94 protein-coding genes and 1 pseudogene (3 of these 95 running past the window's edge) are annotated in these 115,343 nt (G+C 71.5%); 37 read left to right on the top strand and 58 right to left on the bottom strand.

Annotated elements, in window-relative coordinates; genetic code table 11:
- Positions 1 to 418: the final stretch of an acyltransferase gene (locus AB0877_RS03980; protein WP_366606429.1), read on the top strand. Its footprint begins 1,058 nt before the window's first position; the window shows 418 of its 1,476 coding nt (coding positions 1,059–1,476); its start codon lies off the left edge, out of view; its stop codon occupies positions 416 to 418.
- 65 nt (positions 419 to 483) lie between these two features.
- On the opposite strand, the gene AB0877_RS03975 is transcribed toward AB0877_RS03980, so the two are convergent.
- The 5 genes from AB0877_RS03975 to AB0877_RS03955 form a co-directional block, all read right to left on the bottom strand.
- A complete protein-coding gene (locus AB0877_RS03975) occupies positions 484 to 1,686 on the bottom strand; it encodes a putative sulfate exporter family transporter (protein WP_366606427.1) in 1,203 nt (400 codons plus the stop codon).
- Positions 1,686 to 1,832 (bottom strand): hypothetical protein, encoded by a 147-nt coding sequence (locus AB0877_RS03970; RefSeq protein ID WP_366606426.1) that lies wholly within the window; start codon positions 1,830 to 1,832, stop codon positions 1,686 to 1,688. Before AB0877_RS03970 ends, AB0877_RS03975 begins: the two co-directional genes overlap by 1 nt.
- 174 nt (positions 1,833 to 2,006) lie before the next feature.
- Complete coding sequence (locus AB0877_RS03965; RefSeq protein WP_355006783.1) at positions 2,007 to 2,087, bottom strand: putative leader peptide; 81 nt, start codon at positions 2,085 to 2,087, stop codon at positions 2,007 to 2,009.
- A 181-nt stretch (positions 2,088 to 2,268) separates the two neighbouring features.
- On the bottom strand, positions 2,269 to 4,062 hold the full coding sequence (locus AB0877_RS03960; protein WP_366607086.1) for an adenylyl cyclase: 1,794 nt from the start codon (positions 4,060 to 4,062) through the stop codon (positions 2,269 to 2,271).
- 541 nt (positions 4,063 to 4,603) lie between these two features.
- Positions 4,604 to 4,876: a GlsB/YeaQ/YmgE family stress response membrane protein gene (locus AB0877_RS03955; protein ID WP_366606424.1), complete on the bottom strand. Its 273-nt coding sequence runs from the start codon at positions 4,874 to 4,876 to the stop codon at positions 4,604 to 4,606.
- A gap of 534 nt (positions 4,877 to 5,410) precedes the next feature.
- Between AB0877_RS03955 and AB0877_RS03950 the strand changes: the two genes are divergently transcribed.
- On the top strand, positions 5,411 to 8,488 hold the full coding sequence (locus AB0877_RS03950; RefSeq protein WP_366606422.1) for a BTAD domain-containing putative transcriptional regulator: 3,078 nt from the start codon (positions 5,411 to 5,413) through the stop codon (positions 8,486 to 8,488).
- Positions 8,489 to 8,492: 4 nt separating this feature from the next.
- On the opposite strand, the gene AB0877_RS03945 is transcribed toward AB0877_RS03950, so the two are convergent.
- The 6 genes from AB0877_RS03945 to AB0877_RS03920 all read right to left on the bottom strand — a co-directional run bounded on the left by AB0877_RS03945 (position 8,493) and on the right by AB0877_RS03920 (position 16,765).
- A complete protein-coding gene (locus AB0877_RS03945; protein ID WP_366606420.1) occupies positions 8,493 to 9,047 on the bottom strand; it encodes a dihydrofolate reductase family protein in 555 nt (184 codons plus the stop codon).
- A gap of 73 nt (positions 9,048 to 9,120) precedes the next feature.
- The gene (locus tag AB0877_RS03940) at positions 9,121 to 9,675 is read right to left on the bottom strand and encodes a hypothetical protein (RefSeq protein ID WP_366606419.1); all 555 of its coding nucleotides are present in this window, start codon (positions 9,673 to 9,675) and stop codon (positions 9,121 to 9,123) included.
- A 17-nt stretch (positions 9,676 to 9,692) separates the two neighbouring features.
- Positions 9,693 to 11,540: a prolyl oligopeptidase family serine peptidase gene (locus tag AB0877_RS03935; RefSeq protein WP_366606417.1), complete on the bottom strand. Its 1,848-nt coding sequence runs from the start codon at positions 11,538 to 11,540 to the stop codon at positions 9,693 to 9,695.
- The gene (locus tag AB0877_RS03930; RefSeq protein WP_366606416.1) at positions 11,541 to 13,319 is read right to left on the bottom strand and encodes an N-acetylglutaminylglutamine amidotransferase; all 1,779 of its coding nucleotides are present in this window, start codon (positions 13,317 to 13,319) and stop codon (positions 11,541 to 11,543) included.
- A 97-nt stretch (positions 13,320 to 13,416) separates the two neighbouring features.
- The gene (locus AB0877_RS03925; RefSeq protein ID WP_366606414.1) at positions 13,417 to 16,086 is read right to left on the bottom strand and encodes a carboxylate--amine ligase/circularly permuted type 2 ATP-grasp protein; all 2,670 of its coding nucleotides are present in this window, start codon (positions 16,084 to 16,086) and stop codon (positions 13,417 to 13,419) included.
- 112 nt (positions 16,087 to 16,198) lie between these two features.
- Positions 16,199 to 16,765, bottom strand: coding sequence for a DJ-1/PfpI family protein (locus AB0877_RS03920; protein ID WP_366606412.1), 567 nt, complete (start codon positions 16,763 to 16,765; stop codon positions 16,199 to 16,201).
- Between the two features lie 53 nt (positions 16,766 to 16,818).
- On the opposite strand from AB0877_RS03920, the gene AB0877_RS03915 reads away from it, so the two are divergent.
- Positions 16,819 to 17,763 (top strand): DJ-1/PfpI family protein, encoded by a 945-nt coding sequence (locus AB0877_RS03915; protein WP_366606411.1) that lies wholly within the window; start codon positions 16,819 to 16,821, stop codon positions 17,761 to 17,763.
- Between the two features lie 124 nt (positions 17,764 to 17,887).
- On the opposite strand, the gene AB0877_RS03910 is transcribed toward AB0877_RS03915, so the two are convergent.
- From AB0877_RS03910 to AB0877_RS03890, 5 genes are all read right to left on the bottom strand, one after another.
- Complete coding sequence (locus AB0877_RS03910; RefSeq protein WP_366606410.1) at positions 17,888 to 19,243, bottom strand: cellulase family glycosylhydrolase; 1,356 nt, start codon at positions 19,241 to 19,243, stop codon at positions 17,888 to 17,890.
- Positions 19,244 to 19,397: 154 nt separating this feature from the next.
- Positions 19,398 to 19,658, bottom strand: coding sequence for a dihydrofolate reductase family protein (locus AB0877_RS03905; protein ID WP_366607085.1), 261 nt, complete (start codon positions 19,656 to 19,658; stop codon positions 19,398 to 19,400).
- Positions 19,659 to 19,735: 77 nt separating this feature from the next.
- Positions 19,736 to 20,302 (bottom strand): helix-turn-helix domain-containing protein, encoded by a 567-nt coding sequence (locus AB0877_RS03900; protein ID WP_366606408.1) that lies wholly within the window; start codon positions 20,300 to 20,302, stop codon positions 19,736 to 19,738.
- A 4-nt stretch (positions 20,303 to 20,306) separates the two neighbouring features.
- The gene (locus tag AB0877_RS03895) at positions 20,307 to 20,867 is read right to left on the bottom strand and encodes a hypothetical protein (protein WP_366606407.1); all 561 of its coding nucleotides are present in this window, start codon (positions 20,865 to 20,867) and stop codon (positions 20,307 to 20,309) included.
- A 31-nt stretch (positions 20,868 to 20,898) separates the two neighbouring features.
- Positions 20,899 to 21,258, bottom strand: a complete 360-nt coding sequence (locus AB0877_RS03890) for a hypothetical protein (RefSeq protein WP_366606406.1) — start codon at positions 21,256 to 21,258, stop codon at positions 20,899 to 20,901.
- 172 nt (positions 21,259 to 21,430) lie between these two features.
- On the opposite strand from AB0877_RS03890, the gene AB0877_RS03885 reads away from it, so the two are divergent.
- On the top strand, positions 21,431 to 22,408 hold the full coding sequence (locus AB0877_RS03885) for an aldo/keto reductase (protein ID WP_366606404.1): 978 nt from the start codon (positions 21,431 to 21,433) through the stop codon (positions 22,406 to 22,408).
- A gap of 100 nt (positions 22,409 to 22,508) precedes the next feature.
- Here the strand turns inward: AB0877_RS03885 and AB0877_RS03880 are convergent, their stop codons facing one another.
- Positions 22,509 to 23,666: a winged helix DNA-binding domain-containing protein gene (locus AB0877_RS03880; protein ID WP_366606402.1), complete on the bottom strand. Its 1,158-nt coding sequence runs from the start codon at positions 23,664 to 23,666 to the stop codon at positions 22,509 to 22,511.
- Entirely contained in the window at positions 23,663 to 24,796 is a 1,134-nt protein-coding gene (locus AB0877_RS03875; protein WP_366606401.1) for an epoxide hydrolase, read from the bottom strand. Before AB0877_RS03875 ends, AB0877_RS03880 begins: the two co-directional genes overlap by 4 nt.
- A 62-nt stretch (positions 24,797 to 24,858) precedes the next feature.
- On the opposite strand from AB0877_RS03875, the pseudogene AB0877_RS03870 reads away from it, so the two are divergent.
- The 4 genes and pseudogenes from AB0877_RS03870 (at position 24,859) to AB0877_RS03855 (ending at position 28,421) form a co-directional block, all read left to right on the top strand.
- Positions 24,859 to 25,823, top strand: a pseudogene (locus AB0877_RS03870) (YafY family protein).
- A gap of 94 nt (positions 25,824 to 25,917) precedes the next feature.
- Positions 25,918 to 26,841 carry a sigma-70 family RNA polymerase sigma factor gene (locus AB0877_RS03865; RefSeq protein WP_366606399.1) on the top strand — a complete coding sequence of 308 codons (924 nt, stop codon included), beginning with the start codon at positions 25,918 to 25,920 and terminating at the stop codon, positions 26,839 to 26,841.
- 112 nt (positions 26,842 to 26,953) lie between these two features.
- A complete protein-coding gene (locus AB0877_RS03860; RefSeq protein ID WP_366606397.1) occupies positions 26,954 to 27,838 on the top strand; it encodes an alpha/beta hydrolase in 885 nt (294 codons plus the stop codon).
- Between the two features lie 121 nt (positions 27,839 to 27,959).
- Positions 27,960 to 28,421 (top strand): DUF5709 domain-containing protein, encoded by a 462-nt coding sequence (locus AB0877_RS03855; protein ID WP_355423851.1) that lies wholly within the window; start codon positions 27,960 to 27,962, stop codon positions 28,419 to 28,421.
- 54 nt (positions 28,422 to 28,475) lie between these two features.
- Here AB0877_RS03855 and AB0877_RS03850 read toward each other — a convergent pair whose 3' ends face one another.
- Together AB0877_RS03850 and AB0877_RS03845 are read right to left on the bottom strand one after the other, a co-directional pair.
- Positions 28,476 to 30,056, bottom strand: a complete 1,581-nt coding sequence (locus AB0877_RS03850; RefSeq protein ID WP_366606395.1) for a DHA2 family efflux MFS transporter permease subunit — start codon at positions 30,054 to 30,056, stop codon at positions 28,476 to 28,478.
- A 334-nt stretch (positions 30,057 to 30,390) separates the two neighbouring features.
- Complete coding sequence (locus AB0877_RS03845) at positions 30,391 to 30,966, bottom strand: DinB family protein (protein WP_366606393.1); 576 nt, start codon at positions 30,964 to 30,966, stop codon at positions 30,391 to 30,393.
- A gap of 228 nt (positions 30,967 to 31,194) precedes the next feature.
- Between AB0877_RS03845 and AB0877_RS03840 the strand changes: the two genes are divergently transcribed.
- Together AB0877_RS03840 and AB0877_RS03835 are read left to right on the top strand one after the other, a co-directional pair.
- On the top strand, positions 31,195 to 32,619 hold the full coding sequence (locus AB0877_RS03840; RefSeq protein ID WP_366606392.1) for an aldehyde dehydrogenase family protein: 1,425 nt from the start codon (positions 31,195 to 31,197) through the stop codon (positions 32,617 to 32,619).
- 295 nt (positions 32,620 to 32,914) lie between these two features.
- Positions 32,915 to 33,748, top strand: coding sequence for a helix-turn-helix transcriptional regulator (locus AB0877_RS03835; protein ID WP_366606390.1), 834 nt, complete (start codon positions 32,915 to 32,917; stop codon positions 33,746 to 33,748).
- Positions 33,749 to 33,754: 6 nt separating this feature from the next.
- Here the strand turns inward: AB0877_RS03835 and AB0877_RS03830 are convergent, their stop codons facing one another.
- Entirely contained in the window at positions 33,755 to 34,558 is an 804-nt protein-coding gene (locus AB0877_RS03830) for an AraC family transcriptional regulator (RefSeq protein ID WP_366606389.1), read from the bottom strand.
- Between the two features lie 50 nt (positions 34,559 to 34,608).
- Here AB0877_RS03830 and AB0877_RS03825 point away from each other — a divergent pair, with 50 nt between their 5' ends.
- Both AB0877_RS03825 and AB0877_RS03820 read left to right on the top strand, forming a co-directional pair.
- Positions 34,609 to 35,031 carry a DUF2000 domain-containing protein gene (locus AB0877_RS03825; protein WP_357207495.1) on the top strand — a complete coding sequence of 141 codons (423 nt, stop codon included), beginning with the start codon at positions 34,609 to 34,611 and terminating at the stop codon, positions 35,029 to 35,031.
- 97 nt (positions 35,032 to 35,128) lie between these two features.
- Positions 35,129 to 36,742, top strand: a complete 1,614-nt coding sequence (locus AB0877_RS03820; RefSeq protein WP_366606387.1) for a ricin-type beta-trefoil lectin domain protein — start codon at positions 35,129 to 35,131, stop codon at positions 36,740 to 36,742.
- Positions 36,743 to 36,790: 48 nt separating this feature from the next.
- On the opposite strand, the gene AB0877_RS03815 is transcribed toward AB0877_RS03820, so the two are convergent.
- On the bottom strand, positions 36,791 to 39,310 hold the full coding sequence (locus AB0877_RS03815; RefSeq protein ID WP_366606385.1) for an ABC transporter permease: 2,520 nt from the start codon (positions 39,308 to 39,310) through the stop codon (positions 36,791 to 36,793).
- Positions 39,311 to 39,318: 8 nt separating this feature from the next.
- Positions 39,319 to 40,077 (bottom strand): ABC transporter ATP-binding protein, encoded by a 759-nt coding sequence (locus AB0877_RS03810; protein ID WP_366606384.1) that lies wholly within the window; start codon positions 40,075 to 40,077, stop codon positions 39,319 to 39,321.
- 146 nt (positions 40,078 to 40,223) lie between these two features.
- On the opposite strand from AB0877_RS03810, the gene AB0877_RS03805 reads away from it, so the two are divergent.
- The 4 genes from AB0877_RS03805 to sthA all read left to right on the top strand — a co-directional run bounded on the left by AB0877_RS03805 (position 40,224) and on the right by sthA (position 44,627).
- Positions 40,224 to 41,420: a histidine kinase gene (locus AB0877_RS03805; RefSeq protein WP_366606382.1), complete on the top strand. Its 1,197-nt coding sequence runs from the start codon at positions 40,224 to 40,226 to the stop codon at positions 41,418 to 41,420.
- Positions 41,417 to 42,055: a response regulator transcription factor gene (locus AB0877_RS03800; protein ID WP_366606380.1), complete on the top strand. Its 639-nt coding sequence runs from the start codon at positions 41,417 to 41,419 to the stop codon at positions 42,053 to 42,055. Before AB0877_RS03805 ends, AB0877_RS03800 begins: the two co-directional genes overlap by 4 nt.
- An 89-nt stretch (positions 42,056 to 42,144) precedes the next feature.
- Positions 42,145 to 43,170: a fibronectin type III domain-containing protein gene (locus AB0877_RS03795; protein ID WP_366606379.1), complete on the top strand. Its 1,026-nt coding sequence runs from the start codon at positions 42,145 to 42,147 to the stop codon at positions 43,168 to 43,170.
- A 53-nt stretch (positions 43,171 to 43,223) separates the two neighbouring features.
- Positions 43,224 to 44,627 carry a Si-specific NAD(P)(+) transhydrogenase gene (gene sthA / locus AB0877_RS03790; RefSeq protein WP_366606377.1) on the top strand — a complete coding sequence of 468 codons (1,404 nt, stop codon included), beginning with the start codon at positions 43,224 to 43,226 and terminating at the stop codon, positions 44,625 to 44,627.
- Positions 44,628 to 44,815: 188 nt separating this feature from the next.
- Here sthA and AB0877_RS03785 read toward each other — a convergent pair whose 3' ends face one another.
- From AB0877_RS03785 to AB0877_RS03745, 9 genes are all read right to left on the bottom strand, one after another.
- Positions 44,816 to 46,198 (bottom strand): endo-1,4-beta-xylanase, encoded by a 1,383-nt coding sequence (locus AB0877_RS03785; protein ID WP_366606375.1) that lies wholly within the window; start codon positions 46,196 to 46,198, stop codon positions 44,816 to 44,818.
- A 39-nt stretch (positions 46,199 to 46,237) separates the two neighbouring features.
- Positions 46,238 to 47,578: a PHB depolymerase family esterase gene (locus AB0877_RS03780; protein WP_366606373.1), complete on the bottom strand. Its 1,341-nt coding sequence runs from the start codon at positions 47,576 to 47,578 to the stop codon at positions 46,238 to 46,240.
- 312 nt (positions 47,579 to 47,890) lie between these two features.
- On the bottom strand, positions 47,891 to 50,029 hold the full coding sequence (locus tag AB0877_RS03775; protein ID WP_366606372.1) for an alpha-glucuronidase: 2,139 nt from the start codon (positions 50,027 to 50,029) through the stop codon (positions 47,891 to 47,893).
- Complete coding sequence (locus AB0877_RS03770) at positions 50,026 to 52,059, bottom strand: beta-galactosidase (protein WP_366606370.1); 2,034 nt, start codon at positions 52,057 to 52,059, stop codon at positions 50,026 to 50,028. The genes AB0877_RS03775 and AB0877_RS03770 overlap by 4 nt, the downstream gene beginning before the upstream one ends.
- Positions 52,056 to 52,745 carry a DUF624 domain-containing protein gene (locus AB0877_RS03765; RefSeq protein ID WP_366606368.1) on the bottom strand — a complete coding sequence of 230 codons (690 nt, stop codon included), beginning with the start codon at positions 52,743 to 52,745 and terminating at the stop codon, positions 52,056 to 52,058. The genes AB0877_RS03770 and AB0877_RS03765 overlap by 4 nt, the downstream gene beginning before the upstream one ends.
- Before the next feature lie 90 nt (positions 52,746 to 52,835).
- Positions 52,836 to 54,473: an extracellular solute-binding protein gene (locus AB0877_RS03760; protein WP_366606367.1), complete on the bottom strand. Its 1,638-nt coding sequence runs from the start codon at positions 54,471 to 54,473 to the stop codon at positions 52,836 to 52,838.
- Between the two features lie 53 nt (positions 54,474 to 54,526).
- Complete coding sequence (locus AB0877_RS03755) at positions 54,527 to 55,435, bottom strand: carbohydrate ABC transporter permease (RefSeq protein WP_366606365.1); 909 nt, start codon at positions 55,433 to 55,435, stop codon at positions 54,527 to 54,529.
- Positions 55,432 to 56,421, bottom strand: coding sequence for an ABC transporter permease subunit (locus AB0877_RS03750; protein ID WP_366606364.1), 990 nt, complete (start codon positions 56,419 to 56,421; stop codon positions 55,432 to 55,434). The genes AB0877_RS03755 and AB0877_RS03750 overlap by 4 nt, the downstream gene beginning before the upstream one ends.
- Before the next feature lie 10 nt (positions 56,422 to 56,431).
- Positions 56,432 to 58,795, bottom strand: coding sequence for a glycoside hydrolase family 3 N-terminal domain-containing protein (locus AB0877_RS03745; RefSeq protein ID WP_366606362.1), 2,364 nt, complete (start codon positions 58,793 to 58,795; stop codon positions 56,432 to 56,434).
- A gap of 320 nt (positions 58,796 to 59,115) precedes the next feature.
- On the opposite strand from AB0877_RS03745, the gene AB0877_RS03740 reads away from it, so the two are divergent.
- From AB0877_RS03740 to AB0877_RS03730, 3 genes are all read left to right on the top strand, one after another.
- A complete protein-coding gene (locus AB0877_RS03740) occupies positions 59,116 to 60,153 on the top strand; it encodes a substrate-binding domain-containing protein (protein WP_366606361.1) in 1,038 nt (345 codons plus the stop codon).
- 21 nt (positions 60,154 to 60,174) lie between these two features.
- The gene (locus AB0877_RS03735) at positions 60,175 to 61,173 is read left to right on the top strand and encodes an acetylxylan esterase (RefSeq protein ID WP_366606359.1); all 999 of its coding nucleotides are present in this window, start codon (positions 60,175 to 60,177) and stop codon (positions 61,171 to 61,173) included.
- A 280-nt stretch (positions 61,174 to 61,453) separates the two neighbouring features.
- The gene (locus tag AB0877_RS03730) at positions 61,454 to 62,593 is read left to right on the top strand and encodes a cellulose binding domain-containing protein (protein ID WP_366606357.1); all 1,140 of its coding nucleotides are present in this window, start codon (positions 61,454 to 61,456) and stop codon (positions 62,591 to 62,593) included.
- 63 nt (positions 62,594 to 62,656) lie between these two features.
- Here AB0877_RS03730 and AB0877_RS03725 read toward each other — a convergent pair whose 3' ends face one another.
- From AB0877_RS03725 to AB0877_RS03675, 11 genes are all read right to left on the bottom strand, one after another.
- Positions 62,657 to 63,121, bottom strand: coding sequence for a MaoC family dehydratase (locus AB0877_RS03725; protein WP_366606356.1), 465 nt, complete (start codon positions 63,119 to 63,121; stop codon positions 62,657 to 62,659).
- Positions 63,122 to 63,141: 20 nt separating this feature from the next.
- Positions 63,142 to 64,290, bottom strand: coding sequence for an acyl-CoA dehydrogenase family protein (locus tag AB0877_RS03720; protein ID WP_366606354.1), 1,149 nt, complete (start codon positions 64,288 to 64,290; stop codon positions 63,142 to 63,144).
- A 46-nt stretch (positions 64,291 to 64,336) separates the two neighbouring features.
- Positions 64,337 to 67,162 carry an AAA family ATPase gene (locus AB0877_RS03715; protein WP_366606352.1) on the bottom strand — a complete coding sequence of 942 codons (2,826 nt, stop codon included), beginning with the start codon at positions 67,160 to 67,162 and terminating at the stop codon, positions 64,337 to 64,339.
- A gap of 64 nt (positions 67,163 to 67,226) precedes the next feature.
- Positions 67,227 to 67,838 (bottom strand): TetR/AcrR family transcriptional regulator, encoded by a 612-nt coding sequence (locus AB0877_RS03710; protein ID WP_366606351.1) that lies wholly within the window; start codon positions 67,836 to 67,838, stop codon positions 67,227 to 67,229.
- Positions 67,839 to 67,932: 94 nt separating this feature from the next.
- Positions 67,933 to 68,700: an SDR family oxidoreductase gene (locus AB0877_RS03705; RefSeq protein ID WP_366606349.1), complete on the bottom strand. Its 768-nt coding sequence runs from the start codon at positions 68,698 to 68,700 to the stop codon at positions 67,933 to 67,935.
- 145 nt (positions 68,701 to 68,845) lie between these two features.
- Entirely contained in the window at positions 68,846 to 70,132 is a 1,287-nt protein-coding gene (locus AB0877_RS03700; protein WP_366606347.1) for an ABC transporter substrate-binding protein, read from the bottom strand.
- A gap of 86 nt (positions 70,133 to 70,218) precedes the next feature.
- Positions 70,219 to 71,331 (bottom strand): branched-chain amino acid ABC transporter permease, encoded by a 1,113-nt coding sequence (locus AB0877_RS03695; protein WP_366606345.1) that lies wholly within the window; start codon positions 71,329 to 71,331, stop codon positions 70,219 to 70,221.
- Entirely contained in the window at positions 71,328 to 72,206 is an 879-nt protein-coding gene (locus tag AB0877_RS03690; protein ID WP_091399163.1) for a branched-chain amino acid ABC transporter permease, read from the bottom strand. Before AB0877_RS03690 ends, AB0877_RS03695 begins: the two co-directional genes overlap by 4 nt.
- Before the next feature lie 30 nt (positions 72,207 to 72,236).
- A complete protein-coding gene (locus tag AB0877_RS03685; protein WP_366606343.1) occupies positions 72,237 to 72,959 on the bottom strand; it encodes an ABC transporter ATP-binding protein in 723 nt (240 codons plus the stop codon).
- A complete protein-coding gene (locus tag AB0877_RS03680) occupies positions 72,956 to 73,744 on the bottom strand; it encodes an ATP-binding cassette domain-containing protein (RefSeq protein WP_366606341.1) in 789 nt (262 codons plus the stop codon). The genes AB0877_RS03685 and AB0877_RS03680 overlap by 4 nt, the downstream gene beginning before the upstream one ends.
- Before the next feature lie 136 nt (positions 73,745 to 73,880).
- Positions 73,881 to 74,780 (bottom strand): alpha/beta hydrolase, encoded by a 900-nt coding sequence (locus AB0877_RS03675; RefSeq protein ID WP_366606340.1) that lies wholly within the window; start codon positions 74,778 to 74,780, stop codon positions 73,881 to 73,883.
- Positions 74,781 to 74,964: 184 nt separating this feature from the next.
- On the opposite strand from AB0877_RS03675, the gene AB0877_RS03670 reads away from it, so the two are divergent.
- Entirely contained in the window at positions 74,965 to 77,226 is a 2,262-nt protein-coding gene (locus tag AB0877_RS03670) for a catalase (protein ID WP_366606338.1), read from the top strand.
- Between the two features lie 109 nt (positions 77,227 to 77,335).
- Here AB0877_RS03670 and AB0877_RS03665 read toward each other — a convergent pair whose 3' ends face one another.
- Positions 77,336 to 78,208: an LLM class F420-dependent oxidoreductase gene (locus tag AB0877_RS03665; RefSeq protein WP_366606336.1), complete on the bottom strand. Its 873-nt coding sequence runs from the start codon at positions 78,206 to 78,208 to the stop codon at positions 77,336 to 77,338.
- 147 nt (positions 78,209 to 78,355) lie between these two features.
- Between AB0877_RS03665 and AB0877_RS03660 the strand changes: the two genes are divergently transcribed.
- From AB0877_RS03660 to AB0877_RS03650, 3 genes are read left to right on the top strand one after another with little or no spacing between them, the layout of a single operon-like run.
- Complete coding sequence (locus AB0877_RS03660) at positions 78,356 to 79,498, top strand: acyltransferase (protein ID WP_366606334.1); 1,143 nt, start codon at positions 78,356 to 78,358, stop codon at positions 79,496 to 79,498.
- Positions 79,495 to 80,637, top strand: coding sequence for an alanine racemase (gene alr / locus AB0877_RS03655; protein WP_366606333.1), 1,143 nt, complete (start codon positions 79,495 to 79,497; stop codon positions 80,635 to 80,637). Before AB0877_RS03660 ends, alr begins: the two co-directional genes overlap by 4 nt.
- On the top strand, positions 80,634 to 81,659 hold the full coding sequence (locus AB0877_RS03650; protein ID WP_366606332.1) for a D-alanine--D-alanine ligase family protein: 1,026 nt from the start codon (positions 80,634 to 80,636) through the stop codon (positions 81,657 to 81,659). The genes alr and AB0877_RS03650 overlap by 4 nt, the downstream gene beginning before the upstream one ends.
- 12 nt (positions 81,660 to 81,671) lie before the next feature.
- Here the strand turns inward: AB0877_RS03650 and AB0877_RS03645 are convergent, their stop codons facing one another.
- The 4 genes from AB0877_RS03645 to AB0877_RS03630 are packed head-to-tail and all read right to left on the bottom strand — an operon-like array spanning position 81,672 to position 85,315.
- Entirely contained in the window at positions 81,672 to 82,175 is a 504-nt protein-coding gene (locus AB0877_RS03645; protein WP_366606331.1) for a hypothetical protein, read from the bottom strand.
- Complete coding sequence (locus AB0877_RS03640) at positions 82,172 to 83,632, bottom strand: HAMP domain-containing sensor histidine kinase (RefSeq protein ID WP_366606329.1); 1,461 nt, start codon at positions 83,630 to 83,632, stop codon at positions 82,172 to 82,174. Before AB0877_RS03640 ends, AB0877_RS03645 begins: the two co-directional genes overlap by 4 nt.
- On the bottom strand, positions 83,629 to 84,321 hold the full coding sequence (locus tag AB0877_RS03635) for a response regulator transcription factor (protein ID WP_366606327.1): 693 nt from the start codon (positions 84,319 to 84,321) through the stop codon (positions 83,629 to 83,631). The genes AB0877_RS03640 and AB0877_RS03635 overlap by 4 nt, the downstream gene beginning before the upstream one ends.
- 16 nt (positions 84,322 to 84,337) lie before the next feature.
- Entirely contained in the window at positions 84,338 to 85,315 is a 978-nt protein-coding gene (locus AB0877_RS03630; RefSeq protein WP_366606325.1) for a phosphatase PAP2 family protein, read from the bottom strand.
- 269 nt (positions 85,316 to 85,584) lie between these two features.
- Between AB0877_RS03630 and AB0877_RS03625 the strand changes: the two genes are divergently transcribed.
- Positions 85,585 to 86,085: a winged helix-turn-helix domain-containing protein gene (locus AB0877_RS03625; RefSeq protein WP_366606323.1), complete on the top strand. Its 501-nt coding sequence runs from the start codon at positions 85,585 to 85,587 to the stop codon at positions 86,083 to 86,085.
- 73 nt (positions 86,086 to 86,158) lie between these two features.
- Here AB0877_RS03625 and AB0877_RS03620 read toward each other — a convergent pair whose 3' ends face one another.
- On the bottom strand, positions 86,159 to 90,583 hold the full coding sequence (locus AB0877_RS03620; RefSeq protein ID WP_366606321.1) for a S8 family serine peptidase: 4,425 nt from the start codon (positions 90,581 to 90,583) through the stop codon (positions 86,159 to 86,161).
- Positions 90,584 to 90,778: 195 nt separating this feature from the next.
- Here AB0877_RS03620 and AB0877_RS03615 point away from each other — a divergent pair, with 195 nt between their 5' ends.
- From AB0877_RS03615 to AB0877_RS03595, 5 genes are all read left to right on the top strand, one after another.
- Complete coding sequence (locus AB0877_RS03615; RefSeq protein ID WP_366606319.1) at positions 90,779 to 91,351, top strand: winged helix-turn-helix domain-containing protein; 573 nt, start codon at positions 90,779 to 90,781, stop codon at positions 91,349 to 91,351.
- Between the two features lie 92 nt (positions 91,352 to 91,443).
- Entirely contained in the window at positions 91,444 to 91,950 is a 507-nt protein-coding gene (locus AB0877_RS03610; RefSeq protein ID WP_366606317.1) for a VOC family protein, read from the top strand.
- Positions 91,951 to 92,025: 75 nt separating this feature from the next.
- The gene (locus AB0877_RS03605; protein ID WP_366606315.1) at positions 92,026 to 93,519 is read left to right on the top strand and encodes an NAD(P)/FAD-dependent oxidoreductase; all 1,494 of its coding nucleotides are present in this window, start codon (positions 92,026 to 92,028) and stop codon (positions 93,517 to 93,519) included.
- Positions 93,509 to 94,378, top strand: a complete 870-nt coding sequence (locus tag AB0877_RS03600) for an SDR family oxidoreductase (protein WP_366606313.1) — start codon at positions 93,509 to 93,511, stop codon at positions 94,376 to 94,378. Before AB0877_RS03605 ends, AB0877_RS03600 begins: the two co-directional genes overlap by 11 nt.
- Positions 94,379 to 94,650: 272 nt before the next feature.
- Complete coding sequence (locus AB0877_RS03595; RefSeq protein ID WP_366607083.1) at positions 94,651 to 96,210, top strand: OFA family MFS transporter; 1,560 nt, start codon at positions 94,651 to 94,653, stop codon at positions 96,208 to 96,210.
- Positions 96,211 to 96,293: 83 nt separating this feature from the next.
- On the opposite strand, the gene nrfD is transcribed toward AB0877_RS03595, so the two are convergent.
- From nrfD to AB0877_RS03555, 8 genes are all read right to left on the bottom strand, one after another.
- Complete coding sequence (nrfD, locus tag AB0877_RS03590; RefSeq protein ID WP_366606311.1) at positions 96,294 to 97,259, bottom strand: NrfD/PsrC family molybdoenzyme membrane anchor subunit; 966 nt, start codon at positions 97,257 to 97,259, stop codon at positions 96,294 to 96,296.
- Positions 97,256 to 98,299 (bottom strand): 4Fe-4S dicluster domain-containing protein, encoded by a 1,044-nt coding sequence (locus AB0877_RS03585; RefSeq protein ID WP_366606310.1) that lies wholly within the window; start codon positions 98,297 to 98,299, stop codon positions 97,256 to 97,258. The genes nrfD and AB0877_RS03585 overlap by 4 nt, the downstream gene beginning before the upstream one ends.
- Positions 98,300 to 98,302: 3 nt before the next feature.
- Positions 98,303 to 101,578 (bottom strand): formate dehydrogenase, encoded by a 3,276-nt coding sequence (gene fdh / locus AB0877_RS03580; RefSeq protein WP_366606309.1) that lies wholly within the window; start codon positions 101,576 to 101,578, stop codon positions 98,303 to 98,305.
- 145 nt (positions 101,579 to 101,723) lie between these two features.
- Positions 101,724 to 102,521, bottom strand: a complete 798-nt coding sequence (locus AB0877_RS03575) for a PrsW family intramembrane metalloprotease (protein WP_366606308.1) — start codon at positions 102,519 to 102,521, stop codon at positions 101,724 to 101,726.
- A gap of 169 nt (positions 102,522 to 102,690) precedes the next feature.
- Positions 102,691 to 104,553 carry a hypothetical protein gene (locus AB0877_RS03570; RefSeq protein ID WP_366606306.1) on the bottom strand — a complete coding sequence of 621 codons (1,863 nt, stop codon included), beginning with the start codon at positions 104,551 to 104,553 and terminating at the stop codon, positions 102,691 to 102,693.
- Positions 104,550 to 105,314 (bottom strand): ABC transporter ATP-binding protein, encoded by a 765-nt coding sequence (locus tag AB0877_RS03565; RefSeq protein WP_366606305.1) that lies wholly within the window; start codon positions 105,312 to 105,314, stop codon positions 104,550 to 104,552. The genes AB0877_RS03570 and AB0877_RS03565 overlap by 4 nt, the downstream gene beginning before the upstream one ends.
- A gap of 70 nt (positions 105,315 to 105,384) precedes the next feature.
- The gene (locus AB0877_RS03560; RefSeq protein WP_366606303.1) at positions 105,385 to 105,804 is read right to left on the bottom strand and encodes an ASCH domain-containing protein; all 420 of its coding nucleotides are present in this window, start codon (positions 105,802 to 105,804) and stop codon (positions 105,385 to 105,387) included.
- Between the two features lie 16 nt (positions 105,805 to 105,820).
- Complete coding sequence (locus AB0877_RS03555) at positions 105,821 to 106,891, bottom strand: XdhC family protein (protein WP_366606302.1); 1,071 nt, start codon at positions 106,889 to 106,891, stop codon at positions 105,821 to 105,823.
- Between the two features lie 118 nt (positions 106,892 to 107,009).
- On the opposite strand from AB0877_RS03555, the gene AB0877_RS03550 reads away from it, so the two are divergent.
- The 8 genes in view from AB0877_RS03550 to AB0877_RS03515 are tightly spaced (at most 10 nt apart) and all read left to right on the top strand, a layout consistent with a single transcriptional unit that may run on beyond the window.
- The gene (locus tag AB0877_RS03550; RefSeq protein WP_366606300.1) at positions 107,010 to 107,882 is read left to right on the top strand and encodes a xanthine dehydrogenase family protein subunit M; all 873 of its coding nucleotides are present in this window, start codon (positions 107,010 to 107,012) and stop codon (positions 107,880 to 107,882) included.
- A gap of 2 nt (positions 107,883 to 107,884) precedes the next feature.
- Positions 107,885 to 108,433, top strand: coding sequence for a (2Fe-2S)-binding protein (locus AB0877_RS03545; protein ID WP_357195947.1), 549 nt, complete (start codon positions 107,885 to 107,887; stop codon positions 108,431 to 108,433).
- Positions 108,430 to 110,820 carry an aerobic carbon-monoxide dehydrogenase large subunit gene (locus AB0877_RS03540; protein WP_366606298.1) on the top strand — a complete coding sequence of 797 codons (2,391 nt, stop codon included), beginning with the start codon at positions 108,430 to 108,432 and terminating at the stop codon, positions 110,818 to 110,820. Before AB0877_RS03545 ends, AB0877_RS03540 begins: the two co-directional genes overlap by 4 nt.
- A 10-nt stretch (positions 110,821 to 110,830) precedes the next feature.
- Positions 110,831 to 111,697, top strand: a complete 867-nt coding sequence (locus AB0877_RS03535; RefSeq protein ID WP_366606296.1) for an XdhC family protein — start codon at positions 110,831 to 110,833, stop codon at positions 111,695 to 111,697.
- 3 nt (positions 111,698 to 111,700) lie between these two features.
- Positions 111,701 to 112,276 (top strand): nucleotidyltransferase family protein, encoded by a 576-nt coding sequence (locus tag AB0877_RS03530; protein WP_366606295.1) that lies wholly within the window; start codon positions 111,701 to 111,703, stop codon positions 112,274 to 112,276.
- Positions 112,273 to 113,142, top strand: coding sequence for a MoxR family ATPase (locus tag AB0877_RS03525; RefSeq protein ID WP_366606293.1), 870 nt, complete (start codon positions 112,273 to 112,275; stop codon positions 113,140 to 113,142). The genes AB0877_RS03530 and AB0877_RS03525 overlap by 4 nt, the downstream gene beginning before the upstream one ends.
- Positions 113,139 to 114,113 carry an SRPBCC domain-containing protein gene (locus AB0877_RS03520; protein WP_366606291.1) on the top strand — a complete coding sequence of 325 codons (975 nt, stop codon included), beginning with the start codon at positions 113,139 to 113,141 and terminating at the stop codon, positions 114,111 to 114,113. The genes AB0877_RS03525 and AB0877_RS03520 overlap by 4 nt, the downstream gene beginning before the upstream one ends.
- Positions 114,114 to 114,121: 8 nt before the next feature.
- Positions 114,122 to 115,343: the 5' portion of a VWA domain-containing protein gene (locus AB0877_RS03515; protein ID WP_366606289.1), read on the top strand. It continues 5 nt past the right edge of the window; 1,222 of the gene's 1,227 nt are visible here — the first part of the coding sequence; it begins with the start codon at positions 114,122 to 114,124; its stop codon lies off the right edge, out of view.
- Positions 115,273 to 115,343, bottom strand: partial view of a LysR family transcriptional regulator gene (locus AB0877_RS03510; protein ID WP_366606287.1) — the final stretch only. 886 nt of this gene lie beyond the right edge of the window; only the last 71 of its 957 coding nucleotides appear in the window; its start codon lies off the right edge, out of view; its stop codon occupies positions 115,273 to 115,275. The two genes, AB0877_RS03515 and AB0877_RS03510, sit on opposite strands and share 76 nt — an antisense overlap.

Below are 115,343 nucleotides of genomic sequence, written 5' to 3'. Positions count from 1 at the left end.
GCTGAGCCTGCTCGGCGCCCTCCTGTTCGCCGTCCTCTCCTGGCACCTGGTGGAACGGCCCGCCCTCGGGTTCAAGACCGGCAGCGGGCGTGCACGACACCGGCGCGCGGGCCGCACCGCCAGCCCTCGGGCCGTGCTGATCCCCAGCCCGGTGACCGTCAAGGGCGCCGAGACCCGCACCGCCGCCGGCCGGCACAAGGCGGGTGCCCGGCACAGCCGGTCGTCGAAGAACGCCCCCGCCACGGCGGCCACCCCGCGCCGCGCCAAGCGGCTCACCGCAACGGCGCCGTCGTTCCTGGCGGTACCCGTACGGACCAGGAAGGACCTTCCGTTCGACCCGGTCAAGACGCCCACCTCGCACACCCGGTCGGGTCGGTCACACCGCGCGCCGACCACCCCGACGACACCGCCCCGCTGATCACGACGGGGCCGGAGCCAAGCTGGCTCCGGCCCCGTCACCGTGCGCCAGGGCAGCCGGCTGACTCAGCCCGAGAAGTCGCGGAACAGCACGGACGCCAGGGCGAGCGCCAACGCCAGGTTGAACACCGTGGCACTGGCGAAGACCGCCACCGGTCGCCAACCCGCCTCCCGCAGCGACGCGACCCGGACCTCCAGGCCGATGCTGACGAAGGCCAGGATCAGGAACCACACGCGCAGGTCGTTGACGATGGCGATGGTGGCCTTGCCGTCCGCGCCAGCCGCGTCGAGGTACCAGGTGGCGATGACCGAGGCCGCGATGAAGCCGAGGACGAACTTCGGGAACCGCGTCCACAGCTCGGCGAGGCCCGGTCGGGCCGCGCCGGGCCGTCGTTCCACCCGCAGTGTGAAGTACGCGGTGAGTGCGACCGCCACCACACCCATCAGGGCATTCTGGGTGACCTTGACGATGCTGGCGATCTGGAGCGCCTCCTCACCGGCGAGCGCTCCCGCCGCGGTGACCGCCGCCGTGGTGTCGATGTTGCCACCGATCCAGGCGCCGGCCACCGCGTCGGAGAGCCCGAACACGTCGGCCAACCAGGGCAGGATGAAGATGGACGGCAACGCGAAGACGATGACGAGACTCGCCGTGTAGGCCAACTGCTCGCGGCGTGCCCGCACGGCCCCGGCGGCGGCGATCGCCGCGCTGACCCCGCAGATCGACACCGCCGACGCGAGCAGCGCCCGCAGCTTGTCGTCGAGGCCGAACCTGCCGGCCAACCACCAGGTGAACAGGAAAACCCCGCTGATCAGCAGAATCGCCTGGGCGATCGCCGGGCCGGCGGCGCTGGCGATGACGGCCAGGTTGATCGACGCCCCGAGCAACACCAGACCGGTCTTGATGAAGAACTCGGTCCGGAACGCGGCGGCGATCCGGTCCCGCCACCCGAGCAGCGTGACGGCGACGTTGCCGAGCAGGCCGAGCAGGATCGCGTACACCGGGTACTCGATCGCCGCTCCGATGTCCTCGACGGCGGTGCCCTCGGCCCAGGCCGGGACGTTCTGCTCCAGGTAGCGGGTGAGCGCGGCGAGACCGACCACGATCAGCAGGCCGATCGCCGTCCACGCCCAGAACGCCCCGTCACGCGCCACACTGGTCGGCTCGGCTGGGCCGGCGGTGGTCGCCGACGTGTCGCGCTCGCTTGCGGTGGACGGTTCGTCGGCGGAGATGCCGGGCTCGTTGCCGGTGCGGGTCGCGTCGGCGGTCATCAGGGCACCAGCCCGGCGGGGATGACACCGAACAGGACCAGGGCGAGCAGGGCCAGGCCGAGAATGGTCGCCGCCCAGTCCTCGTTGAAAGCGAGCCGGGAATCCGCGGCGGTCTCCGGACTGGGCGGTGACGGATCGGTGGTCATGACGGACCTCCAGACATGGCCCGATCCGGCCGTGGCCGGATCGGTTCAGGGGTGAGCAGGCAGGACGGGGCCTCGGTGACCGCGCGGAGGCCGCCGGGCCGTTGGGCCACGGGGCGGCGTGGGATTCGGCAGCGGTGCCGAGGAACGGTGCGGGTGGTGCCAGCCGGTCGGTGGTCAGCGACCCGGACAGAGCTCGGAGGCGACCCGCATCAGGTCGACGGCCCGACGCGAGGTGAGGAACGGACCATCCGGCATTGGCCCATTTTCCTATCGACTCGATAGGAATTCAAGACCGTGAGCGGAGATTTCCCACCAGCCGGCGGGCGGCGGGCGGCGGGCGGCGGGCGGCGGGCGGCGGGCGGCGGGCCCGGACACACCAGCACAGCGGGGCCGGAGCCATCGCCGGCTCCGGCCCCGTCGGTACGCCCGATCCCCGCTACGGAGTCGGATACCGGGTCAGATAGACCGGAGCGCCGACCTTCGTCATGTCGGCGGCGTCCCCGACGCCGTTGACCACATGGTCGATCGTCCCGGCGCTGAGGTTGACGGTCATGATGTGGTGCAGCCGCACCCCGGGCCGGTTCGGGACCTCGAAGCCGTTCTCGGTGTGGATCGACGGGTTGTTCTGGTTGAACACGTACACCCCGCCCCCGTACAGGGTGTGGTGACGCACCCGGTCACCGACCTTGTACCCGGCCCAGCCCTCGACCGCGCCGTTCATCCAGTCGGCCTGCGTCGGCGGGTCGTACGGCAGCTCGTTCTGGTAGAGGATCGTGGTGCCGTGCTCGCCGTTCCAGATCGTGTTGTAGCGCTGGAAGTGCTCGACGAACAGGCCCGTCGCCGTCACGTGGTCGCCGTTGATGACGGCGCCGTAACGGCCGGTGTTGGTACGCCAGCGGTCGGTGTCACCGTTGACGCCCTCGGTGAAGCCCTCGACACCGTGATCACCACGCCACACCCAGGTGTGGTCGATGAGCACGTTGTCGCTGTTGACCTCCAGCGCGGTGTCCGTCCGTCCGATGTGCGGGCCGCCGACCCGGAAGTACACGTCGGAGAGCGTGGTCGGGTTGTGCGGGCTGCTCGCGTTGCGGCCGTGCTCGGCGCCGACCCGCAGCAGGACCGGCGACTCGACGAGGCCGGCATCGATCGTGACACCGGCGACGATCACCCCGGGAACACCCGCCACGTCCAGCGGGATCGCGCCGTTCACCGCGGTCAGCGTGGCATGCCCGATCCCCAGCACCACGGTGTTCGGACGCCGAACCTCGATGCTGCGCGCGATGTCGTACGTGCCGGGCGTGAGCAGTAGGTGCTTGCCGCGCGCCAACTGGCTGTTGATGACGCGTACCGAGTCCGACGGCTTGGCGATGAAGAAGTCGCCGATCCCGATGGTGCGCCCCGGCGTGATGCCGTCAGCCCAGGAGACACCCCGGCTGTCGCGCTGCGCGGCGGGCACCCGCACCTGGTAGCGACCCTTGCCGTCGACGAAGAGGTACGGCTTCTCCCGGCTGAGCGGGGTGGTCTCCAGGGTGGTGTACGGCGGGTCGGGGAACGTGGCGTCGTCCGGCGCGCCCTCGACCCCCGCGAACACCTGGTTCCACACCGCGTTGGACCAACTGCCGACCTCGCTGTTGCGGGTCAACCACTGCTGCTGTGAACCGTTCGTCGTGGCCGGCAGCCGCGAGTCGGCGATGAACCCGCCGCTGGCGTACTGCGGGCCGGCGGTGCAGTAGTCCATCAGCGACAGACCGCCGCCGCCGATGTTCAGACGGCGCATCGACACCGCCTGGGAGACCGCCCAGAAGTTCGCCGACGACCGGCAGTCGTTCTGGCCGGCCGCGTTGATGGTGAGCGAGAGGTTGGACAGGGTGCGCCAGAAGTTGACCAACGCGAGGCAGTTGCCGGTGCCGCCGTCGGCGAGGCAGCGGTTGTAGACCTCCAGCTTGCCGTTGACGGTGACGTCGGTGGGCGAGGCGCCCAGGCCGGACACCTCGGTGTAGTAGCCGACCTTGGCCTGCAACGGCTGCGCGGCCGTGCCGTACGTGCCGGGCTTGAAGAGGTAGGCGTGCCGCTCGGCGCCCATCTCGTTGTCGACCTGCCGGGCATGCGCCGCGTCCAGGGTCTGCTGGATCTCGCCGACCGGCATCGACGGGTCGAAGATCGTGACGTTCGGGCCGAAGTCCGGTGCGCCGTGCGTCGGGCGGCCGGCGCTGGCCACCGTGCTGGTCATCGTGGTGGCGGTGGTCAACACCAGGGCGAGCAGGAGGGTACGACCGGATCTCCGGCGCACGCGTCGGGACAGGGTTGTCACGTGGTTCGTCCTCTCCGCTGGCCGGCGTACTTCCGGCGCAGCTGGGGGCGGTGAGAGCGCTCTCTGAGCCCTACGGCCGAGAGTGAGGTCGCACCGAAGGGTTGACATGTTTCTACCCCCTGAACCGGCCGCGCGCCATGACCACGGACGGGCGAAACGTCGACATGCGGTGATACGAGACGGCTCACTGTCAGTCAGCCGACACTGATGCGAGCACGCCCGGGAGGGCCGGGTGATGGCGGCCGGCGCTGAGCGGCTCAGCCCCGTTCCTGCTGAGACGTGGATCAGGCCGGGGCGTGTTCACCAGCGCGCGGCAGACCCGTCGCCGGTCGGTCGGCCCGTTCGAACCCCTGACGCAGCGCCGGCCCACCCTCCTGCGGAGGGTGGGCCGGCACGATGGCGCGAGAGGCACGATGGCGCGAGAGGCACGATGGCGCGAGAGGCGCAATGCTGTGGGAGGTCAGCGCACCCGGCGGCGGCCGCGGGCACCGGCGACGATCGCCACGCCGACGGCGGCGAAGGCGACCTGCAGTAACAGCTCGATCCAGTCGATTCCGCTGGTCTCGTCGACGCCGAGGGCACCGGCGACGAGTGTGCCGAGGAGCGCTGCGACCACACCGATGAGCAGTGTCAGCCAGATGGGGATGTTCTGCTTGCCCGGTACGACCAGGCGGCCCAGCGCGCCGATGACCAGGCCGATGATGATGGCGGCAAAGAAGCCGGAAATCTCCACGGAAGCCGTCCTTCGAAAGAGAGGTGTAGTCAACGACTTAATTGCCCCAAGCAACCAACCCTCAAACCCACCTTACGCGATCTTGCACTTTGTGCTGCCGTAATGCGGCGTTCGCGAGCTATGCCACCGCAGAGAGTGCAAGATCGCGGAGAGCTGGGTCCCGGCCCACCCCCCGCTCTGTCGATCATGGAGTTGTGGTGGTGTGCAGAACGGTTGTTCGCGGCTGAAACGGCCACCATAAGTCCATGATCGACGGAGCGGGGGGTGCGGGGTGGGGCGGCGGCTGGCGGGGCGGGGCGGGGCGGTGGGGTGGGCGGGGCTGGCGGGCCGACGGAGTGGGGGCGGGGCCGGCGGGGCGGGGTGGCGTTGGCCCGCGAGAGGAAGTCGTGGCCCTCGCCAGCGAGCACCAGGTGTCCGTGCAGCACTGGGCTAGCGGGTGGGGTGGGGCTGGTGGGTCTGTCTGGGGTGCGGGGCCGACGGACTGGTTGGTGGGGGCGTTGCGGTGGGCTTTGGGTCGCCTCGACCGGGGCTAGGATGACCGCCGTGCAGTTCGGGGTGCTCGGGCCGCTCGCCGTGAGCACGGACGCCGGCGAGCCGGTGGTGGTGCCCGGCACGAAGGTCCGGGCGTTACTGGCCGACCTGCTGGTCAACCGCAACCAGGTCGTCTCGGCAGACCGCCTCATCGACGACCTGTGGGGTGACGACGCCCCCGCCAATCCGACCGGGGCACTCCAGGTGCGGGTGTCGCAGCTGCGCAAGGCGCTCAACGACGCCGAGCCCGGCGCCCGCGAGCTGGTCGAGTCCCGGCCACCCGGCTATTTGCTGCGGGTCGACGCGGTCGACGTCGACCGCTTCGACGAGCTGGCCCGCTGCGCCGATGTCGACCGGCTGACCGAGGCCCTCGCGTTGTGGCGCGGTGAGGCGTACGCCGACGTGGCCGACGCCGAGTTCGTGCGGGCCGAGGCGGCCCGCCTCGCTGAGCAGCGCCTCGTCGTTCAGGAGCGGTTGGCGCAGGCCCGGCTGGCCCGGGGCGAGCATGACCTGGTAGCCGCTGACCTGGCTGAGCTGGTTGCGCGGCATCCGCTGCGCGAGGGCCTGCGGGCGGTGCAACTACGCGCGTTGTATGCGGCCGGCCGCCAGTCCGAGGCGTTGGAGAGCTACGCGGAGCTGCGGGCCCGCCTCGCCGAGGAGTTGGGCCTCGACCCCGGCCCGGAGCTGGTCGCCCTGCACCGCAGGATCCTCGACCAGGACGCCGGCCTGAACGCCCCGACAAAGGCCGCGATCGGGCACGCCGCCAGCAACGCCGACGACACCAACGCCGTCCGGGGCAACCTGCCGGCCCCGCTCGACGAGTTGATTGGGCGGGACGAGGCGCTGGCCGAACTGCGAGCGCTGCTGCCCCGGCAGCGGCTGGTCACGCTGGTCGGCCCGGGCGGCGTCGGCAAGACCCGGCTGGCCACCGAAACGGCCCGCGGGTCGTCCTACCCGGACGGCGTCCGACTGGTCGAGCTGGCCCCACTCCCGGCCGGTGACGCCCGCATCGCCGACCAGGTGCTCGGCGCTCTGGGCGCACACGAGGCCGCTGGAGCGACCCAGTCGCCCGCCGATCGGGTGGTCACGGCCCTGCGGCACCGGCAGTTGTTGCTCGTGCTGGACAACTGCGAACACGTCATCGAATCGGTCGCCGAGCTGGTCGCCCGGCTGCTGCGCGACGTGCCCGGGGTGAGTGTGCTGGCCACCAGCCGGGAGCCTCTCGGGCTGACCGGTGAGCGGCTCTGGGAGGTACCCCCACTCCCGGTGCCCGACGACGGTGACCTGGAGGCGGTCCGGCGCTCGGCGGCGGCCCGGTTGTTCGTCGCCCGGGCCGCCGCGCAGCAGCGCGGTTTCCGCCTCGACGGGCCGACCGCGACGGCGGTGGCCCAGCTGTGCCGCCGCCTCGACGGGCTGCCGCTGGCGTTGGAGCTGGCCGCGACCCGGGTCCGCGCGCTGGGCGTACGCGGGGTGGTGGATCGACTCGACGACCGGTTCCGGCTGCTCACCTCCGCGCAGCGGGACGTGCCACCCCGGCAGCGGACGCTCACCGCGGTGATCGGTTGGAGTTGGGACCTCCTGGACGAGTCCGACCGGGTGGTGCTCGCCCAACTGGCGGTGTTCCCGGACGGCTGCACCCCGGAGGCCGCCGAACAGGTCTGCCGAACCGACCTGGACGCCCTCGCCCGGCTGGTGGACCGGTCGCTGGTGGTGCTCGACGACTCCGGCGCGGCCCCCCGCTACCGGCTGCTCGAATCGGTGGCCGCGTTCTGCCTGGAACGCCTCGGCGACGCCGACGAGGTACGCGGGCGGCACGCCTCCTATTACATCGAGCTGGCCGAACGCGCCGACCCCGGGCTGCGTGGGGCCGACCAGCGGCAATGGCTGGCGCTGCTCGACACCGAGCTGGCGAACCTGCGATCGGCGCTGGCGCACGGTGGTGGGCTGCGCCTGGCGGTCGCACTGAGCTGGTACTGGTTCCTGCGCGGCCGGCTCACCGAGGCACGGCGGGCGCTGGCCGTGCCCGGCGACGCGGAGCAGGAGGCCCGCGCGGCACCCTGGCGGGTCGGGTTCGCCCTGTCGCAGGGCGAGATGATCGCACCGGACGACGTACGCGCGGCCGTGGCCGCCGACCCGGACAGCCACGCCGCGTGGTTCGCGGCCAACGCGGTGATCGAACAGGGCGATCTGGCCCTGGTCTCGGAGCTGCTACCCACCGCCACCACCGACCCGTGGACCGAGGCGGCGGTGCTGACCTCCCTGGCCCACATCGCCCACGCCAACGGTGACCAGGCCACCCTGGAGCGCACCGCGACCCGCGCCGCCGCTCTCTTCGCCGACCTCGGCGACCGGTGGGGTCGGCTCCGGGCGACCGAGTGGGTGGGTGGGCTGGCGGACATGCGCGGCGAGCACGAGCGCGCCGCCGCGCTGCACCGGGAGGGGCTGCGCTGGGCCGAGGAGTTGGCGCTGTGGCCGCAGGTCTGCGCCGAGCTGTCCTGGCTGGCCTGGCTCGCGGTGCAGACCCGCGACTACGCCCAGGGTCGGGAGCTGGCCGAACGCGCCTACGACCTGGCGGTGGAGCAGGGTTCGCCCGGCGCGCTGATCTTCGCGGAGATGAGCCTCGGGCTGGCCGCCCGCCGTGACGGCAAGCTCGACCTGGCCGTCACCCACCTCGGCCACCTCGCCGACCTGGGCCGGGCAGAGAGCCAACCCGCGCTCTACCTGCCGATGGTGCTGGTGGAGCTGGGCTACGCGGTCGAGCAGGGCGGCGACCCGGACGCCGCCCTGGCCCTGCACATCGAGGCGTTCGAGGTCGCCGAGGCGATGGCGACCATGCGCGACGCGATCGGCCCGCTGGAGGGGATGGCGGCGGCGGTGCGCTCCCCCGGGGTCGCCGTCCGGCTGCTGGGCGCGGCGGCCGCCGCCCGGATCGCGACGCGGTCCCCCGCCGCGCCTGCCGAACGCGACGACACCGACCGGGTGACCGCACGCCTGCGGGCCGAACTCGGGCCGGAACGCTTCGACGCGCTGCTGGCCGAGGGCGCGGGGCTGAGCCCGGGCGAGGCCCGGGCCCAGCTCTGACCGGTCAGGAGGTCACCTTCGGCTGGTACGAGGCGACGATCACGCCGCTCTTGTGCACCCGGGTGTCGATCAGGTCGAACGACGCCTTGACGTCGGCCAGCGGCGTGGTGAGGCTGGGGCCGCCCTCCAGCACCGGGTGGATCCAGAACCGGACCTCGTCCACCAGGCCCGCCCGGATCAACTGGGCGGTGACCGAGCCGAAGCCGTACTGGATGATGTTCTTGCCCGGCTGGGCCTTGAGCGCGGTGACCGCCTCGACCAGGTCACCCTGGAGCACCTCGGTGTTGTTCCAGGTGGGGTTGGTCAGGGTGGTCGAGGCGACGTACTTCTTGACGTTGTTGAAGTACGCGGCGCCCGTGCTCGGGTCGCTCTCGTCCCGGGTCGGCCAGGCGGCGGACATGCCGTCGTAGGTGGCCCGGCCCATCAGCATCGCGTCGGCCTCCTCGGTCTGCGCCCCGGCGAGGCTGGCCGCCTCCTCGTCGAAGTACGGCATGGTCCACATCGGGTTCTCGATGACGCCGTCGAGGGTGATGTAGGTCGAGTTGACGAGCTTGCGCATCGGGATCTCCTGGGTGTCTGTCGTGCTCTCCGGTGACACCCAGAACTCTGCCGGAGCCCGCTTACGATCCGCTTCAGGTCCCCTTACCGGCGCCGTCGGCCGGGCCGGCAAGCGGGATCGGCAGCGCCTGCGGGGTCACCGTGCCGCCGCCGCTCGAGTGGGCCGGGGCGGGGCGGTCACCGCCGCGGCTGTACAGCCGTCCGCGCCCGGCCGGACCCGCCCGCCGGGTCACCTCGACGGTCACCATCCGCACCGGCGGTGGCGGCGCGGTGAAACGCCCGACGCCCCACCGCACCCAGATCGGGATCCGGCCGGCGTCCGCCTCCGCGCGCAGCTTCTGCACCGTACGGGCCCGGTCGGTGTGGTCGACCTCCACCACGACGGGCGGAGCGTCCGGACGGGCACACGCCACGTCGAGCACCGAGTGCCGCTGCTCCAGCGGCGGTGGCAACGGCAGCACGCTGGGCGCGCGCCGGTAGACCCGCCAGCCCTGGGCCTCGGCCCACCGCACCACCGAATCGATCACCAGCGCGGTGACCTCGTCGGTGTCCAGGTCGACGAAGGTGACCTCGGCCAGCCAGCGACCCAGGTCCGCGGCCAACCGCTCGTCCTGCGCCGCCACCTCCACCGGCGCAGGATAACGCCTCAGCCGACGACGGTCGCGGTCGCGGCGAGGTGCCGGGTCAGCCAGCCGGTGGTGGCCGTGCGGGCCGCCTCGGCGCTGGCCCGCGACAGGAAGTCGTGCCCCTCGCCGGCGAGCACCAGGTGTCCGTGCGGCACACCCCGGTCGGCGAGGGCCTGGGCGACCTGGGCCGACTCGCCCGCCGGCACGTTGGTGTCGTTGGCGCCGTGGATCAGCAGCACCGGCACGTCCAGCCGGTCGATGTGGGTCAGCGGGGAGAGCTCGCGCAGCAGGTCGGCGTCGCGGTGCGGGTCGCCGTACTTGCTGACGGCGGCGGCGGCGATCCACGGCTCGGTGCCGGCGAAGAAGGTCCGGAAGTCGGAGATGCCGCACTCGGCGACCCCGGCGGCGAACAGACCGGGGAAGTTCACCAGTACCGCGAGGACCAGGTAACCGCCGTAGGAGCGGCCCAGGACGCCGAGCTGGCCGGGCCGGGCGACGCCGGCATCGACGAGGAAGTCGGCGCAGGCCGCCACGTCGGCGATCGCGCCGTAGCGGCCGGCGAGGTTGTCGGCGGCGACGAACGAACGGCCGAACCCGGACGACCCACGGACGTTGGGCGCGAAGACCGCGATGCCCTGCGCCACCAGGGCCTGGAACAGCGGGTTCCAGCCGGGACGCTCCTGCGCCTCCGGGCCACCGTGCAGGCTGATCGCGGTCGGCCAGGGGCCCGGCCCGGCCGGACGGTAGAGCCAGCCGGAGAGCGGCAACCCGTCGCGGGCGCGCAGGTCGAGAAGGTGCGGTGCGACGCCGGCGTTGTCCGTACGCGGGACGCCGGTGTCCGGCCGCAGTGGGCGCGGCGCCCCGGTCGACGGGTCGACCAGCCACACCTCCCGCGGTTGCACCGGCCCCTGCGCGGTGAGGCAGAGCAGGCCACCGTCGGCGGCGAAGACGGTGTCGCCGAGCACCTCGCCGGGGGCGGCGACGGCCCGCTGGACACCGCTGGCGAAGTCGAGCAGGCTGAGCTCGCTGCGCCCGCCGTAGGTGTTCCACAGCAACGCGCCACGCTGCCCGTCCGCGCTGGGCGTGACGTGTTCCAGCTCGGCGTCCGGTCGTCCGGCGAGCCGGGTCGGCGGCTGCTCCGGTCGGGTCAGGTCGACCCGTACCAGCGTGGCGAGTTCGGAGTACGCGTCGGTGCGGGCCAGCACGCTCGTACCGTCCGGGCCGAACCAACCCTGGTCCGTGCTGCCCCGCCCGGTGTCCGGCAGGAGCCGCCGCCGGACGCCGGTGGTCACGTCGATCACCTCCAGCCAGCGGGCGTTCCGGGGGCCGCGGCGCAACAGCGCGGTGCCCGCGTCCGGGGTCACGTCCAGGAGGGTGAGCAGGTCGCCCTGGGCGAGCACCCGCCGGTGCCCGGTGGCCGCGTCGACGAGCAGGGCCTGCCCGTGATCGTCGGTCTCGGTGACCGCCAGCACCGTGCCGTGCGGCAGCCAGCCGGCCAGCGCGGCGCTGCGGCGGCCGAAACCGGCAACCTGGTGACGTGACGTGCCGTCCGGGCGCAGCACCCACAGCTCGGTGCGGGGCGCGCCGCCGGGGGCGACGACACAGGCCAGCCACTGACCGTCCGGGGACCAGCTCAGCGCGAGAACCGGTTCGTCGCCGACGGGCAGCGCGACGGGCGCCCCCGCGTCGACCTGGCAGACCCAGACGCCGGGCGTCCCGGCCCGGTCGGAGAGGAACGCCACCCGGCGGCCGTCGGGGGACGGTGCGGGGGCGAAGTCCTCGCTGATCGGCACCGGGGGCGACACCGTCCGGTGGCTCGCGGGTCGGGCCCGCCGGCTGGTGCGCGGCGGCTCAATCCGTACGCTCATCTAAACCCCGATCCGCTGCAACCAGAGCTCCAGCAGCCCCAGCTGCCAGAGCGCGTTGGAGCCCAGCGTGGTCCGCCGGGCGTTCGGTGCGTCCAGCAACTCCTCCAGGTAGTCCTTGCGGAACAGACCCCGCTCGCGCGCCGGCCGGGCGGTCAGCGCGTCCCGCACGTCGTCGAGCAGTGGACCGGAGAGGTGCCGGATGGCGGGCACCGGGAAGTAGCCCTTCGGCCGGTCGATCACCTCGTCCGGGACGATGCCCCGGCTCGCGGCCTTCAGCACCCCCTTGCCGCCCTGCGCCAGCTTCATGGTCGGTGGGCAGGCGGCGGCCAGCTCGACCACCTCGTGGTCGAGGAACGGCACGCGGGCCTCCAGCCCCCAGGCCATCGTCATGTTGTCGACCCGCTTGACCGGGTCGTCGACGAGCATCACCAGGCTGTCCAGGCGCAGCGCCGCGTCCAGCGCGGTGTCCGCGCCGGGCGCGCCGAAGTGCGTGGCGACGAACTCCAGGCTGGCGTCCTGGTCGAGCATCCACTCAGGCGCCAGGTGCCCGCCGAGCGCGTCGTGGCGACGATCGAAGAACACCCGGGCGTACGCCTCGACGGCGTCTTCGCGGGCCACGTTGGCCATCGGCGGGTACCAGTCGTAGCCGGCGAGGATCTCGTCGGCGCCCTGCCCGGACTGCACGACGGTGATGCGCTGGGAGACCTCCTCGGAGAGCAGGTGGAACGCGACGCAGTCGTGACTGACCATCGGTTCGCTCATCGCCCCGATGGCCTGGTGCACGGCGGGCACGAACCGCTTCGCGTCGATGCGGATCTGCTGGTGGTCGGTGTCGAAGTGGCGGGCCATCAGGTCGGAGTAGTGGAACTCGTCGCCGCTCTCCCCCGCCGCCGCCTCGAAGCCGATGCTGAAGGTGGCCAGGCCGCTCTGGCCCTGCTCGGCCAGCAGGGCGACGATCAGACTGGAGTCGAGACCGCCGGAGAGCAGCACGCCGACCGGCACGTCGGCGACCATCCGCCGTCGTACGGCGGTGCGTAACGCCGCCATGAGCCGTTCCTGCCACTCGTCGGCGGACATGGCGGGGGCGGCGGCCCGGTTGAACTGCGGCCGCCAGTAGGTGGTGTCGGTGCTCCGGCCGTCCGCGGTGATCACCCGAACGGTGGCCGGCGGCAGCTTGCGGACCCCGGCGAGGATCGTGCGCGGTGCCGGCACCACCGAGTGGAAGCTCATGTAGTGGTGCAGCGCCACCGGGTCGAGGTCGGTGTCCACGTCACCGGCGGCCAGCAGCGCCGGCAGGGTCGAGGCGAAGCGCAGCCGGCCCGGCCCCTCGGCCAGGTAGAGCGGTTTGATGCCGAGCCGGTCCCGGGCCAGCACCAGGGTGTGCGTGGCCAGCTCGACCAGGGCGAACGCGAACATCCCGTAGAACCGTTCGACACACCCCGTCCCCCACCGGTGGTACGCCTTGATGATCACCTCGGTGTCCGAGGTGGACCGGAAGGAGTAGCCGGCGGCGGTCAGCTCGTCGCGCAGCTCCCGGTAGTTGTAGACGCAGCCGTTGAAGACCACCGCCAGACCCAGCTCGTGGTCGACCATCGGCTGGGCGCCCGCGTCGGACAGGTCGATGATGCGCAGTCGGCGGTGGACCAGGGCCACCGGACCCTGCTGCCACCGACCCTCGCCGTCCGGGCCCCGGGAGGCCAGGGCGGGGAGCATCCGCTCGACGGCGGCCAGGTCCGGCGACGCCCCGTCGAGGCGGAACTCGCCTCCGATACCGCACATGGCTCACACCTCTCATCGGCTCGATCCGCTGGGGCGCTGACCGGTCCAGGCTTGGCGGACCGGGTTGCGTCCCGATGACGGGTGGGTCAAGCGCCGGTTACGCCGACGGTTCGTCGGCTCCACCGAGCAGCCAGGTGTCCTTCGAACCGCCGCCGCGCGACGAGTTGACGATCATGCTGCCGGCCGGCGCCACCCGGGTCAGCGCCACCGGCGCGACCTCGGCGGTGTCACCGAGGAACACGAACGCCCGCAGGTCGACGTGGCGGGGAGCCAGCGCGGTGCCGTCGAAGACCGGATGGGTGGTCAGCGCGATCATCTCCTGGGCGATCCACCGGTGCGGGGCCGCGAGGATCTGCTCGCGTACGGCGTCCAACTCCTCCGCCTCGGCGCGGGGGCCGATCACCACCCGGTCACCGCCGTACCCGTCGACCGGCTTGAGGACCAGCTCGTCGAGCCGGCCCAGCACCTCGGCCCGCTGCTCGGGCAGCCCGCACAGGTACGTCGGCACGTCCCCGAGCAGCGGCTTCTCGCCCAGGTAGTACTCGATCAGCCGGGGCACGTACGCGTACAGGGCCTTGTCGTCACCGACGCCGTTGCCCAGCGCATTGGCCAGGGTGAGCCGCCCGGCGTGCACGGCGGCGAGCAGCGGCCAGCCCAGCGGCACCCCGTCCGCGCCGGGCGCGTGCAGCAGCGCCTCCTCGTCCATCCGCAGGTAGATCACGTCGACCTCGCGGCGGCAGCCCTCGCGGACCAGCCGGACCCGCCCCTCCTCCACCAGCAGGTCGCTGGTCTCGGTCAGCGGCACGCCCATCTCGTCGGCCAGCAGCCGGTGCTCGAACCACGCCGGATCACCGGGGCCGCTGCTGAGCACCACCACGGCGGGGTCGTCGGCCGCGGCGGGGGCGGCGGCGACCAACGCCCGGTACAGCATCGCCGGCGTCTCGTCGGCGGGCAGCAGATCCGCCGGCACCGGCAGCTCCGGCAGCACCGCCCGGGTCAGCCGACGGTTCTGCACCGCGTAGCCGATCCCGGAGGGCACCCGCAGGTTGTCCTCCAGCACGTACCAGCCGCCGTCCGGGTCCCGGACGAGGTCGGTGCCGGACACCTGGGCGCGGGTGCCCCGCCGGCCCATCAGCGCCCCGGTCGGGCGCAGGCCGGGTGAGGACTCCACCACCCACGCCGGCACCACGCCGTCGGCCACCACCGCCCGGTCGGCGTAGACGTCGCGCAGGAAGGCGTCGAGGGCGCGGGCGCGTTGCACCAGGCCGGTACGCAGGGTCCCCCAGTCGGCGGCGGGCACCACCCGGGGCACCAGGTCGACCGGGAAGAGCCGGGTGCTCGCCTCGCCGGCCACGCTGAACGTCACGCCCCGGGCCCGCTGCTCCTCGTCCCGGTCGTGTTCGCGTCGACGCAGCGCCCCGGCGCCGAGTTGGCGCAGGGTCGCGAGTATCGGGGCGTACGCCGGTTGCGGTCCGGCCGGGCCGAAGACCTCGTCGCCGGCGTCGGCGTACGTGGGCAGCGCCGGCGGTGTCGGCGCACCCGGCAGCGGACCGCGGACCCGACCCCGGGTCTCGTCGAGCAGCAGGTCGACCACGTCAGCCAACCGGCCCCGTCGCTCGTACGCCCGCCGCTGCCGGGCGGCGGAGCTGCCGCGTTCCAGCGCGTACCGGGTCAGCTCGCTGACCTGCTCCCAGTCCCCGGTCGCCTCCAACTGTGGGCGCAGGTCGCTGACCAGGCGGCGGACCGCCTGGGCGGCCGGCACCGGTCGGGCCGACCGGGGCAGGTCGAGCAGGTCCCCTTCCAATCCGGAGCGGGCCGCCCGCCACAGGGCGGCGCGCAGCACCGGGGGTCGGACGGCCGTGCGCTCCACCCCGGCGCGCAGGGCGGCGACCTCCCGTCGGACGAGCGCCCGGAACAGACCGGTGAGCAGGACGATGATCTCCACGTCGGCGTTGGCGTCGGTGATCCGCAGTTCCACAGTGGGCACGTGCGCCGACGGCCGGACGTCGAAATAGATCATGGCGGGGTCGGTGATGGTCTCGGAGGAGATCAGCTCGGCGACCAGCGCCTCGTGATCCGCGGCGCTGGTCACCTCGCCCGGGTCACCGGCGGTGGGCCACCGCTGCCAGACCAGGGACCGCACGCTGGCGTAGCCGCTGTCCTGACCCATCCAGTACGGCGAGCTGGTGGAGAGGGCCAGCAGCACCGGCAGCCACGGCTGGACCCGGCGGGTGACCGCCACCGCCAGGTCCCGGTCGGAGACGCCGACGTGCACCTGCGCTCCGCAGATCAACTGCTCCCGGGCGAGCATCTGGTACTCGTCGAGCATCCGGCGGTAGCGGGAGGTGGGGGTGACGCTGGGGTCGCCGTCGGCGCGCAGCGGCACCGTACCGGCCGCCACGATGCCCAGACCGGCCCGGTCGGCGACCTGGACGGCCGCCTGACGCAGCCGGGTCAGCTCGGCGCGGATCTCGTCCAGGGTGCGGCAGACCGCGGTGTTGGTCTCCACCACGCTGCGGTGCAACTCGGCGGTGAACGAGACCGCCGGCAACCGGTCGAGCAACTCCCCGGCGCGGGGCACCAACTCCCGGGTGTGCAGGTCGACGACGTGGAACTCCTCCTCCACCCCGATCGTGGCCAGGTCCGCCGGGTCACCGTCGTCCAGCGACAGGACCGGATTCGTACGGGGGGCGGGCGGCGTCCGGCCGTTGCCGGACCGGCTGACCGGCTCGTCGTACGTCGGCGCGTTCGTGGTGTTGTCGGCCATGGTCACCCCGGTTCGCGTGTCGGTGGTCTGGCTGTCCGACGAGCGTTCCCAGGGTTGGTACCGGGGGTGTTTCGGGCGCGTTAAGGTGACGCGCCCGTTCCGCCCGCGCTGCTCAGCGCGGCGCGGCCCGGTACTCGATGGTCGCGGCGACCCGGTTGGCGGTGGCGGCGCCCAGTTCCCGTTCGGTGAGCCACAGCCCCAGATCGAGCCCGGCCGACAGCGCGCCGGCGGTGACCCGGTCACCGTCGTCGACCACCCGCTCATCGACGACGGTGACGTCGTGGGCGCGCAACTCGTCGTACGCGTTGCGGTTGGTGGTCGCCCGCCGGCCGGTCAGCAGGCCGGCAGCGGCGAGTAACAGCGCACCGGTGCACACCGACGCCATCCACTGCGCCGATGCCGCCACTGCGGCCAGCTTCGCCGGCAGCACATCGCGCTGCGCCTGCGCCCAGGCACCCTCGGGTGCCCGGTTCAGCCATCCGCCACCCGGGACGATCACGCCGTCTGCCTGACCCAGCACCTCGGGCACCTGGAGTTGGACACCACGCATGCTCGTGACCAGCCCCGATCGTTCGACCGCGACCAGCGCCACGTCGAAGCCAGCCATCGACAACACCTCGAACGGTCCGAAGACGTCCAGTTCGTCGAAGCCGTCGAACACCACGATCTCGATCCGCATACGGCCCAGGATCTCCTGCCGACCGGGCGGCGACGAGTGGCATCCTTGCCACCATGCGTAAGCATCCCGCCAAGCATCGGGTCGTCGTTCTCGCTCTACCCCGGGTTGTCGCCTTCGATCTGACCATCGCGACGCAGGTGTTCGGCCATGAGGGCAACGGCCGGTACGCGATGACTGTGTGCGCGGTGGACGGTGGTTCGGTGTCCACCACCACCGCGGGCCTGGAGCTGACCGTCGCCGCGACGCTCGACGCGCTCGACGACGCCGACACGGTGATCGTGCCCGGATTCCGTCGTGGCCCGGCACCGCCGCGTGCCCTCGACGCGTTGCGGCACGCACACCGCCGTGGCGTCCGCATCGCGTCGATCTGCACTGGTGCCTTCGCGCTGGCCCAGGCCGGTCTGCTCGACGGCCGCCGCGCGACGACCCACTGGGCGCACGCCGACGCGCTCGCCCACGAGCATCCAGGAATCGTCGTGGACGCGGGTGCGCTGTACGTCGACGAGGGTGAGGTGATCACCAGCGCCGGACTCGCCGCCGGCCTGGACATGTGCCTCTATCTCGTCGGCCGCGACCACGGGCAGGCTGCCGCCATCCAACGGGCCCGCCACATGGTCACGCCGCTGCACCGAGCCGGTGGTCAGGCCCAGTTCATCCCGGTCGGCGTCCCGGGTGAGAACCACGAGTTGGCCGAGGTCATCGCGTGGGCGAGCAGCAACCTGCACCGCCCGATCACCGTCGCGGACCTTGCCCGCCAGGGTGTGATGTCCAGCCGTACGCTGCACCGCAGTTTCCGGAGCCGGTTCCGGATGAGTCCACGAGCGTGGCTGATCCAGCAGCGGCTGCGGGCCGCCTGCGCCCTGCTGGAGAATGGCGGTATCACCATCGACGAGGTCGCACGGCGTACCGGGCTGGGCACGGCGACAAACCTCCGCGCGCATTTCCAGCGGGCTTTCGCCACCACCCCTACCGCGTACCGGCGGGCCTTCACACAGTGACCCTCCGACGGTGGCCGTGGCGCGGTGGTGGTGACAGCCGGTGATGTCGGGGTGTCCCACCGGCCTGGACACCCCGACATCAGCAGTCTCGATTCGATCAATCCCGGTCAAGGAGCCGCCGGGGTCACCTCATGTTGGCCACCACGAACGGCGCGTGGCCGTGCAGGTAGTTGGTCCACCCACCGGTGACCGGTGCTCCCGGGCTGAGCAGGTTGGTGGTGTCGGTGCCGACGTCGAGCTTCCAGGCCGTCCAGGAGATGCCGTTCGCCTTCATCCAGTCGATCCAGGACTGCGCCTCCGGCAGGCAGGCCCGGCCGTCGAGACCGCCGTCGGCGTTGCTGGCTCCCCACTCCGTGACGAACAGCGCCAGACCCGCGCGGATCGCCGCGTCGCCCTTGGCCCGCAGCGACGCCCCGTGCGTGCAGGAGTAGAAGTGCAGGGTGTACATCAGGTTGGTGCCGGTGACCGGGCTGGCCGCCGCGACGTCCACGTCCTGTGACCAGGTCGGGGTGCCGAGCACGACGATGTTGTCCGGGTCGGCGGCGCGGATCGCGGACACCACGGCCTGGTGGTACGGCTTGATGACGTTGGTCCAGCTGACCTGGAGTGGCTCGTTGTAGGGCTCCCAGATGACGTTGGGCAGGTGGCCGTACCGGCGGGCCAGGTCGCCGAAGAACGCCACCGCCTGCGACTGGTTGTTCTGCGCCTCGTGCGCGTGCCAGTCGACGATCACGTAGACCCCGGCGGTGACCGCGTTGTTGATGATGGTCTCCACCTGCGCGCGGGCCTTGGTCGGATCGCTCAGGTACGCCCCCGCCGGCTCCACCCCCATGGCCGCGCGGATCACCTGGAGGTTCCAGTTGTCCCGCATCCAGCGCAGCGCGGAGAGGTTCTCGGCGTACGGCGCTGTTTCCCAGTTGAGCCACATGCTGCTGATGCCCCGTAGCTGCACCCGCGCGCCGGACCTGTCGCAAATGGTGGTGCCGCAGACCCGCAGTTGCCCGTGCCGCTCGACCGGCGTGCCGGTGCTCGGCGGCGGCGTGGTGGGTGGCGGTGTGGTGGGTGGCGGCGGGGTGGTCGGGGGCGGACCACCGGCGCAGGACGCGCCGTTCACCGTGCAGTTGAGCGGGGTGCCGGTGCCGTTGACGAGGAAGCCGAACGAGGTGGAGGCGCCGGCGGCGAGGGTGCCGTTCCAGGACATGTTGGCGAAGGTGTAGTGGCTGCCCGAGGTCGTCTGCTGCGCGTTCCACGCCTGGCTGACGGTCGAGGAGGACGGCAGGTCGAACTCGACCCGCCAACTGGCGATCTGGGCGGAGGTGTTGTTGGTGACGGTGACCTGCCCCTGGTAGCCGTTGCCCCAGTTGTTGGTCACGGAGAACACGGCGCTCGCCGCGCTGGCCGGTGTGGCGGCGGCCAGCGCCACCCCACCGGCGAGCAGGCCGGCGACGGCCAGAGTCGTGACAAGTCTCGGTGTGCGCATGCGGAACCCGCTTCGGATCGACGGTGGTGGTCTGAGGCGGGGCGGCGCCTGGGCGCAGAATATCGATCATTGCCTATGGGGGCAAGGCGGAGGCTCTGGCCGGAGGGCTCAGCACCGGCGCCCGGCCCCGATCAGGCCGGTCCCCCGCGGGCGCTCAGGAGGCTCGGCGTACCCGGTAGGCCAGGTGGGTGACGCCGTCGCCCTCGACCGCGCTGAACGGGCCATCCAGCTGAAGTGGGGCGATCTTCAGGTCGGCGAAGAGCGGGATGCCGGCACCGAGCAGGACCGGAACGAGGTCGACGTGCACCTCGTCGAGCAGGCCGGCCTCGACGACCTGGGCCGCGATGGTGCCGCCGTTGACACCGACCTCCTTGTCGCCGGCGATCGCCTTCGCCCGGTCGACGGCGCTCTCGATGCCGTCGGTGACGAAGACGAAGCTGGCGCGACAGTCCCGACACGCTCAACGACCGCTCCCAGTGTCAGCTGTCGTCGTCAGGGGCGCAGCGCGTTGAGCACGAGCTCGGCGTACCGGCGCCACACCGCCGGGTCGCGCTCGTCGAGCACGATGAGCTGCCGGACCGCTCCGCAGAGGATGACCCGGATGTCCAGCTCCCCGGCGTCCGGGCGGATCCCGCCGGACGCTCGGGCTGCCGCCACCAGCTGCCCGATCAGGGCCAGGATGCGCGCGGCGGGCACCAGCTTGCCCTCGAAGAACGCGTCGGCGAGGACCCGGTCGCGGGCCAGGCGTCCGAACAGGTCGGGCACGAAGGAACACCACTCCCGGTACGCGTCAGCGCCGTCGAGCGCCGTCCGGATGCGCTGCTCCAACTCCTGGAACTGCCGCTGGACGACCGCGACGATCAGGTCGTCCTTGCTGGGGTAGCTGCGGTACACGGTCGCGCGTCCCACTCCGGCCCGCTCAGCCACCTGCGGCACCGTCACCTGGAGGCCCTGCTCGCTGAAGAGTTCCCGGGCGGCGGTGATGACCCGCTCCTGGTTGCGACGGGCGTCCAGACGCCGATGGGGAGCATCCGGGGCGCTCGGCGTCGACGGGGTCATGGCTTCAGTCTGCCCGCTCGGTCTCGTCGGTCAGCAGCGGCTCGTCGCCGTACACGGTGGTGAGTTCGACGTTGAGCACCGTGGCAACCCGGCCGAACGACCAGTAGTAGCCGATCACCTGGAGCACCTCGACGATCTCGCGCTCGCTGAGGATGTGCCGCACCTGGTCGAAGAGGTCGTCGGGGACCCGGGGTGACCGCACCACCTCGGCGGCGAACCGGATGAGCGTCCGGTCGTGGGCAGGAAGGTCCGGGTTGTCGATGTCCCGGCTGCTGATGATCTCGCGAGTGCGCTGGTCGACGCCGGCCGCCGCGGACATCGGGCGGTGCTGGGCCGCCACGAACTCGCACCCGGCGTACTCGGCCACCGTCAGGATGACCAACTCCCGCGAGCGGGCGGGCAGCTCCAACGAGGTGAACTGCGCCCTCGCGAGCTGGATGAAGAGGTTCACCGTGCCGACCGAGTGGGTCAGCATCCTGACCATCGGGTCGGGCGGCAGGGCGGACAGGACGTCGCGGACGTCGGCCGGAATCGCGTTCGGGTCGGGGTCGGCAAGGCGGGGCATGGCTCTCTCCTGCGTTGGTCGTCGAGGCGGTTCAGGCGGGCAGGTCGAAACCCGTCTCGCTGAGGTGACGGAAGCGGCCGTCCTCGGCGTACGTTCCGAAGATGGCGATCTCCCGCCGGGCGGTCGACCCGTCGGCCAGGGTGATCTCGTAGACGTGTCGTTCGGCGTAGCGGACACCGTCGCGCAGCTCGTCGAGGACCCGCACGGTGCCGCTGACGATCTGACCCCGCACCCGGGTCACCATCTCGGCGAATCCGGCCCGGTCGAGGGTCTCGCCGTCACTGCGATGCGTGTAGTCGGGGGCGTAGAACTCGTCGAGCGCCTCGGTCAGGTCGCGCGTCGGCTCGAAGACCACCGCGCGCAGGGCGTCGCTGATCCGTACCAGTTTCATGGGGCTCCTCGTGGATCACCGTGAGACACATCCGGACCCGCGGGTCCGCTTAACGACCACCGTACCGGACTCCCGAGTCCGCTTCCGGTGAGTGTCGTCACGTACTCCCGAGGGAACGGCTGCGCCGGCCACGGCGGGTGCGGGTCCGCCGCTCCGGTCGTAGCGTGGGCGCATGCGAACCACCACGCTGGGCAGCACCGGACCCGAGGTCGGCGTCATCGGCCTCGGCTGCATGGGCATGAGCCACGGCTACGACATCACCGGCCCCCGCGACGACGACACGTCGATCTCCGTCATCCGGCAGGCTCTGGACCTGGGCGCGACGCTGATCGACACGTCCGACGTGTACGGGCCGTACACCAATGAGGAGCTGGTCGGTCGGGCGCTGGCCGGCGGGCACCGGGAGCGGGCCGTGCTGGCCACGAAGGTCGGCCTGGTGGCCGCGTCCCCCAGCGGCGGCCCCGGCAACTCACCGAAGATCGGCAACAACGGCCGCCCTGAGCACATCCGGGCGGCGATCGACGAGAGCCTGCGCCGGCTCGGCACCGATCACGTCGACCTCTACCAACTGCACCGGGTCGACCCGGAGGTGCCCATCGAGGAGTCCTGGGGCGCGATGGCCGAGATCGTGGCGGCGGGCAAGGCTCGGCAGCTCGGGTTGTCCGAGGTGAGCGTCGCGCAGATCGCGCGGGCCCAGGCGGTGCACCCGGTGGCGTCGGTGCAGTCCGAGCTGTCGCTGTGGACCCGCGACCCGTTGACCGAGGTGTTGCCGTACTGCCGCAAGCAGGGCATCGCCTTCCTGCCGTTCTCCCCGCTCGGTCGGGGTTTCCTCGCCGGGCGGTTCACCTCGTTCGACGACCTGCCCGCCGACGACTTCCGGCGTGGCCTGCCGCGCTTCCAGCAGGACGCGCTGCGCGCCAACCTCGCCATCGTCGCCCGGGTCCGGGAGATCGCCGACCGGGCCGGCGTCAGCCCCGCGCAGGTCGCCCTCGCGTGGGTGGTCGCCCAGGGTGACCCGGTTGTTCCGATTCCCGGCACCAAGACCCCGAAGTACCTGGTGGACAACTGCGCCGCCGCCGACGTGCGGCTCAGCGCCGAGGACCTGGCCGACCTGGACGCGCTGCCCGCGCCCGAGGGTGGCCGCTACTAGGTGTCCTGCCGCTCCGGCGGTGGGTGCGACGGTCGCCGTTGCGATCCAACCGCATCGACGACCAGAGGTGCCGTGGCCCAGGCGGTGGGCCGGCGTGGCCTCAGGCGTGCGGACCGACGCTGACGGTGCCGATGGTCAGCGACGCCTCGCCCTCCAGGACGTCGCCGATCCGCTCGACCTCCTCCCCCAACGCCCGTCGCCGGGCGGCACCGAGCGTCCGCAGCGGCTCGACCGTGACCCGGATCGAGCGGCCGGAGCGGCGTTGGTGCCACACGCCGGCGACCACCCCGTCGATCAGCAGCACCGGATAATTGCCGGCCTGGCCGCCGGCGAGCGCCCGTTCGGCGGCAGCACCGGGGAAGAGCCGTTCGCGGGGGTGACAGCCGACCGCGTACGCGTCGAAGTACGGCAGGAGCCGCAACCCGGACGGCCGGTCGTCGGGGAATTCGGTGTCGCCGGCGGCCACCCAGGCCCGGGTGCCCTCGACTGTCACCTCGGTCAGATCGAGCGAGTCGAACAGCAACGTCGCCCACCCCGGGGGCACCGCCATCCACCGGGCGAACTGTGCCGGGGTGGCCGGCCCGTACGCGTGCAGGTAGCCGCGGACGAGGGCGGCCAGGGCGGCGGGGCCGGGCATCGGCGCGAAGTCGGGCAGCCACCGGGTCGGGCTGGTGTACGTGCTGGCCCGACCGCGATTCGGGCCGAAGCAGACCACCCCGCCCCGGGTGGCGGCGGTCATCGCCGCGACCCACCGGGGCCATTTGTCCTGGAACGCCTCCATGACCAGGTCACCCGCCCACGGGCCGGTACGGGCGACGACCTCCTCGGTCAGCTCGGCGGTGGTCAGGTCGGCCTCGGCGACCGCCTCGGCGATGGCCGCGAGGACCTGCTCGGTCTGCGAGGGCGTCAGCAGGGCCACACTCTGCTCCCAGGACGGCGCCGGCAACGCGGTCAGTGCGCCGACCCACATCGGCAGGTCCGCCGCGGCGAGCAGGTGTACGGTCCCGCGTGGCCCACGGGTCTTGACCAGGGTGCGGTCGGTCCACAGTGCCCGGCGTACCAGGGCGCGGGTCGAGCCCGGCACCCGCAGGCCGACGGACAGCTCGGCGGCCGACGCGATCTGGGCGTGCGCGCCGCACATCGCCGACACCACCTCGGCGACGCGTCCGGCGTCCGGTGCCGCGTCCGCCGCCGGCGCGCCGAGCCGGTGGCGCGCAAGCCGTCGGGCGGACACCTGCGCCCAGCTCAGCTCGGTCATCGCAGGCCCTCGAAGAACGCGCGGATGTCCGCAGCGTGCGCCAGCGGCTCGTCCATCGCCACGAAGTGGCTGCCCGGGTTGCCGTGCGGCCAGTGGACGATCGTGTTGTCTCGCTCGGCGAGGCGGCGCATCAGCGCGGAGCCGCCGCCGTACACACCGGACGGCACCCGCCGCTGGCCCGTCGGCCAGGCGAAACCGCCGTCGTCGGCGACGGTGAGTCGCTCGTACATCGGCCATGACGACGTTCCCGACGTGCCGGTGAACCAGTAGAGGCTCACATTGGTGAGCAGGTGGTCCCGGTCGATGGCCTGCTCCGGCGTCGGCACCGTCATGGTGAACTCCTTGAACTTCTGCATCATCCAGGCCAGCAGCCCGACCGGGGAGTCGTTCCAGGCGTACGAGAGGGTCTGCGGCGCCGCCCGCAGCAGCGCGTGATGGTCGACGCCGCCGCTCATCCACTGCTGCATCTGCTCCCACTCGGCACGTTCCGCCGCGCTCATGTCCGGCACGTCGGCGGCGGTCGGGAAGCCGAATCCGCCGTCGATGTGCACGCCGACGACCTGGTCCGGGGCCACCGCGGCCACCCGTGGCGCGACGTAGGCACCGAGGTCGCCGCCCTGGGTGCCGTAACGGTGGTAGCCGAGGCGGGCCATCAGCTCGACCCACATCCGGGCGAGTCGGTCGATGTCGAACCCGGCCGGCGGCGCCTGCGAGAAACCGTAGCCGGGCACCGACGGCACGACCACGTGAAACGCCTGCGCGGGATCCCCGCCGTGAGCGCGTGGGTCGGCCAGCGGACCAATCAGCTCGGTGAACTCGACCACGGAATTGGGCCAGCCGTGTGTCAGCAACAACGGCAGCGCGTCCGGCTCCGGCGAGCGGACGTGCAGCGCATGCACCTCCAAGCCGTCGATCTCGGTGACGAGCTGGGGGAAGTCGTTCAGGCGCGCCTCGTGGGCCCGCCAGTCGTAACCATGGGCCCAGTACTCGGTCAGCTCACGCAGGTACGTCACCGGCACCCCCCGGCTCCAGCCGGTGCCGGGCAACGCGCGGGGCCACCGGGTTCGGGAGAGCCGGTCACGCAGATCGTCGAGGTCCGCCTGCGGGATGTCGATGCGAAATGGCGTCATGCCGGGAACGCTACGGCCCATATAGGACAGCTTCTGGCACACATCGGTGGCACCCTCAGATCATGTCCGACACCCCCGCCCGGCTGCTGGGCCTGTTGTCGCTGTTGCAGACCCCCCGCGAGTGGCCCGGCAGCGAGTTGGCCAGCCGGCTCGGCGTCAGCCTGCGCACCATCCGCCGCGACGTGCAGCGATTGCGCGACCTCGGCTACCCGGTGCAGGCGACGATGGCGCGATCGGCGGATACCGCCTGGTCGCCGGCAAGGCGATGCCGCCGCTGCTGCTCGACGACGAGGCCGTGGCGATCGCCGTCGGTCTGCGCACCGCCGCCGGTCACGCGGTGGTCGGCATCGAGGAGGCCTCGGTACGGGCGCTGGCGAAGCTCGAACAGGTGCTGCCGTCCCGGCTGCGGCACCGTGTCAGCGCGCTCGGGGCGGCCACCGAACCGCTGCTCACCTGGGACCGACCGACTGTCGACCCGGAGCACCTGAGCGCGCTGGCCGCCGCCGTCACCAGTCGTGAACAGCTGCGGTTCACCTACCGCCGTCGCGACGGCGTGGACACCGAACGGCTCGTCGAGCCGTACAAGCTGGTGTCGGCGGGCCGGCGCTGGTATCTGGTGGGTTACGACAACGACCGCGACGACTGGCGGATCTTCCGGCTCGACCGGATCACCGGCGTGCGGCCCACCCGGACCCGGGTCACCGCCCGGCCACTGCCGGCGTCCGACGCCGCCTCGTTCATGACGGAGAAGCTGCGTGAGCTGACGCCCGTCTACCGGGCGGTGGTCACGCTGTACGCGCCGATCGAGCGGATGGCGGGCCCGTTGGGCGGTGCCGGCGTCGAGCTGGAGCCGATCGACGCGACCTCGTGCCGGTTACGCAGCGCCGCCGACACGCTGGAGTGGCTGGCATGGCGTCTGCTGACTCTCGGTTGCGACATGGAGGTGCACGAGCCTCCCGAGCTGATCGCGCACCTGCGGCAGATCGGCTCACGGGCGACCCGCGCCGCCAGCTCGTCCGCAGCGTAGGTCGGCTGACCGGCCCGGGCATCGACGCGCCGGCCCGCCGTACGCTTGATGGAGCACAAGCGTTCAGAACAGGTGTTTCGGGGAGGAACTGGACGTGACGCAGAGCGACAGGGAGCTGGTCGTACTCGCGCAGGCCGGCGACGCGGCCGCGCTGGGGGCGCTGCTGGCCCGGCACGAGGCCGGGATGCGGGCCGTCGCCCTGAGCATCCTCGGCTACGGGCCGGACGCCGAGGACGCGGTCCAGGACGCCATGGTCGTCGCCCTGCGCCGCATCGGCGAGGTCCGCGACCCGAACGCCGCCGGCCCCTGGCTACGGGCGATCGTGCGCAACAACAGCCGGATGGCGTTGCGCGGGCCCAGAGCCGTCCCGGTCGCCGAACCCGAGTGGTTCACCCGCCCCGCCGACACACCCACCCCGGAGGAGGCGCTGGACCGGGCCGCGATGCGCGACTGGTTGTGGCACTCCGTCGGGCAGTTGTCCGAACCCGACCGGCTCGTCACCCTGCTGCGGTACTTCAGCGACGCGTCCTCGTACGAACAGATCGCGACCGTGTGCGGCGTGCCGGTCGGCACCGTCCGCAGTCGCCTCAGCCACGCCCGCCGGGCCCTCGCCGGCGGCCTGCGGACGGCGGCGGACGCCGCACACACGGACGTCGCCGCCTCGAACGACGCACGCTGGCGGGAGGGCCGCGACATGATCGCCACCGCGATGGGCGGCGACTTCGACCGGGTGGTCCGCGAGAGCTGGTGGCCCGACGCCGAGATGATCGTGCCGGGTGGTCCGCGCGGTGGCCCCGATCTGGCGGTCACCGGCATGAGCCGCGACCTGACCGCCGGGGTACGTCAGCGACTGCGCAACGTGGTGGCCAGCGGCGACGTGCTGATCTGGGAGACCGACCTGATCAGCCCACCCGACGACCCGGAGCACTGCCCACCCGCGGCGCTGTGGTTGCAGATGCTGCGCCAGGGCCGGGTACGCCAACTCACCCTTTTCCACCCCGCCCCCGCGCTGGTCTGAAAAACCTTTCCCGACCGAGCGAACTTTCCGCTCGACCCGCGCATCTGGTCAGCGTCAAGCACCAGTTGCCGTGCCGGCGGACGCCGCGCGGGTCTCGATCGGGAGATAGTTCATGGGTTCCACAAGCCACGACGTCAGCGCCCTCGCACCCGGTGCCCACACGTTCACCGTGGATGGCGTCGCGCAGGTTTACCACGTCGCCGGCAGCGGCCCGGTGTGCCTGGCGCACTCGGGTGGCCCGGGGATCGAGTGGTCCTACCTGCGGACGCCGAGCCTGGAGGAGCACTTCACGATGGTGTACGTCGAGCCGGTGGGCACCGGCGCCTCGGGACGGCTCGACAACCCCGGCGATTACCGTCTCGACACGTACGTCCGGTTCCTGCACGCGATTGTCCAGCGTGTCGGTGAGCCCCGCGTCTACCTCCTCGGGCACTCGTACGGCGGTTTCGTCGCCCAGCGGTACGCCCTCGACCACCCGGACCGGGTCGCCGGGCTGGCCCTGTACGACACCTCACCCGTCACCGGGGCCGAGTTCTGGGCCGAGGCGATGGCCGGCGTCGCCGCGTACCCACAGCGACACCCGGACCGACCCGAGGCGGCGGCGATTCCGGCGGCCTTCGAGCAGCTCCACGCGGCGAGGGACGACGAGTCGTTGGGCGCTGCCCTGCGCGCCGTCCTGCCGGTCTACTTCGCGGACTTCTGGGGCCGACAGAACGAGTTCGCCCCGCTTCAGGCTGGCGTCCGGATCTGGGCGGAGCCGGCCAACGCCCAGGATCCAGCCCCATTCGACGTGCGGGAGAACCTCGGTGAGATCACCGTGCCCGTCGTGGTGATCGTCGGGACGTACGACTTCATCTGTGGCCCCCGCTGGGCCGAGCAGTTGCACGCGGGACTTCCGGACTCGCGACTGGTGACGCTGGAGCGAAGCGGACACTTCGCGCACATCGAGCAACCCGCGGAGTTCACCGACGCCGTGGCGGAGCTGCTGAAGCGTTGACCCACCGCGGTGCCGCGCGCCCCCAGGTCCGTTCGTCACATCGGGCAGACCTCGGGGCGCGGGCGCGTTGCACGGTCATAAGCTGATCGTTTTGCTGCACCGTGACGAAGAGGAGACCGCCGTGAGCCAGACCGAACGGATGGATTCCGTCGACGAGTGGAACGTGGCCGAGGACGACGGGGTCCTGGACGCCTCCGACACCCTCGACGACGACCGGGTCGGCGACCCCCTCGACACCGGCATCATCGCCGAGGACCACTGGACCGCGGCAAACCGGTTCGGCACCACGCCGGCCGAGGAGCGGGCGGGCGAGTCCCTGGAGCAACACCTCGCCCAGGAGGTGCCGGATGTGGACCCGTACGCCGAGGGTGGCGACGACGAGGACGAGTTGACCCGCCGGGGGTACGAGGCGGAGGCGCGCGCCGGCCGTCTCGTCGCGTACGACGAGGGCGTCCGCGAGGACGACGAAGCCGAGTCGGTGGCGTGGGACGCCGGCATCGACGCGGGTGCCGCCAGCGCGGAGGAGGCGGCGATCCACCTGGTCGAGGACCCGGACGGGCCCGGCGACGGTCCGTTGCGCTGACGCCGTACCCGCCGCGCTCGGCACCCGGTGAGGTGCCGAGCGCGGCGGGGTCGGTCAGTGGATGACGACGGGCGTTCTGACCTGCTCGCCCTGCGGGTCGTCGAGCTGCGCCGGCTGACGTCGGCGCGGCAGGAACGCCGCCGGGATGATGGTGAGCACGACCAGCGCGAACGCGACCCAGAACGTGCTCGCGAACGACTTGGCGGCGAAGTCCAACCCGCGCTCGATGATCGACGGGTCCACCGGCATCTGCTGGAGCAGCTCCGGCCGCTGCTGGGAGGCGATGGCCAGCCCGGCTTCGGTGATCGGCTTGCCGCTCTCGTCCACCAGGCCGGGGATCGGCCGGGAGCCGTTCAGCTCGTTGGTGAGGATCACCGACATCACGGCGGCGCCGACGGAACCGCCGATCTGCTGGAGGATGTTGACCAGCGTCGAGCCGCGGGCCACCTCCTGCGCCTGCAACGTCCGCAGCGCCGACGTCATGATCGGCATCATCGTGCCGCCCATGCCCAGACCCATCACGAACAGCGAACCGCCGAGCAGCCAGTACGAGGTCTGCGGGTCGACCTGGGTGAACCCGAAGAACCCGACGACGATGAGCCCCAACGCGAACGGGACGGTACGCCCGATCGGCACCCGGTCGGCCAACGTGCCGGCGATCGGCATGGTGATCATCGCGCCGATGCCCTGCGGGGCCATCAGCAGGCCGGCGGCCAGCGTCGACTCACCGCGCACCTGTAGGAAGTAGCTCGGGAACAGCAGGCCGGCACCCATGAACGCGATGATGAACACGAACATCGTCACCGACGCGATGGTCAGGCTGCGGTTGCGGAACAGCCGCAGGTCGAGCAGCGGGTGCCGGGGCTTGAACGAGTAGAGCACGAACGCCACCACCAGCGCGCCGCCGACCAGCATCGGGGCCCAGACCTTGGCCTCGGCGAAGGTGCCCGCCTCCGGCAGGGACGAGACGCCGTAGAGGAACAACGCGAGACCCGGCGAGAGCATGAGCATGCCGACGAAGTCGAACGACTCGGACGGCTCGGGCGCGTCCTTCGGCAGCGCGACCTGCGCGTAGACCAGGGCGATCAGGCCGATCGGCAGGTTGATCAAGAAGATCCAGTGCCAGCTCGCGGTGTCGATCAACCAACCACCGAGGATCGGGCCGCCGATCGGCCCCAGAAGCATCGGGATGCCGAGGACGGCCATCAACCGACCGATCCGGTGCGGACCGGCCGCCCGGGTCATGATGGTCATGCCCAGCGGCATGAGCATGCCGCCACCGAGGCCCTGCAGGACCCGGTAACCGATCAGCTCACCGATCGTGTCGGCCATGGCGCAGAGCCCCGACCCGATCGTGAACAGGGTCAGCGCCACCATGTAGAGCCGCTTGGTGCCGAACCGGTCCGCCGCCCACCCGCTGAGCGGGATCACGGTGGCGAGCGCGAGAGTGTAGGCGGTCATGGTCCAGGCGACACGGGCGTAGGACGCGTCGAACTCACTCTGGAACTTGGGCAGCGCCACGCTGACCACCGTCACGTCGAGGATCGACATGATCGCGCCAAGGACGACGACGCCCGCCACCTTGAGCACCGCGCCGTCGAGTTTGTCCGATGTCGCGAGGGATTGCTGTGTCACTAACTCTCCTGAAGTCGATTGAGCCGGCCGACGGTGGGCGGTGGCGGCGATGCCGCGCCGACCGGGCGCGGCGCGCGACGTGCCAGGACGACGACGCGCGGAGGAAGACTAACTGCCATCTGTGACGATTCGCCGCCGGATTTCGTGACGGCCCGGCCACGTATCCGATCGGCTTTGCGACTGTGGCCGGACGTCGGGGTGGCAATCAGCCGGCACAGCCGCGAGCTGGTGCCCTGCGTCGCCGGCGACGCCGCCCTCTTCGCGTCGGTGACCGCGCGGAATGGGGGCGGCGGGTGGCCCAGATGCGCAGGCGTCACCGATGGCCGGCAGAGAACTAGCCGCTGCGCCTGCTGGCGTCGAGCGCGGCCTGCTCCACTCGCCGGCGGTGGTCCCGCCACCATGACTCGTCCACGGCGGGCAGATTGTCGTGCCTTGGCAGCAGCCCGGCCGTGCCATCGATGAGTTCGCGGACGATGTCGGCGTGGCCGGCGTGCCGTTGGGTTTCCGCGATGACGTGGACCAGGACGTGGTGCAACGTGACCGCCGCATCGCCCCACCACGGCACGTGACCCACTTCGTGCAGTGCGAGGGCTTCGATCGTGGTGTCGGCGTGGGCGATCGCGCGCCGGTACAGCGCCACGATCTCCTCACGGGTCTCGTCCGCACTCGCCCACATGTCGGCATTGGTCTCCGCACCGTCACCGACATACGGCAACTCCTGCTCGAACGGTCGACCGAACACGACACCGAAGTAGAGGATCTCCATGGCCGCCGAGTGCTTCACCAGACCGAGCAGATTGGTGGCGGTCGGGGTCAACGGACGCCGAATATCGTATTCGCCGAGCCCGTCGAGCTTCCACAGCAGCGACTCACGGCCGCCCTTCAAGTAACTGTGCAGGTCCGCCTTCATCGCGGCACTATGGCATCCGGTCGGCGTCGGCGTTGCCCCGGCGACCCCCGAAGCTCATGGTCGGCAGGACACGCCACCCCGCCCCGCCGGTGCTGGGGGCCCGGCCTGCCGGTACCTGGGCCCGGCAACCAGACGTGCCCAACGATGTGCCAGTCGCCAGCCAGGGATCGCCGAACCGTGGATAAACCGCACCTGGTTGGGGTTCGGCAGCGGTGCGACGGTCGGTCCATGACACCTTCCACCTACACCGTCACCGGCCACTGGATCGGCGGCGAGACCGTCACCGGCTCCGCCGGCACCCTTCCCGTCGTGAACCCGGCCACCGGCGAGGTCGTCGCCGAGACCCCGGCCGGCACCGCCGCCGACGTCGACCGCGCCGTCGCTGTCGCCCGTGCCGCCTTCCCGGCCTGGTCGGCGACCACTGCGCGGCACCGGGCGGACGTGCTGCGCCGCCTCGGCGCCGGCCTCGCCGCCCGCACGGAGGAGATCGCCCAGGCGATCACCGCCGAGATGGGCTCTCCGATCGGCATGTCCCGGACCGCCCAGGTCGCGTTCCCGGCCGCTGTGGTCGACTCCATCGCCGGCCTCGCCGACGACTTCGCCTGGACCGAGGAGGTCGGCAACTCGCTGATCGTCCGCGAGCCGATCGGCGTGGTCGGCGCGATCACGCCGTGGAACTTTCCGCTTCAGCAGATCGTCTCCAAGCTGGCTCCGGCTCTGCTCGCCGGCAACACGATGGTCTTCAAACCGTCCGAGAACGCCCCGCTGACCGCGCGCATCCTCGCCGAGGTCGCCGCCGAGGCCGGCGTACCGGCGGGTGTCTTCAACGTGGTCTACGGCACCGGCGCGACCGTCGGCGAGGCGATCTCCGCCCACCCGGACGTCGACATGATCTCCTTCACCGGCTCCACCCGGGCGGGACAGCGGATCTCCGCGGTGGCCGCGGCGACCGTCAAGCGGGTCGCGCTGGAGCTGGGCGGCAAGGGCGCGAACATCATCCTCGACGACGCCGACCTGCCCACCGCTGTCGAGCGGGGCGTGATGATGGCGTTCAGCAACGGCGGTCAGGTCTGCGGCGCGTGGCCACGGATGCTGGTGCCCGCCTCCCGTCAGGACGAGGTCGTGGCGTTGGCCGTCGAGGCCGCGAAGCAGTACACCGTCGGCGACCCGGGCGACGAGGCCACCCGGATCGGCCCGATGGCGTCCGAGGCCCACCGGCAGAAGGTCGTCGGCTACATCGAGCGGGGCATCTCCGACGGCGCGCGGCTCGTGTTCGGCGGCCCGCAGCGGCCCGCGGGGCTGACCGTCGGGGCCTACGTCCAGCCGACGATCTTCGCTGACGTCGACCCGGCCTCCGCGATCGCCCAGGAGGAGATCTTCGGCCCGGTGCTGACGATCATCCCGTACACCGACGAGGAGGAGGCCGTAGCCATCGCCAACGGCACGCTGTACGGCCTGACCAGCGGCGTCTTCGGTGAGCCGGAGCACGCGCTGGCGATCGCCCGGCGGCTGCGCGTGGGCCAGGTCGACGTGAACGCCGGCCACTGGAATCCGCTCGCCCCGTTCGGCGGCTACAAGCACTCCGGCAACGGTCGCGAGTTCGGCCGGTTTGGGCTGGAGGAGTTCCTGGAGACCAAGTCCATCCAACGCTGACCCCTCCCCCTCCCGCCCACGCCCACACCCGCGCCCGCGCCCGCGCCCGCGCCCGCGCCGATCTTGCACTTTCGGTCGCCGATATGGGGTGCTACGCCCCCTATGTACCGACAGAAAGTGCAAGATCGCGCAACCCGGGGCGGGGCGGGGCGCGGACGGGGCGGGGCGGGGGCGCGCAACGCGGGGCGGGGCGGGGGGCGGGGTGGAACGGGTGGGGTGGAACAGCGGGGCGGGGCTGGTCTGTTGCAGTTGATGTGCCGGGCGACTGGCTGGCACCCACCGATCGGAGAGACACGTGGACCGCGCCCAACTCGCGAGCTTCCTGCGTACCCGCCGGGAGGCTCTGCAGCCCGAGGACGTGGGGTTGCCCCGGGGGCCCCGGCGGCGCACCGGAGGGCTGCGGCGTGAGGAAGTGGCCACGTTGAGCGGGATGTCCACCGACTACTACAGCCGGTTGGAGCAGCAGCGCGGGCCGCACCCCTCGGAACAGATGCTCGCCGCGCTGGCCCGGGGCCTGCGGCTCTCCCTCGTCGAACGGGACCACCTGTTCCAGCTCGCCGGTCACGCCGTTCCGCGCCGCGCGGTGCGGGCCGACCACGTGAACCCGGGGATGATGCGCATCCTTGACCGGATGCACGACACCCCGGCCCAGGTGGTGAACCACCTCGGCGAGACCCTGGCGCAGACCGCGCCGGCCGTCGCCCTGCTCGGTGACGAGACCCGGTACACCGGGTTGGCGCGCAGCGCGCACCACCGCTGGTTCACCGACCCGAGCGCACGGCAGTTGCACCCGGCGCAGCATCACCAGACGCAGAGTCGTCTGCTCGTGGCGCACCTGCACGCGGCGTACACCCGCGATGGGCGCGGCTCACGGGCCGCCGCGCTCGTCGACGACCTGCTGGCCAGGAGCCCGGAGTTCGCGCAGCTCTGGCGGGAGCACCCGGTGCCCGCCGGCTACTGCCCGCCCAAGCACTTCGTGCACCCGGAGGTCGGGGCGTTGGAGCTGCACTGCCAGACGCTCGTGGATCCCGATCAGTCACAGACACTGTTGGTCTTCACCGCCGTGCCCGGGTCGCCGAGCGACGAGAAGCTGCGCCTGCTGGCCGTCATCGGCGGCCAGCTCGTCTGACCGCCATCAGCTCGGGCGGGGGTAACGGGCGGGGCTGACCCCCAGGTAGCGCCGGAAGTGGCGGGTCAGGTGCGCCTGGTCGAAGAACCCCACCGCGACGGCGGTCTCGACGGGCCGCTGCCCGGCGAGGAGCAGGCGACGGGCCAGCTGGACCCGGCGACCGGTCAGATAGGTGTGGGGTGGCACGCCGTGCGCCTGGGTGAACGCCCGGACCAGGTGGGTCGGGTGGGCGTGCAGCAGCTCCGCGGCCTCCCGCAGGGTGACGCCCTCGACGGTCCGGGCGTCCAGCAGCTCCCGTAGGCGCACCGCGAGGCCGTGTCCGGCCGGCTGGACACCGACCGGGCAGCGCTGGCGGAGTTGGCGGCGGAGCCGGTCCAGGATGAACGCGAGCCGGCTCTCCGCCTCGAACTCGTCGCCGGGCGCGGCGAGCACCTGGTGCAGGCGGTGGACCCGGTCGCGCAGCCGCGGATCGGCCAGGTCCGGCTCGTCGACGGCCCGCCCGGCCAACTCGGCGTCGAGCGCCGAGGTGTCGAGGTACAGGACCCGTTTGCGGAAGCCGTCGGGTGTGGCGGATCTGCCGTCGTGCGGCACGTACGGCGGCAGGAGGGTGACCGACGTGCGCAGCGCGCCGTGCCGGTGCCGGTCCAGGTCGAAGCGGACCGCGCCGTCGTCGACGATCAGCAGCGTCCAGACGTCGTGGATGTGCCGAGGGTAGGCGTGGTCGACGAAATGGGCGTGAAAGACCTCGGCGACCCCGGCTACCGCGGGTCGCCACGCGCTGACATGCGAGCCCGCGGGGCGGGTGACCACGCTAAGAACGTACAAGACCGGTAGGTGTCGGGGCGGGCAGGCTCGACGCCATGACCGAACCGATCCGCTTTCCCACCAAGATCGCCGTGCTGCTCCGCAACGACCTGGCGGGCTGGCAACGGCTGAACGTCACCGCGTTCCTGGTCAGCGGCATCGCGAGCACGCTGCCGGAGCTGGTCGGCGAGGAGTACCGCGACGCGGACGGCACCGGCTACCTGCCGATGTTCGGCCAGCCGGTGCTGGTCTTCGCCGGGGACCGGGCGACGTTGGTCGGCGCGCACTCGCGCGGCCTCGCTCGTGGCCTGCGGCTGGCGATCTTCACCTCCGAACTGTTCGCCACCGGCAACGACCGGGACAACCGCGCCGCCGTCCAGGCGGTCGGACGGGAGAAGCTCGACCTGGTGGGCCTGGCGTTGCACGCGCCGCGCAATGTGGTGGACAAGGTGCTCAAGGGTGCGTCCATGCACCCGTAACGGCATCCGTGGCGACGAAGGCATTGATATCGGCCTGTATGACTGTAATGATTAACACACTTTACAGTTGTTTCGCCGCCCCGGAAGGACCCCCCACATGGCGCGACGATCGGCCGGGCTCGCGCCCCGCCACCCCCGCATCAGACTGATCTCCGCGCTCGCTGCGGCCCTGCTCGCCGTACCGACCGGACTGGTCGTCGGCGCATCGCCCGCCGTGGCGGCCGCGACCGGCACCATCACCGGGTACGGCGGCAAGTGCGTCGACGTGGCCGCAGCGAACCCGGCCAACAACACCACGGTGCAGCTCTTCACCTGCAACGGCTCCACCGCGCAACAGTGGACGGTCGGCGACGACGGCACGATCCGGGCGCTGGGCAAGTGCCTGGACATCGCCGCCGCCAGCACCGCCAACGGCGCCCGGGTGCAGATCTACGACTGCAACGGCACCGGGGCGCAGCAGTGGTCGACCAACGCCGGGCAACTGGTCAACCCGACCTCGGGCAAATGCCTCGACGCGACCGGCCAGAGCTCGGCCGACGGGACGCCGTTGCAGATCTGGAGCTGCACCGGCACCGCCAACCAGAGCTGGGCACTACCCACCGGGGGCGGCACCACACCACCGCCGTCGAGTGGTTTCACCCACCCCGGTGTGCTGGTCAGCCGAGGCCAGCTCGACTTCGTCCGCGGCCGGGTGCAGGCCGGCGCGCAGCCGTGGGCGTCGGCCTACAACCAGATGATGGGCAGCCGGTACGCCTCCCTGTCGCGCACCCCGGCACCCCGTTCGGTGGTCGAGTGTGGGTCCTACTCCAACCCGAACAACGGCTGCACCGACGAGCGGGAGGACGCGATCGCGGCGTACACCGACGCGCTCGCCTGGTACGTCACCGGGGACGCCCGCTACGCGCAGAAGTCGATCCAGATCATGGACGCGTGGTCGGCGACGATCACCGCGCACACCGGCAGCAACGGCCCGTTGCAGACCGGCTGGGCCGCCTCGGTCTGGCCCCGGGCAGCCGAGATCATCAAGTACACCTACACGAGTTGGCCCAACGCCAACCGCTTCGCCACCATGCTGCGCAACGTCTACCTGCCGGTGGTGCGCAACGGCTCGAACAGCAACGGCAACTGGGAACTGACCATGATGGAGGCCGCCGTCGGCATCGCGGTCTTCCTGGACGACCGGAGCGCCTACGACGCGGCGGTCACCCGATTCCTCAACCGCACCCGGGCCTTCATCTACCTGCCCAGCGACGGCGCGTTGCCGTACACGATGCCCGGCAGCGGCCTGGACACCAGCTCGGAGATCATCGGCTACTGGCAGGGCCAGTCCACGTTCGTCGCCGGCCTCGCCCAGGAGACCTGCCGCGACTTCGTCCACACCGGGTACGGGATCTCCGCCATCTCGCACGTCGCGGAGACCTCCCGGATCCAGGGGCGGGACCTGTACCCGCAGGTCGGCGAGCGGCTGCGCCAGGCGCTGGGCTTCCACTCGCGCTACCAGCTCGGCGAGGCGCCACCCTCCTGGCTCTGCGGTGGCAGCCTCACCCGGGGCCTCGGGCCGATCACCGAGGTCGGCTTCAACGCGATGAGCACCCGGTTGGGCAACGTCATGACCAACACCCAGACCCTCACGCTGCAACAACGTCCGGCCGGGACGAACAACCTCTTCGTCGCCTGGGAGACGCTGACCCACGCCAACAACCCCAACTGACCGGGCCGTCGTGGGGTGGCGCGGTGCGACGCCACCCCACGACGGTGCTCAGTTGTCGGCCCCCAGCGCCTGCACCGGGCTGACCCGCGACGCCCGACGGGCCGGCAGCACCCCGGCCAGCCCGGTCAGCCCGACCAGCACCACGAAGAGCCCGGCCAGCGGCAGCAGCGGCGCGGTCAGCGGCGCCTCGATCCCGAGGGTCTGGACGGCCAACCAGGCGTACGGAATGCCGAGCACCAGGCCGATGGTCGCGCCGATCACCCCGTACAGGCCCGACTCGACGGTCAGCATCGTGCGCAGGCCGGTTCGGGACAGCCCGATTGCCCTGAGCAGCCCGGACTCGCGTACCCGCTCCACCACCGACAGCGCGGTCGTGGAGCCCACGCCGACGACCGCGATCAGCACGGTCAGGCTGACCAGACCCACCGCGATCCAGACCAGGGTGCGGAGCACCGCGTCATTGCGGTCCCGGTCGTCGGCGAGCACCGCGAGGCCCACCCCGTCGCTGCCACCGATCGCCTGCCGCAGCGCCCGCACCCCGGCGGTGCGGCCGTCCTCGCCAGCGCCGGCGGCGTCGGCCAGCAGACCGGTGTACGCGGCCGGCACGCCGAGCCGGTCCAGGTCCGCCGGATCGGCGAGGATGCCCGTGTGCAGCGGGCCGTCACCGGGCAGGACGGCGGCCACCCGCACGTCGACCCGGCCGGCGGGAACGGCGAGGGTGACGGTGTCGCCGACCCGCAGGCCGGCGTCCCACGCGACCCACTTGTTGACCACGATCCGTCCCGGGCCACGATCGGCCAGGGTGCCCTGGGCCACGTCCAGATCGCCGGTGCTCGGCAACGCCGCCAGGTCGAGGTCGCTCGTCAGGTAACCGGACTCGGTGGTGCCGAGCTTGTCGACGCCGCGCAGCAGTGTCGCGTCGTCGACCCTGCGGTACGGCACCACCCGGGCCAGCGCACCGCGCGCCGCCTCGGCCCGGGTCACCACGGCCGGCGGCAGGGGCTCACCGTTGGTCGTGACCTCGAAGTCGGTCGGAGCCGACAGTGCCATCTCGCGGTCGGCGAGGATCCGCAACGACGCGCCGCCGATGACCACCCCGGAGATCAGGGTCACCCCCAGCGCGACCACGACGGAGACCGCTGCCGCCCGGCGTGGAGCCCCGCCGATCCCGCCGACCGACATCCGCCCGAGCGGCCCGAGCTGGCGCAGCGGCCAACCCACCACGGCCAGCACCGGGCGGACCAGCAGCGGACCGAGGGCCACCAGCGCGAAGAACGCCATCCCGCCCGACGCGACAAGCAGGAGCAGGGGCAGCGTCGGGTTGTAGTCCGACTGGTCGGGCTTCGGCAAGCGACTGATCGTGGCGACCGCCGCGAGGACCGCACCGCCGGTCAGGAGCAACCCCGACACCAGGCGCGCCGCCCCGATGCCGCGCCGACCGGCGGTGGTGCTCGCCGACCGCAGCGCCTCCAACGGGGAGACCCGGGCGGCCGAGAGCGCCGGTGCCAGCACGGCCGACACGGTGACCACGACAGCGCCGATCACCACCGTGACCGCTTCCGCCAGCGGCAGGCCCGGCGAGGAGACCTGGTGGCCGGCGGCGCGCAGGACCGGCGGCAGCGCGTACCCGAGGGTGAGCGCGGCGGCGACCCCGACGAGCCCGGCGACCAGCCCGGTCAGGGCGCCCTCGGCGGTCAGCGCGCCGACCAGGGTGCCCCGACTCGCGCCGACGGCCCGCAGCAGCGCGAGCTGCCGCATCCGCTGGGCGAAGACGATGCGGAAGGTCGAGGTGACCACCAGCGCCGCCGCGGCGACCGCGATGGAGACGAAGACGCCGACCAGAATGAAGAGTTTCCCGACCTGCTCGGCCGCCGCCCTGGCCTCGGCGTCGCGTACCTCGGCACCGGAGCGGATCGGCTGGGCGGCGACCACGGCGCTGACCCGTTGCCGGACCGCGTCGGGTGCGGTGCCGGGCGTCACCCGCACGTCCACGCGTTCCACGGCCGTCAGTCGCGCCCAGCCGATCACCGCGCTCTCCGGGGCGTACGCGTCGTAGCCGGCGTCGACGGCGGTCTCCACCATGGCGGTCACGGTGAGCGGAGCGGGCGCGCCGAGTTCGCCGCCGGTACCTCTGGTGGTGGTGCCGACCGACAGCCCGAGCCGCTCGGCGGTGCGCGGGGTGATCGCGATCTGGCCGGGGGCGTCGGGGTACCTGCCCGCGACGACCCGGACCGTGCTCAGCGGGCCGCTGCCCGGATCGGACCGCAGGTTGAGGTATCCCTCGCCGATCGAGACGCCGGTGGCGACCCGGGCGACCGCCTCGGCCACCCCGGGCACGGCCCGGATCTGCTGCACGTCCCGCACCGTGGGTGGCGGCACGTCGACGCTGCCGATCACCAGGTCGGTGACGGCCGGGGTGCCGCTGAGGTTGTCCCGCACGGTCCGCTCGGTGATCTGTTGCACCAGCACGGTGCCGACGACGACGAACGACGCGACCAGGATCGCCAGACCGGTCAGGATCAGCCGGCCGGGCCGCCGGGCGGCGGCGGTCGTCTGGGTACGCAGCACTGTCGCCCTCATCGGCGGGCCGCCAGGTCACGCAGGGCGTCGGTGACCGACATCTGGTTCGGCTTGTCGATCTCGCCGGCCAGCCGCCCGTCGGCCAGCAGCACCACCCGGTCGGCGTACGCGGCGGCGATCGGGTCGTGGGTGACCATGACGACGGTCTGGCCGAGATCGCGTACGGAGTCGCGCAGGATGGTGAGCACCTCCGCGCCGGAGCGCGAGTCGAGGTTGCCGGTCGGCTCGTCGGCGAAGACCACCTCGGGGCGTGCCACCAGTGCCCGGGCGAGGGCGACCCGCTGCTGCTGGCCGCCGGACAGCTCGCTGGGCCGGTGGTTCAGACGGTCGCCGAGGCCCAGCATCCGTACCAGGCGCGCGAGGAGTTCGGCGTCGGGCTGCCGACCGGCGAGATCCAGCGGCAGGGTGATGTTCTGCGCGGCGGTGAGCTGTGGCAGCAGGTTGAAGGACTGGAAGACGAACCCGATCCGTTCCCGGCGTACCCGGGTCAGGGTCCGGTCCGACTGGCCGGTCAGCTCCGTGCCGCCGAGCAGGACGCGACCGGAGGTGGCCGTGTCGAGGCCGGCGAGGCAGTGCATCAGGGTCGACTTGCCGGATCCGGACGAGCCCATGATGGCGGTGAACTCGGCCCGGCCGAAGCCGACCGAGACCCCGTCCAGGGCACGGACGGCGGTGTCGCCGCTGCCGTACACCTTCACCAGGTCGACCGCCGCTACCGCGGCGTGGCTGGTCTCTGGCGGGGCGTGGGTTGTCATCGTTCCTCCAAAGGCTGCGTGGTGACCGGGAAAGCCTCGCCGCGACCGGTGGGCGGGCGCATCGGCCCGGGGCCGGGTATGACCGGCGCCGGGTCTTCCTTTCGGCCGATCCGGCACCTCCGTCCGGCTGGCTACGCTGGGTCACCATGAGCACGCCGGATCTTCGACGATGGTGGGTACGCCTGGCCCAGGCCGCCGGGCTGGTGGCCATGGGGCTGCTCGCCCTCTTCGACCTGCGGTACAGCTCGCCCACGGGTCTGGCCGCCCTGCTGCTCCTGCTGGTACGGGTGGGGCTGGCGGTGGCGACGGTTCCGCTCTGGCTGCCGGTGCACCGACCGGGATCCCGCCGGCTGCCGTTGGCCGCGCTGGTACTCGCCTCTGCGTCACTGGTCGTGACCGCGGCGATCGTGATCATTCCCGACGGCCGCTACGGGCTCGGTGGCGGCAGTTGGGGGCTCGCCGAGTCGGCCGGGCTGATCGGGGTGGTCTTCGTGGTGACTCGCTGGGGCGCGCCCCGACTCGCCCCGGCGGCGGCGGTGGTCGCCGGGCTGGCCGTCGCCGCGCTGCCGCTGCGTTCCGGCGCCGAGAGCCTCCTGGTGATCTTCGGTCTACTTCAGGTGATCGCCGCCGCCGGCGCCGCCGGGGTGGGGCTCTACCTGCGCGTCGTGGCCGCCGGCCGGGAGCGGGCCATCGCCCTGGTGCGGGCCGAGCAGCGTGCGGAGTTCGCCCGGGACCTGCACGACTTCATCGCCCACCACGTCACCGGCATCGTGGTGCAGGCACAGGGCGCCCGGTTCGTCGCCGAGCAGGACCCGCAGCGGGTGATCGTCGCCCTGGAGCAGATCGAGCGGGCCGGCGCGGAGACGATGGCCTCGATGCGGCGGATGGTCGGCATCCTGCGCAACCCGGACGCGCCGCCGGACGCACCGCTGGCGCCACTGGCCGGGGTGAACGAGTTGGAACCGCTGCTGACCGGGTTCAACGGCGCGGCGAACGCGCCGGCACGACTGCACGTCGACGGCGACCTGGACGGACTACCGGTGGAGGTCTCGACGTCGGCGTACCGGGTGGTGATGGAGGGGCTGACCAACACCCGCCAGCACGCGCCGGACGCGCGGTCCGTGGCCGTGGCCGTGCGGCGTACCCCGGGCTGGTTGCTGGTTCGGGTCGCCGACGACGGCGCGTCGCCACGAACCGCGCCGGCCCGGGGGCACGGCTTCGGCCTGATCGGCCTCACCGAGCGGGTCCGCGCCCTCGGCGGCACGATCACCGCCGGGCCCGGCGTCGCCGGTGGCTGGGTGCTCGACGCGGCGTTTCCGCTGCAGGTGGCGGCAGCCCGGTGATCCGGGTGCTGATCGCCGATGACCAGGCCATGGTCCGGACCGGCTTCGGCATGATCATTGGCGCCCAGTCGGACCTGGAGGTGGTCGGCGAGGCAGCAGACGGCGTCCAGGCCGTCGAGCTGGCCCGACGACTGCGCCCGGACGTGGTGCTGCTGGACATCCGGATGCCCCGCCTCGACGGTCTGGAGGCACTGCGGCTGCTCGCGGGGCCGGGCGTCGCCGACCCGATCCGGGTGGTCGTCGTGACGACCTTCGACCTCGACGAGTACGTGCACACGGCGCTCTCCAACGGCGCGTGCGGCTTCCTGCTCAAGGACTCCGGCCCGGCCCTGCTGGTGGAGGCCGTCCGCGCGGCCGTGTCCGGAGACGCGCTGATCAGCCCCTCGATCACGGTCCGGCTGTTGGAGCACCTCAGCTCGCCGGCCCGGGCGCGCGACGACGGCGGTCTGTCGCCACGGGAACTCGACGTCGTGAAGCTCGTCGCCCGGGGGCTGACCAACGCCGAGATCGCCGCCCGGCTCTTCATCGCCGTGGGCACGGTCAAGACCCACCTGGCGAGCGTGCAGATGAAACTCACGGCCCGCAACCGGGTCGAGATCGCCGCCTGGGCCTGGGAGCGCCGTCTCGTCGGCTGACGGGACAACGCCCTGACCACCGCTCACCTATCATCGTCACCAGTCGATGACTGGTCCGCTGCGCTCACTCGAAGGCGAGGCGATCAACCATGCGCGATCATCCGAGGCGCGGCGCCCGGTCCCGGGCCGCCGCACTGGCCGCCTGCACGCTCACGGCAGTCCTGGTGGCGTCGGGCGCGACCCCGGCGTACGCGGCCGCCGACGACACCGAGCCCCCCACCGCCCCGGGCCCGATCACCGTCACCGCCATCGACACCACCTGGGTCGAGCTGACCTGGGCTGCCTCGACCGACAACGTGGGGGTGGTCCGTTACCCGGTCTCGGCGCGGTTCGAGGACAACGGCCTCACCTGGTCGACCGACACCAACAGCATTCGGATCACCGGCCTGCGGCCGTCGCGCACCTACACCTTCTTCGTGTCGGCGGTGGACGCGGCCGGCAACGGCTCACCGTCGAACCCGAGCCTGCGGTTGACCATGCCGCCGGGCGACGACCAACCGCCGGGCGCGCCGGGTCAACCGGTGGCGTTCGACGTCACCGCCACGGCGGTCCGGCTGCGCTGGGCGCACTCGGTGGAGAATGCGGCGCTCGAACGGTACGAGGTGTTCCGGGTGGACGCCGGCGGCGCTCTCACCCTGGTCCGCGACGTTTCCCAGTACCCGCCCGTCAACAGCGCCACGATCAACGGGTTGGCGCCGAACACCACCTACACCTTCGTGGTGCGAGCCCGCGACGAGGTCGGACTGCTGTCCGCGCTGTCCGCACCGGTCACCGTCACCACCCTGCCGCCGCCGCCGAGCTGCGCGGTCCGGTCCGTCGTGCGGCAGTGGCCGAACGGCTTCGTGGCGCACCTCGTCGTCGAGAACACCGGCTCGACGGTGGTCGACGGGTGGGCGATGACGTGGCGGTTCTGGGCCAGTCAGCAGGTGCAGGGCATCTGGGGCGCGAAGGTCGTCGACCGCCTCAACAACAGTTACCTCCGGGTGGGCAACACCGGTCGCAACGCGGTGATCCCGCCCGGCGGCACCGTGTCGCTGGGGCTGGTCGCCACCGGCACGCAACTGCCGGAGGAAATCACGCTCAACGGCGGCCTGTGCACGGTGGCAGACGAATAACGCTCGACCCCGGGGTCTGGCGTGCGCCGCGACATCTTGCGACGCTAACGCCTGTGTATGACTACGACCTGTTGGTGCTGGGCTCCGGGCCCAGCGGTCAGAAGGCCGCGATCGCCGCCGCCAAACTCGGCAGGCGGGTGGCCATCGTGGACCGCCGCGACATGATCGGTGGGGTGTGCATCAACACCGGCACCGTGCCCTCCAAGACGCTGCGCGAGGCAGTGCTCTACCTGACCGGCCTGAGTCAGCGCGACCTGTACGGCAGCAGCTACCGGGTCAAGGAGGACATCACCGTCAGCGACCTGGCGGCCCGGACCCAGCACGTCATCACCCGGCAGACCGACGTCATCCGCAACCAACTGTCCCGCAACCGCGTCACGATGATCACCGGCACCGGGCGTTTCGCCGACGCGCACGCGATCTGGGTCGACGACGGCTCCGGCCGCGAGTCCAAGGTGACCTTCGACAAGAGCGTCATCGCCGCGGGCACCCGCCCGGCCCGCCCGGACAGCGTCGACTTCGACGACCGGACGATCGTGGACTCCGACGGCGTCATCAACCTGCAAGCCGTACCCCGCAGCATGGTCGTGGTCGGTGCCGGCGTGATCGGCATGGAGTACGCCTCGATGTTCGCCGCGCTCGGCACCAAGGTGACGGTGGTGGAACGCCGCGACCGGATGCTGGACTTCTGCGACGACGAGATCGTCGAGTCACTCAAGTACCACCTGCGCGACCTGTCCGTGGCGTTCCGCTTCGGCGAGGAGGTCGCCGCCGTGGAGAAGCACCAGACCGCGGCGCTGTGCATTCTCAAGAGCGGCAAGAAGATCGTCGCCGACACGGTGATGTACTCGGCCGGCCGGCAGGGTCAGACCGACGATCTGGCGCTGGAGGCGGCCGGGCTGGAGGCGGACCGACGCGGCCGGATCGCCGTCGACGCCAACTACCGCACCGCGGTGGAGAACATCTACGCCGTCGGTGACGTGATCGGCTTTCCCGCGCTCGCGTCCACCTCGATGGAGCAGGGCCGACTGGCGGCGCAGCACGCCTGCGGCGAGCCGATCCGGGAGATGCTCGGCCTGCAACCGATCGGCATCTACACGATTCCGGAGATCAGCTTCGTCGGGCAGACCGAGGCGCAGCTCACCGAGAGCTCGACACCGTTCGAGGTGGGCATCGCCCGGTACCGCGAGTTGGCCCGGGGTCAGATCGTGGGTGACTCGTACGGCATGTTGAAGCTGCTCGTCTCCCCCGACGACGGCCGGCTGCTCGGGGTGCACGTGTTCGGTACCGCCGCCACCGAGATCGTCCACATCGGTCAGGCGGTGATGGGCTGCGGCGGCACGATCAACTACCTGGTCGACACGGTGTTCAACTACCCGACGCTGGCCGAGGCGTACAAGGTCGCCGCCCTGGACGCGTCAAACAAGATCCGCAACATCACCCGCATCGACGGCTAGCCACCGTCGCCGACCTCGACCAGCTCTGCCAGCCGGGTGCGGTAGTCGCCGCTCAAACCCCCTCCGGGTGATCAAGAGGTTTCCGTCAACCGATCTGGCGTGTCCTGACGCAAACCTCTTGATCACCGAGGGCAGGAGCGGGTGGGGCCGGTGCGGGGCCCTGCCCCCCGCACCGGCCGGTGGGTGCGTCAGCCCGCGGAGCAGGTGGGGCTCAGGCTGCCGGCGGTGCCGTTGGCCTGGAACCCGAACTCGGTGGACTGCCCGGCGCCGACCTGACCGTTGTAGGCGACGTTGGTCCAGTTCGTCGTGCCGCTGTTACCACTGCGGTTGGCGCTCCACGCTCCGGTGACGGTGACGCCGGACGGCAGTCCGATCGACACCGTCCAGCCGTTGAGCGCCGACGAGCCCGCGGTCACCCGTACGTTCGCCACGAAGCCACCGTTCCACTGGTTCACCGACACCGTGGCGGTGCAGCCACCCGTGCCCGGCGGCGGCGTGGTGGGCGGGTCGGTCGGCGGGTCGGTGGGCGGGTCGGTCGGCGGGTCCGTGGGCGTGGTGCCGTTGTTCAGCGCGGCGAGAACCGCGTCGTACGCGGGCTTCTTCGAGCCGTTGCTGTTGAACAGCAGCGGGGTCTGCGAAGACCGCCACGAGTCACTGTCGCGGATGCCCCACACCGTGATGCCGTTGCAGCGGGCAACGGCCAGGCAGTCCTCGACGACGCTGCGGTACGTGTTCGCCGAAGCGCCCTGGATGTCCAGCTCGGTGATCTGCACGTCCACACCGAGCGCCGCGAAGCTGGACAGGGTGGTGCGGTAGTTGCTCACGTACGGTGAGTCGTTGTTGAAGTGCGACTGGAACCCGACGCAGTCGATCGGCACGCCACGGGCCTTGAAGTCGCGCACCATGTTGTAGACGCCCTGCGTCTTGGCGTGCGTCCAGTTGTCGGTGTTGTAGTCGTTGTAGCAGAGCTTCGCGCCCGGGTCCGCGGCACGCGCGGCCCGGAACGCCGCCTCGATCCAGTCGTTGCCGGTGCGCTGGAGGTTGGAGTCGCGACGGCCTCCGGAGCTGCCGTCCGCGAACGCCTCGTTCACCACGTCCCACGCCACGACCCTGCCACGGAAGTAGGTGGCCACCTGCGTGACGTGGTTGAGCATCGCCTGCCGCAGCGCGCTGCCGCTCATGCGCTCCATCCAGGCGGGCTGCTGCGAGTGCCACGCCAGGGTGTGACCCCGCACGCTCATCCCGCGGCTGCGGGCGTGGTTGACGATCTGGTCCGCCGCCCCGTAGCTGAACTGGTTCTGCTGCGGCTCGGTGGCGTTCATCTTCATTTCGTTCTCGGCGGTCACCGAGTTGAACTCACGGTTCAAGATCGTGGTGTACGCGCTGTCGGAGAGCTTGAAGCCGGCCACCGCCGTGCCGAAGTAGCGGCCCTTCTCGGCGGCGGACGCGCCGAGTGTCGTCCCGGCGGAGGCGGGTGCCGTCGCGAACAGCGCCATGCCGGCGGCGAGGGCACCCGCGCTGGCCAGCGCGACTGCGGCTCTGGATGCCGCCTTCCATCTCGAACTTCTCATCTGTGACTCCTTCTGAGGGTGGTGGGGTGGGAAGGGAAATCAGGACACTGAACAGGCGGCACCGTTGAGCGCGAACGAGGTGGGCTTGCCCGTGCCGCCCTCGTGCGTGGCCTGGAAGCCGATCTCGACCGACGCGTTCGGTGCGATGGTGTTGTTGTAGGAGACGTTGCGGGCGGTCACCGCGCCGCTCGTCGGGGCGTACTGGGCGTTCCAGCCGCTGGTGATGCGCTGCCCGCTGGGCAGCGTGAAGGTCAACTCCCAGCCGTTGACGGCGGTGGCACCGGTGTTGGTGATGGCGACGCTCGCGGTGAAACCGCTGTTCCAGGCGTTGACCGTGTAACCGACCCGGCAGGCACCCTCGCTCGGCGGCGGAGTGGTCGGCGGCGGGTCGGTCGGCGGCGGAGTGGTCGGCGGCGGATCGGTCGGCGGCGGAGTGGTCGGGGGCGGAGTGGTCGGGGGCGCGGTGCCGTCGAGCCCGAAAAAGCGGATCACCTGCGCCGCGTCGACCGGCACGTTGTGCGTCACACCCTGCATGCTGATCGCCTCGACCGGCGCCATCGGGCCGCTGCTGCCGTAGCGGGTGCGGGTGTAGCCGGACCGCGGGGAGTCGGTGAACGTCGGGGTCTGGCTCAGCCCGTGCACGTTCGTCCACTGCTTGACCTGCTCACCGAAGTTCGGATAGCGCAGCGTCTCGTCGTTGGTGCCGTGCCAGATCTGCATCCGGGGTCGCGGGCCGGTGTAGCCGGGGTACGCCTGCCGGACCAGGTCACCCCACTGCTGCGCGGTCCGGATGAGTTGCCCGTTGGCGCACTGGCTGTTCCACTCCGAGGTGCCGCCGGTGGCGAAGCAGGCGAACGGCACCCCGGCGAACGAGGCACCCGCCGCGAACACGTCCGGGTAGACGCCCAGCATGACGTTGGTCATCATCGCCCCGGACGAGGTGCCGGTGGCGAAGATCCGGGCGGGGTCGGCGGAGTAGCGCTGCCGCACGTAGTCCACCATCGACATGAGCCCGACCGGGTCGCTGCCGCCGCCACGGCGCAACGCCTGCGGTGAGTAGACGTCCCAGCACTTGCTGCTGCGGGTCGCCGACGGGTAGATCACGATGAACCCGTACCGGTCCGCGAGGGAGGCGTACTGGGTGCCCGAGTGGAACGCGGGGCCCGTCCCGGTGCAGTAGTGCATGGCCAGGAGGATCGCCGGTCGGGTCGCCACCCGGTCCGGGACGTACAGGTGCATCTGCAGGTTGGTGGGGTTGGTGCCGAAGTTGGTCACCTGGGTGAGCGTCGCCGCCGACGCGGGAGCGGCGAACGTCAACGCGGCGGCGGCCAGTGTCACGGCCGCCATGACGACGCCAAGCATTCTCGTCTTCAGTGTCATCGTCGCGATCCTCTGCGGAAAAAGGCGCGTGGAAGGGGACTTAAGTCGAGGACTGCCCTTCGCCCGACCTTGACCGCGGCTCGCGTGACCATGTCAGCTTCGATCGAGCACACTCGATTGTCAAGACTTCCGGAAACCTTTCGCCGCAACGGTTCTGGCGGTCACCTGCGCGACAATGGGCATCGACGGGCGTCTTCGGCGGCGATGGGTGGCGGTGAATTATCGGCACGTTTTTCGGAACCCGCCGGGCCGCAGCGGAGCACACGGCACGACGGCGGCCCGACCGGATGACCGGGCCGCCCACACCGTCGCTCAGTGGATGTCCCGCCCTCGCTCGTCCGGCACCCCGGACTTGCGGTAGAAGTACGTGTTGATCTGGTCGCGCCACTCGGTGGCGCAGCGCACCTGCTCGTCGAGGCGTTCGGCGACCCGCTCGTACACGCTCGGGTCGATCATCCCGGTCAACGTCTGCCACCTGCGTCGCATCGCCGTCACCTCCTCGACCCCGGCGAAGTGGGTGTCGTAGATGTGCTGGATGACCGTCGAGCCGCTGTGCAGCACATGCCCGTACGGCACGTGGTGGAAGAAGAGCAGCAACTCGTCGGGACAGGTCTCGGGGGACTCGTACACCTGCGCCCAGTACGGCGGGTACTGGCCGGCGAAGCCGGTGCCCGACGCGCGGCTGCGGTCCACGCCGACGCCGTCGCGGTCGGCGAAGTGGTAGGTGCCCCACCGGGTGTACTCGTACCCGTCGACGCCGGGACCGTAGTGGTCGCCGGGGTTGACCATGAAACCGACACCCAGCGGGGCGGTGTAGCGCTCGTACGTGCGCCACGAGTCGTCCATGATCTCGTGCAGGACCCGCCGCACCAGCTCCGCGTCGGCGGTCGCCGACGGCGGGAAGGTCAACGTGATCCACTCGTCGAGGATCGCCGTCGGGTCCCGCCGGGGGTCCCAGGCCAGTCGACCGAACCCGTACAGGTTGGCCTGCGCCAACGGATGCCCGGTCCAGAAGAGGTCGTCGCCGACGTTGGCCACGGCGACCATCCCGCCGCCCGCCCCCGACTCCCCGGCGACCACGTCGGCGATCGTCCGCCCGCCCGGCCCCCAGGGAGCGAAGCCGAGCACCTCACTCCACCACGGGCCGAGGTGACAGACGTGCCGCTGTTGGCCCGTGTACTCCTGAGTGACCTGCAACTCCACCGCCAGCCGGGTCGCCGGCATCGCGGCGAGCACCGGTGAGACCGGCTCACGCGGCTGGAAGTCCACCGGGCCGAACTTCACCTGGACGACCACGTTGGTACGGAACCGCCCGTCGAGCCGGGCGAAGTGGTCGTACGCGGCCCGAGCCCGGTCGGTGGACCGGTCCCGCCAGTCCTGGTGGTGGTTGTAGACGAACGCCCGCCAGTGCACCACTCCCCCGTGCGGGGCGAGGGCCTCGGCCAGCAGGTTCGCCCCGTCGGCGTGGTCACGGCCGTACGTGAACGGGCCGGGTTGCCCCTCCGAGTCGGCCTTCACCAGGTAGCCGCCGAAGTCCGGGATCCGGTCGTACACCCGCCTGGTGGTGCCGGCCCACCAGACCCGCACGTTCTCGTCCAGGGGGTCGGCGGTCGGCAGGCCACCGAGGAGCACCGGCGCGGCGAAGCTGACCGACAGGTGCACCCGGATGCCGTACGGGCGCAGCGCGTCCGCGATCTCGGCCACGTCTCCGAGCCGTTCGGTGAGCAGCAGCGCCTCGGTACGGGCCACATTGACGTTGTTCACCGAGATCGCGTTGATTCCGCAGGAGGCCAGCAGCCTCCCGTACTCCCGCACCCGGGCCAGATCGCCGCGCGGACGGCCGTCCTGCCAGAAGATCGAGCCGCCCGCGTACCCCCGTTCGACCTGGCCCATCACCGGGTGCACTGCCACGTTGTCCCAGTGGTTGAGCATTCGTCGGCGCAGTGCCGGCCGGTGCCGCTCCGGTGGCCGGGCCGGGTCGAAGGCCGCCGCGCAGAGCCGGACCACGTGGAAGAGCCCGTAGAGCAGGCCGGCGGGCGCGTCGGCCAGCACCGCCGTCACGTCGCCGGCCCGCGCCAACACGAAACCCTCGTCGCCGAGCGTCCCGCCGTCGCCCAGCTCGGCCAGCGCCGCCTCGCCGGCGGCGCGCGCCGCTTCCACCGCCGGATTGGGCAGCTCGGCGGCGTCGCGCAGGGCGAGCACCAGGTCGACATCCACGTCCCAGGACGGGGAGTGCCACACCCGTCCGCCGTACCGGGCGCAGGCGCGCGAGATCTCGTTGAGCACGGTGTCGACGAGCAGCCCCTCGCCGTGCAGAAGGATGCGACGCGCGCCGAGCGACCGGAACGCCTCCGGCGGCAGCCAGGCCGGATGGACGCGCGGTTCGTCACCGTCCATCGGCTCCTCGACGAACATGAGCTGCTCCAACTCCACCGACTCTTCGGCGTTCACCGGTCCTCCTCCAGCACGACAACCCCGTACGCCGGCAGCCGCAGGGCACCACCGGCCGCCGTACGCTCGCCGGTGAGCAGGTCGACGCCGCCGGTCCGGGCGGTCACCTCGACCGGCTCCGCGCGGTGGTTGAGCAGAAACAGCAGCCGCGACCCGTCTGGCGCGATCCGCACGGCGGATTCCAGGTCCGGCACGTCCGGGTAGGGCCCGAGCAGGTCGTGCCGGGCGAGCACCTGCCGCACCACCCAGGACACCCCGACCTGGTCCAGCCCGGCGGCCACGTACCACCCGTCGCCGGCGCCGAAGGAGTTGCGGGTCACCGCGGGGGTGCCCGCGTAGAAGTCGGCCTGGTACGTGCCGACGACCTGTGCGCCCTGCGGGATCACCAGCTCGAACAGCAGGCTCGCCTCGACGTCGACCTGATCAGCGCCGTCGCCGAGGCGGACCGGGTTGACCACCTCCGGGCCGCGGGCGTCCCACTCGTCGACCCGGACGCCCATGAGCTGCCCGAGCGGTCCCGGCACGTCCATCAGGAACGCCTGGTCGTTCTCGTCCACCCGGCCGGACAGGTAGGTGGTCAGCACCGACCCGCCGCGCGTCGCCACCGCCTCCAGCCGCTGCGGCAGGTCACCCTTGAGCAGGTGCAGGGCCGGGGCCACGACCACGTCGTAGCCGGACAGGTCGGCGGTCACCGCGACGACGTCCAGGTCCACACCGGCATCCCAGAGGGCCCGGTGGTACGCGAGCACGACCTGCTGGTAGCGGACCAGCCGGGACGGGCCGTCGGACAGCTCCAACGCCCACCAGCTGTCCCAGTCGAACAGCACCGCCACCCGGGCCGGGGTCCGCGCGCCCAGTGACGCCGGGCCGAGCCGTTCCAGTTCGGCGCCCAGCTCCGCGACCTCCCGGAACACCCGGGTGTCGGAGCGACCGGCGTGCCCGATGACCGCACCGTGGTACTTCTCGCTGGCCCCACGGGAGGCACGCAACTGGAAGAAGAGGACCGCGTCGGCGCCGTGCGCCACGGCCTGCCAGCTCCACAACCGCATCAGACCGGGGCGCTTCAACGGGTTGACGTCGCGGCACGCGGTGAAGCTCGGGGTCTGTTCCATCAACCAGAACGGCTGGCCGTCCTTGAGCCCGCGCATCACATCGTGGGTCAGCGCCATCCGGGCCGCCGACGCGTCGTCGGGCGGGTAGTTGTCCCAGGAGACGAAGTCCAGATGGGGGGCCCAGCGGTGGTAGTCGATCGGGCGGTACATGCCCATGAAGTTCGTGGTCACCGGCAGTGCCGGGCTGGACTCCCGGATGGCCGCCTTCTCGTCGCGGAAGTTCGTCAGCATCGCGTCGGAGGTGAACCGCAGGTAGTCCAGGGTGATGCCCGGGAAGGCGGTGTGCTCCGGGCCGCGCCAGTGCTCGGTCAGTGCTGACGGCGGCTCGATCTCGTCCCAGTCGGTGAAGGTGTGCGACCAGAAGGTGGTGTACCAGGCCTCGTTCAGCGCGTCGAGGGTGCCGTAGCGCTGGCGCAGCCAGTTGCGGAAGCCGGCGGCGCACAGGGCGCAGTAGCAGGCGCCGCCGTACTCGTTGCCGATGTGCCAGGCGAGCACCGCCGGGGTGTCGGCGTAGCGACGGGCGACCCGGCGGGCCAGCTCCGTCGAGAGCCGGCGGAAGATCGGCGAGCTGGGGCAGGAGTTGTGTCGCTGGCCGAAGCGGTGCTTGCGGCCCTCGAAGTCGGTCCGGGTCACCTCGGGGTACGCCTTCGCCAACCACGGTGGGTGGGCTGCCGTGCCGGTGGCCAGGCAGATCCCGCGTCCTTCGGCGCTGGCCCGCTCGACGATCCTGTCCAGCAGCGCGAAGTCGTAGGTGCCCTCGGCGGGTTGGGTGAGCGCCCAGTCGAACACCCCGAGGGTCACCAGGTCGATCCGTGCCGTGTCGAAGAGACGGTAGTCCTGCTTCCACACGTCCTCGGGCCACTGTTCCGGGTTGTAGTCGCCTCCGAAGGGCACCTTGGCGCTGAGGGGCAGGCTCATCTGGTGAACTCCTTCCGGATCAGGTGGATCATCGGGTCGCCGACGCGCAGGTACGCCAGCACCGCGATCGACGCCAGCAGCATCAACACCGCTTCGGAGAAGGCCGCGGTGATCCCGGCCGCAGCGGCGAGCAGCAGGGCGTTGCCGACGGGAACACCGGGGGTACGCACGAGGAAGTGCACGGCCAGCCGGAGCACGTCGCGGGTGCGGAAGTCGAACAGCGAGGTGATCACCAGAGCGTTGGCCGCGCAGAGCGTCACGCCCACTCCGATCAGCACCAGCGGCACCGCCCACCAGCTCGACAGGCCGGCCGCGTCGCGGTAGGCGAGGTTCACGGCGAGCACGGTCAGCCACAGCAGCGTCGGCACCCACACGCGCAGCGCGCCGAGGACGTTGGCCCGGTAGCCGCGCCAGAACAGGGTCGCCGGGCGCAGGTCGGTCAGGTCGGCTCGCTGGTGACGCAGGGTGTACAGGGCGGCGGAGATCGCCGGGCCGACCGGTACCAGCAGGAGCGCGACCAGCGGCAGGTTGCTCGGATCGCGGCCCAGCACCAGCAGCGGAAGCAGGGCGGGCACCGTGGTGAGCAGCAGGAGCAGCTCGACCACGAGCAGGATGTAGACGCGCGAGGTGATCCGCGACAGTGGCCCGTCGCCGAACTGTCGCCGGGTCTGAGTCGCGCCACTCAACGCCCGCTCCCTCCGGTCGACTCAGCTGATCCGTGGTCGCCCCGGGGTCCGGCCGGGCCGCGCCAGGCGGCCCGACCGGACTCCCGCCGATCAGCCGTTGTTCTTCTGGAACCGCTCGTACGCCTTGTTGACCAGGTCGATGTACTGGTCGGAGTTCTTGGCCTTCAGCTCGGCCACGTACGCGTCCCACTCGCTGAGCGGACGCTGACCCAGGGCGAACTTCAGCGTGTTCTGGGTGACGAAGTCCTTCAGCGGCGTCTCCCAGAGCGACACCTGCTCGCGCTCCTCGTCGCTCAACGGGGCCGGCGGAGGCACCACCCTCGGGGTCCGGGCGTCCATCACCTTCTGGAACTCCAGCTCCTCCGGGGAGAAGAAGCCGCGGACCAGGTCGGGGCTGCCGCCGTAGGCGAAGACGCCGTTCTGGAAGCCGAAGTCCTTCTGCAGGTGCTTGGGGGCCTTCGGGTTGAGCCCGAGGAAGTCGACTCCGGGGTCGAGCGTGCGCTTGCCGGACGCGTCCTTGGTGAACGTCGTGCCCTCGATGCCCCAGCGGGCAAACTCCAGGCCCGCATCCGAATACCACAGCCAGTCGATGAACTGCATCATGGCCACGAAGTTCTTGCTCTCCCGGGCCTTCGTGGAGATCATGATGCCGTTCTCCAGGCGGGGGAACGGGTTGATCTCGCCGGCCGGGCCGACCGGCAGCGGGATCTTGGCCATCTTGGCGTTCGGCAGGGTCTTGGCCAGGTCGGGGCGGTGGTTGTTGACCAGGGTCTGCGCGTTGCCGGTGACCACGAAGGACTTGCCGTTGGCGAGCTTCTGGCGGGCCTGGTCGTCGGTCTGGGTGAAGCTCTCCGGGTCGAGCAGGCCCTCGGCGACGAGCTTGTGCAGGTAGGTGACCATCTGCTTGTACTGCTCGGACGCGCCGGTGTAGCTGAACTTCTTCGCCGCCGGGTCCCAGGTCGCGTGCTGGTAGTCCCAGCCCGCCTGGGTGCCGTGGGCCGAGCCGAGGATGTTCAGCAGCGCGCCGGTCGGGTTGGGCTTGCTGAAGAGGTCGGAGTACGGGTAGACGTTCGGGTACTTCGCCTTCATCGCCTTGAGCACGGCGTACAGGTCGTCCCAGGTCTTCGGGACCGCCAGGTTGAGCTCCTGCATGATGTCGGTGCGCACCAGCACCGTGTAGTCCTGCGTGGGCTTCTCGTGCAGGCCGGGAAGCAGGTAGAACTTACCGTCGGACTGCCGCAGGTTGTCGATCTCCGGCTTGAGGTTCCACTTGGTGATCTTGTCCTTGAGGTTGGGCATCAGGTCCAGGTAGTCGCTCACCGGGAGGATCGCCCCGGAGGACACGAAGGCGTTCTCCTGCGGGTGGTACGTCTTCGGGATGATCAGCGGGGCGTCGCCGGCGCCGATCAGCAGGCTGCGCTTCTGCTCGTAGTCGCTCAGCGGCACGGCCACCGGTTCGATCTTGACGTTGGTCCGCTTGGTGAGCTCCGACCAGAACACCCAGTCTTCCTTGAGCGGGTAGAACGTGTGGTTGTTGTAGAGGGTGAAGAACGAGAGCGCCTCGGTGGCCTTGAACTGGTCACCGATGCCGTAGTTGGCCATCGCGCCGACCCGGTTCTCGGAGAGGTCGGTCGACTCACCGGGGTCCTCGGAACAGGCGGTGGCAAGGGAGAGCGCAAGCAGACCCGCGGTGGCCAGTGCCACGCGGCGCCACGTCTTGTGGAGCATGGCTCGTCCTTTCGGTGGTGGGGTTTCGGTGGGGAAGCGGTGCGACGCCGGCGTCATCCCTTGACCGCGCCGAGCAACACGCCGCGGACGAAGTACCGCTGGACGAAGGGGTAGACCGCCAGGATCGGCAGTGTGGTGAGCACGATCGTCACGGCCTGGAGTGTGGCCGCGGCCTGGACCTTGTCGGCGTCGGCCGCGGCCGACTCGGCGCTCGTGGCGCCCGCGATGAGGTTGCGGAGGTACACGGTGACCGGCAGTAGATCCTGCCGGTCGATGTAGAGGAACGCGGTGAACCACGAGTTCCAGAAGGAAACCGCGTAGAAGAGCACCATCGTCGCGATGATCGCCTTCGACAGCGGCAGCACGATCCGCAGCAGGATGCCGTACGTGTTCAGCCCGTCGACGGCCGCGGCCTCCTCCAAGTCGCTCGGCAGACTCTCGAAGAACGCCTTCATCACCAGCAGGTTGAACACGCTGATGGCGTTGGGGATCACCACGGCCCAGATGGTGTTCTTCATCCCCAGGCTGGTGACCAGCACGTAGTTGGGAATCAGGCCCCCGGAGAAGAACATGGTGAACAGCGCGACCCCGACGAGAAAGGTGCGCCCCTTGAGCTGCGGCTTGGACAGAACGTACGCGTAACAGGTGGTCAGCACGATGGAGATGAGCGTGGCCACCACCGTGTACACCACTGTGTTGCGGTAGTTCGTCCAGAACAGATCGTCCGACATCACCAGCTTGTACGCGGTCAGGTCGAACCCGCGCGGAAAGAAGGTCACCTCGCCGGCGAGGATGTACGCCTCTTCGCTGAGCGAGCGGGCGACGATGTTGAGGAACGGGTACAACGTCACGACCACGACGCCCAGCAGAACGACGATGTTGACCACGCGGAAGATCCGGTAGCCGCGGCTGTCGTCCGGCCCGCGCGTCGTCGGTCCGTCGATCTTCGTACCGAGGGTCACCACAGGCTCGTCCCCACCGTGCGACGGGAGATGATGTTCGCCGACAGGACGAGGATCAGCCCGATAACGGCCTCGAAGAGGCCGATGGCGGCCGCGTAGCTGAAGTTGCTCGACTGGAAGCCCATCCGGAACAGATAGGTGGAGATCACGTCCGCGGTCGGATACGTCAACGGGTTGTAGAGCAGCAGGATCTTCTCGAACCCCACCGCCAGGAAGCTGCCGATGTTGAGGATCAGCAGGGTCACCATCGTCGGACGGATGCCGGGCAACGTGACGTGCCAGGTCTGTCGCAACCGGCCGGCGCCGTCGATCCGGGCGGCCTCGTACAGGTCCTCGTCGATGGTGGTGAGGGCGGCGAGGTAGAGGATCGTGCCCCACCCGACGGTCTGCCAGACCTCGGACGAGACGTAGATGGTGCGGAACCACTCCGGTTTCTGCAGGAAGGCCACCGGGTCGCCACCGAAGAGGTTGACGATCTGGTTGGCGGTGCCCTCGATCGAGGTCAACTGCATGACCATAGCCGCCACGATCACGATCGACAGGAAGTGCGGCAGGTAGGACACGGACTGGACGAACCGCTTGAAGCGGCGGGCCCGGACCTCGTTGAGCAGCAGCGCCAGCACGATCGGCAGCGGGAAACAGAACAGCAGGGTCAACGCCCCGAGCACGAGGGTGTTGGTGAACACCTCCCAGAAGGTCGGGTCGGTGAGGAACATCCGGAAGTAGCGCAGCCCGACCCAGTACTCGCCGAAGATGCTGCCGCCCGGCTTGAACCGACGGAACGCGATGATGTTGCCGATCATCGGCAGATACCGGAAGACCAGGAAGAACAGCAGCGGCAGAATGGCGAGCGAGTAGAGCTGCCAGTCGCGGCGCAGTGCCTGCCGCCAACTGCGCCGGCGTCGCGGCGAGCGCGGGGCGGGGCTCTGCGCCCGCTGCGGAGGACTCGGCGGCGCCGGCGGCGGTGGCCGCAGGGTGGATGTCATCCGTGACCTCCTATGCCGACTGCGCAACGGCCACGAGGGGCTCGACCCGCACCGAGGTGAGCAGTTCCCGCTCGAAACCGACCTGGCGTTCGGTGCCGACCAGTCGCAGCGGCAGGGCCGCCGCCACCTCGCCGCTGGATCGGCCGAACCGCAGCTCGACGTCGCCGGGCTCGACGATGCGTCTGCCGGTCAGCCCGGTGAAGGACGCCACGTCGGCAGGTACGCCGAACGTCACGTGGGCCACCTCGCCGGGCGCCATCGGCAGCCGGGTGTAGCCGATCAGCCGGACCACCGGACGGGTGGTCTGCGCGACCGGGTCGTGCAGGTAGAGCTGCACGACCTCGGTGCCGGCCCGCTCACCGGTGTTGGCGACGGTGATCCGCACCCGTACCTCGCCGTCGACCGGCCAGGCGGTCGGATCCTCACCCGGTTCGACCACTGTGGCGTCGGACCACTCGAAGGTGGTGTAACTCAGCCCGTGGCCGAACGGGTACGCCGGGGTCGGGTCGATCGAGGAGACCTTGGTGCGCCGGCCGAGCGGTGGCGCGAGGTAGGTGCTCGGCAGCCCGCCGGCGTCGCGGGGCACGCTGACCGGCAACCGTCCGGACGGGTTGACCGCGCCGGTGAGCACCTCGGCGAGGGCCTGCCCACCGAGCTGGCCGAGGAAGAACGCCTGCACCACGGCCGCCGCGTCGTCGAACTCCGGGCCGAGCGCGTACGGGCGGCCGGTCATCAGGACCAGGACGACCGGGGTGCCGGTGGCGAGGACGGCGCGGACGAGGTCGCTCTGCACGCCGGGTAGTCGCAGGTCGACGGCGTCGCAGCCCTCACCGGAGGTGCCCCGGCCGAACATTCCCGCCCGGTCGCCGACGGCCAGCACGCACACGTCGGCGGCGGCGGCAGCGGCGACCGCGGCCGGGATGCCCGAGGTGTCGTCGCCGGTGACGGTGCACCCCGGCTCGTGGGTGAGCATCGGGACTCGCCGGGCCAACTCGTCGCGCAGTGTGGGGATGGCCAGGCCGAGCCCGAAGTCGCTGTGGTTGACGCCCACGTGGTTGGGGAACGAGTAGCAGCCCAGCATGCCCATCGGGTCGTCGGCGACCGGGCCGACCAGGGCGACCCGGCTGGCCGCGGCGAGCGGGAGGACGCCGGTGTTGCGCACCAGGACGACGGATTCCCTCGCCAGGCGAAGGGCGATGTCCTGGCTGGCCTCGTCGTCGAAGCGCAGGGACGCCACGTCGTCGGGCAGCTCCTGCCAGCCCTCGTCGAGCAGGCCGAGCTCGATCTTCTGGATCAGCACCCGACGCAGCGCGGAGTCGATCAGCGCCTCGTCGACCTCGCCGCGGCGAGCCGCCTGCACCAACGGTTCGCCGAAGGCGTCCACGGTGGGCAGCTCGACGTCGATCCCGGCCCGCAGGGCGAGCCGGGCCGCCTCGGCGGCATCCCCGGCGACTCCGTGCAGGGTCTGCAGGAACCGTACGGCGAAGTAGTCGGCCACCACGGTGCCGGTGAAGCCCCACTCGTCCCGCAACAACCCGGTCAACAGCCCACGGTCGGCCGCGACGGGCAGGCCGTCGATCTCGGCGTAGGAGTTCATCACCGAACGGGCGCCGCCGAGACGCAGCGCCATCTCGAACGGCGGCAGGATGACGTCGGCCAGCTCGCGGCGGCCCATCGGCACCGGCGCGAGATTGCGTCCGCCTCGGGAGGCGGAGTAGCCGGCGAAGTGTTTCAGCGTGGCCACCACACCGGCCCGCTCCAGGCCCCGCACGTAGGCGGCACCTGTCGTCCCGACCAGGTAGGGGTCCTCGCCGATCGTCTCCTCGGTACGGCCCCAGCGGTAGTCCCGGGTGACGTCCAGCACCGGGGCGAGGCCCTGGTGCACACCGGCGGCGCGCATCGACCGCCCGATGCGGTCGGCCATCGCCTCGACCAGTTCGGGGTCGAAGGACGCGCCCCAGCTCAACGGAGTCGGGTAGACGGTGGCCCGCCACGCCGCGAACCCGGTGAGGCACTCCTCGTGCACCTGCGCCGGAATGCCGAACCGACTGGCGGCCACGATCTGCGCCTGCGAGGCGGCCAGCGACCGGGCGCCGGACACCGGGTCGACCGGGGCGGTGCCGAACGGGCGGGTCAGCTGGCCCAACCCGTACCGAATGACGGTGCTCCACGGCGGCAGCTCGCTGATCATGTCCGACTGGTGCGGTGCGACGCCCTCACCGCTGGCGTCGGCGCCGACCCAGACCCCGACGAGCTGGGCGATCTTCTCTTCGATGGACATCATCGGCAGGAGCGCCTCGGCCCGCTCGGTCGGCGACAGCCGCTGATCACGCCACGGCGCGGCGCCGCCGTCGGAGAGCGACTGACTTCTCATGCCCTGACCCCTTAGCTCCGGCCACATCCCCGTGCCCTGGTGGAACCAGTTCCGTGGCGGACGTTTCTCACGATCCGAAACTTTCCGGAAACCCGCGCAACCTTTTCGGCAACCTAAGTGCCCCATCGATGGCTGTCAAGTGTCCCAATCGGACTACCAGGGGGATGTTTCCTGCACACGGTGAGTCCGCGATCGGCATTCCGTTGCCGACGAGCCGCGCGATGCCCGGCGAATGCGTGGCCCGAGTGCGACAGCTACTGGCGTGAATGTCACGTCATGTTAAGGTCGCCCGAAACTTTCGGATGTTGTATGAGGCCGCGATGACAGAGCACCGCCCGCTCGACCCACCCGCCTCCACCACCATCGCGACCATCGCCAACGATGTCGGCGTATCGGTCGCGACCGTGTCCAAGGTCCTCAACGGACGCGGCGACGTCGCCCCCGGCACCAGAGCCCGGGTGGAGGCGAGCCTCGACCGCCACCAGTACCAGCGCCGCGCCCGGCGACACGCGACCAGCGGCGGCCGGGTAGATCTCGTGTTCCACGAGTTCGACACGGGTTGGGCGATGGAGATCCTGCGGGGCGTCGAGGCGGTGACCTCCGCGGCCGGCATCGGGCTGTCGATCGCCCAACTCGACGGCGCGCACCGCCCGCCCGCACGATGGCTGGAGGCGTTACTCGTCGACCGCCCCCTGGGCGTGGTGTTCGTCCTCTCCCACCTGGCCGAGGCCCAACAGCAGCACCTGCGCCGCCAGGGCATCCCCTTCGTCGTCGTCGACACCGACAGTGCCACCTCGGCCTCGGTGCCGACCGTCGGGTCGAACAACTGGAACGGGGGCCTGCTCGCCGCCCGGCACCTGCTGCAGCTGGGGCACCGACGGCTCGCCATCATCTCCGGGCCACCCGACGTGCTGTGCAGTCGAGCCCGCGCGGCCGGCTTCCAGTCGGCCCACGACGAAGCCGGCATAGTGGTCGACCGCGAGCTGATCCGCTACGGCAGTTTCTCCGCCGGAACGGGGCACGCCCACGGGCTGCAACTGCTCCAGCGGCCGGACCGACCCACGGCGATCTTCGCCGGGTCGGACATCCAGGCCATGGGGGTGCTCCGGGCCGCCCGTCAGTGCGGCCTGCGGGTGCCCGAGGACCTCTCGGTGATCGGGTACGACAACCTGCCGGTCTCCGCCTGGACCGACCCGGCGCTCACCACGATCAACCAGCCGTTGCGAGACATGGCCGGTATCGCCACCCAGATGTTGCTCGACCTGACCAGGGGCAACGAGCCGGCGACCAGCCGGATCGACCTGGTGACCGAGCTGGTCGTCCGGGAGAGCACCGCACCCCCCGCCCATCCGCGCTGACCCCGGCCCCTGCGAGGACCCGTGCCCCACTCCGCCCCCACCTTCGACGACCTCCAGCGGTACGCACCCGAGGTCGCCGAACCCGACGACTTCGACGAGTTCTGGCGGGACACGCTCACCGGGGCGGCAACCGTACCGGTGCTCGTCGACGTCCGCCCTGAACCCACCGACCTGCGGCTGCTCGACTCCTGGGACGTCACGTTCGCCGGCTTCGGTGGTGACCCGGTCCGCGCCTGGTACACCCGCCCGGCCGGGGTCAGCGAACCGCTGCCGGCCGTGGTCGAGTACGCCGGCTACGGCCGTGGGCGCGGCCTGCCCCACGAACGGTCGACCTGGGCGGTGGCCGGCTACGCGCACCTGCTGATGGACAACCGGGGACAGGCGGGGCAGCACGGCGCCGGGGACACCCCCGACCCGCACGGCGCGCCCGGCGGGCCCTGGCCGGCCACCTGGGGAATCCTCGATCCGCGCACCTACCACTACCGCCGCCTGATAACCGACGCGGTGCGGGCGGTCGAGGCGGTCCGCGCGCTGCCGGGGGTCGAGGGTGACCGGGTCACCGTGGTCGGCAACAGCCAGGGTGGCGGCATCGCCCTGGCGGTGGCGGGTCTCGTCGAGAATCTCAGCGCGGTGCTGACCACCGCCCCGTTCCTGTGCGACATGCGCCGGGCCGTCGCGCTCACCGACCTCGCGCCGTACGGCGAGATCGCCCGGTACCTGGCGGTGGCCCGGGAGGCCCAGGATGCGGTGTGGCGCACGTTGTCCTATGTCGACGGGGTCAACTTCGCACGTCGGGCGACCGCGCCGGCGCACTTCGGCGTCGGCGGACGCGACACCGTCTGCCCACCGCGCACCGCCTTCGCCGCCTACAACCACTACGGTGCCGCGAACGGCAGGCCGGTCCCGCCCGAGCGGGAGATGCACGTCTACCCGTTCAACGGTCATGAGGGCGGCGAGGCCGTGCACGTGCGGCGTCAGCTGCGCTGGCTGGGCTCGATCCTGCACCCGGCGCGGTCCTGAACGCCGAGCGCATCGTCGGATGCTGATGCGTTGCCGGTGTTAGCGATAACACGCTATGGTGCGTCAGGCGAGGTGCAGGGCACACCTCCGCCACGGCCTTCCCGGTCCGTCCCCGTCAGATACTCGACGGCCGGTGACCGCCGCTAACCGCCACGACCACCAGTGCAGGCGTCCGGGTTCATGGTCGTGCCGCGCACCCCACCTCCGCGTACCGCGTCATGACGGCAGCCGTACCCCCGGTGACCGCTGATGTCGCGCACCCCCCACCAGAGGATGTCCCATGCGCAGTCCAACGCTCGCGCCACCCGTCCCGCTCGCACCGACCGGCAGCGCACCGACGTCGAGGCCCCGGCGGGCTCGTCGATGGTGGACGGCCCTGGCCGCCGTCGCCGCCATGGTCGCCGCCGTGCCGATCGCGACCACTCCCGCCAGCGCGGAGTCCAACGGCGGCGTCCGCGTGATGCCGCTCGGCGACTCCATCACCGACGGATTCAACGTCCCCGGCGGCTACCGGATCGAGTTGTGGCAGCGGTTCACGTCCGGTGGTTACCGGATCGACTTCGTCGGCTCCCAGTTCAACGGGCCCGCCAGCCTCGGCGACCACGACCACCAGGGCCACTCCGGCTGGACGATCGCCCAGATCGACGCCAACGTGGTGAACTGGTTGCGGGCCACGAATCCGCGGACCGTGCTGCTGCACATCGGCACCAACGACATGTACGGCGACACGTCCGGGGCCCCGTCCCGGCTGGCCACTCTCGTCGACCGGATCACCAACACCGCCCCGAACGCGGACGTGTTCGTCGCGACGATCGTCCCGAAGGCCGGCGCGGACAACCAGGTCCGGGGCTACAACGCCGCGATCCCCGGGATCGTGCAGAGCCGGGCCGCCGCCGGGAAACGCGTTCACCTGGTCGACATGTATAGCGCCCTGACGCTCAGCGACCTGGCCGACGGAGTGCACCCGAACGCCACCGGCTACCGCAAGATGGCCGCCGCCTGGTACGACGCTCTCCGTACGGTGCCCGGCAGCATCGGGGGCGACACGCCTCCGACCACGCCCCCACCCACCACCGAACCACCGACCACGCCCCCGCCGTCCGGTGCCTGCCGTGTCGCGTACACGGTCAACGCCTGGAACAGTGGTCTCACCGCGTCGGTCTCGGTGACCAACACGAGCAGCACGCCGCTGAACGGTTGGGCCCTGGCGTTCACACTGCCCGGTGGGCAGAGCATCACCAGCGGCTGGAACGCCAGCTACTCCCCGACCAGCGGCGCGGTGACCGCCCGAAACGTCTCCTACAACGCGACGATCGCGCCGAACGCCTCGGTCGACATCGGCTTCCAGGCGACCCACACGGGTGGCACCGGCCGGCCGGCCGCATTCACCCTCAACGGCACCGCCTGCACGCTCGCCTGACACTGTCCGTCGCGGTGCCGGGTCGCCTCGGCTCGGCACCGCGCGGACGACGGGGTTGAGCGGTTACCGTCGCGCGGCGCCGTAGAGCCGGCTCACGGTCTCGGCCACGCAGACGGGCTTGCCGCCGCCGTCGCTTTCCACGGTGACCGTCACGACCAGCTGCACACCGCCGCTGACCGGCGACACGTCGGCGATGGTCGCGGTGGCCCGCACGGCGGCGCCGACCCGCAGCGGCGCGGGGAAACGCACCCGGTTCAGCCCGTAGTTGACGCCCATCGCCACCCCCTCGACCCGGTAGAGCCCGCCCGCCAACGCCGGCAACAGCGAGAGGGTGAGGTACCCGTGGGCGATCGTCGCGCCGAACGGCCCCGCCGCGGCCCGGACCGGGTCGACATGGATCCACTGGTGGTCGTCGGTGGCGTCGGCGAACAGGTCGACGCGGCTCTGCTCGACGCGTTGCCACGGACCGGGGCCGAGGCTCTCGCCGGTCGCGGCGGCCAGCTCCTCGAACGAGGTGAAGACTCTCATGCCGGATCTCCCTACAACTGCTAGAAGGCGTTGACGCCGGTGAGCGCGCGTCCGATGAGGAGTTGCTGGATCTGGCTGGTGCCCTCGTAGAGCGTGGCCACCCGGGCGTCGCGCAGATACTTGCCGACCGGATACTCGTCGATGTAGCCGTACCCGCCGAAGACCTGGACCGCGTTGTTGGCCGCGCGGACGGCGGCCTCGCTGGCGAAGAGCTTGGCCGTCGACGCCTCGGTGGCGAACGGCTGGTCCCGGTCGATCAGGTCGGCCACCTGCCACACCAGCAGCCGGGCGGCGGCGGTGTCCACAGCGATGGCGGCGAGCAGTTGTTGGACGAGCTGATGTTCGGCGATCGGCTTGCCGAACTGGGTGCGCTGCCCGGCGTAGCCGACCGCCGCGTCGAGGCAGCCCTGCGCGATGCCGACGCACCCGGCGGCCACCGACATCCGGCCCTTGGCGAGGGTGCCCAGGGCCAGGCGGAATCCGGCGCCCTCGGCGCCGAGGCGGGCCGTGTCGGGCACCCGCACCTCGTCGAAGCCCAGCTCGCCGGTGGCCTGACCGCGCAGACCGAGCTTGCCGTGGATCTCCCGGCGGGTCAGCCCCGGGCTGTCGGTGGGCACCAGGAACGCGGTGATGCCCCGGTGCCCGGGGCCGCCGGTGCGGGCGAAGACCAGCGCGACGTCGGCGGTGGTGCCGTTGGTGATGAACATCTTCGTGCCGGTGAGCAACCAGTCGGTGCCGTCGCGGACCGCCCGGGTGCGCAGCGCGGCCGCGTCCGAGCCGCTGTCCGGCTCGGTCAGCGCGAAGCAGCCGAGTGCGGTGCCGGCACAGAGCCCGGGTAACCACTGGGCCCGTTGTTCGGCGCTGCCGTGCGCGGCGATCGACTTCGCGACCAGGCCGAGGGAGACCGAGACGATGCCGCGCACCGCCGAGTCGCCCCGGCCCAGTTCCTCCAGGACCAGGCAGTACGCGAGGTGGTCGCCGCCGGAACCGCCGTCGGCCTCGGCGATGGTCAGCCCCAGGAAGCCCAGGTCACCGAGCATGCCGACGATGGCGGGGTCGACCGATTCGCGGCGGTCCCAGGCGGCTGCGTGCGGTAGCAGCTCGCGGTCGGCGAATTCGGCGGCCAACTGGCGGACCGCCGCCTGCTCGGCGGAGAGGGTGAGGTCCATGACGCTCAAACTAGCGGTGATAGTTAAACGCGTCCAGACCGGGCCTTCACCGGTCGGAGGTCAGACCGACGTGCCGTTCGGCGGTGAACGCGCGGGCCAGCTCCGTCCGCGAACGGATGCCCAGCCGGTGGAACACGTTGCGCAGATGGTGATCGACCGTACGGGTGGAGAGGAACATCCGGGCGGCGATCTCCCGGTTGGTGGCGCCCTCGGCGACCAACTCCGCGATCCGCAGTTGTTGGCCGGTCAACAACCGCGCCGCGGGCAGGTCCGGCGGACCGATCGACTCCCCGGCCGCCCGCAGCTCCGTGGTGGCCTGCTCGGCCCAGCACTCCACCCCGAGCAGGCTGAACATCTCGCGGGCCTGGTGCAGGTGCGTCCGCGCGTCGCGAGGACGTCGACTGCGGCGTAACTCCTGACCGAAGAGCAGTTCGGTACGGGCCCGCTCGAACGTGCCGGCCTCGGTGGGGTGCAGCCGCAGCGCCGCCTGGAAGTCCCGTTCCGCGTCGGCGCCGCCCCGGGGAGCCAGCAGTGCGTGGCACCGCGCGGACAGGGCCCGGCGCAACGGGCTCGCGGTGCTGCTGGCCCACCTGTCGAACGCGGCGAGCGCGGCCGTCGCCGCCGGCCGGTGCGCGAGGTGCGCCGCCGCCTCCACCAGGTACGGCGTGGCCATCACCTGCACGAGAACCTGACCTCGGCGCGTGCCGAGCCGGGACAGCGACGCCAACCGGTCCGCCGCCTCGGCGTGCCGACCGTCCACCAGGTCGAGCACTGCCAGGGCCCACGCGGCGAGCGCGTGCGGGCGGCTGCCCGGCGTCGGAAACTCGCCGATCTCCCGGATCCGCCGCAGGCTGGTCTCCCGGTCGGCCCGGATCGCGGCGAGGACGGCGAGCATGCCCAGGTGGACGTTGGCGCAGTTGACCTGCCCGGTGGCCCGGGCGACACGCAGCCCGTCGCGGGAGCTCTCCGCCGCCGCCTCGTGTCGACCCAGCCAGTACTCGGCGACCGCCCGCAGCTCCAACGCCCGCGACAGCGTGGACAGCTCACCCCGTTCCCGGGCCAGCTCGACCGCGCGTTCGGCGAGCCGGTGGGCCGCGCCGTCCACAGCCACCAGCAATCCGGCCGCCGCGGCGCAGCTGAGCGCGGTGGGGGTCAACGCCCAACCGGTCAGCCGGTCGCCCAGCACCACGGCGCGGCGCAGCGCGGGCCCGGCCCGCTCGTGGTCGCCCCGCAGGGTCGCCGCCACCCCGGCGATCAGACAGCCCATGACCTCCAGGGCCGGCGGGTCGCCGGGGCGCCGCAACGCCAACGCCCGCCGGCCGACCTCGGCGTAGCGGTACTGGTCGCCGGTGAAGCAGACCGCCTCGCCGGCGCGTACCAGCCCGGTCAACGCCAGGGCACGGTCGGTGCCGTGCACCGCCGCGGTGGCGGCCAGCAGCGTGGCAGACGCACTCGAGGCGGTGCCGCAGCGCAGGTCAAGCTCGCCACGGAGCAGGTCGGCGCGACCCCGGACGACCGGGTCGACGCCGACCGCGCGGAGGCGGTCGAGCAGCAGCCGGGCCTCGTCGGGTTGTCCCCCGGCCCAGGCGTACCGGGCCGCGGCCAGCAGACGGGTGGCGGTCAGCCTCGGCTGGTCGCTCAGTTCGGCGGCCCACCGCAGGGCCACCGAGGCGGCGGCCCAACCGTCGGATCCGCCGACCGCCGCCTGTTCCAACTCGGCGGCGAGGGCCGGATCGGAACCCGCGGTCGCGGCGGCGAGGTGCATCGCCCGGCGCAGCCGCTGCCCGTCCGCGACCAGCACCTCGGCGAGCAGTCGGTGCGCCGCACGGCGCTCCGCCAGCGGCGCGCTGGCCGCGATCATCGCGCGCACCAGCGGCTGCGGAAAGGTGACGCCGCGTTGCTCGACGCGGACCAGGCCGGCGACCTCCGCCGGGGCGAGTGCCTCGACCTCGGCGCCGGCAGCCGCCGCGGCCCGGATCAGGGTGCCCGGCTCGCCGTCCTCATCGAGCGCGGCGAGCAGCAGCACCCGTCGGGTCTCCGGGGGCAGCCGGTCCAGCCGGGCGCGGTACGCGCGAGCCAGCGCTCCGTCCGCCGGTGGCGCGGCGGGCAGCGACTCCTCGCCCCGCCACTGCCCGGCGGTGAGGACCTCGGCGAGGTCCACCAGGGCCTGCGGGTTGCCGCCGCCGACCGTGGCCAACGCGCTCAGTGCCGACGCGGCCGGCCGGTCGGGAAGCCGCTCGACGCTGTCGCGCCCGGCCAGCCGACCGAGTCGATCGGTGAGGACGGCGCGACTCTCATGCTCGCTGAGCGCACGCAGTCGGTGGGCCGGTATCCCGTCCAGGTTGGCGGTGACGTCCGCGGTGAGCAGGACGGCGAGCGGCAAGTGCCGCACCCGGCGGGCCACGAACGCCAGCACCTGAGCGGTCTGCGGGTCACCTCGGTCGATGTCGTCCATCGTGGCGAGCAACGGCCGGTCCCGGGCGGCGGCGGTGAGCAGCCCGAGCACCGCCATCGACAGGGTCAACTGGCGCTCGGCCGGGCAGCTCTCCCCGGCGAGCGCGCGCCGCAGCAGGTGGCGCTGCTCACCGGGGAGCGCGGCGGCCCGGTCGAGCACCGGGTCGACCAGACGTTGCAGGCCGGCGTACGGCAGGGCGGCCTCCTCGGCGAGCCCGCCGCCGGCGAGCACCGTGCAGCCACCCTCGGCGTGTCGATGGGCGTAGCCGAGAAGCGCCGTCCGGCCCGATCCGGGCTCCCCGCGCACCAGCAGGGCACCGCCGGCGTTGGTCATGCCGTCGAGCAGGCTCCGGACCGCCCGGCACTCGTCGTCCCGGCCATGCAGCACGGTTAGTTGCACTCTTGATGCAGTAACCATGCCTGCCAGTGTCACCCATCGGAAACCGAATGGAAAGAGGGGGCGATATCGGGCCGGGCCGGAATCAGTCGGGCGCGACCTCGGCCAGCAGAGCGCCCACGGTCCGGGCCATCACCGCGCGGGCCTGGTCCACGCCGAGACCGAGCCCGTAGCGCAGCATCGACCAGGCCTGCCAGGTGCTCGCCGCGACCAGGGCGTTGAGCAACTGCTCCCGTCCCGCCCCGGCCTCGGCCAACTCGACGGCGAAGAGCTCCTCGACCTCGTCGCGGACCCGTTCGATGTGCTTGAGACGGTTGCGGTGCAGCTGTTCGGAGACCGGCTCACGCATCTGGGCGGCCCGCGCCGACGGCGCGATGAGCTGGAGCAGCCGAGCCCGCTGCCGGCAGTACGCGTCGACCCGCTTCGCCAACGGCAGCCCGGGTGAGATCGGCCGGTGGGCGGCGTCCTGCTGGCGGAGCACCTCCGCGCCGCTGGCCTCGAAGAGCGTCTCCATGTCCTTGAAGTTGGTCCAGAGGGTGCGCAGCGAGATGCCGGCCCGCTCGGAGATGCGCTCCCCGGTCGGGCGGAGGTCACCCTCGGAGATGAGCGCGAGGTGCGCCTCGACGATGGCGGCGCGGGTCCGCTCGGCGCGGGCGGTACGTCCGTCGACCCGGCCCGCCACATCGACTGCGTCCATCCGCCCTCGCCCCCTCACCGCCACGGCGTCCCCCGACGCACCGCCGAGTCTAGACAGCCGTTGATCAGCGGCTCCGGACGCTCCGCCGACGCCGTCATCCGGCCCGGCCGGTCAGTGAGACGCCGCCGTCGCAGACGATGGTCTGCCCGGTGATCCAACCGGCGTCGTCGGAGGCCAGGAAGGCGACCGCGCCGGCCACGTCGGACGGCAGGCCGAGGCGCCCGAGCGGGTACCGCGCGGCGACCTCGGCCTCCCGTCCGTCGTAGAGGGCGGCGGCGAAGCGGGTCTTCACCACGCCGGGAGCGACCGCGTTGACCCTGACCGTCGGCCCCAACTCCACGGCGAGGCTGGCGGTGAGGTGGTTGAGCGCGGCCTTGCTGACTCCGTAGCAGGCGATGCCGGGCGACGGACCGAGCCCGGCGATCGACGAGACATTGACGACGCAGCCGCCACGCTCGCTCAGGCCGGAGGCGAAGACCTCCTGCACCCAGCCGAGCGCGGCGACCACGTTCACGTCGAGGATCTTGCGGGCCGCGGCCAGGTCCAGCTCGACCAGCGGGCCGTGCACCGGGTTGATGCCGGTGTTGTTGACCAGCAGGTCCACCGGCCCGAACGCCGAGGTGACCGCGCGCACCGCGGCGGCCCGATGCTCAGGATCGTCGGCCCGGCCCGGCACCGCGAGGGCGTGTGCCGGACCGCCAAGGGCGGCGACCGCGTCGGCCAGCGCCTCGGGTCGGCGGGCGGTCAGGCCCACCCGGGCTCCCTCGGCGACGAGGCGTCTGGCGATGGCCAGACCGATCCCGCGACTGGCGCCGGTGACGATGGCGACCCGGCCCGCGAGTCGGCCCGAATATGCATTCACGGTGCAGATAGTAGGAGCATCGATCGGTATCGGTCAACGCCTTCGACGGTCGGCCGGTCGGCCGCGCCGGCAACACGCGCACAGCCGTCCGACCGGGCGTGGTCGGGCGGGACCACGCCCGGTCGGACGTCGGGGCTACGGGGCCTCAGGAGCCGGTCGGCACCCCGTTCGCCGGCGGCGCAGCCGGGGTGGCGGTGTACTCGTTGACCGCCCCGTCCGCCTCGTCCGTCTCGTACGCCGGCCCGAAGTAGCTCTGCACTCCCCCGCTCACCCGGCTCAACCGCTGGCCGCCGTACCCGGAGTGGTCCTTGGCGGAGAAGCGCAGCGGCACCAGCCCCGGGCCCTGGAAGCCGCCCTTCTGCACGGCGTCGAGGACCTTCTCCCGGGTGAGGTCCTTGCCGGCGGCCAGCAGCGTCTGCACGAAGAGATAGCCGACCGACATGCCGTAGACGGTGTTGCCGTCGAACGGCGCGTCCCCGTTGTGCTCCTTGTTGACCTTCATGAAGAGCTGGATCCACGGGTTGGCGGTGTCGTTCTGCATCGGCAGGTAGTTGGTGCCGACCATGCCCTCCAGCAGTGGCGCCGCGGCGCCGAGCTGCTTGGCCAGGGTCGGGTGGTCGGCGCCGACGTTGGAGACCAGCCACTGCGGCTTGAAGCCCAGCCGCGCCGCCGTGCCGACGGAGAGCGCGGTGAAGCCGGGCACCGTGGCGAGCACGACGACCTGGCACCCGGCCGCCTTGAACGCGCCGATCTGTGGCGCCACGTTGGTGTTGCTGGTGACGTACGTCTGCTTGACCGCCACGGCACCGGCGCCGAGCACCTTCTCCACGCCGGCCAGGCTGTCCCGGCCGAAGTCGTCGTCCTGACCGAGGAAGCAGACCTTCTGGCCGGCCAGGTTCACCTTCGCGTAGTTGGCCAGGATCTTGCCCTCGACCGTGTAGTCCGGGTTGAACCCGAACGTGCCCGGATACTTGTCGGGTTGGTCCCAGCTGCGGCTGCCGGAGGCGACGAAGAGGTCGGGCACCCGGTTGCTCTTGAGGAAGTCGAGCACACCGGTGTGCGTCGGCGTACCCAGACCATTGAGGATGGCGAAGACCTTGTCCTGGAGGACGAGCTGGCGCACCACCTGCTGGGTGTTCGCCGGGTTGTAACCATCGTCCATGATCTTGTAGGTGATCTTCCGGCCGTGCACACCGCCGTTGGCGTTGACGTAGTCGAAGTACGCCTTCGTCGCCGGGGCGATCTTCGAGTAGCCGGCCGAGGCCGGACCGGTCAGCGGCATGTGGGTGCCGACGACGACCTCGGTGCCGGTGACGCCCGGCACCGACGCCCCGCCGGAGCCGGGGCCGTCGTCGCCGCCACAGCCGGCCGCGGTGATGAGCAGGGCAAGGGTGCTGGCGATCGCGAGGCCGCGATGCGCTTTACGGTGCATGGGAAACACCGACCTTTCTCGGTCCGGTTCTTCGGGGAACGGTGTGTGGTGGTGGGGCGCCCGGCCGAGGCCGGACCGAGGACAGCTCAGGAACGCCGGGCCGGCCGCCTGGCCAGCAACGCCCGGCCGAGACGCGACAGCAGACCCTGCACACCGCCGGGGGCGGCGATCATGACGACGATCAGGGTGAGTCCGAAGATCGCCAGAGGAAGGTTGCCCTCCATCCGCTGCGCCACCGAGGGCGAGAGCGTGAGCGTCTCGGTCAGCGAGTGGGTGAGATCGGGCAGGGCGACCAGCAGGACCGCCCCCCAGAGCGCGCCGGTCAGTCGGCCCAGGCCACCGATCACCACGGCCATCAGCAGGAACAGCGACAGAGTCAGCGAGAACGCGCCGGGTGAGACGCTCTGCGCGAGCACCGCCAGCAGCGCGCCGCCGAGCCCGGCGGTGGCGGCGCTGACCACGAACGCGAGAACCTGGGTGCGAGCCACATGGATGCCGGCGAGGCGGGCCGCCACCTCGTCGTCGCGGACCGCCCGGAAGGTCCGCCCGTACCGGCTGCGGATCAGGTTCGCCAGCAGCAGCAACGCGAGCAGGGTGGCCGCGCCGGTGACCCAGAGCTGCCACCGCTCGTACGGGAAGTACGGGCCGAGCGACAGCGGCGGCGGCTCGACCGGCACCGACAGCCCCTGCTCGCCGTTGAACACGCCGTCGAAGGTGACCGCCAGCGCCGGCACCACCACGGCCACCGCGAGAGTGACACCGGCGAGATAGGGGCCGCGTAGCCGAGCCGCTGCCACACCGACCACCGCGCCGACCGCGACCGTGCTGACGATCGCCGCGGCCAACGACAGCGGCAACAGCCAGCCGCCGGTCAGCCCCCGGTCGGCGAACGCGGTCTGGCAGAGCGCCACCGTGTACGCCCCGGTGGCCATCAGCGCGCCGTGCCCGAGCGACAGCTGACCGTTGAGCCCGGTGAGGACGGTCAGCCCGGCGGTCGCGCACAGGTAGGCGGCCACTGTGGCGAGCTGGAAGTTGCGGAACGGCTCGACGGAGTAGCTGACCGCCACCAGTAGCAACCCGGCGGCCAGCACCACCGCGAGGTGGCGCAGCAGGGTGGAACCGCGTCGCCGGTCGACCCGTCGGCCGGCCGGGTCGTCGAGCTGCTCCCTCGGCGGCACCGCCGCCTTCGTGGCGCTCACACCCGCCTCGCCGCGACCGGGGCGAACAACCCACCGGGTCGGACCAGCAGCACCGCCAGCAGCAGGACCAGCACCGCGAGCGGGGTGAGGTCACTGCCGGCGTAGCCGCTCACGTAGGAGAGCAGCAGGCCCACCACCAGCCCACCGACCACCGCCCCCGGTGGACTGTCCAGCCCGCCGACCACCGCCGCGGTGAACGCCGAGACGAACACCAGGTCCATCGCGTGCGGGTGCAGGCCCAGCTCGGTCGGCAGGACCAGCATCGCGGCCAGCGCGCCCACCCCGGAGGCGAGCGCCCAGCCGAGGGTCAGCATCCCACCGACGTTGACCCCGAGCAGCCGGGAGACCTCCGGAGCGAAGGCCGCCGCGCGCATCCGCAACCCCACCGGGGTACGCGCGAACATCCAGGCCAGCCCACTGACCACCACGCCGATCGTGGCGAAGACGAACAGGTCGTACGGGGACAGCACGGCGACGCCGCCCACGGTGAGGGCGGACCGGCTGAACGGGGCTTCGGCGGGGCGGAACTCGCTGCCGTACACCATGCCCAGCACGGCCTGGATCAGCAGCACCAGCCCGAGCGCGACGATGACCGGGTTGAGCGGTGAGGCGTGATCGACGTGCCGCATCACCACCCGGTCCACCAGCGCACCGAGCAGCAGGCCGGCGACGATCGCGACCACGAAGCCCAGCCAGTAGGAACCGGTGGCGGTGCTGACGGTGTAGGCGACGTACGCGGCGGCCACGGCCATCGCCCCCTGGGCGAAGTTGACGACCCGCGCCGCCCGCCAGATGAGCACCAGGGCCAGCGCGAACGCGGCGTACACCGCGCCCCGGGACAGGCCGTCGACGGTGAGGAAGACGAAGCGGTCCAACAGTCCTCCCTCCGGGGGACGAGATGGTGGTCAGAAACCGAGGTAGGCGTGGCGCAGGTCGACGTCGTCGCGCAGCTTCGCCGCCGGGGCGGCGATCACCACCCGACCGAGGGACATCACGACGCCCTGGTCGGCGACGGCGAGCGCACTGCGCACGTTCTGCTCGACCAGCAGGACGGTCAGGCCGGTGCGGTCGCGCAGTTGGCGGAGCAGGGCCATGGTCCGGGCGACCACCCGGGGGGCCAGGCCGAGCGACGGCTCGTCGAGCAGCAGCAGGCGGGGTCGGCCGACCAGGGCCCGACCGAGCGCCAGCATCTGCCGCTCGCCGCCGGAGAGCTGGTGACCGAGGTGCCGGCGGCGGCGGGCCAGCGGCTCGAAGAGCTCGTAGACCTCGTCGAGGGCCCGCCCGGCGTCGGCCCGGTCGCGCCGCCACAGCCCGCCCAGCCGCAGGTTCTCGTCGACGGTCAGCTCACTGATCACGCCCCGGCCCTCCGGGACGTGCGCCATGCCGCGTCGGACGAGCTGCTCCACCGGCGTACCGCGAAGGTCCTCGCCGGCCAGCAGGACCTGGCCGGCGGCCGGGCGGATCATGCCGGAGAGCGCACGCAGGAGGGTGGTCTTGCCGGCGCCGTTGGCACCGACGACGGCGGCGATGGTGCCGGCCGGGACGGTGAGGTCGATGGCCCGCAACACGGGAGCGGCCCCGTAACCGGCGACCAACCCCCGCACGACGAGCAGATCGGTGCCGCTCATGGGGAGACCTCTTCCTCGACGGTGGCACCGAGGTACGCGTCGGTGACCGCGGGGTCGTCGCGGATCTCGTCCGGGGTGCCGGCGGCGATGACCCGGCCGAAGTCGAGCACCACGAGCTCGTCGCAGACAGCCATCACCAGGTCCATGTGGTGCTCGACCAGAAGCACGGCGCAGGGGTCGGTGTCCCGCCGGGGCAGTTGACGGACCAGCTCCGCCAGCTCGGCGATGTCGTCCGCCCCGAGGCCACCGGCCGGCTCGTCGAGCAGGAGCAGTCGGGGGCGGGCGGCGAGCGCGCGGGCCAGGGCGACCCGCTGACGTACGGCGAAGGGCAGGGTGGTCGGCGCGGCCCCGGCGTGCTCGGCGATGCCCAGCTCGTCGAGGATGGCCAGGGCGTCCGCGCGCAGCCGGCGTTCGTCGCGGTCGCTGGCGGGCAGCCCGAGCAGTGCCGGGACGAAGCCGGCACGGGCGGTGTGCGACGCGCCGGTCATCACGTTCTCCAGCACGCTCAGCCCGGCGAAGAGCCCGGTGCCCTGAAGGGTCCGGGCGATGCCGAGCCGGGTCAGCCGGTGCGGCCGTGGCCGCAGCGGGCGGCCGTCGAGGGTGAGTGACCCCGTCTCCGGTGCGACGAAGCCGCAGATCACGTTGAACAGCGTGGTCTTGCCGGCGCCGTTGGGCCCGATGACGCCCACCACCCGGTTGGGTGGCACCCGCAGGGACACGTCGTCGAGGGCGGTGAGGCCGCCGAAACGGACGCCGATGTGGTGCAGTTCCAGGCCGCGCTCCATCACCCATCCCTCTGTCGTGGCGGGTGTTTATTTACACTCGCAGTGTACGTTTCTCGGGTTGGGCGTCAAGACCTTCAATACCCCTTCACGCACGTGGACGGGGCGGCCGCCAGCGGCGACCGCCCCGTGACCGCCGTCAGGCGCTGGGACAGGTGTTGCGGTACTCCTGGATGGCCGAGCCGCTCGGGCCGGGGCAGAGGAACTGCTCGTAGCGGGTGTCGTCGTCGACGAACCGCTTCAACCAGGCCACCATCTGCCGCGCGGTCGGCGTGTTCGTGGTCTGCGGGAAGAAGTGGCTCGCCCCGTTCAGCTCCAGGTACGCCTTCTCGGCGGAGGCCGGGATGCTGTTGTAGAAGGGCACCGAGTGCGACGAGACCGGCGCGACGCTGTCGCTCTCCCCACCGATGATCAACGTGGGCACCCGCAGCTCGGACCAGCTCTTGTCCAGGTTCCACGGCGCGAGCGGCACCGCGGCCTGCAGCGACGGCCGGGACGAGGCCGCCTCCAGGCTGCCCCCGCCGCCCATGGAGTGGCCGGCCACGGCGAGTCGACTGCTGTCGATCCGGGTCCGTACCGAGCTGCGCTGGGTCAGGTAGTCCAGCGCGGCCAGCAACTGCCGGCCCCGGCTGTCCGGCTGGTCCAGCCGACTGTTGGTCTCGATGCCGATCACCACGAAACCGTGCGAGGCGATGCGGGGTCCGAGCCAGCTGATGCTGGACCAGGCCGCCGTGTAGCCGGGCGAGATGGCGATGGCGCCGAAGGTGCCCTCGCTGGTGCTGGTCGGGTAGTAGATGACGCCGCCGCCGAAGCCGGTGACACTCAGCGAGGACACGTTCTGCGACGCGGTGGCGAACGGTCCGCGACTGGCCTCCAGGATCGAGGTGGTCGGGGCGGGGCCGCGCTCGTAGGGGCCGGCGGCCTGGGCCGCGCTGGACGACCCGGCCAGGGCGCCACCGGCGGCCAGGACGGCGGCCAACGCGAGCCGGGTGGCCCGGACTGCGACGGAACGGGGACGGGTGGTGGTTGGTGAGGACACGTCGGGCACTCCCTAAAGTCGAGGGATATCGACGTGTGTCAGTTTTGGCTGCTCCGCCGATCCTGGCATCGGCGAAATCACCAGTCCCGGCGCGAAATGCCGAGATCAGTCGTGTTTCGACCCTCTGACCAGGGGTAGCAGGGCAGGCGCCGGCCCGCCCACGTGCCATGGAGAGGTTCATTCAGTGGATTCCAGCAAGCCCGCCGAGGCGGTCAAGAACGCCGTGAAGACCGCCTCAGGAAAGATCGCCGACGCCCTCACCCCCGACATCCCCGGTGCGCCGGGGAGCGCGCCACCGACCGTCGAGGAGCCGACGACGCCGCACGATCCGCTGCCGCCGAAGCCGGAACAGGGGGCACCGCAGACGCGTACCCCGACCGGCGCGGAGACCGGCGCGCCGACGACCGCGAACGGTCAGCAGGGGGCCCACCTCACGACCGCGAACGGGGCGCGGCTGCGTGACACCGACCACTCGCTCAAGGCCGGCCCGCGCGGCCCGGTGCTCCTCCAGGACCACCACCTACGCGAGAAGATCACGCACTTCGACCACGAGCGCATTCCGGAGCGTGTCGTGCACGCCCGCGGCGCCGGCGCGCACGGGGTCTTCACCGCGTACGGCACCGCCGAGGCGGTCACCCGTGCCGGCTTCCTCAAGAAGGGCCGCGAGACCGACGTCTTCGTCAGGTTCTCCACTGTGCTCGGTTCACGGGGTTCGGCCGACACGGTCCGCGACACCCGTGGCTTCGCCACGAAGTTCTACACCGACGAGGGCACCTTCGACCTGGTCGGCAACAACATGCCGGTCTTCTTCATCCAGGACGCGATCAAGTTCCCGGACATCATCCACGCCGGCAAACCGCACCCCGACCGGGAGATCCCGCAGGCGCAGAGCGCCCACGACACCTTCTGGGACTTCGTGTCGCTGCACACCGAGGCGCAGCACCACACCATCTGGAACATGTCCGACCGGGGCATCCCGCGTTCGTACCGGACGATGGAGGGCTTCGGCGTGCACACCTTCCGCCTCGTCAACGAGGCCGGGGAGACGGTGCTGGCCAAGTTCCACTGGAAGCCGAAGCTGGGCGTGCACTCGCTGACCTGGGAGGAGGCCCAGCTGCTCGGCGGCATCGACCCGGACTTCCACCGACGCGACCTCTACGACGCCATCGAGGCCGGCGCGTATCCCGAGTGGGAGCTGGGCATCCAGGTCTTCCCGGACACTCCCGAGGAGACCTTCGCCGACATCGACCTGCTCGACCCGACGAAGATCGTGCCGGAGGAACTGGCCGAGGTGCAGCCCATCGGGCGGCTGGTGCTCAACCGGACGCCGACGAACTTCTTCGCCGAGACCGAACAGGTCGCCTTCCACCTCGGTCACCTGCCCCCGGGCATCGACGTCACCAACGACCCGCTGTTGCAGGGCCGGCTCTTCTCGTACCTCGACACGCAGCTCACCCGGCTGGGCGGGCCGAACTTCACGCAGATTCCGATCAACCGCCCGCACACCGGCGTGAACGACATGCTGCGCGACGGCTTCCACCAGCACGCCGTGCACGCCGGCGTCGCACCGTACCGGCCGAACTCGCTCGACGGCGGCAACCCGTTCCCCGCCGGGGACGCCGAGCAGGCGTTCGTCGACGTGCCGGTCAGCGTGGCCGAGGCCCCGAAGGTACGTGCCAATCCGGCCTCCTTCGACGACCACTACAGCCAGGTCCGCCTGTTCTGGCTGAGCATGTCGCCGGTCGAGAGGGAGCACATCATCCGGGCGTACACCTTCGAGCTGGGCAAGTGCTACCACCAGGCGATCAAGGAGCGCCAGCTGCAGAGCCTCGCCAACATCGATCCGGTGCTGTGCGAGCAGGTCGCCACCGGCCTGGGCCTGCCGGCACCCCAGCCGACCGTCGCCCTCCCCGACGTCACGCCCAGCCCGGCGCTGTCGCAGGTCGGTCGGGAGTGGCCGAGCGACGGCCGCACGGTCGGGATCGTCGTCGACCCCGACGGCGACCTGGACGGCGTCGACGAGGTCCGCCGGGCGGTGTTCGGTGCCGGCATGGTGCCGCTGCTGATCGCCCCGCACGGCGGCCTGGTGGGTGACCTGCCGGTGCAGCGCACCTTCGCCACCGGTCGTTCGGTGGAGTTCGACGCGGTCCTGCTGGCCGGAGCGCCGGTGCCCGCACCGGATGCCCTGCCCGCCCGCGACGACAAGGCGGGCACGCCGGCCCCGGCAACCGTGGACCCGCGCGTGCTGCTGCTCGTCGAGGAGTGCTGGCGGCACGCGAAGGCGATCGGCGCCTGGGGCGCCGGCGTCACGGTGCTGGAGCAGGCCGGCGTCGCCGGCACCCCGGGCGTCGTGGCGGCGGGCTCGGCTGCCGAGGCGCTGACCGCGGTGCAGCAGTTGATGGCCGCGCACCGGGTCTGGGAACGATTCCCCGCAGCGGTCGCCTGACCCCACCACCGACGAGGGCCGTTCTCCGCACCACCGGGAGGACGGCCCTCGTCGCAGCCAACCACCGCACGGGATCCGGCTCGTTCCCGCCGGCATCGGCGCGGCGGAATCAGCCGATGTCGGCCAACCGGGGCAACACCTCGTCGCCGAGCCGCCGGGCGAACTCGACCGGGTCCCGATCCGGCGTCACCTGCACCTCGCTCACCCCGAGGGCCGCGTACTCGGACACCTCGGCGAGAAACGCGTCGGTGTCGTCCAGCGGCGCCTGGGAGGCGACCACCGTCTTCTCGATGGTGTCGTAGTCGCGGCCCTCGGCGGCGCAGTGCCCGCGCAACACGTCCAGCTTGCGGGCGATGTCGTCGACGCCGGCGCGGCCGAACAGATTGCAGGCGTCGGCGTACCGGGCCACCAGCAGCAGGGTCTTCTTCTCGCCGCCACCACCGATCATGATGGGCGGACGCGGACGGCTCAACGGCTGCGGCGAGTTGATGGTCTCGGCGAGTTGGTAATGCTGCCCGTTGAACGGGCCGTCGTCGGCACTCCACATCTGAAGGCAGACGCGCAGCGTCTCCTCCAACCGCTCGAACCGCTCGGCGACCGGGACGACCGGCACACCCAGCCCGAGCTGCTCCCGCTCGTACCAGGAGGCGCCGATGCCGAGGCGGGCCCGGCCGCCGGAGAGCACGTCGAGGGTCGTCACGGTCTTGGCCAGTAACCCCGGGTAGCGGTACATCACGCCGGTGACCAGCACGCCCAGTGTCATCCGCTGGGTCACGGCCGCGACGTAGCCGAGCGTGGTGTACGCCTCCAGCATCGGCTCCTCGGCCGCGAAGACCGCGTCCATCTGGAAGAAGTGGTCCATCACCGTGAACGACGCGACCCCGGCCTGCTCCGCGACGCTCGCCGCCTGTGCCAGGGTCGGTGCGATCGCAGCCGGGTCGGCCGGAATCGAGTAGTTCCAGTAGTGCAGCCCGAGCTTCATGTTCGGCACCTCCGCACCGAGCCTAGTGCCGTCCGACGTCGGCCGGGGCGGCTCGGAACCGCCCACGGTCGGGTCCCGCGCCGTCCATTACCGGATCATGACAATTCGGCGACCACGCGCGGATATCCGGCTGGCAGCTTTCGGTGCGTGATCCCACAGCCCACCAGGTCCCGGCCCGCCGAGCAGGAGCCCGACGCGACGCGCGTCCGGTTCCGCCACCGCCAACGGACCAGGCCCGCACCCGCCGCCGCCGGCTCACACCGAGCGCAGTGGGCGGATGCCGCGAAGGGCGTCTGCATCGTCCTCGTCGTGCTGTGGCACGTCGTCGTGAAGGACTACCTCCAGATCGAGTGGCACGTCGGCGTACCGGCGCCGGGCTTCTGGGGAACGCTGGGTGAGCAGTTCCTGCCGCTGCGGATGCCGCTGTTCTTCACCATCTCGGGCGTCTTCGCGGCGAACGCCGCCCAGCGGCCGTGGCGGGTCGTCGCCCGCAGCCGGATCGCCGGGTTCCTCTACCTGTACGCCGTCTGGCTGCTGATCCACACCGTGGTCCTCGCCGCCGCGCCGGAACTGCCGACCGACCGGGCCACCTCGGTGCTCGGCCTGCTGGAGCAGCTCACCGTCACGCCGTCCAACCTCTGGTACCTGTACGCCCTGGCGCTGTACTTCACGGTCGCCAAGGTGACCCGCCGGGCGCCCCGGGCGCTGGTCCTGGTCCCCGCCGCCGCGCTGTCCGCCGTCGCTGCCGCCGGCCTGCTGGACACCCCCGGCAATCGCGCCGGCCTCTACCAGAACCTGGTCTTCTTCCTCGCCGGGCTGTACCTGCGGCCGCAGATCCAGCAGTGGGCCGCCACCGCCAGCCACCGCCGGCTGGTGCTGACCTCGGGTGGCTACGTCCTGGCGCTCGCCGCGATGGCGGTGACCGGTGCCCAGCAGTGGTTCGGAGTATGGCCGGCGGTCTCGGTGCTGGCAGTGATCTTCGGCATAACCGCAGCTGCCCGGCTGTCGCGCTGGTCGGCGCTCAGCGAACCGCTGGCTAGGCTCGGCCGCATCACCCTGCCGATCTACGTCATTCACATGCCGGTCCTGGCCCTGCTGCACCGGCTGTTGCTCGTACCGGTTTCCGGGCTGGCTGGGTCCGCTCAGGGCCTGATCGTGCTCGGTTATCCGATTCTGCTGAGCGGGCTGGTGATCGGTCTGAGCCTGGCCGTTCACCGCGGGCTGCTGGCGGTGGGCGCGGGCTGGCTGTTCGCGCTGCCCGGCAGGCGCACGGTGGAGGCGGCCCGATGAGCGCCCTCGCCGAAGCCCTGGTCGACCTGGACGCGATCGCCAGCAACGTGCGGACGATCGCGTCGGTCGCCGGCACCGGACTGATGGCCGTGGTGAAGGCCGACGGGTTCGGCCACGGCGCGGTGCGGGTGGCCCGGGCCGCGCTGCGCGCCGGCGCCTCCTGGCTGGGAGTGACCTCGACGGCCGAGGCGCTGACCCTGCGCGAGGCGGGTGTGACAGCGCCCACGTTGAGCTGGCTGCACGGCCCGGATGACGACTTCGGTATGTTGATCAAGAGTGGCGTCGACGTCGGCGTGTCCACGACGACGCACCTGCACGCCGTCGCCGACGCGGCCCGTCTGCTCGGCGCACCGGCGATGGTGCAGCTCAAGGCGGACACCGGATTGTCCCGCAACGGGGCCGCCGGGGACGACTGGCCCGAGTTGGTCGGTTGGGCCCGCAAGTACGAACGAGAGGGTGGGATCCGGGTGCGCGGGGTGTGGTCCCACCTCGCCGACGCCGACCTTCCGGGCGCACCGGCGCTCACCCGCCAGGTGGCGATCTTCGAGGAGGCGCTGCGGACCGCGCGGTCGGCGGGCCTGGACCCTGATCTCGTCCACCTGGCCAACTCGGCGGCCGCGCTCTCCGCACCGCGGACCCGGTTCGACCTCTGCCGGATCGGGATCGCCCTCTACGGCGTGGACCCGTTCGGCGTGAGCGGCCCGGGTGAGTTCGGGCTGCACCCCGCGATGACCCTGCGGACCCGCGTGGTCAACGTCAAGCGGGTGCCGGCCGGCACGGGCGTCTCCTACGGGCCCGACCACGTGACCGGCACACCGACCACGCTGGCGCTGCTGCCGCTCGGTTACGCCGACGGGTTGCCCCGGGCCGCGGGGGGCAGCGCCTCGGTGTGGCTCGCCGGTCGGCGGTGCCCGATCGTCGGGCGCATCGCCATGGACCAGTGCGTGGTCGACGCCGGGGACCTTCCCGTGACGATCGGCGACCCGGTCGTGGTCTTCGGCCCGGCCGGGAGCGACCAGAACCCTCCGACGGTCGTCGAGTGGGCCCGCTGGGCCGACACCAACCCACACGAGATCTTGACCGGCATCGGGGCCCGGGTGGCCCGCGAGCACCTCCATGGAAGGGCACGGAACTCATGACAACCCGACTGGCAGTGCTGTACGGCGGGCAGAGCGGCGAGCACGACGTGTCCTGCCGCTCGGCGGCGAGCATCCTGGCCCACCTGGACCGTGAGCGGTACCAGGTCACCGAGGTGCTCATCGACCGCGACGGCGGGTGGCACGTCGGCGGTCGACCGACGCCCCTGCCCGCGGCGTTGCGTGTGCTGCGTGCCCAGGACGTGGTGTTCCCGGCCCTGCACGGTCCGTACGGCGAGGACGGCACCGTGTCCTCGCTGCTGGAGTGGCTCGGCGTGCCGTACGTCGGCAACGGCGTCTTCGCCAGCGCCGCTGGCATGGACAAGGGGGTCACCAAACGGCTCCTCGCGGCGGACGGTCTGCGGGTCAGCCCGGGGGTGACCCTGCGTCCCGGTGAGGCCCTGTCGGCCGAGGACCAGCGTCGGCTGGAGCTGCCCGTCTTTGTCAAGCCGGCCCGTGCGGGGTCGAGCCTCGGCGTGTTCAGGGTGGACGACTGGGCGGGAGTTCCGGCCGCGCTGGAGCAGGCCCGCCAGGTCGACCCGAAGGTGCTCGTCGAGCAGGGGGCCCGGGGGCGCGAGATCGACGTGGCCGTCCTCCAGCACCCGGACGGCCGGGTGCAGGCCGGTCCGCCGCTGGAGATCCGGGTGACCGGCGCCGGCTTCTTCGACTACGACGCGAAGTACGACGGCGGGGCGATCTTTCAGATTCCCGCCCCGCTCGACGCGGCGACCACCGAGGTGCTTCAGGACCGGGCGATCCGCGCCTTCCAGGCCCTCGACTGCCGTGGGCTGCTGCGGGTCGACTTCTTCCTGCCCACCGAGGGGTCGACCGAGCCCATCGTGAACGAGGTCAACACGTTCCCCGGCTTCACCGCCGCGTCCCAGTTCCCGCAGATCTGGCAGCAGGCTGGCATCGGCTTCGCCGCCCTGATCGACATCCTGATCGCGGGCGCGCTGGCCGACCGGGACCACGGCCACCACAGCGGGCTGCCTCGGCCGCAACGCGCGGTCGACCACCTGGTGTGAGTCGGCGTCCGATCACCCGATCGGGCACGCACGGGGACCTCGGGCGCCGTCCGACCCGACGATGGTGACGGTGGTGGCGCTGTTCGCTGCGCTGACCTGCTCCGCGGCGGCGACCGTGGTGCAGATGATCTGGTCGACCGCCTGCGCTGACAACGCCTGCACGGCGATCTCCGCCCGCACCGTGAGGTCACCGGTCCGACCGGCTGCCGCCGTCACGGTGACCGGGTCCAGGTCCACCGGAACGTCGGTGGTGAAACCCTGGGCACGTTCGTTCGCCACCGGACCGGCCGCGAGCAACGAGAGCGCGGCGGCAGGTGGCGGGGCGGTCTTGGCCGGGCGGAGGACCAGCACCAGTTCGCCCCGCGCGAGCAGGTAGAGCCAGGCACCCTGGGCGGGGCCGCTGATCGGCGGGCGACCGGTGATGACAGTGCTGGGTCGTACCCCGCAGCCCGCCGCTACCAGCGTCAGCAGCAGTCCGCTGACGAGCAGCGGGAGGCCCGTCCGTCGGCCGGTCACCGGGCGCCTCCGGTGTCGGCCGTTTCGCGGGGCAGGCGGAGGGTGAACACCGCGCCGCCGTGGGTGTCGTTGCCCGCGACGAGACTCCCCCGTCGCTCCCCGTGGCGGTGCAGGCGCGCGTTCTCCCAACTGATGGCGAGACCGAGGCCGCTGCCCTCGGAGCGGGTTCGCGCGGTGTCGGCCTTGTAGAGGCGGTCGAAGACGTGTGGCATCACCTCCGGGGCCAGTCCGGGCCCCCGGTCGGCCACCTCGATGGTGACCCAGTCCGGGTCGGCGCCGAGTCGCACCGACACCGGCTCGGCACCGTGCCGAAAGGCGTTGCCGACCAGGTTGGCGACGATGACGTCCAGTCGGCGGGGGTCGAGTCGGGCCACGATGCCGGGTGGCAACTCCGTTCGTACCCGGTCCAGCCAACCGCGGATCCGCAGGGTGGCGGTGACCGCCGCGGCCACGTCCACGTCGTCCAGGGCGAGCCGCGCGGTGCCGGAGTCGAACCTGCTGATCTCGATGAGGTCGTTGACCAGTTGGTTGAGGTTCTGTGTCTCCTGGCTGACCAGCCGGGCGGCCCGGCCCGCGTCCCCGGGAAGGTGCTCCGCCTCCTCGTCGAGCACGTCGGTGACCGCCGTCATCGCGGCCAGCGGCGTCCGGAGTTCGTGCGAGACGTCGGCCACGAAGCGGCGGGCGTCGGACTCCAACCGCCGCAGCTCGCCGACCTGCCGCTCCAGCGTGCCGGCGGTGTCGTTGAAGGTCCGTGCCACATCCGCCAGCTCGTCGGCGCCCCGGACCGTCAACCGGGTGCTCAGGTCGCCCTCACCGAGGCGGCGCGCCGCTCGGCTGAGGTCACGGACGGGTCGGAGGACTCCGCGGGCGGACAGCAGGGCCAGCAGGACGGCGAGGACCAGGGACAACCCGCCGGTCAGCCACGCCCGGCCGGCAAGCCGGTCGATGCTCTGCTGCTCGGGCACGAGATCGCGCACCGAGTAGACCTCCAGCCCGGACGGGCGGGACGTGCCGTCCGGGCGGTCGAGCGCCAACTGGGTACCGATGAGCAGCGCGGGCTCTCCGTCGAGTGAGACCCGTTGCCAGGCGATGCGACCGTCACGGACCTTCTGCCGCAGCTCCGGGCTGAGCGGGTCGGCGAGGTCGGAGCCACCCTGTGCCCGCATGTCCCGGTAGACGACCACCGCGAAGCTGTCCCGGTCGCTGAGGCGTTGGGCCAACAGTTCGAGGTCGTCCTGGGTCGGCGGCAGCTGGGCGAGCGGGTAGACCTTGGTGAGCTGGTCGGTCAACGACATCACAGCGGCGTCCTGCGCCTGCTGCAGGATGACGGTCCGAGCCTGGACGTAGCTGCCACCGGCCACCGCCACCGTCGTGGTCACGCCCAGCAGCGCGAACGCCAGGAGGAGCCGGACCCGTAGACCCGAGACCCACGTGCCGACCCGGCGCCACAGCGTCACAGCGGCCCGAACCGGTATCCGAAACCACGGACCGTCTGGATGAAGACCGGCGCGGACGAGTCGGCCTCGATCTTGGCGCGTACCCGCTGGACGCACGCGTCCACGAGTCGCGAGTCGCCGAGATACCCGTGCTCCCAGACGGCCTCCAGCAACTGCTGGCGGCTGAGCACCTGGCCCGGCGTCTGCGAGAGTTCGAGCAGCAGCCGCAGCTCCGTCGGCGCGAGGCTGACCGGCGTTCCGTCCCTGCTGACCACCAGCGCGGCCCGGTCGATGGTCAACTCACCGTGCTGTTCGAGGCCGGTCCGGTCGCCGCCGCGCCGCGAGTCACCACCGGTCCGTCGCAGTACCGCGCGGATGCGCGCCTCCAGCACCCGGGCCTGCACGGGCTTGACCACGTAGTCGTCGGCACCGGCCTCCAGGCCCGCGACCACGTCCATGTCGTCGTTGCGGGCGGTGAGCATGATGATCGGCAGGTCGCCGAGCTGCCGGATCCGGCGGCAGACCTCGAACCCGTCCATCCCGGGCAGCATGAGATCGAGGACCACGACATCGGACGGGGTCGTACGCAGCCGCTCCAACCCCTGCTCACCGGTGCCCACCGCGTGCACGGTGTGGCCCTGCCGGGTGAGCGCCAGCTCCAGTCCGTCGCGCACCGTCTGGTGGTCTTCGATCAACAGCACCTGGGACATGTCAGTAAGTATCCCATCATGAGATCTTTCGGGTTCCGGTCGTCGACGGTGGCTGTGGAGGGCTCCGTGGGGACAGCGGCACCGCGAAACCCGTCGAACGCACCAGCAACACCACCGCCCCCACCAGGACCATCGTCGACGCGGCGGCGGCCACGATGGCGATCAACAAGCCGCGCTGCACCGAGGCGGCCAGACCGGGCACGACCACCAGCGACGCCCAGACCAGCACGACCAGCCCGACCACCGCCTCGGCCAGCCTGCGCCAGAGGCTGCCGGCATCCGAACCGCCCGTCGTGTCGCGGCCGCCGGACCAGGTCGCCAATGCTGCCGCGGCCAGGCAGAAGAGGGTCACCCCCAGCAGTACGCCACCGAGCACGTCGCTGAACCGGTGCCAGCCCGCGATCATCGTGGCGGAGGCGATCACCGAGACCCCCGCCGCGCCCGGCACCGCCAGCCAGCGCCGGGCCCACCCGGGCAGGACCAGCATGAACGCCAGCAGCAGGGCGGTCGCCGCCGCGACATGGCCGCTGGGAAAGCTGTTGTGGGTGGTGGAGCTCAGGACCTCCAGATCCGGGCGGGGCAGCTCCGATTTCACCGCGCCGGCCAGCAGCACCGCGCAGAGGACGACGCCTACACCGACGACACCCGCCACCAGCCGCCGGCGCAGCACACCCACCAACAGCACCACACCGAGCAGGGCCGCGATGAGGGTCGGGCTGCCGAAGGTGGCCAGCACGGTCTTGGCCGGGCCCACCAGCACGGTCTGCTGCTCGTAGCCTCCGCCCCGCTCGGCGCGCGGCAGGAGGGCCCCGTCCAGCCACTGCCCGGGGGACGTCCGCACGAAGACGGCGCCGGTGAGGGTCAGGGCGACCAGAGCGGACAGCGCCGCCGCGAGCAGCCGAAGCCCCAGAGGCGCCGCCGCATGGGCGTGGGGCAGCGGTCGCGCCGGACCCGGCGTCGACCGCCCGACGGAGTACGACGATCCGATGGACATGGCGACCATGCTCGCCTCGGCAGGTCCGTACCCCGTCCTCGAATTGTCTTGGTTCTGTCACAACCACCCCCACCGCTTCCGGAAAGCGGATCGTCGGCGGTGGGGCCGGACGGACCTGGACGGCGCGGCGGGATTCACATGCTTACATGCAACTATGTTTTACCCGGCCGAGATCAGCCGCCACTAGGGTCAGGACGCCGATCGATGTTTCGGTCGGCGGTGCGAAAAATCCATCCGGAGTGAGTTGGGGAACCGGAAGGTGTTGGCAAATGCAGGGAACTCCAGTGGCCAGCCTGGTCATCGGCATCGCATCCTCGCCGGCCGAGCGGCGACATCTGGCCCGGCTGCTCGGCGGCAGTGACGCCTTCCTGATCGTCTCGACGGTCGACCAGGCACGAGACTTCCTCGGGGTGGTCGAGGCGCCTGCCGCCCCGGCTCCTCCGAGCACCGCAGCGCTCGCCGAGGTGACACCGAGCCCACCGCCACCGGATCTGGCCGTCGACTCCGACCGCCGGGTGCTGCGCTGGCGCGACCAGGAGATCGACCTGACCCGGTTGGAGCACGACGTCCTGCTCTGCCTGGTGCACGCGCCCGGTCAGGTCTGGACCTACGAGCGCCTGCACCTCGAGGTCTGGGGCAACCGGCACCTCGGCCGGGGCTCCGACATCCACTCGGTGGTCCGCCGGGTGCGCGGCAAGCTCGCCAGTCTCAACGCCGCGGCGACGATCCACTCGGTACGCGGCGTCGGCTTCCGGCTCGCGCCCGTCTGATCATCCCGGGCGCGGTCCGGCCCGCCCGGTCGGGGACCAGGCGGGCCGGACTTCTGCGGCTACTGCTCAGGCGTCAGCACCTGATGGGCGCCAACCCGAAGTTCTCCACCGTCGGGGTGGCGGTGTCGATCCTGGTCTGACGGGTCTGCGGCTTCCAGCCGTCCTTGGCCACGATCATCGTGAGCGGGTTGTTGCGGCGGTCCACCCAGTAGGCGTACTTGCCCTCGGCGTCGGTGGCGAAGGTGTACGACGCCGCCCACGAGTCGACCTGCACGACCGCGCCGGTCAACGGCGAGGTCGCACCCTGGCAGCTGGTGCCGGTGACCGTACCCATGAGCTTGCCCCAGGTCTTCGGCGGGTTCGCGGTCATGGTCACCGCGACCGGTGCCACCGAGTACGGGGTGTTCTCGGAGATCGCGACCGCGCCGGAGTAGGTGCCCGGCTGGTCCACGTTCGCGGTCAGACCGACGGTGACGGTGACCTTCGCACCCGGCGCGAGGGTGACCGCCGACTTGTCGATGGTCATCCAGCTGACATCGGCCGCCGACTCGGAGCATCCCTCGAAGCCCGGGAGCACCTCGCTGTCCGGGGCCGCGTTGAAGCTGCCGGACGAGCCGCCGATCTTGTAGAAGCCGCACGCCGCGCCGCCGCGGTACCGCGCGGTGTTGGAGTTCGGCAGGTTGGACCACGAACCGGCGGCCGGGTCGAAGGCGAAGCCCGCGTTGCTGATGGCCCCGCCCTGCGAGCCGCCGACGACGAGGAGCTTGCCGCTGGCGACGGCGTACGAGCTGGCCCAGTTGTCGGCCGGCGCGTCGGCGACGGCGGTCCAGGTGTTGGCACCCGGGTCGAAGGCGTAGCTGGACTTCTGCGCGGCGGATCCGTCGTTGCCGCCGGTGCAGTAGAGGACGCCGTCGATCCCGCCGCAGGAGGCGAAGGCCACCGACTTCGGGTAGTTGGCCATCGGCTCCCACTTGTCACCGGTCGGGTCGTACCGGACGACGCTGTTCGACATCGGCAGACAGGCCGCCGTCGTGCAGCCACCGACCGCGTACAGCTTGCCGTCGACGACGGCCTGACCGGCCGCGGCCCGCGGAGCCGGGTTGTCGGCCAGTTCCGTCCAGGTGTTGGCCCCCGGGTCGTACGACCAGGTGGCGGAGTCCGGGCCGGAGTCGCCCCAGCCACCGCTGACGATGATCTTGCCGTTCACCACGCCCGCGGTCACCGCGTTACGCGCGCCGGGAAGGTCGGCGATCGCCGTCCAGGTCTGCGCGGCCGGGTCGTAGGCGTAGTTCTTGGTGGTGGAGGCCTCACCGTCGCCACCACCGATCGAGTACACCTTGCCGTCCAGGTTCACCACCCGGTTGTCCATGATCGTGGCCGGGTAGTTGGCGATGTCGGTCCACGGCGCCGCCTGCGGGCCGGCCGCCGGGGCGGCCGCCTTGGCCTCCTTGCCGGACGCCTTGGCGGCGAACGACGTCGGTACGGTCAGCCGCTGCTCCGGCGCGCCGCTGGAGCCGAGCGCCTGCTGGCGGGTGACCCTGGACCCGTCCGCCCGCAGCAACTCGAATCCGTTGTCCCGCTCACCGAACTTGACCTCGACCGGCGCGCCGCCGGTGTTCGTCACGGTGAACGACTTGCTGGTCTTGCCGTTGGGCATCTGGAGCGTCGCGCTCAGCTGCGTGGGCGCCACCGACAGCCGGCCGGCCGCGAGCTGGAAGTTCGCGGTGGTCGCCCAGTCGGCCTCGACGTCGACGGTCTTGGTCTGGCTGACGTAGTTGCCGGCGGTCGCCGTGAACGGGTGCTCGCCGGTCAGCGACGAGTAGATCCAGTAGAAGCCGTCGGCCAACCCCGGGTCGTCCGGGGTCGCCACCGTGACGGCCTTCTCGGCGGGCCGGTCCTTGCTGGTGACGGTCGCGCCGTTGACGTAGCTGTCGTCGTTCTTGTCGCGGACGTTGCCGACGACCAGACCGCCGTCGACCGGCACGCAGAGGACCTGGCTGCCGATCAGGACGTTGTCGACCTCCCACCACCAGTCGTACGAGGCGTCGTAGTAGTGGAAGCGCACCTGCACCTGCGCCTTACCGGCCGCCTGCGGGATCGGGATCTCGGTCAGCTTCGGTCCCCGGACATCCGTCTCCTGCCGGAGCACGTTGGTCCAGGTGGCCCCGCCGTCGATGCTGATGTCCACGTCGGCGGTGTCGTCGTTGAGCTGGTTGAAGTCCTGGTTGAACCGGATGACCGGGGCCGTGACGCCGGTCAGGTCGACCACCGGGCTGACCAGCGAGGTGTCCTGGCTGGTGCCCGCCCCGTACGCGTCGCTGTCGATCATCGCGAAGTTGCCGCTGCCGCCGGTCAGGTTGCCCCGGTCGCCGTCGTCGGTGAACTTCCAGACCTGACCGCTGGTCGCGTTGTCGACGACGGTCCAGCCGGCCGGCGTGGTCGTGGCGTCGAAGGTCTCGTACTCACCGTCGGAGCCGAACGTGTACCCGGGGGCGGTGGTGCAGGCGTTGCTGTCCACCGGCACGGCGACGTTGGCGGTGACGTTGCCCGAGCCGACCACGACCTGCTTGGTGACGGTCTGGTAGCCCGGGTACTGCGGCTCGTACGTCAGGGTGTACGTCTGCCCGGCCGGCAGCTTGATGCTGTAGCGGCCGTTCGACGGGGTGGTGTGGTCGTAGACGCCGGACACCCCGGTCACGGTGACCTTGGCGTACAACGGCCAGCCGTGGCCGGAGCCGTCGGTGACCGCTCCGGTGATGTTGACGCTCGGCACCGCCGTGAGGGCGACGTCGAGCGTCGTGGTCGCGCCCTTGGCGACCGTCGCCGTCCTGGTGGTGCTGCCGTACCCGAACGCCGCGACGGCGACCTGGTAGTCGCCGGTGGGAAGCTGGGTGGAGAACGTGCCGTCGGCGCCGGTGGTCAGCTCACGCTCGGACGCCCCGGTGAGCGTCAGCGTCGCGCCGGCGATCGGGGCGCCGGAGGTCGCGTCGGTGACCGTGCCGGCCAGCGTGCCGATGTCGCCGGTCGGGGCGGCGTTGAGCAACGCGAGGGCGTCCAGTCGGCCTTCGCCGTAGACGTTGTTGTCGGCGGCGGTGCCACCACACTGGTCGTCGGCCTTGTCGATCGCGGCGCCGTTGAGCAGCGCGCGGGTCGCGTTGACGTCGCCGACCAGCGACGGTGCCGCCGAGTACAGCAGCGCGATCGCGCCCGCGAGGTGCGGCGCGGCCATCGAGGTGCCGCTGATGCTGCCGTAGGCGCTGCCCGGGATGCTCGACCGGACGTTCACGCCCGGCGCGGAGATATTGGGCTTGATCTCGCCGTTCTGACCGACGCCGCGGGCGGAGAAGCCGGCGACGTTGTTGTTCACGTCGTACGCGCCGGTCGAGTAGTTGCTGGCGAGGCTGCCGGGCGAGCCACTGCTCTGGCAGGCCGGCCCGCTGTTGCCGTTGGACCAGGTGCTGAAGATCCCGGAGGCGGCCCAGGCGTCCGTCACGTCCTCCATGAACGGCTCGTTGGACGGGTCCCGGGTGCCCCACGAGTTGTTGATGATGTTCGGGCGCTTGCTCGCGTCCGCGTTCTGACCGTTGAGGTCCAGCGGTTCGAGCATCCACTGACCGGAATTGATCAGAGCGGCGTCACTGGGGCAGCAACCGTTCGCCGCGATCCACTTGACCCCGGGGGCGACACCGATCTGGTTCGCGCCGTCGGAGCCGGCCATGGTCCCCATGGTGTGCGTGCCGTGGCCGTCGCCGTCACAGGGAGCGGTGGCGCAGGCCCCGGTCGCGTTGGCGGCGTTGAACCAGTTGTAGTTGTGGTCGAACGTCCCGTCGCCGTTGTTGCCGCGGTAGGAGTTCACCAGCGCCGGGTGGTTGAACTGCACCCCGGTGTCGATGTTCGCGACGGTGATGCCCTCGCCCTTGACGCCGTACTGGGACCAGACGTCGTCGGCGTTGATGTTGGCGATGCCCCACTCCAGGGCGTTCACGGTCTTCTCGTCGGTGCCCTTGGTCGTCTCCGGCACCTTGTACGAGACCGGGGCGTAGAGGCCCTCGACCTCCGAGTGCCCGGCGAACTTCTGGGCCATCGCCAGCGAGCCGCTGTTCACCTTGATGGCGTTGGTCGCCCAGAAGGTCTGGTACTTGGTGCCCGAGCTGTCCAGGTCGGCCCGGATCTTGCCCTGGCTCGCGGCGGCTGTCTTGCGCAGCGCGTCCGCCACCGCCGTGCCCCGCTTCGACCAGTCCTTGATGGCGCTGGCCTTGCTCAGGTCGGCCCGGTCCTTGAACCGGATCCAGAAGTCCCCTTCACTCTTGGCCTGGAGCTGCTTCGCGAGCTCCGGTCGGATCTTGTCCCCGGTCTGGGTGCCCGCCCCCATCGCACCGCCCGGCGCGGCCTGCGCGCCCGAGCTGATCGTCGCCAAGCATGTCGCGGCGAGGACCGTCGCCGCGCCGGCGCTCACCAGCGATCTGGCCGCGCGCCGCCATTGTGGACGTCTGAACATCGGTGCTGCCTCCCTCAGAACGACCCAGGGTGTAATGGGCCATGGTGGACCTCCCCCATGCACCGCGCGGGTCACGCCGGTTGCCCGAGTGGACACTATGATCGAGAAGAACGGACGATCAAGAACTTGCCGTGAGCAACTTGTCGCTAAGAGTTGCCCTGGCTGGCGGCGTGCTTGCCAATCATTGTCAGGACCATGACGACAGTTGGGCAGGGATGCCCATCGATCCCGGGCGGTGCGGTGGCCGAGGACGACGAGGCAACGGTGAACAGGGGTGATCCGGCCGGCGAGCCGTTCCCACTGCTCATCGCTGTGACCCCCTCGCCGGCCGAGCGCATCCGGCTCGCGGAGCTTCTCGACGGCATCGCACCGCTGCTGCTGGTCTCCGACCTCGACGAGCTGCGCCGGTTGATCGCCGCCCCGCAGCAGTCGGCCGCCCCATCGGAGCCGACGCCGGTCGCCGCCCTGGTGATCGACTCGGCCCGCTCCAGCGCCCGCTGCGGTGACCGTGAGATCGACCTCACCCGCCTGGAACACGACCTGCTGACCTGCCTGATCACCGAGCCGGCCCGGGTCTGGAGCTACGCCGAGCTGCACCGGTCGGTCTGGGGTGACGAGGGACGCGAACGCAAGGCGGACGTACAGTCGCTGGTCAAGCGGCTGCGCCGCAAGCTGCACGGCCTGGGCACCAAAGCCACCATCGATGTGGTGCGCGGTGTGGGGCTACGGCTGACCGATCACCAGCAGGCACGGGTCGAACGGGCCTGACAGCGACGTCGCATGAACTGATCTAACCCTGGGTACGTCACGAAGATCAGCATCGACACAGGCGACGAAGAGCGCTGGCAAGGAGAGTCAGGATGGCATTCCCCAATCCCTCGACCGTGTCCATCGGGCTGAAGAAGGCCGCGCACGTCGGGATCGCGGTGAGTGACCTCGACCGCTCGGTCGCGTTCTACCAGGCCCTGCTCGGCGCGGAGCCGGTCGTTCGGGACGAGAGCATGCACGGCGCCGGCTTCGCACAGTCGCAGGGCTTGCCGACGACGAAGCTGCGGTACGCCACGTTCAACCTCGACAACCTCGGGATCGACCTGATCCAGTTCCAGGAGCCGGTGGGCGACGCCGCCCAGGTGGCGGCCAACCGGCCCGGCTCGATGCACCTGTGCTTCCACGTGGACGACGTGCGCGCGGTCTACGACCGGATGCGCGGGGCCGGGTTCGAGTTCCTCGGGCAGCCGTACACGTTCGCGTCCGGTGAGGTGGAGCCGCCGGCGGCGGTCGGCACCGAGGTCGCGTACTTCAACGACCCGGACGGGACGAACCTGGAGATCATCGCGCCGAAGGGTGGCTTCGCCCGCAGCGAGTGAGCCCGCCCCCAGCTGGGCGATCCGCTCTGGCCGCCGGTGACCGACCCGACAGCGCCCGAGCTCACGGAGGAGTGAGTGGAGACAGACGTTGCCATCATCGGCGCCGGCTTCGGCGGCCTGGGTGCCGCCATCCGCCTGCAGCGGGCCGGGTTCACCGACTTTCTCGTCTTCGACCGGGGTGAGGACGTCGGCGGCACCTGGCGTGACAACACCTACCCGGGCTGCGCCTGCGATGTCCCCTCGCACCTCTACTCGTTCTCCTTCGCCCCCAACCCCGGCTGGTCGAACACGTTCTCCAGTCAGCCGGAGATCTGGGACTACCTGCGCGACTGCGTCGACCGCTTCGGCATCCGCCCGAGGTTGCGGTTGCGCCACGAGGTACGGGACGCCAGGTGGGACGACCAACGCCAACGCTGGCTGTTGCGCACCTCGGGCGGCGACCACAGCGCCCGGGTCCTGATCTGTGCCGCCGGCCCGCTCAGCGACCCGGCCATCCCCGACCTGCCCGGTATCGGGGAGTTCACCGGCACGGTGTTCCACTCCGCCCGTTGGCGGCACGACCACGACCTGACCGGTCGGCGCGTCGCGGTGATCGGCACCGGCGCCTCGGCCATCCAGTTCGTGCCACAGATCCAGCCGACGGTCGAGAGGCTGACGCTGTTCCAACGCACTCCCGCCTGGATCATGCCGAGGTTGTCGCGCCGGATCAGCGGGGTCGAGCAGGCCGCGTTCCGCACCGTGCCCGGTGCGCAGCGGGCCGCCCGGGCAGGAATCTATCTGGTCCGCGAGAGCATGGGCCTGGGCTTCCTGCGCCCGACGGTCAACCGTCTCGTCTCGCGCCGGTCCCTGCGCACGCTGCGGCGTCAGGTTCCCGATCCGATCCTGCGGGACAAGCTCACCCCCCGCTACGCGATGGGCTGCAAGCGGGTGTTGATCTCCAACGACTACTGGCCCTCGCTCACCCGCCCGAACGTCGACGTCGTCACCGACGGCATCGCCCGGATCGCGCCGGACGGTCTCGTCACCGACGACGGCGTCCACCACGGGGCGGACACGATCATCCTCGGGACCGGCTTCCACGTCACCGACTCCCCCGTCGTACGGCGCATCCACGGTCGGGGCGGGCACAGCCTGGGCGACGCGTGGACCCCCAGCATGCACGCGTACCGGGGCACGGCCATCGCCGGCTTCCCCAACCTGTTCTTCCTGCTCGGCCCGAACACCGGGCTCGGGCACACCTCGGTGGTGCTGATGATCGAGGCGCAGCTGCGTCTGGTGCTCGCGGCCCTGCGTCACATGCGGGCCGGGGGCATCCAGGCCATCGAGCCCACCGCGCAGGCGCAACGACGCTGGACCGAGCGGGTCGATGAGTTGATGGCCGGCACCGTCTGGCAGACCGGCTGTTCGAGTTGGTACCTCGACGCCACCGGCCGCAACACCACCATCTGGCCGGGGTTCGCCACCAGCTTCCGGATGAGGCTGCGCCGGTTCCGCCCGGCCGACTACCACATCACCCCGACCGGCAGCACGCCCAACGAACCGGAGCGGGAGCACGCCGATGCGGTATGACCTGGCAGGCAAGGTCGTGTTCATCACCGGCGCGGCGCGCGGCATCGGGGCGCAACTGGCCCGCGAGGCGGTCACCCGCGGGGCCCGGGTCGCCCTCGTCGGTCTGGAAGGCGAGCTGCTCGAACAGCTCAGCGCCGACCTCGACGCGCACTGGCACGAGTGTGACGTCACCGACCAGGCGGCGTTGGACGCGGCAGTGGCCTCCACGGTGGACCGCTTCGGTGGCATCGACGTCGTCGTGGCCAACGCGGGCATCGCGAACCTCGGCACCGTCGCCGTCGGACCGGTGGACGCGCTGGTCCGTACCGTCGAGGTGAACCTCTGCGGCGCGATCCGCACGGTGAGCGCGACGCTGCCGCACGTCACCGCCGCCCGCGGCCACGTCCTGATCGTCTCGTCGGCCGCCGCCTTCACGGCGATGCCCGGCATGGCGGCCTACTGCGCGTCCAAGGCGGGCGTGGAGCAGTTCGCGAACGTGCTGCGCCTGGAGACCCGCCCGCGCGGCGTCACCGTCGGCACGGCACATCCGATCTGGATCGACACCGACCTGGTCCGCGACATCCGTGACGACCTGGCGTCGTTCCGCGACACGCTGCGCCGGCTGCCGTGGCCGCTGTCCACCGTCGTACCCGTCGAGCGGTGCGTCGAGGCCCTGCTCCACGGCATCGAGCGCCGCAGGCGCAAGGTGTACGTGCCACGGTCGCTCGCCCTGGTGCAGGCGCTGCGGCCGGTGGTGCTGAGCGGCCTCTCGGACGCGTTGATCACCCGGTTCGGCGGCCGGACGATGGTCGACCAGATGGAGGACGAGGTGCGCCAGCTCGGGCGTTCGTTCGGCCGGACGTCGGTGGGCGAGCGGTGATGAGCATGCACGTCCGGCGTGCGGGCAGCGGAGCCCGCCCGACGCTGCTGGACGTGGAGCGCGCGCCGGGCGGGCCGCCTCCGTACCCCGCGTTTCGCGGTAATGACAGGTTGTGCTCTCGCTGACACGTAACGTGAGGATGCAGCCGGACGACGGCTGACGCAGGCGTGCACCGGGCCGCCACCGTGGCGGTGCCGCTCGGTCGACGACCGGGTCGGACAGCCCTGCACCGCCGCCGGCCGGTTCAGCCGCAGGAGGTGTGGACGATGCCCATGCTGTCGCTACTCGATCCTCGGCACACTGTCGCTCCCCCGGGATACAGCCGTTGGCTCATCCCGACCGCGGCACTGGCCGTGCACGTGTGCATCGGCCAGGTGTACGCGACGAGTGTCTACAAGAACTCCCTCATCGCGCACTTCGACGTCAGCCAGACGGCGATCGGGGCGATCTTCAGCATCGCCATCGTCATGCTGGGCTCGTCGGCGGCGGTCGGTGGACGGTGGGTGGAGCGCAACGGGCCGCGCCGGGCGATGTTCGTCTCGGCGTGCTTCTGGGCCGTCGGTTTCCTGGTCGGCGCGCTCGGCATCGCGACCCAGCAGCTGTGGCTGCTCTACCTCGGGTACGGCGTGATCGGCGGAATCGGGCTCGGGATCGGTTACATCTCGCCCGTCTCCACGCTGATCAAGTGGTTCCCGGACCGCCCCGGCCTCGCCACCGGGCTGGCCATCATGGGGTTCGGCGGCGGCGCCCTGGTCGCCGGCCCGCTCGCGCGCCAACTGCTCTCCCTCTACGACTCCGGCTACAACCCCGACAACCCGGCAGCCGTGGCGTCTGGCCACGCCCTCGTGGCACTCTTCGTCACGTTCGGCATCGGCTATTTCGTGATCATGATGTTCGGCCCGTTCAACGTCCGGGTTCCGGCGCCGGACTGGCGACCCGCCGGGTTCGACCCCGCGAGCGTCGCCACCCGGCCCCTCGTGACGACGGCGAGCGTGTCGGCGTCGAACGCCGTGCGCACCCGATCGTTCTGGTTGCTGTGGATCGTGCTGTTCTGCAACGTCACCGCGGGCATCGGCATCCTGGAGCAGGCAAGCCCGATGATCCAGGACTTCTTCCGGGACAACGGGACCGCCACCACGGTCTCGGTGACGGCGGCGGCCGGTTTCGTGGGGGTGCTGTCGCTGTTCAACATGGCGGGCCGCTTTGTCTGGTCCACGACGTCCGACCTCATCGGCCGCAAGCCCATCTACATGGTCTACCTCGGCGTCGGCATGGTGCTGTACCTGCTGCTCGCCGTCGCGGGCCACTCCGCGACCGCGGTCTTCGTGCTGATCGCCGCCGCGATCATCTCCTTCTACGGCGGTGGCTTCGCCACCATGCCGGCCTACCTGCGTGACCTGTTCGGCACCTTCCAGGTCGGGGCCATCCACGGCCGGATCCTCACCGCCTGGTCGGCGGCGGGCGTCGCCGGCCCGCTGATCGTCAACGGGATCCTCGACACGCAGGGCAAGCCCGGCACGCTCACCGCGGCGGCGTACCGGCCGGCGCTGTTCACCATGGTCGGCATCCTCGCCATCGGGTTCATCGCGAATCTGCTCGTGCGTTCCGTGCCCGAACGGTTCCACGAACCGAACCGAGGACCGGCCTCGCCCGTGGCGAAGGCCACCGTCACCGAGCCGGTCGCGCTCGGGCGCGACAGTCAACCGCCCGCCCCGCCGCGCGTCGGTAACCAGACCGGGCGGCTCTGGTTGTCGTGGCTGCTGGTCGCGGTGCTCCTCGGGTACGGCATCATCCAGACCGCGATCACCGCCGCGAAGCTGTTCACCGGCTGACGCGGGCAGCCCAGTCGCGGGCCTCTTGCACGCCGAATAAGGCGCCCCTCGGCAGGGGGCGCCTTACCGTCGCGCCGATCCGCTCAGGGCCGGGTCGCCGACCGCTTCTCATCGAGCCGCTCCCGTTGTGGCACGACCGTGTACTTCGGATCGCGGGCCGACACCCGTCCCGCCTCGAAGACGCCGAACCGGGTGGCCACCGACGATGCCACGAGGGCGGCGCCGGAGATCGCCGCCAGCACCCGGCTGCGTCGGCTGAACAGCGCGGCGACGGTGCCCACGCCGAGCAGCACGTCACCCGCACGGACCAGCCGACCGCTGCGACCCTGCCGGTAGGGCTCACCGGTCAGGCCCAACCGCTCCATCCGGCGACCGCCCAGGTACTTGATGGTCGCCGCGACGACGGCGAGTCGCCGCAGCGGAGCGCTCTGGGTGGCGGGTGCCGCGATGAGGCCGACCCCGGTGGCGGCGGCGAGCGCGCTGCCGCCGAAGACGATCGGCAGATAGGGGTACGCCTCGTGCCAGGCAGGTACGGCGGTGTCGGCCAGCAGCACCCCGGTGTAGGTGGCCAGCGCCGGGGCGGTGGCAGCCGCGGCCAACCCGGCGATGTCGCCGACGGGTGGCGCCAGCCGGCGGGCCAGGCCGAGAACACCGTGCGCGGGGAGCCGCGGCGCGAGCTCGGCGACCGCGGCCACACCGGCGGCCGGGCCGAACGCGGCGAGGATCCAGGTGCCGACCGACATCGGTGAGGTCACCTTGACCACTCGGAGCATGTGGTGGAACCGGGTCGGCCGGCCGAGGTCGTGCACCAGCAGGTACGTACTGGCGGCGATACCGCCGAGGGCCGTCCAACGGCCGATCACGCGCAGCCCCGGTCGTCCGGTCAGTTGGGCGGCCCCGCCGATCAGCGCGCCTCCGGCGGCGAGACCTCCGGTGAACAGGTAACCGGCGATGTCGTACTTCCACACCGGCGGCTTCAACACCGGCCGGCCGTAGTAGGAGGCGAAGTCGGCCGGCGGCACCGTGAGCTGCTCACCACCGCGGGTCATGACCGCCTCCCCAGGAACGCGACGACGGTGGCGGCGGCCATCGCCAGGGCGGCCACACCGGCGTGACGCCACATGGCCGGCAGGTCGCGGGTGGTCACGATCGGGTCGGGCGGCAACCCGTACACCTCTGGCTCGTCCAACAGGAGGAAAAACGCCCCGTCACCACCGACCCCGTCGTTCGGGTCGTGCCCGTACAACCGGGCCTCCGGCACGCCCCGCTCATGCAGCTTCGCCACCCGCGCGGCGGCCCGCTCCCGCAACTCGTCCAGGGCGCCGTACTGGATCGACTCCGTCGGACACGCCTGCGCACACGCGGGGGTCATGCCCGCGCCCAACCGGTCGTAGCACAGCGTGCACTTCCACGCCCGGCCATCGTCCTTGCGTTGATCGATGACGCCGTACGGGCAGGCGGAGATGCAGTAACCGCAGCCGTTGCAGATGTCCTCCTGCACCACCACAGTGCCGAACTCCGTCCGGAACAGGGAACCTGTCGGGCAGACGTCCAGGCAGGCCGCGTGGGTGCAGTGCTTGCACACGTCCGACATCATCAACCAGCGAAAATCCGTCCGCCCCTGCGCGCCCGAGCCCCTCCCCGGCGGCTGCGCGCCCGGCATCCCCAGGAACTCCGGCCCGCCCGACATGCGGGCCGCCGCACCGGGCGAGCCGGTGGACAGGCCGGGGTCCGTTCCGGTGTCGGTGCCGGTACGCGCGCCGGCCGCCGCCGTCACCGGGCTGATCGCCGGCCCGTCCGGGTCCCCCGCGAACGCCGGAGTCGCCCAGCCGGCCGGCCGGGGCTGCTCCACGAACGCGACGTGCCGCCACGAGTTCGCTGTCAACGCGCCGGTGTTGTCGTACGACATGCCGAGCAGGTCCAGGCCGCTCTCGGGGACGCCGTTCCACTCCTTGCAGGCCACCTCGCACGCTTTGCAGCCGATGCAGACGCTGGTGTCGGTGAAGAACCCCATTCGCGGCGGCGGGTTGTCGTAGCCGGCGTCCGGTGCGGGGTCCAGCGGCCCGTACAGGGCGTTGGCGTGAGGCATGGGTCAGACCTCCTGGTCCGGGCCGCTGTCGGCGGAGTCGGTCGTGACCTGCGGTGGATAGTGCGGGTTCAGGTCGCCGGACCGCCGCCGGTAGTCGACGACGAGGTCCTGCAGCTCCCGGCCCCTGGGTCGGCGGCCGGGCCGCACGTCGCAGGTGCCGACCTTGCTCTCCTGGATCAGCACGTTCGGGTCCAGGCTGATGCCGAACAGGTCGTTGGCCGAGTCGCCGGTGACCAGACCCTCGAAACCGAAGTGGTACGGCAACCACACCTGGTGGATGATCCGACCATCCACCCGCAACGGGGTGAGCCGATCAGTCACCAGCACCCGCGCCTCGATCGCCGCACGGGCGGTGACCAGGTGCGCCCAATCCAGGTGGGTGAGACCACGTTCGGCCGCCAACTCCGGCGACACCTCGACGAACATCTCGGGTTGCAGCTCCGCCAGGGGCGAGACCATCCGGCTCATCGCACCGGCGGTGTGGTGCTCGGTGAGCCGGCTGACCGTGAACACGTACGGGAACACCTGGCTGTGCGGTTCCGGCGGGCTCGGGTTGAGCGTGTTGATCGGGTGGGTGTAGACCTTGCGGGTCGGGTTGGCCTGCTGTCGGTAGAGCGGGTTGCGCACCGGCGACTCGACCGGCTCGTAGTGGGTGGGCATCGGCCCGTCGAGCACACCGGTCGGGGCGTACAACCAGCCTTTGCCGTCGCCCTGGAGGATGAACGGGTCGTCGCCGGCGATGCCCGCCACGCCCGAGGCGTCGTGCGCCGGTCGGTAGGACGGCGGTTTGGTCTTCTCGAAGTCCGGTACGTCGTAGCCGGTCCACTCGCTCTTGTCCGCGTCCCACCAGACGTAGCGCTTGCGCTCGGACCACGGGTTGCCGTCCGGGTCGGCGGAGGCGCGGTTGTAGAGGATGCGTCGGTTCGCCGGCCACGCCCAACCCCACTCGGGTGCCACCAGGGACTGCTCCGAGCCGGGTTTGCGGCGGGCCGCCTGGTTGACGCCGTCGGCGTACACCCCGGTGTAGATCCAGCAACCGCCGACGGTGGAGCCGTCGTCCTTCATCTCGGTGAACGACGCCAGCGGGCGGCCGGTGGCCACGTCGTACCCGTTGATCTCGCGCAGCACCGCCTCGGCGCTGGGCTCCGCGTACGGGCCGTGCGTGGGGTAGTCCCAGGCGAGGTCGAGCAGCGCCCGGTCGCGGGGCTTCGTCGACGTCGCCAGCCGTTCCCGGATGACGCGTCCGAGGTGGTAGAAGAACCAGAGTTCGGAGCGGGCGTCGCCTGGGGGTTCGACGGCCTTCTCCCGCCACTGCAACAGCCGTTGGGTCTGGGTGAAGGTGCCCTCCTTCTCGACGTGGGAGGCGGCCGGCAGGAAGAACACCTCGGTGCGGCACCGCTCGGGGGCGATCTCGCCGGTTTCGATCTCCGGCGCGTTCTTCCAGAAGGTGGCGCTCTCGATCTCGAACAGGTCGCGGACCACGAGCCAGTCGAGGTTGGCCATGCCGAGACGCTGCGCCCGGCCGTGCGCCGACCCGACCGCCGGGTTCTGCCCGAGCAGGAAGTACCCCTTGACCTTCCCGTCGATCATGTCGAGCACCTGCTGGTAGGTGCCGTGGTCGCCGGTCATCCGGGGCATGTACCCGTAGCAGTAGTCGTTCTCGGCGGTGGCCGCCTCACCCCAGTACGCCTTGAGCAGGTTGACGCCGTAGGTGCGGGCGTTGCCCCAGAAGCCCTTCTGCCCGGGGTGGGCGATGCTGTCCACCCATTTGTCCAGGGTCGGGTGGTTGGCGTGGTGGGGCATCGGCAGGTAGCCGGGCAGCAGGTTGAACAACGTCGGGATGTCCGTCGAGCCCTGGATGCTGGCGTGCCCGCGCAGGGCCATCACCCCGCCACCCGGGCGACCCATGTTGCCCAGCAGGAGCTGGATGATCGCGCCGGTGCGGATGTACTGCACACCCACACTGTGCTGCGTCCAGCCGACGGAGTAGACGAGCATGCCGGTGCGGTCCCGGCCGGAGTTCTCCGTCCACGCCTGGGCCAGTTCGAGGAACTTCTCCTGCGGGATGCCGCAGACCTTCTCCACCATCTCCGGGGTGTAGCGGGAGAAGTGCCGCTTGAGGATCTGGTAGATGCAGCGCGGGTGCTGCAACGTCTCGTCCCGTTCGGTCTCGCCGCCGACGGGTGCGCCGTGCGACTCGTGCTCCAGCCCGGCGCCGGTCTCCCGCTGGATCTCCGTGTCTCGGGTCGTCTGGTTCTGCCCGTGGCCCTCGTAGCGCCAACTGGTCTGGTCGTACGAGGCGTTCTCCTCCTGGAAGCCGGAGAAGAGGCCGTGCATGTCCTCGGTGTCGGCGTACTCCTCGGTCACGATCGTCGCGGCGTTGGTGTAGGCGACCACGTACTCCCGGAAGTCCAGCTCGTTGTCGAGGATGTAGCGCACCACCCCACCGAGCAACGCGATGTCGGTGCCCGCCCGGATCGGCAGGTACGCGTCAGCCAGCGCGCTGGTGCGGGTGAATCGCGGGTCGACGTGGAAGACCTTCGCGCCCCGACGCTTGGCTTCCATCACCCACTGGAAACCCACCGGGTGTGCTTCGGCCATGTTCGAACCCTGGATGACGATGACGTCGGAGTTCGACAGGTCCTGCTGGTACTGGGTGGCGCCGCCACGACCGAAGCTGGTCCCCAGACCGGGGACGGTGGAGGAGTGTCAAATACGCGCCTGGTTCTCGATCTGGAGCGCGCCCATCGCGGTGAACAACTTCTTGATGAGGTAGTTCTCCTCGTTGTCCAGCGTCGCCCCACCCAGACTGGAGATACCCAGCGTCCGGTTGAGCGGCCGGCCCTCGGCGTCGACGTCCTCCCAGGTCTCGTCCCGGGCGGCCAGGACCCGATCGGCGATCATGTCCAGCGCGGTGTCGAGGTCGAGGTCCTCCCACTCGGTGCCGTACGGCCGGCGGTAGCGGACCTTGGTCTGCCGCAGCGGACTGGTCACCAGGCTCTTGCTCGCCGAACCCTTCGGGCAGAGCCGACCCCGCGAGATCGGGCTGTCCGGATCCCCCTCGATCTGGCTGACCTGACCGTCTTTGACGAACACCCGCTGACCACACCCGACGGCGCAGTACGGGCAGACCGAGCGGGCGACGCTGTCGGCGGTCTCGGTCCGAGCGGTGAGCGCGCGGGACCCGTCGGACTTCGCCGCGGCGCCCCGGCCCAGCGGGTCCGTGCCGGTGAGCTGGCGATAGACCGGCCAACCCTCGAACCAGCCGCGCGCCCCCATCGCCGCACCTTCCCGACCAATGCCGCCACATATGAACACTCTGACGGTAGTTGAGGTGCCGGCCCGGCCGCAGCGACATCACCAACAGTCATGCCTCTCCCAGCCCTTCGCTGCGGGCCGGGAGAGGCATGGAGGACGGCGTTGGTCAGTGCGGCTGCAACTGGCCGTCGTGCTGATCGCTGAAGGTCCGGTAGCGGCGCAGCTCCCAGAACAACCAGCCGATGCTGATGATCGCCAACACGACGAAGACGAGCGAACCGGAGAACGTGTCCCAGAGGGTGTGCAGGACGACGACACCCAGGAACGTGCCGATGAACCCGAAGAGCCGGGCGACGCTCGGGCTCGCCAGCAACGCCCAGAGCGCGCCGGCGGTCAGCCCGGTCCAGGCGGTGTGGCCGGCGGGCGCCGTCAGACCCCGGATGAAGAGCGTCTGTTCCACCGCGCCGATGTTGCCCTGCGAACTCAGCAGCGCGCTGAACGCGTAGCCCATCGTCTCCAGCGCGGCGAACCCCATGCCGGCGGCGATGCCGATGATCAGCCCGTCGGAGGGCACCCGGCGACGGCGCTGGGCCACCACCGTGAACAGCAGCACCACCGGGACGATCAGCTTCGCCGACTCCTCGATCAACGCGACGAACAGCATCGGCAGGGTGCCGAGGCCGCGCAGGGTGTCGTACTCCAGGGTGCCGGCGACGACGGTGCCGATCACACCGCCGAAGAACGCCGACGTCACCAGCACCGACGCCGGCACCTGCCAGCGCCCGGTCCGGGCCTGCGCGAACGTCAGGAACGTCAACGGCACCAACGTCGCCCCGAGCAGGATCAACGCCGGTACGAAGTTCGGATTCTTGGTGCTGACCAAGGTCCGCAGCACCGACAGATAAAGGATCAGCCCGATGACGAGCACCCCGACCCACGCCCACCGGCGCCAACGATCACCCATACCGCGCAGTCTGGCGGACCAAGGTTACGAAGACCAGCTCGGGCCCCGCCGTCTCGCCTGGCTCGCACCACTCCGCCCGCATCAACGGCAGATCAGCTGTTCGACACGCCGAGCGGTTCCCGGCTGAGCTGCCACCGGTCGATGCGGCGACTGCGCCCCGGAGGGGCGGTCAGGTGGGGGGAAGTGATGGGGCACGGCTGCCCGGTTGCGGTCGGCGATCCCACAGCACCAGGCCGGTGAGCAGCATCGCGACGCCCAGGCCGACCATCGCCAACCCCACCGCCGTGTGCGCGCTTCCGCTCAGGTGACCGGCCACGATCCACCCGCTGTCGATTCCGAAGGCCAGCGGCATCAGCCCCTGCGGGATCACCGGGATCCACCCGAGCGTCAGCAGCCCGAGCGCCCACGCTGTCGACGTGTTCTCCCGATACCACTGCGCGTCCCAGGTCAGCGGGAGCGCCGCCTCCGGGGGCCGGCTGCGCTGACCGGCCACGGCGAGCACCGTCGTGCCGCGCTGGGCGAGCCGCTCGTCGGCCAGCCACAAGCCACCCCACCAGGTCGCCACGCCGGACAGCAGCCCCACCACCGGTAGCAGCGGTGCCGCCGCCGGCGGACCCCAGATCATCAGGGCGAGCACCGGCCCGGCGGCCAGCAGCCCGGCAGCGGTGGCGACCAGCACGCTGACGATGTCGGTCGGGTTGTCGGCCGCAGTGGGGTGCCGCGGGTCGGCCACCGGGCGTACGCGCAGCAGCGACACCCACACCGGCACCGACGCGCCCGCGCCGAGCAGGGCCGGCAGGGTGGAGAGCGCGGCCAGCGGGTCGACTCCGGGGGCGAGGACGATGCCGACGACGGTGAGCAGCACGCCGATCGGAGTGACCAGCACCAGCCAGGCCAGGGCACGTCCCCGGACCTCGGCCCGTTCACCGCCCGGTGTGGTGAACGGCAGCCACAACGCGGTGCCGTCCAGCCCGACCAGCCCGGCCGACATCGCCGCCGCGCCGAGCACGGCGAGCGTTCCGGCCCACGGCAACAGCAGGTCCACGTCCGACAGCAGCGGCAGCCCGGCCAGCAACGCCCCGTACACCACAGCGAACGCCAGATACTGCACCCGCAGCGGATGCCGCGTCCAGGACCGCACCTCACGGCCGACGACCGCCCGCGTCGCGGCCGGCACCCACCCCGGCCACTCCCGCTGCGCCGTGGTCGCCGACGCCGCCGTGGTCCGGCGCGGCCGGAACGGCACGCCGGTGGCGATCACCCTGCGGACGAGCATGATGTACGCGGCGGCGCAGAGCGCCACGATGCCCATCAGGGCCGCCATCAGGCCCACCCCTTGCCCGGTCGGCCCGGCCACGGCGGTGACCGGCCAACCGCTCGGCACGTATTCCATGGCCCGGACCACGTCCTGCGGCGCTGCCACGAGCAGGACCGACACCCACGGGAAGACGGCCCAGAGCGAGCCGGCGACCCCCATCGCCGTGCCGGTGAAGACGCCGGTGAGCAGCGCCCCGGCCGGACCACCGGCGTGGCCGACGACCTCCAGCGCGATGGCCGAGCCGATCAGCCCGAGCAGCCAGAGCAGCACCGCGCCGCAGGCGGTGACGAGGACCGCGACGGTGCCGTACCGGGCGGCGTGCACCGGCAGCGCGGCGAGTGCCACCAGCGAGACGGCCGGGCCGACCCCGATCGCCGACGCGGCGAGCAGGCCGATCGCGGCCGGGGCCCCGCCGATCGGCTCCAACCGCAGGTGGGCCGGGCGGACCCGACCACGCCCGCCGCCGAGCAGCAGCGGCAGGACGATCCAGCCGAGAACCCACGCCCCGGCGAGCAGGCCGAGAGTGTGCTGGTCGCCGTTGAGCGCGTACCGGATCAACCAGGCGGCGGCGAGCAGGCCGACCAGGCCGGCCACCGTGGGGCCGGGATGTTCGCGCAGCGAGCGACGCAACATCGTCGCGCGCATCCGGGCCGGCACCGTCACCGCGCCGAGGGAGCCGCCCCACACTCCAGAGGCGGTTGACTGCGTGCTCATCGGGCCCCGGTCAGCCAGTCCAGACCGGCGCTGCCGGCGGCTTCGGCACCGACCAGCTCGACGAACCGGTCCTCCAGGCTGCTGCCGGCGGCGACCTCGGCGACCGACCCGGCGGCGACCACCCGGCCCTGATGGATCACGGTGACCTCGTCGCACATCTGCTCGACGAGCAGCATCGAGTGGGTGGACAGCACGCAGGTGCCGCCACCGGCCACGAACCGGCGCAGCACCCGGCGGATGGTGGCCGCGGAGACCGGGTCGACCGCCTCGAACGGTTCGTCGAGGACGAGCAGTCGCGGCGCGTGCAGCAGCGCCTGGGCGAGACCGAGCTTCTTGCGGGTGCCGGTGGAGCAGTCGGCCAACGGGGTGCCGGCGCCCTTGACCAGGCCGAGCACGTCGATGAGTTCGGCCGCCCGCTCGGCGGCCTCCGCCCGGGGCAGCCCTCGCAGCCCGGCGCTGTAGCGCAGCAGTTCGGCGCCGGTGAGGCGCTCCGGGAAGTCGAGGCCGTCGGGCAGCACGCCGGTCAGCGCGCGGGTCAGGCCGCGCTCGCGCAGCGCGTCGTGACCGAGGATCCGGATCTCCCCGGAGTCGGGAGTGACCAGGCCGACGGCCATCCCGATGGTGGTGGACTTGCCGGCGCCGTTGGGCCCGACGATGCCGTGGAAGGTGCCGGAACGCACGGTCAGATCGATGCCGTCCACCGCGCGATGCGCCGCGAAGGTCTTGACCAGGCCACGGATCTCGAGTGCCGGGGGGATCACGCGCCGAGCATAGGTGACCCTCGACGATCATGTGGTCCGTCGACCGACCGTCCACAGTGGGCGGCGCAGATCAGGTGACGTGCACCAGCCGGAACCGTTCGGTCACCACCAGGGTGTCGTCGTTCACCATGAAGTCGGGGTCGCCCAACTCGGCGCGCACCTCGGCGCTGTGCCAGAACGTCTCGTGCCCCGCACGCCACTGCGCGACCGACTCGTCGCCCTCCCCCTCGGCCAGGGCGTGCGGCAGGTCGACGTCGGCGAGCCGGACCACCCGTACGTCGGTCAGCTCGATGGCCGCGACGCGGCGGCCGGCGGAATCCACCACTGCCGACAGTTGACCCACCTCGGGCAGCGGCTCGTTCGCGCACTCGTACCCGATCAGCAGGCCCGTCGTCGAGGTCTTCGCCCCGGACAGGATCGCGCCCACCAGCTTGTCCCGCAGTGGCCCCGGAAACGCGAACTCGGCCAGCGGAAGATCGTCGAGGTCCATCCGCGGAGCGTACGCGTCAGTGGTGGATCGGGGTCGCCAGGTCGCTGAGCGGCCGCCCCGTGCCGCCCCAGGTCTCGGCGGTGATCTCGGCGGCGATCGCCACGGCGGTTTCCTCCGGCGTCCGCGCGCCCAGGTCCAGCCCGATCGGTGAGCGGAGTCGGGCCAGCGCGCTCTCCGGAATACCCGCCTCGCGCAACCGGCGGATCCGATCGTCGTGGGCACGGCGGCTGCCCATCGCGCCGATGTAACGGGCCGGTGTGGCGAGGGCGACCTGGAGCAGCGGCACGTCGAACTTGGGGTCGTGGGTCAGGACGCAGAGCACCGTGCGGTCGTCGACGGTCGTCGACTCCAGGTAGGCGTGCGGCCAGCGGACGACGAGGTCGTCGACGTCCGGGAAACGCGCACGGGTGGCGAACACCGGGCGGGCGTCGCAGACCGTCACGTGGTAGCCGAGGAACGTGCCGATCCGGGCCATCGCGGCGGCGAAGTCGATCGCGCCAAAGATGATCATCCGGGGTGGTGGCACGTAGGACTGGACGAACACGGCCACCTCGTCGCCGCGCTGCTGCCCCTGCCGCCCCAGGTGGATCGTGCCGGTGAGGCCGAGCGCGAGCATCCCGGTCGCCTGCCGGGCCGCCGCGTCGTCCAGATCGGGTGCGCCGAGGCTACCGGCGAACCGATCCGGCCAGATCACCAACTGAGCGTTCTCCACCGATGCGGTGGCGACCGGACGGCCGTCGCGGATCGCGGCGAGGACCTCGTCGACCTCGGTCATCGCCACGCTCGGTTGCACCAGGACCTCGATGGTGCCGCCGCAGGTCAGCCCGACGTCCAGCGCGTCGTCGTCGCTGACGCCGAAGGTCTGGGTGCGCGCCGCGCCGGTCTGGATCGCGGCCCGGCAGAGTTCGTAGACGGCACCCTCGACGCAGCCGCCCGAGATGCTGCCCACCACGTCGCCGTTCGCCGAGACGGCCATCGCCGCGCCAGGTTGTCGCGGGGCGGACTGCCAGGTCCGCGCGACGGTCGCGACGGCGAACGCGACTCCCTCCGCACGCCAGCCGGCCAGCCCGTCGACGATGTCACGCATGGCCGCACGATCCGCGAGCCTCGCCGACACCGTCAACGGTGACCTAAGCAACTGCTTAGGTCACCGTTGACTTTGACCCCCGCCGGGCAGAGATTCTGCCGGACCACGGAGGTGCGACATGCAGGTGCCGGCACCGTTCGAGTACGAGCGAGCCACCAGTGTGGACCATGCGATCAGCCTGCTGGAGCGGCTGGGCGGAACCGCCCGCCTGATCGCCGGCGGGCACAGCCTGTTGCCGATGATGAAGCTCCGGCTGGCGAACTTCGACTATCTGATCGACATCAACGACCTGCACGGCGAGTTGGGCTACGTCGAGGCGGGCCCCGACGAGGTCCGCATCGGTGCGTTGACCCGGCATCGGGAGCTCCTCGAATCCCCCGTTCTGGCGACGGCGTTCCCGATCTTCGCCGACGCCGAACGGGTGATCGCCGACCCGGTGGTGCGCAACCGGGGCACGCTGGGCGGCTCGCTGTGCCAGGCCGACCCGTCCGAGGACCTGTCAGCGGTCTGCACGACGCTGGACGCGCGGTGCGTGATCCGTGGCCCGGGTGGCGCGCAGCGGGTCGTGTCGATGGAGGAGTTCCACGTCGGTCCGTACGAGACGGCCGTCGCCGACGACGAGATCCTGGTCGAGATCCGGCTGCCGGTACGGCCCGGCTGTGGCAGCGCCTACGCCAAGGTCGAGCGCCGGGCCGGCGACTGGGCCGTGGTGTCGGCCGGCGCGGCGGTGTGGCTCGACGGCGGCGCGATCGTCGACGCCCGGGTCGGTCTCGCGGCGGTCGGCCCCAACACCACCGGCATCCCGGCGATCTCGGCGACGCTGCGCGGGCAGGAACCCTCGGAGAGCCTCTACGAGCAGGCCGGGGCGATCGCGGCGGACAGCTGCGACCCGGTGACCGACCAGCGCGGCAGCGCGGACTACAAGCGGCATCTGGCCGCCGAGCTGACCCGGCGGACCCTGCGCCGGGCCGTCGAACGGGCGAGGAGCTGAGCATGCAGGTCACCATGACCGTCAACGACGTCGAGGTCACCCGGGAGATCGAGGGCCGGCTGCTGCTGGTGCACTTCCTGCGCGACGTGCTGGGTCTGACCGGCACGCACTGGGGCTGCGACACGAGCAACTGCGGCACCTGCGTGGTCTGGCTCGACGGTGAGCCGGTGAAGTCGTGCACGGTGCTGGCCGCGATGGCCGGCGGGCACCAGGTGCGTACCGTCGAGGGCCTCGCCAAGGGCGCCGAGCTGGACCCGATCCAGCAGGGGTTCATGCAGTGCCACGGTCTGCAGTGCGGTTTCTGCACCCCGGGGATGATGATGACAGCGCGGGCCCTGCTCGACCGCAACCCCGACCCGAGCGAGACGGAGATCCGGGAGGCGATCTCGGGTCAGATCTGCCGGTGCACCGGTTACGCCACCATCGTGCGCTCGGTCCGCTGGGCCGCCGTGGCCGAGGCGCAGGCCGCGGCCCAGGTCACCGAGACCACCGAATCGACCGAGGCCGGGGAGATCGACAACGCCGGCCAGCCCGCGGAGGCCGTCGCATGACCACTGTGCACGAGCGCGTGGACACGTTCCACGACAACGACCAGAAGCCCGTCGGGTACGGCCGGATGCTGCGCAAGGAGGACCCGCGCTTCCTGCGGGGACGCGGCCGGTACGTCGACGACGTCCAACTGCCTGGGATGCTGCACCTCGCGATCCTCCGGTCGCCGGTGGCGCACGCCCGGATCGTCAGCATCGACACCAGTGCCGCCGAGGCGTCGCCCGGGGTGCGGGCGGTGGTGACCGGTGCGGCGCTGGCGCAGCAGAACCTGGCCTGGATGCCGACGCTCTCCAACGACGTGCAGGCCGTGCTCGCCACCGACAAGGTGCGCTTCCAGGGCCAGGAGGTGGCGTTCGTCGTCGCCGACGACCGCTACGCGGCACGTGACGCGCTGGAGCTGATCGACGTCGAGTACGACGTCCTCGACCCGGTGATCGACGCGCGCCGGGCGTTGGAGCCGGACGCGCCGCTGATCCGCGACGATCTGGACGGCAAGACGAACAACCACTGCTTCGACTGGGAGACCGGCGACGAGGCGGCCACCGAGGCGGTCTTCGCCCGCGCGGACGTCGTGGTCAGCCAGGATCTCGTCTACCCCCGGGTGCACCCGGCGCCGATGGAGACGTGTGGGGCGGTCGCCGACTACGACGCGGTCGACGGCAAGTTGCGGCTCTGGTCGACCACCCAGGCTCCGCACGCGCACCGCACCCTCTACGCCATCGTGGCGGGCCTGCCCGAGCACAAGATGCAGGTGATCGCGCCGGACATCGGCGGCGGGTTCGGCAACAAGGTGCCGATCTACCCCGGGTACGTCTGCGCGATCGTCGCCTCGATCGTGACCGGCAAGCCGGTCAAGTGGATGGAGGACCGCTCGGAGAACCTGATCAGCACCGGTTTCGCCCGCGACTACATCATGCGCGGGGAGATCGCCGCGACCCGCGACGGCAGGATCCTCGGCATCCGCACCAACGTGCTGGCCGACCACGGCGCGTTCAACGGCACCGCCGCTCCGGTGAAGTACCCGGCCGGCTTCTTCGGGGTCTTCACCGGCAGCTACGACATCGAGGCCGCGTACTGCAAGATGACAGCGGTCTACACCAACAAGGCACCGGGTGGTGTCGCGTACGCCTGCTCGTTCCGGATCACCGAGGCGGTCTACCTGGTCGAGCGGATCGTCGACTGCCTCGCCGACGAACTCGGCATGGACCCGGCCGAGCTGCGGTTGAAGAATTTCATCCAGCCGGAGCAGTTCCCGTACACGACGAAGACCGGCTGGGTGTACGACTCGGGCAACTACGAGCCGACGATGCGGCTGGCGATGGAGATGGCCGGCTACGACGAGCTGCGCCGCGAGCAGGCCGAGAAACGGGCCCGGGGCGAGCTGATGGGCATCGGCATCGCGTTCTTCACCGAGGCCGTCGGCGCCGGGCCGCGCAAGAACATGGACATTCTCGGGCTGGGCATGGCCGACGGCTGCGAGCTGCGCGTCCACCCGACCGGGAAGGCCGTGGTACGCCTCAGCGTGCAGTCGCAGGGTCAGGGCCACGAGACGACGTTCGCGCAGATCGTCGCCGAGGAGATCGGGATCCCACCGGCGGACATCGAGGTGCTGCACGGCGACACCGACAACACCCCGTTCGGCCTCGGCACGTACGGCAGCCGTTCGACGCCCGTCTCGGGCGCGGCGGCCGCCCTGGTGGCCCGGAAGGTCCGCGACAAGGCCCGGATCATCGCCTCGGGGATGCTCGAGGTGTCGGTCGCCGACCTGGAGTGGGAGAAGGGCGCGTTCCACGTCGCCGGCGACCCGGGGAGGTCCGTCACCATCCAGGAGATCGCCCTGCGCGCGCACGGCGCGGGTGACCTGCCCGAGGGCATCGAGGGTGGCCTGGAGGCGCAGATCTGCTACAACCCGTCGAACCTGACCTATCCGCACGGCGCGTACATCTGCGTGGTGGACATCGACCCGGGCACCGCGCAGGTGAAGGTCCGACGGTTCATCGCGGTCGACGACTGCGGCACCCGGATCAACCCGATGATCATCGAGGGGCAGGTGCACGGCGGCTTGACCGACGGGGTCGGTATGGCGCTGATGGAGATGATCGCGTTCGACGAGGACGGCAACTGCCTCGGCGCGTCCCTGATGGACTACCTGATCCCGACCTCCCTCGAAGTGCCCGACTGGGAGACCGGGTTCACCGTCACGCCGTCGCCGCACCACCCGATCGGCGCGAAGGGCGTGGGCGAGTCCGCCACCGTGGGGTCGCCGCCCGCGATCGTCAACGCGGTCATCGACGCCCTGAAGCCCTTCGGCGTCCGTCACGCCGACATGCCGCTGACGCCGTCACGGGTCTGGGACGCGATGCGCGGCCAGGCCCGGCCGCCGATCTGAGGAGCCGAGGATGACCACCATCGCCGAACGCGCCCGGGAGCTGACCGACACCCGGGAGCCGTTCGTCCACGCCACAGTGGTCCGCGCCCAGGATCCGACGTCGGCCCGGCCGGGCGACGACGCGGTGATCCGGTCCGACGGCTCGATCGAGGGTTTCGTGGGCGGGGTGTGCGCGGAGAGTTCGGTGCGGGCGGCAGCCCTCGACGCCCTGCGCGACGGCACCGCTCTGCTGCTGCGGGTGCTGCCGGAAGGCGCGACCCCGTTCCCGGAGACGCCGGGGGCACGGGTGGTGGTGAATCCGTGCCACTCCGGTGGGGCGATCGAGGTCTTCCTCCGGCCGATGCTGCCGGCGCCGGCGCTGCGCGTGGTCGGTGACACCCCGATCAGCGCCGCCGTGACGACCCTGGCCGCGTTCCTCGACTTCGACGTCGTCACCGCCGGCGACAGCACCGGCTGCACCGCTGTGGTGGTGGCCGGGTTGGGCAGGGGCGAGCCGGAGGCGATCCGGGCCGCGCTCGACGCCGGCGTCGGGTTCATCGCCTTGGTCGCCAGTGACAGACGCGGTGAGGCGCTGCTCGACGAGCTGGGCCTCACCGACGCCGAACGCGCCCGCGTCCACACCCCGGCCGGGCTGGAGATCGGTGCCCGTACGCCGGCGGAGATCGCCTTGGCGATCATGGGTGAGGTGGTCCGGGCCATCCGGGTGGACGGGTTGGCCCCGGCCGCCGGCCCGCCGGCCGCCCGACCGCAACAGGCCGTCGACCCGGTGTGCGGCATGACGGTGCTGGTCGGGGCAGAGACGCCGCACACGCGCGTCGACGGGCAGGACCTCTGGTTCTGCTGCGCCGGTTGCCTCGCCAGTTTCACGGCGGCGTGACAGGTGTTCCTGACCGGCGTGGTGCTCGCCGCTGGGGCGTCGGTGCGGCTCGGCGAGGCCAAACAACTGCTCCCGTACCGGGGGCGGACGCTGCTCGACGCCACCCTCGACCTGGCCCGCGGGTGCGGCTTCGACCAGTTGCTCGTCACCCTGGGCGGCGCGGCGGACGACATTCGCGACCGGGTGGACCTGACCGGCTGCCAGGTCGTGCAGAACCCGGCGTTCAGCACCGGCTGCGGGTCGTCGGTCCGCACCGCCGCTCGCGCGGTCGACCCGCGCGCCGACGCCCTCGTGCTGCTCCTCGGTGACCAGCCCGGCGTCCGCGCCGCGGACGTCCGCCGGGTCGCCGCGGCCGGCACCCCGCTGGCCGTGTGCCGGTACGCGGACGGCCTGGGTCATCCCTTCCGCTTCGGCCGTGAGGTCCTGCCCGAGCTGTACGACCTGCACGGCGACAAGGCCGTCTGGAAGCTCCTGCACTCCGGACGCCACCCGGTGACCGAGGTGACGGTCGACGGGCCGGTGCCGGTCGACGTGGACACCCGGGCCGACTACGCGCGCCTGCTGGCGGGCGAGGCATGAAGGACGCCCAGGCCGTCCGGCACCGCCTCGACGCCGTCGACTACCTGGTCGACGACGGCATGGCGATGGCCCTGTTCCTGGCCTTGCGCCTCGGTCGGCCGCTGCTGCTGGAGGGCGAGCCGGGGGTCGGCAAGACCACCGCCGCGAAGGCGTTGGCCCGCGCGCTGGAGACACCGCTGATCCGGTTGCAGTGCTACGAGGGGCTCACCGCCGGCGAGGCGCTCTACGAGTGGAACTACCAGCGGCAACTGTTGGCGATCCGGCTCGCCGAGGCGCACCACACCCGGCTCACCGACGCGGACCTGTTCAGCGCCGAGTACCTCCAGGAACGGCCGATCCTGCGGGCCGTACGCCACCGGGGGCCGGTCCCGCCGGTGCTGCTGATCGACGAGATCGACCGGGCCGACGACGAGTTCGAGGCGTTGCTGTTCGAGTTCCTCGGCGAGACCGGCATCACGATCCCCGAACTCGGCACCTTCACCGCCCGCACGCCACCGGTCGTGGTGCTCACCTCCAACCGCAGCCGGGAGTTGCACGACGCGCTGCGCCGCCGCTGCCTCTACCACTGGATCGAATACCCCGAACCGCCCCGCGCCGTGGAGATCGTCCGCCGGGCCGTACCGGGCGCGGCCGGGCCGCTGATCCAGACGGCCGTGCAGTTCGTCGGCGGCGTACGCCACCGGGAGTTGGAGAAGGCCCCCGGCATGGCGGAGACCATCGACTGGGTGGGCGCGCTGTCCGTGCTGGGCGTCACCGACCTGGCCGCCGACGGTGTCGCGCAGACGATCGGCACCATCGCCAAGACCCCCGACGACCGCGCCGTGGTCGCCGCCGCGCTCGGCGCCTACCAGGAGAGTCACCCATGAAGATCACCAACGAGTTCGCGGTCACCGTCCCGATCGACCGGGCCTGGGCGGTGCTCACCGACCTGGAAGGGCTCGCGCCGTGCCTGCCGGGCGCCCAGCTGACCGATGTCGACGGCGACGTCTACCAGGGCCGGGTGCGGGTCAAGGTCGGGCCGGTCGTCTCGGAGTTCGCGGGCACCGCCCGGTTCGTCGAGAAGGACGACGCCGCCTACCGCGGGGTGATCGACGCGAAGGGCCGGGACGCCCGCTCGGCCGGCACCGCGTCCGCGCTGGTCACCGCCCACCTGCGGCCGGACGGCGACCGGACGCTGGTCAGTGTGGACACCGATCTGAAGATCTCCGGCCGACTGGCCCAGTTCGGTAGCGGCATGATCAAGGAGGTGTCGGGCAAGCTGCTGGCCCAGTTCGTCGCGAACCTGGAGGCCAAGCTCGCCGCCGACCCGCCGGCACCACGTCCGCACGCCCACACCGTGGCGGCCACCTCCGCCGCGACGTCCGAGTCCACCCCGGCGGCGTCCGAGCCCACCACGGCGGTGTCCGAGTCCTCCACCACGGCGGTGTCCGAGTCCTCCACCACGGCGGCGTCCGAGTCCACCCCGGCGGCGTCCGCCGCGCCGATCGAGGCAACGCCGGTCGCGTCCGCCACGGCGGTCGCAACCACGCCCAGCACCGCCGCCGTGACACCCGCACCCGTCGAGCCGTCAACGGTCGACCCGTCGCCGGTCTCGTCACAGCCAGGTCCGCCGCCGGCTGCTTCGGCCGATGGGCCGTCGGGCGTCGGACCGTCGGGCGTCGGGGCGTCGGGCGTCGGGGCCTCGGGCGATGCGGTACGTGTCGCGCCGGCCGCCGAGCCGGAGGCGCTCGACCTGCTCAGCATCGCCGGTCGGTCGGTCACCAAACGCCTCGTACCGGTGGTCGTCGGTCTGGTCGCGGTCGGCGCGGTGATCGCCTGGCTGGTCGCGCGCCGGTGAGCCAGGGCGTGCTGCGCGGCGTAGACCGGGCCGCGTTCGCGGTGGCCCTCGCCGGTCGGCTGCGCCGGGCCGGGGTTCCGGCCGGGCTGACCACCGTCGACGACTTCGTCCGGGCGCTCGCCGCCAGCCCACCCGACTCGATGTCGGCGCTCTACTGGACCGCCCGGATCAGCCTGGTGCGACGGCACAGCGACGTGCCCGCGTTCGACCGGGTCTTCGCGGCGGTCTTCGCGGACCCCCCACCGTTGCCCCGACCGCAGCGGTCCGCGCCCTCGGCCGGCAGTTCCGACGACGTGTACGTCCGGGTGCCGGCCGACACCGACGACGCGGGGCCGGGCGGCGGCCTGCCCTGGGCGACACTGCCGCCGGTCGTCGCCGAGACACCGGAGGACGACACAGCGCTCCGGCTGCCCGAGCGGCGCCCGAGCGCCCACACCGGGCTCGCCGACCGTCCGTTCGACGCACTCGACGCCGCGCAGGTCACGCAACTCGGCGACGCCCTGCGCGCGGCCGTCGCCGGCTGGCCGACCCGACGCACCCGACGGCACACCGTCGGCCCGGCCGGCGCCCGGATCGCCGTGCGGGCCACCATCGCCCGGTCCCGGCGTACCGGCTGGGAGCCGATCGAGGTCGTCCGCGCCCGCCCGGTACGGCGGCCGCGGCGGGTCGTGCTGCTCTGTGACGTCAGCGAGTCGATGCGGGCGCAGGCCACCGCGTACCTGCATCTGATGCGGGCGTTCGCGGTGGTCGCCGATGCGGAGGTGTTCGCGTTCGCCACGACGCTGACCCGGCTCACCGTGGTGCTCCGGCACACCTCGGCGGCGGAGGCGGTCGCAGAGGCCAGCGCCGCCGTGACCGACCGGTACGGGGGCACCAGGATCGCCACGAACCTGCGCGCCCTGCTCACCTCCCACCACGCGGAGGCCGTACGCGGGGCGGTGGTGCTGATCGGGTCGGACGGGTGGGACAGCGATCCGCCCGCCGACCTGGCAGCGGTGATGGCCCGGCTGAGTCGCCGCGCGTACCGGATCGTCTGGTTGAATCCCCGCGCCGGCGCACCCGGCTTCGCCCCCCGCGTCGGCGGGATGGCCGCCGCGCTCCCCTACTGCGACCGGATGCTGCCGGCCGGCACCTTTCACGACCTGCTTGTCGTCGCCCGTCAGCTCCAGAGCGTCACGTGCACCGACGGCCGGAAATGGCCGACGCTGACGCCCGCACCGCGCATCATCG

The organism is Micromonospora sp. NPDC047644, from assembly GCF_040704315.1.
GTDB lineage: Bacteria > Actinomycetota > Actinomycetes > Mycobacteriales > Micromonosporaceae > Micromonospora.
Note: the sequence above shows the minus strand (reverse complement) of the source record. Positions and strands in the feature narration are given on the sequence as shown.

Excerpts from the sequence above, each read along its gene's own strand:
- AB0877_RS03630 (WP_366606325.1), bottom strand. The coding sequence starts at position 85,315 with ATGTCCATCGGATCGTCGTACTCCGTCGGGCGGTCGACGCCGGGTCCG.
- AB0877_RS03520 (WP_366606291.1), top strand. The coding sequence starts at position 113,139 with ATGAAGATCACCAACGAGTTCGCGGTCACCGTCCCGATCGACCGGGCC.
- AB0877_RS03780 (WP_366606373.1), bottom strand. The coding sequence starts at position 47,578 with ATGACACTGAAGACGAGAATGCTTGGCGTCGTCATGGCGGCCGTGACA.
- AB0877_RS03635 (WP_366606327.1), bottom strand. The coding sequence starts at position 84,321 with ATGTCCCAGGTGCTGTTGATCGAAGACCACCAGACGGTGCGCGACGGA.
- AB0877_RS03685 (WP_366606343.1), bottom strand. The coding sequence starts at position 72,959 with ATGAGCGGCACCGATCTGCTCGTCGTGCGGGGGTTGGTCGCCGGTTAC.
- AB0877_RS03875 (WP_366606401.1), bottom strand. The coding sequence starts at position 24,796 with ATGACGCCATTTCGCATCGACATCCCGCAGGCGGACCTCGACGATCTG.
- AB0877_RS03745 (WP_366606362.1), bottom strand. The coding sequence starts at position 58,795 with ATGAGAAGTCAGTCGCTCTCCGACGGCGGCGCCGCGCCGTGGCGTGAT.
- AB0877_RS03930 (WP_366606416.1), bottom strand. The coding sequence starts at position 13,319 with ATGTGCGGTATCGGAGGCGAGTTCCGCCTCGACGGGGCGTCGCCGGAC.
- AB0877_RS03785 (WP_366606375.1), bottom strand. The coding sequence starts at position 46,198 with ATGAGAAGTTCGAGATGGAAGGCGGCATCCAGAGCCGCAGTCGCGCTG.
- AB0877_RS03555 (WP_366606302.1), bottom strand. The coding sequence starts at position 106,891 with ATGCGTGACATCGTCGACGGGCTGGCCGGCTGGCGTGCGGAGGGAGTC.
- AB0877_RS03740 (WP_366606361.1), top strand. The coding sequence starts at position 59,116 with ATGACAGAGCACCGCCCGCTCGACCCACCCGCCTCCACCACCATCGCG.
- AB0877_RS03900 (WP_366606408.1), bottom strand. The coding sequence starts at position 20,302 with ATGACCCCGTCGACGCCGAGCGCCCCGGATGCTCCCCATCGGCGTCTG.
- AB0877_RS03860 (WP_366606397.1), top strand. The coding sequence starts at position 26,954 with ATGGGTTCCACAAGCCACGACGTCAGCGCCCTCGCACCCGGTGCCCAC.
- AB0877_RS03965 (WP_355006783.1), bottom strand. The coding sequence starts at position 2,087 with ATGCCGGATGGTCCGTTCCTCACCTCGCGTCGGGCCGTCGACCTGATG.
- AB0877_RS03665 (WP_366606336.1), bottom strand. The coding sequence starts at position 78,208 with ATGAAGCTCGGGCTGCACTACTGGAACTACTCGATTCCGGCCGACCCG.
- AB0877_RS03820 (WP_366606387.1), top strand. The coding sequence starts at position 35,129 with ATGGCGCGACGATCGGCCGGGCTCGCGCCCCGCCACCCCCGCATCAGA.
- AB0877_RS03570 (WP_366606306.1), bottom strand. The coding sequence starts at position 104,553 with ATGAGCACGCAGTCAACCGCCTCTGGAGTGTGGGGCGGCTCCCTCGGC.
- AB0877_RS03725 (WP_366606356.1), bottom strand. The coding sequence starts at position 63,121 with ATGAGAGTCTTCACCTCGTTCGAGGAGCTGGCCGCCGCGACCGGCGAG.
- AB0877_RS03895 (WP_366606407.1), bottom strand. The coding sequence starts at position 20,867 with ATGCCCCGCCTTGCCGACCCCGACCCGAACGCGATTCCGGCCGACGTC.
- AB0877_RS03840 (WP_366606392.1), top strand. The coding sequence starts at position 31,195 with ATGACACCTTCCACCTACACCGTCACCGGCCACTGGATCGGCGGCGAG.
- AB0877_RS03845 (WP_366606393.1), bottom strand. The coding sequence starts at position 30,966 with ATGAAGGCGGACCTGCACAGTTACTTGAAGGGCGGCCGTGAGTCGCTG.
- AB0877_RS03650 (WP_366606332.1), top strand. The coding sequence starts at position 80,634 with ATGACAACCCGACTGGCAGTGCTGTACGGCGGGCAGAGCGGCGAGCAC.
- AB0877_RS03700 (WP_366606347.1), bottom strand. The coding sequence starts at position 70,132 with ATGCACCGTAAAGCGCATCGCGGCCTCGCGATCGCCAGCACCCTTGCC.
- AB0877_RS03525 (WP_366606293.1), top strand. The coding sequence starts at position 112,273 with ATGAAGGACGCCCAGGCCGTCCGGCACCGCCTCGACGCCGTCGACTAC.
- AB0877_RS03760 (WP_366606367.1), bottom strand. The coding sequence starts at position 54,473 with ATGCTCCACAAGACGTGGCGCCGCGTGGCACTGGCCACCGCGGGTCTG.
- AB0877_RS03945 (WP_366606420.1), bottom strand. The coding sequence starts at position 9,047 with ATGCGCAAGCTCGTCAACTCGACCTACATCACCCTCGACGGCGTCATC.
- AB0877_RS03805 (WP_366606382.1), top strand. The coding sequence starts at position 40,224 with ATGAGCACGCCGGATCTTCGACGATGGTGGGTACGCCTGGCCCAGGCC.
- AB0877_RS03600 (WP_366606313.1), top strand. The coding sequence starts at position 93,509 with ATGCGGTATGACCTGGCAGGCAAGGTCGTGTTCATCACCGGCGCGGCG.
- AB0877_RS03710 (WP_366606351.1), bottom strand. The coding sequence starts at position 67,838 with ATGGACGCAGTCGATGTGGCGGGCCGGGTCGACGGACGTACCGCCCGC.
- AB0877_RS03720 (WP_366606354.1), bottom strand. The coding sequence starts at position 64,290 with ATGGACCTCACCCTCTCCGCCGAGCAGGCGGCGGTCCGCCAGTTGGCC.
- AB0877_RS03825 (WP_357207495.1), top strand. The coding sequence starts at position 34,609 with ATGACCGAACCGATCCGCTTTCCCACCAAGATCGCCGTGCTGCTCCGC.
- AB0877_RS03975 (WP_366606427.1), bottom strand. The coding sequence starts at position 1,686 with ATGACCGCCGACGCGACCCGCACCGGCAACGAGCCCGGCATCTCCGCC.
- AB0877_RS03910 (WP_366606410.1), bottom strand. The coding sequence starts at position 19,243 with ATGCGCACACCGAGACTTGTCACGACTCTGGCCGTCGCCGGCCTGCTC.
- AB0877_RS03540 (WP_366606298.1), top strand. The coding sequence starts at position 108,430 with ATGACCACTGTGCACGAGCGCGTGGACACGTTCCACGACAACGACCAG.
- AB0877_RS03925 (WP_366606414.1), bottom strand. The coding sequence starts at position 16,086 with ATGGCCGACAACACCACGAACGCGCCGACGTACGACGAGCCGGTCAGC.
- AB0877_RS03545 (WP_357195947.1), top strand. The coding sequence starts at position 107,885 with ATGCAGGTCACCATGACCGTCAACGACGTCGAGGTCACCCGGGAGATC.
- AB0877_RS03535 (WP_366606296.1), top strand. The coding sequence starts at position 110,831 with ATGACCACCATCGCCGAACGCGCCCGGGAGCTGACCGACACCCGGGAG.
- AB0877_RS03890 (WP_366606406.1), bottom strand. The coding sequence starts at position 21,258 with ATGAAACTGGTACGGATCAGCGACGCCCTGCGCGCGGTGGTCTTCGAG.
- AB0877_RS03560 (WP_366606303.1), bottom strand. The coding sequence starts at position 105,804 with ATGGACCTCGACGATCTTCCGCTGGCCGAGTTCGCGTTTCCGGGGCCA.
- AB0877_RS03730 (WP_366606357.1), top strand. The coding sequence starts at position 61,454 with ATGCGCAGTCCAACGCTCGCGCCACCCGTCCCGCTCGCACCGACCGGC.
- AB0877_RS03880 (WP_366606402.1), bottom strand. The coding sequence starts at position 23,666 with ATGACCGAGCTGAGCTGGGCGCAGGTGTCCGCCCGACGGCTTGCGCGC.
- AB0877_RS03575 (WP_366606308.1), bottom strand. The coding sequence starts at position 102,521 with ATGGGTGATCGTTGGCGCCGGTGGGCGTGGGTCGGGGTGCTCGTCATC.
- AB0877_RS03920 (WP_366606412.1), bottom strand. The coding sequence starts at position 16,765 with ATGCGGATCGAGATCGTGGTGTTCGACGGCTTCGACGAACTGGACGTC.
- AB0877_RS03935 (WP_366606417.1), bottom strand. The coding sequence starts at position 11,540 with ATGAGCGTACGGATTGAGCCGCCGCGCACCAGCCGGCGGGCCCGACCC.
- AB0877_RS03885 (WP_366606404.1), top strand. The coding sequence starts at position 21,431 with ATGCGAACCACCACGCTGGGCAGCACCGGACCCGAGGTCGGCGTCATC.
- AB0877_RS03915 (WP_366606411.1), top strand. The coding sequence starts at position 16,819 with ATGCGTAAGCATCCCGCCAAGCATCGGGTCGTCGTTCTCGCTCTACCC.
- AB0877_RS03795 (WP_366606379.1), top strand. The coding sequence starts at position 42,145 with ATGCGCGATCATCCGAGGCGCGGCGCCCGGTCCCGGGCCGCCGCACTG.
- AB0877_RS03750 (WP_366606364.1), bottom strand. The coding sequence starts at position 56,421 with ATGACATCCACCCTGCGGCCACCGCCGCCGGCGCCGCCGAGTCCTCCG.
- AB0877_RS03595 (WP_366607083.1), top strand. The coding sequence starts at position 94,651 with ATGCTGTCGCTACTCGATCCTCGGCACACTGTCGCTCCCCCGGGATAC.
- AB0877_RS03550 (WP_366606300.1), top strand. The coding sequence starts at position 107,010 with ATGCAGGTGCCGGCACCGTTCGAGTACGAGCGAGCCACCAGTGTGGAC.
- AB0877_RS03770 (WP_366606370.1), bottom strand. The coding sequence starts at position 52,059 with ATGAGCCTGCCCCTCAGCGCCAAGGTGCCCTTCGGAGGCGACTACAAC.
- AB0877_RS03810 (WP_366606384.1), bottom strand. The coding sequence starts at position 40,077 with ATGACAACCCACGCCCCGCCAGAGACCAGCCACGCCGCGGTAGCGGCG.
- AB0877_RS03715 (WP_366606352.1), bottom strand. The coding sequence starts at position 67,162 with ATGGTTACTGCATCAAGAGTGCAACTAACCGTGCTGCATGGCCGGGAC.
- AB0877_RS03960 (WP_366607086.1), bottom strand. The coding sequence starts at position 4,062 with ATGACCAGCACGGTGGCCAGCGCCGGCCGCCCGACGCACGGCGCACCG.
- AB0877_RS03970 (WP_366606426.1), bottom strand. The coding sequence starts at position 1,832 with ATGACCACCGATCCGTCACCGCCCAGTCCGGAGACCGCCGCGGATTCC.
- nrfD (WP_366606311.1), bottom strand. The coding sequence starts at position 97,259 with ATGACCCGCGGTGGTGAGCAGCTCACGGTGCCGCCGGCCGACTTCGCC.
- AB0877_RS03625 (WP_366606323.1), top strand. The coding sequence starts at position 85,585 with ATGCAGGGAACTCCAGTGGCCAGCCTGGTCATCGGCATCGCATCCTCG.
- AB0877_RS03680 (WP_366606341.1), bottom strand. The coding sequence starts at position 73,744 with ATGGAGCGCGGCCTGGAACTGCACCACATCGGCGTCCGTTTCGGCGGC.
- AB0877_RS03610 (WP_366606317.1), top strand. The coding sequence starts at position 91,444 with ATGGCATTCCCCAATCCCTCGACCGTGTCCATCGGGCTGAAGAAGGCC.
- alr (WP_366606333.1), top strand. The coding sequence starts at position 79,495 with ATGAGCGCCCTCGCCGAAGCCCTGGTCGACCTGGACGCGATCGCCAGC.
- AB0877_RS03585 (WP_366606310.1), bottom strand. The coding sequence starts at position 98,299 with ATGCCTCACGCCAACGCCCTGTACGGGCCGCTGGACCCCGCACCGGAC.
- AB0877_RS03615 (WP_366606319.1), top strand. The coding sequence starts at position 90,779 with ATGACGACAGTTGGGCAGGGATGCCCATCGATCCCGGGCGGTGCGGTG.
- AB0877_RS03950 (WP_366606422.1), top strand. The coding sequence starts at position 5,411 with ATGACCGCCGTGCAGTTCGGGGTGCTCGGGCCGCTCGCCGTGAGCACG.
- AB0877_RS03620 (WP_366606321.1), bottom strand. The coding sequence starts at position 90,583 with ATGTTCAGACGTCCACAATGGCGGCGCGCGGCCAGATCGCTGGTGAGC.